This window comes from Schumannella luteola (assembly GCF_013408685.1).
GTDB classification, from domain to species: Bacteria; Actinomycetota; Actinomycetes; order Actinomycetales; family Microbacteriaceae; genus Schumannella; species Schumannella luteola.
In genome coordinates this window covers 2,952,994-3,068,336 of the sequence record NZ_JACBZY010000001.1, presented here as the reverse complement: position 1 = coordinate 3,068,336, position 115,343 = coordinate 2,952,994, and the positions used below count along the sequence as shown (strand labels likewise).

Genomic DNA, 115,343 nt, shown 5'->3' with positions numbered 1-115,343 from the left:
GCGCACTTCCTCTGGATCGGCGAGCGCACCCGCGAGCTCGACGGCGCGCACGTCGACTACTTCTCGCGCATCCGCAACCCCATCGGCGTGAAGCTCGGGCCGTCGACGACGCCCGAGGTGATGGAGCAGCTGGCCGACAAGCTCGACCCCAACCGCGAGCCCGGCCGCTTGACCTTCATCACGCGCATGGGCGCCGGCAAGATCCGCGACGCGCTGCCCGGCCTGCTCGAGGCCTCGAAGTCGCTCGAGCTGCAGCCGCTGTGGATCACCGACCCGATGCACGGCAACGGCATCACGACGCCGAACGGCTACAAGACCCGCCGTTTCGACGACGTGGTCGACGAGGTGCGCGGCTTCTTCGAGGCGCACCGCGCCGCGAAGACGGTTCCCGGCGGCATCCACGTCGAGCTCACCGGCGATGACGTGACCGAGTGCCTCGGCGGCTCGGAGCACATCGACGAGGCCACGCTGGCGACCCGCTACGAGTCGCTGTGCGACCCGCGCCTGAACCACATGCAGTCGCTCGAGCTGTCGTTCCTGGTGGCCGAGGAGCTGGCGGCGTTCCCGTCGCCGCCCCAGGCCTGACGCACGACTCGCGCCGCACCCGAGAAGGGGCTCGGATCCGCCGTGGATCCGAGCCCCTTCTGCTGTCTGCGGGCTGCGCGTCAGGCCGCGCGGCCCGACTCAGCCGCTGAAGTCGAGACTGACCTTGATCGTGGAGCCCTTCGGCTGAGAGGTGCCGGCCGTCGGGTCGATCTTGGTGACGGTGAAGACGTTCGGGATGACGTCGGCGGCGCCCTTGTGGTTGTAGTCCACCTTGAAGCCGGCCGCCTCGAGCGTCTTGCGCGCCTTGTCCCAGGTCTGGCCGACGACGTCGGGCACGGTCACCGGGGGAGGTCCGTTCGAGACGAGCAGGCCCACGGTGTCGCCGACGCGCACGGCCTTGTCGCTGCCGTCGTCGTTCTTGGGGGCGACGATCGAGACCACGTCGCCCTTGTCGACGTCTTCGCTGTAGTCGCTCGTGGAGTCGCCGACGGTGAGCCCGGCATCCGTCAGCAGCTTCGACGCCTCGTCGACCGACTTGCCGGCGACGTCGGGCAGCGGGCCGGCCGAGATCACGAGCGAGATCGGCTGCTTCTCGCCGTACTGCGTCGCGCCGGCGAGGTCGACGGTGCCGCCGTTCGCGTCGATGCCGAGTGCCTGGATGACGCTGCCCTTCGCGGCGTCGGGCGTGAACTGGCGCACCGAGTCGCCGCCCTGCCTCCAGTGCGAGGCGATGACGGCATCCGCCGCCTTCTCGTCGAGGCCGACGAGGCCGGGCAGATCGATCAGCTTGGGGCCGGTGGAGACGAGCAGGGTGACCGTGCTGTCACGGGGCACCCGCGTGCCGTCGGCGGGATCGGTGCCGGTCACCTGGCCGGCCGGCACATCGAGCGAGGCGACCTGGCGCTGCTCGCCGGCGACCTTCAGACCGGCGGCGGTCAGCGTCGAGGTCGCGTCGGCGACCGAGCTCTTCGCGACGGAGGGGACGGGGATGTTCGCGCCCGGTCCGAACCCGAACCACCAGCCGGTGCCGCCGGCGATGGCGGCGAGCAGCACCACGACGAGAGCGATGATCCAGCCGCGCCGCCGGCGCTTCTTCGTGACGGTGGTGAGCGCGGCCGTGCTGTCGCTGACCTCGGCGGTGGGCTCCGGCGTCGGCGGCTGCAGACGGGTCGTCGCGGCCGTCACGGCGGCGGCGCCGAGCACCTGCGTCTCCGCATCGCGCGCGACACCGAGCGGGCCCGGCAGCACCATGGTCTTCTGCGCCGCGGTCGCTCCGGCCGGGGGCAGAGCGGTCTGCAGCATCGCCTCGGTGTCCTGCACCTGCTCGAGCAGCGCGCGGGCGTCGCGCGGGCGCTCCTCGGGATCGCGGGCGGTGGCCCAGAGCACGAGCTCGTCGAGCTCGGCCGGCACCTTCGGGTTCGCGCTCGACGGCGTCGGCACCGAGTCGTTGGCGTGCTGGTAGGCGATCTGCATCGGCTGCTCGCCCTTGAAGGGCTGCTCGCCGGTGAGCATCTCGTACATCATGATGCCGACCGCATAGACGTCGCTGCGGGTGTCGGCCACGCCGCGGGTCACGAGCTCGGGGGAGAGGTAGGCGATCGTGCCGAGCAGCGCCGCCCCGGTGGCGGTGTTGGCGCTCGCGGCGCGGGCGAGCCCGAAGTCGCCGATCTTGATGCGGCCGTCGTCGGCCAGCAGCACGTTCTCGGGCTTGAGATCGCGGTGCACGATCCCGGCCTTGTGCGCGGCCGACAGCCCCGACAGCACGGCCTCGGTGATGTCGATCGTCTGCTCGGAGGTCAGCGCGCCGTAGTCGTGCAGCAGGTCGCGCAGGGTGATGCCGGGCAGGTACTCCATGACCAGGTAGGCGGACTCGTCATCCTGGCCCTGATCGAAGACGTTCACCACGTTCGGGTGCGCCAGCCGGGCGGCCGAGCGGGCCTCCTGGATGAAGCGCTGCTTGAACTGGTTGTCGTCGGCCAGATGGCCGTGCATGATCTTGATCGCCACGCGGCGCTCGAGGCGCAGGTCGGTGGCGAGGTAGACGGTGGCCATGCCGCCGCGCGCGATGCGCGAGCGAACCTGGTACCGGCCGTCGATCAGCCGGCCGATCGTCGGATCGGAGGTGCTCACACTCACACCCCGAGTGTAGGCGGGGGCATCCTGAACGCTCTCGTGCAACGCGGGGCGCCCATCCGGTTCAGCCGAGCTGCTTGAGCCAGGCCGTCGCGCTCTTCTCCCAGCGCGCGTAGGCGTTCGGGTAGGCCGAGATCTGCACCGCCTGGGCGGCCTGCGTGAGGGTCATGCTCTGCCAGCCCGCGATCTCGAGCAGGCCGCGCGTGATGCCGGCGTTCGGGTTCTTCGGGCCGCCGTAGAACAGACGGGCGGCGTAGGTCGTGTCGAGCAGCTTCTCCTTGGCGCCCCAGTTCTGGCTCGGGCGCTGCTGGAAGAGGCCGACCGAGTCCCGGTCGCCGTAGGCGATGTTGCGCAGGCTCGACTCCTGCATGGCGGCGGCGAGGGCGATGATGATGCCGCGGTCGGAGACGCCGAGCTCACGGCCGACGCGGATGATCACGCGGGCGTTCGCGGCCATCTCGGCGCTGAGCGGGGTGACGGTCGTGCCGTCCTGCGCGACCGCGGGCGAGGTGACCGCGGGGATGGTCAGGGTGCGTCCGGCGAAGATGACCGCGGACCCGGTGAGGCCGTTGGCGTCCATGAGCGCCTGCACCGAGATCCCGTTGGCCGCGGCGATCGACGAGACCGTGTCGCCGGTCCTGATCGTGTAGCTCTTGGTCGCGGGAGCGGGCACGGCGGGCGTGCTCGAGCCGGTCGACGGCGCGGGCGTGACGTTCGAGGCCGGCACGGCGCTGATGCCGCCCGGGATCGCGAGGGTCTGGCCGGGGTAGATGATGCTCGTCCAGCTGAGGCCGTTGGCGCTGAGCACCGACTGCGTCGTGGTGCCGAAGCGGGCGGCGATCGCCCCGACCGTGTCGCCGGCCTTGATCGTGTAGCGGCCCGCGGCGGGCGCCGCCGCGGCGGGTGCCGTGGTCGCCGTGCTCGGGGTCGCCCCGCCGATCTTGAGCACCTGCCCGGGGAAGATGAGCGACTTCCAGCCGAGACCGTTCGCGGCGAGCAGTCCCGCCGTGCTGACGCCGAAGCGCTGGGCGATCGACGAGACCGTGTCGCCCGCGGCGACCTTGTAGCTGGCGGGGGCCGAGGCGGGAGCCACCGAGGGGAGCGCCGGGGCCTTGACGGCGGCGGGCGCGGGGGTGATCGCGTTCTTCGGCGGCTTGACGGCCTTCTTCGGCGCTGCGTGCGCGGCCGGGATCGGCGCGGTCAGGTTCATCGACACGGTGAGGGCGCCGGCCACGACGAGGGGCACGGTGACGCGGCTCGCGCGGGTCCAGGCGCCGGTGTCGGTCGACGCGGCGCGACGGGCGGCGGTCGCCTTCAGCGCGGCGAGCAGCGATCCGGTCGCTGTGCGCGCTTCGTTGTCTCCGGTCATCAGTCACCCCGTTCCCACCCCCGAGGGCGGTGGCTCTGCCTTCATCCGCGCTGAGAGCGCATCGGTTCACGCTGACACAGATGTCACACAGAGTCAATCAGAGTGGCGGGTGTGATGGATGTGACTCATGTGACTCGAGCGTCGTGCCGCGCGGATTCCTCGACGCGCGCGCGAGGTGCGAGAGTGGTGCGGTGAGCGACACCTCTGCGACCGCCTGGCTGACCGTTCCCGATCTCGTCGAGATCCTCGGCATCCCGCAGGGGCGGGTGCGCCGCCTGATCGAGGAGCGCGTGCTGCTCGGCACGCGTCGCGACGGCGTGCTGCGGGTGCCCGCCGTGTTCGTGCGCGACGGCGAGCCGCTGAGCGAGCTGCGCGGCACCGCGACGCTGCTGGCCGACATCGGCTTCGATGACGACGAGGCGATCGACTGGCTGCTCGCGACGGAGGACAGCCTCGGCGTCGCACCGATCGACGCGCTGCTCGCGGGCCGCAAGGCCGAGGTGCGCCGGGTCGCTCAGGCGCTCGCCTGAATCGAGTCGCTCAGGCCTCGCGGCGCGTCACCGCGTCGGCGAGGCGCAGCAGCTCGGCCCGTGCCGAGCGCGTCAGCGGGGCGGCATCGAGCGCCGAGGTCGCCCGCTCGACCTCGCGGCGGATGACGCCCTCGAGCTGATCGACCGCGCCGCTCGCCCGGATCGTCGACTGCAGCATCCGGATCTGCTCGTCATCGAGCTCCGGATCGCCCAGCAGCTCGTCGAGCAGGTTGCGCGCCGAGCCGGAGAGCGATTCGCGCGCGAGCGCGATCAGCACGGTGCGCTTGCCCTCGCGCAGGTCGTCGCCCGAGGGCTTGCCGGTGACCTCCGGGTCGCCGAAGACGCCGAGCAGGTCGTCACGCAGCTGGAACGCGATGCCGAGCGGCACGCCGAAGCCGCGCAGCGCGCCGATCTGATCGGCGTCGGCGCCGGCGATCGAGGCGCCGATCACGAGCGGGGCCTCGACGCTGTACTTCGCCGACTTGTAGAGCACGACGCGCTGCGCGCGGCGCAGCTGCTCGTCGTCGCCGTGCAGATGCCACGACGACTCCTCGAGGATGTCGAGGTACTGCCCGGCCGTGACCTCCGTGCGCATGACAGCGAACTCGTCGCGCGTCGCCCTGGCGTGCTCGAGGGGCACGTCACGCAGTCCGTCGTCGAGCAGCTCATCGCTCCAGCCGAGCAGCAGATCGCCGAGCAGCAGCGCGCCCGACATCCCGTAGCGCTCGGCGTCGCCGCGCAGCCCGCGCTCGCGGTGCACGGCCTCGAGTCGCCGGTGGGTGGAGGGGCGGCCGCGACGGAGGTCGGAGTTGTCCATGATGTCGTCGTGCACGAGCGCGGCGGCGTGGAAGATCTCGAGGGCGGAGGCCGCGGCGGTGATCGGGGCGAGATCGAGCGAGTCGTCCGCGTCGGGCAGCAGGTCGGCCTCCCGCTCGCGGCCGGCGACGGCCTGCCATCCCCAGTAGCAGAACAGCGCGCGGAAGCGCTTCCCGCCGCCGAGCAGGTCGCGGGCGACCCTCGTCAGATCGTCGAGATCGGGGGAGATGCGCGTGAGCGCCGAGCCCCGATCGGCGAGCAGATCGTCGAGCCGGTTCTGCACCAGATCGACAAAGCGCAAACTCCCAGCCACTCGCCTAGCCTACCGGGGGCGGCGAGCTTAGAATGAGGCTCCGACACGCACGCCGGCGAGCCGGTTGTGGGCCCGACGAAAGGCGACCGAGATGCCACTGTCCGAGCAGGAGCAGCGACTCCTCGACGAGATGGAGCGCAACCTCTACCAGAACGACGCCGACTTCGTGGCGACGGTCGGCACGGGGCGCTCGCGACCGGGCGTCGCCATCATCGCCCTCGGCGTGATCGCGGCCGTCGTCGGCATCGGGCTCCTCATCGTCGGCGTCGCGACGCGTCAGCCGATCATCGGCGCGGCCGGCTTCGTCTTCATGTTCGGCGGGGCGCTGTTCGCCATCTCTCCGCCGAAGCGCTTCCTGCGCCAGTCGGCGCCCAAGCCGGTCCGCGACAGCGGACTGCTGCACGATCTCGGCGAGCGCTTCGAGCACCGCCGCGACGGCGACCGGGACGCGTAGCCCGGCTCCTCCACTTCACTCCCACCTCACGAGGCCGACCTTCGGGTCGGCCTCTTTTTTGTGCGCCCGGCCCGGGATTCCGGGGACGACGGGCATCGCCGCGAGCGGAGTCGGCGCTCTCGGGCGCCCTGCGCGCCGCCGGCGCGGCTCGGAATCGGCTGTGACCGCGAAAACTCCTCCACATCCCACCACTGCGTGCTAACCCTGAAAAGACGGGCTTGAACCGCGAATAGGGGAGTGTCGAAGCGCGATTCTCGCTTGTTCGTGGAGGTTCGTGGAGTAAAGTGGAGGAACTAGGAGCAGGCCGGCGCGAGAGGGGGACGACATGCTGCTCGGCACGTTCGCACCCAAGCTCGACGACAAAGGGCGCATCATCCTGCCCGCCAAGTTCTGGGATGAGTTCTCCGGCGGCGTCGTGCTGACGCGCGGCCAGGAGCGCGCGGTCTTCATGTACAGCCAGCGCGAGTTCGAGAACGTGCACGAGCAGATGCGTCAGGCCTCCACCGGCAGCAAGCGCACCCGCGACTTCCTGCGCCTCTTCCTCTCCGGCGCGAGCCAGGAGATCCCCGACAAGCAGCGCCGCATCACGATCCCGCCACTGCTGCGCGAGTACGCCGGCCTCGACCGCGACCTCACCGTCATCGGTGCAGGAAGCCGCGCCGAGATCTGGAGCACCAGCGCCTGGAACGACTACACCGCCGCCACCGAGGCCGCGTTCGCCGACGCCGACGAGGAGGTGATCCCCGGGCTCTTCTGATGCTCCTCGGGCCCGACCCTCAGCCGCGCTCCCTGCCCCAACTTCCCCGGGGGCAGGCGGCAGCGGATGGGGATCAGGCCCGAGGATCACAGCCCGAGATCTCATGGCACACGACCAGATCCACATCCCCGTCCTGCTCGAGCGCTGCATCGAGCTGCTCGCCCCCGCCCTCGACCACGACGGCGCGGTGCTCGTCGACGCGACCCTCGGCCTCGGCGGTCACGCCGAGGCCTTCCTCGAGCGCTTCCCGAAGCTGCACCTCGTCGGCCTCGACCGCGACACCGAGGCGCAGCGTCTCGCCGGCGAGCGCCTCGCGCGCTTCTCCGACCGCCTCGACCTCGTGCACACCGAGTACCACCACCTGCGCGATGCCCTCGACTCGCTCGGCATCGAGAAGGTCTCCGGCTTCCTCTTCGACCTCGGCGTCTCGTCCATGCAGCTCGACCGCGCCGAGCGCGGCTTCGCCTACTCGCAGGATGCGCCGCTCGACATGCGCATGGACTCCACCGCCGAGCTCACGGCCGCGAAGGTGCTCGCCGAGTACGACGAGGGCGCACTGCGCCGCATCTTCCAGCAGTACGGCGAGGAGAAGCTCGCGTCACGCTATGCGCGCCGCATCGTCGAGCGACGCCAGGAATCGCCGCTGACGACCTCGGCCGAGCTCGTGCAGCTGCTGATCGACGCCACCCCCGCGGCGGTGCAGCGCGAGCGCAGCGGTCACCCGGCCAAGCGGGTCTTCCAGGCGCTGCGCATCGAGGTCAACGGCGAGCTCGACGGCGTCGAGCAGGCCATCCCCGCGGGACTCGACGCCCTCGAGCCGGGTGGGCGCATGGTCGTGCTCGCCTACCACTCGCTCGAGGACCGCATCGTCAAGCGCGAGTTCACCGCCCGCACCACCTCGACCGCCCCGCGCGGCCTGCCGGTGGAGCTGCCCGAGCACCGCCCGCAGTTCCGACTGCTGGTGCGCGGCGCCGAGCTGGCGAGCGACGACGAGAAGGACATCAACCCGCGAGCCGCGTCCGTGCGGCTGCGCGCAGCAGAGCGGATCACGGAGTCGGCATGAGCAACCTGGCAGCAGCGGTCGCTCGACCGCGCGAGCGCTCCCGCGAGGAGCAGCGCGAGCAGCGTCCGCACCTCGAGATCGCCGCGTCGCGGGCGCAGAAGCGCGCCCGCCCGCGGGTCGTCTACGCCCTCGCGGTCATCGCCGGCATCGGCGTCATCCTCATCGCGCAGCTGCTGATGAGCATCGTGACGGCCGACGGCGCCTACGAGATCTCGTCGCTGCAGACGAAGCAGAAGCAGCTCGGGCAGGAGCGCAAGGCGCTGAACGAGAAGCTCGAGGTGCTCGGCTCCACGCAGAACCTGACGCAGAACGCCGAGGCGCTCGGCATGGTCGCGAGCGGCAACCCGGTGTTCCTCGACGTCGCGAACGGCCGGGTCAGCGGAACCGCGACGCCCGACGGCGGCAGCATCACCGGCGGCGGGAACCTCATCGGCAACTCGCTGCTCACCGGCTCGAAGGCGGTCGACCCCGCCGCGATCGCCGCCGCCCGCGCCGCGGCCGACGCCGCGGCCGCCGGACAGCACACCGAAGACCCGACGCAGGGCTTCGACGGCGGCACCACGACCGGGGCAGATCCCACCTCCGGCGCGTCGGGCGCCGGCACCGGATCGGGCGACGTAGCGTCCGGAGCGGAGAACGTCATCCCCGCTCCGACCACCCGCTGACCACCAGACCGACTCGCAACCAGGGAGCAGCGTGCGCAGCCACCACAGCCGCAGTCAGCACAGCCGCAGCACGCGTCGCCGTCATGCCGTCGCGATGATCGTCGTCTTCGCGATCGTCGCGGTCTTCGGAGTGCGGCTGTTCGACTTCCAGGTCGTGCGCGCCGCCGAGCTGAACAAGGCCTCCGCGAGCAAGCAGACCGCCGTCACGAAGGTCTGGGGCACGCGCGGCTCGATCGTCGACGCGAACGGCGTCGTGCTGGCCGACAGCGTCGAGCGCTGGGACATCACCGCCTCGCCGAAGGACGTCGTCGTCGACGGCTTCGTGCGCAGCAAGAAGGCCAAGGACGGCACGGTCACCAAGGAGCACGTGTCGGTCATGGATGCGCTCGGCGAGATCGCCGAGATCACCGGCTCCGACACGAACAAGCTGTACGAGGACCTGAGCAAGGATCCGACCTCGAACTTCGCCTACCTCGTCAAGGGCGTGAAGCTCGACGTGTTCAACAAGGTCAAGGCGCTCGGCATCCCGTGGGTGTGGGACCAGCCGCATCCCGCCCGCACCTACCCGAACGGCGCCGTCGCGGGCAACCTCGTCGGCTTCCTCGGAACCGACGGCGCCCTCGCCGGCCTGGAGAAGTCGTACGACACCTGCCTCACCGGCACCGACGGCACCCAGACTTACGAGGTGAGCCGCGACGGCGTGCGGATGCCGGGCAGCACCGTGACCACGAAGCAGGCCGTCGACGGCGGCACGCTGAAGCTGACGATCGACTCCGACCTGCAGTACTTCGCCCAGCAGACCATCGCCGCGCAGGCGCAGGCGATGGGCGCCCAGTGGGCGACCGCGGCGGTCGTCGACGTGCGCACCGGCAAGCTCGTGGTCGCGGCCGACTACCCGAGCATCGACCCGAACGATCTCAACTCGGTTCCGGCCGAGTCGAGCGGCTCGCGCTTCTTCACCGCGCCCTACGAGCCGGGCTCGATCATGAAGCCGGCCACGGTCGCCTCGCTCATCGACGCGGGCGTGCTGCAGATCACCGACAAGTACACGGTGCCCGGCTGGTACACGAACGGGCTCCCCGCCGGATCGAAGATCGGCGACGTCTTCGCCCACGGCGACATGCACTGGACGGTCGCCGGCATCATCGAGCAGTCGTCGAACGTCGGCGTCTCGATGATCAGCGAGAAGCTCTCGCTGCCCAAGCGCACCGAGTACCTCAAGAAGTTCGGCTTCGGCACGAAGACCGGCGTCGGATTCCTCGGCGAGGAGTCGGGCACGGTGCAGAATCCGGTCGGCCTCGACCCGATCTCGAACAAGGCGCAGCAGTTCGGTCAGGCCATCAGCGTCACCTCGGCGCAGATGGCGAGCCTCTACCAGACCCTCGGCAACAACGGCGTGACCGTGCCGCTCAGCCTGGTCGAGGGATGCCAGCACAGCGACGGCACCGTGACCGAGGTCCCGACCCCGACCTCCACGCGCGTCGTGAGCGACTACGCCGCCCAGCAGACGCTGCTCGCGATGGAGACCGTCGCATCCAAGGGGCCGCTGAAGAGCACGATCTCGATCCCCGGCTACCGCATCGCGGCGAAGACGGGAACCGCCCAGGTCGGCGGCGCCGACGGCAAGTACGGCAGCGACCGCATCGTCTCGGTCGCGGGTCTGCTCAAGGTCGACGACCCGAACTACGCGGTTATCGTGACCCTCGGCCTGCCGACTAAGATCAAGACTTCGGCCGCAGCGGCCCCCGCTTTCGCTGCGATCATGAAGCAGGTCATCAAGACCTACCGGGTCCAGCCGTCCACCACGGCGACGCCCGACACTCCGACCGAGTGGTGAGCGGGCACCCCGGCGGCGCCCCATCGGAAGGAAGTCAGCCAGCGTGAGTTCTCGGATCCCTCCGGTTCTCCGTCCTGAGCACCCCGCCTCGCGGCCGCTCTCGCGGCTCGTCGACGAGTTCGACCTCGACCTGCGCGGCTCGGCCGACGGCGTCGAGGTCACCGGGATCACGCTCAACTCGACGGAAGTCCGCCCCGGCGACCTCTACGTGGGTCTGCGCGGTGCGAAGGCCCACGGGGCGAGCTACGCGGCGGACGCGGCCGCGGCCGGCGCTGTCGCGATCGTGACCGACGCCGCGGGCGCCGAGCTCTCGGCCGACGCCGGCCTGCCGACGATCGTCGTCGAGAACCCGCGCGAGGCCCTCGGCGAGCTGTCGAACTGGGTGTACCGCACCCGCGAGGACTCGCCGCTGATCTTCGGCACGACCGGCACGAACGGCAAGACCTCGACCTCGTACATCCTCGAGGGCATCCTCAAGCAGCTCGGCCTCATGACCGGGCTCAGCTCGACCTCCGAGCGGCACATCGGCGACCTCACGGTCGTCAGCCGCCTGACCACGCCCGAGGCGAGCGAGATGCACGCCCTGCTGGCGCGGATGCGCGAGGCCGGCGTGCGTGCCGTCGCCCTCGAGGTGAGCGCGCAGGCCCTCACCTGGAACCGCGTCGACGGCATCGTCTTCGACGTCGTCGCGTTCACGAACCTCAGCCACGACCACCTCGACGACTACGCCGACATGGAGGAGTACTTCCGCGCGAAGCTCCCGCTGTTCGACCCCGACCGCGCCAAGCGCGGCGTCGTGTCGCTCGACACCGCCTGGGGCGCCCGCGTCGTCGAGGAGTCGCGCATCCCGGTGACGACGATCTCGGCCCTGCCTGAGGTCGAGGCCGAGTGGCGCGTCGAGATCACCGAGGAGAGCGCCGAGCGCACCGGCTTCCGGCTGACCGGCCCCGAGGGCCGCACGCTCGAGACCTCGGTTCCGCTGATCGGCTGGCACATGGCCGCCAACGCCGGGCTCGCGATCGTCATGCTCGTCGAGGCGGGCTTCGAGCTGGAGGCGATCGGCCAGGCGCTCGACGCCGACGGCGGCATCCGCGCCTACCTGCCCGGTCGCACCGAGCGCGTCTCGGGCGACCGCGGCCCGAGCGTGTACGTCGACTTCGGCCACAGCCCCGACGCCTTCGAGAACACCCTCGCCGCCGTGCGCAAGTTCACGACCGGCCGCACGATCATGGTCTTCGGCGCCGACGGCGACCGGGATGCCACGAAGCGTCACGAGATGGGGCGCGTCGCGGCCGAGGGCAGCGACATCCTCGTCATCACCGACCACCACCCGCGCTTCGAGGACCCGACCTCGATCCGGGCCACCCTGCTCGAGGGCGCGGCCCTGGCCGAGCACCAGCCGGAGCAGACGCTCGAGGTGAGCCCGCCGGAGGCGGCCATCCGCGCGGCCGTGAACCTGGCCAAGGAGGGCGACTCGATCCTCTGGGCCGGCCCCGGCCACCAGGACTACCGCGACATCCGCGGCGTGCGCACCGAGTACTCGGCGCGCGACGAGGCCCGCGCGGCCCTGCGTGAGGCGGGCTGGGAGTGATCCGGCTGACGCTGGCCGAGATCGAGCGGATCCTCGGCGGACGCCTCGTGCTGCCGGCCGACGCCGCCGCGCGCGGTCTGGATGCCGACACGACCGTCGGGGGCCAGGTCGAGACGGATTCGCGTCTCGTCGGCGCCGGGTCGATCTTCTTCGCCCTGCCCGGCGAGGTCACCGACGGCCACCGCTTCGCGGCGGGCGCCGTGGATGCCGGAGCCGCGCTGATCGTGACCGAGCGCGAGCTCGAGCTCGGCACGCCGCAGATCGTCGTCGCGAACGGCGTGCTCGCCCTCGCCGACCTCGCCCGCGAGGTCGTGGCCCGGGTGCGCGCGCACGGCCGGCTCAAGGTCGTCGGCATCACCGGCTCGAACGGCAAGACCACCACCAAGAACCTGCTGCGCGCCGTGCTGAGCGCGCAGGGACCGACCGTGGCCCCGCCCGGCTCGTTCAACAACCACGTCGGCGCCCCGGTGTCGATGCTGCGCGTCGACGACGACAGCGAGTTCCTCATCGTCGAGATGGGCGCGGCCGGCGTCGGCGAGATCGCCCGGCTGGTGGGCATCGTCACGCCCGACGTGTCGGTCGTGCTCAAGGTGGGCCTCGCGCACGCGGGCGAGTTCGGCGGCATCGAGCAGACCCAGCGCGCTAAGTCGGAGATCGTCACCGAGCTGCCCGCCACCGCGGCCGCCGTGCTCAACGCCGACGACCCCCGCGTGATCGCGATGCGCGAGGTGACCGCCGCGCGCGTCATCACCTTCGGCCTCGGCGGCGCCGAGGTGCGCGCCGAGGACGTCGAGCTGCGTCCGAGCGGCACCGCCTTCACCTACGTCGCCGACGACGAGCGCACCCCGGTGATCCTGCGCATCCTCGGCGAGCACCACGTCTACAACGCCCTCGCCGCGCTGACGGTCGCGCGCGAGCTCGGCGTGCCCCGGGCCGCGGCCATCGCCGCGATCGAGCAGGTGCCGCGCGCCGAGCGCTGGCGCATGGAGCTGCTCGAGCCGGGCGACGGCGTGACCGTCATCAACGACGCCTACAACGCGAGCCCCGACTCCACGGCCGCCGCGCTCAAGACCCTCGCGCAGCTCGCCGCCGCCGAGGGGCGCCGCTCGATCGCCGTGCTCGGCGAGATGGCGGAGCTGGGGGAGTACGCCGACGAGGAGCACGACCGCATCGGGCGTCTCGCCGTGAGGCTCGACATCCGCCAGCTGGTGGTCGTCGGCCAGAGCGCCCGCCACATCCACAACGCCGCCGGGCTCGAGGGCTCGTGGGACGGGGAGTCGATCCTCGTCGACGATGCCGACGCCGCCTACGATGTGCTTCGTGGACTGCTCCGGTCGGGTGATGTCGTGCTCGTGAAGTCGTCGAAGTCGGCAGGACTGCGCTTCCTGGGCGATCGTCTCGGCGGCGTCGAGGAGGTCTCCGCATGATCGCGCTGCTCGTCGCCGGCGGGTTCGGCATGCTGTTCACGCTGTTCGGCACCCCGCTCTTCATCCGCCTCTTCCGCAAGGTCGGCTGGGGCCAGTTCATCCGCGACGACGGACCTCAGAGCCACCACACGAAGAAGGGCACGCCCACGATGGGCGGCATCGTCTTCATCCTCGGCTCCGGACTCGGCTACCTCGTCGGGCACCTGGTGGCGCGCGAGCCGATGACCTTCGTCGGGCTCATGGTGCTGCTGCTCATGTTCGGCCTCGGACTCGTCGGCTTCGTCGACGACTTCCTCAAGACGCGCAAGCAGCGCAGCCTCGGCCTCGGCGGCTGGGCGAAGATCGCCGGTCAGGTGATCGTCGGCATCATCTTCGCGGTGCTCGCCCTCGTCGTCGTCAAGGACGAGCACGGCCTGACCGCCGCCTCGACCCAGCTGTCGTTCATCCGCGACATCGACTGGCTCGACCTCGCGATCTTCGGCACCGTCGGCGCGGTCATCGCCTTCGTCATCTGGACGAACGTGATCGTCGTCAGCGCCTCGAACGGCGTCAACGTCGCCGACGGCCTCGACGGCCTCGCGACCGGCGCCGCGATCCTCACCATCTCGGGCTACCTGCTGATCGGCTTCTGGCAGTTCAACCAGTGGTGCTTCAACCCGAACGTCGACGACACCGTGCTCTACAAGTGCTACGAGGTGCGCGATCCGCTCGACCTCGCGGTCGTGGCGGCGGCGATCGTCGGCAGCCTCATCGGCTTCCTCTGGTGGAACACCTCGCCCGCGCAGATCTTCATGGGCGACACCGGCTCGCTCGGCCTCGGCGGCGCGATCGCCGGTCTCGCGATCCTGACCCGCACCGAGATGCTGCTCGTGCTGCTCGGCGGTCTGTTCGTCATCGTGACCGGCTCGGTCGTCGTGCAACGCGCCTACTTCAAGATCACCAAGGGCAAACGCATCTTCCTGATGTCGCCGCTGCACCATCACTTCGAGCTGAAGGGATGGGCGGAGGTCACGGTCGTCGTGCGCTTCTGGATCATCGCCGGACTCTTCGTGGCGGCCGGCGTCGGCCTGTTCTACCTGGAGTGGGTCAGTCGATGACCCGCGACCTCGCGGAGCTCACCAGCTGGAACTCCGACTGGACGGGGCTCCGCGTCGCGGTGCTCGGGCTCGGCGTCACCGGCTTCTCGGTCGCCGACACGCTCGCCGAGCTCGGCTCGGAGGTCGTCGTCGCGGCCGCGCACGGCTCGGATGAGCACCTGCAGCTGCTCGATGTGATCGGCGTGCGCTTCATCCCCGCACCGGATGACCGCGCCGTGCCGACCGCCCTCGAGGACTTCGACCCCGAGCTGATCGTCGTGTCGCCCGGGTACCCGCCCGTGCATCCGCTGCTCGCCTGGGCTGAGCGCCACGGCATCCCGATCTGGGGCGACATCGAGCTCGCCTGGCGGGTGCGCGACAAGGTGCGCGCGGCCGAGTGGATCGCGATCACCGGCACCAACGGCAAGACGACGACGACCGAGCTGACGGCGACGATGCTGGTCGCCGCGGGTCTCAAGGCCGCGCCGGCGGGCAACATCGGCATCCCGGTGCTGGATGCGGTGCGCGACCCCGAGGGCTTCGATGTGCTCGTCGTCGAGCTCTCCAGTCACCAGCTGCACTGGTTCGACCGCAACGAGGGCGGCGAGATCGCCCCCCTCGCGAGCGTCTGCCTGAACCTCGCCGACGACCACCTGATCTGGCACGGCTCGGCTCAGGCCTACCGCGACGCGAAGGCGAAGGTCTACACGCGCACGAAGCTCGCCTGCGTGTACAACGTCACCGACCTCGCGACCCGCGAGATGGTCGAGGACGCGGAGGTGCAGGACGGCGCGCGCGCGATCGGATTCGGCCTCGGCATCCCCGGCCCCTCCGACCTCGGCATCGTCGAGGGCGTGCTGGTCGACCGCGCGTTCCTCGAGGAGCGCCGCACGAGCGCACTCGAGATCGCGACCCTCGACGACCTGCGCGAATCGGGTCTCGCGTCGCCGCACATGGCGCAGAACGTGCTCGCCGCCGCGGCGCTCGCCCGCGCCGCCGGCGCGACGCCCGCGCAGGTGCGCGAGGGCATCCGCGCCTTCCGTCTCTCGCCGCACCGCACCGAGCGCGTGCACGAGGCCGGCGGCGTGATCTGGATCGACGACTCGAAGGCCACCAACGCGCACGCCGCGAACTCGTCGCTGAGCTCCTTCGGCTCGGTCGTCTGGGTCGTCGGCGGGCTGCTCAAGGGCATCGACATCGCCCCGCTGGTCGAGAAGCACGCCGCGCGGCTGCGCGGCGCGGTCGTGATCGGCGTCGACCGCGCGGCGGTCGTGGACGCGTTCGCGCGACACGCGCCCGGCGTGCGGCTGGTCGAGGTCGACGAGCCGCAGACTGACTCCGTGATGCCCGCCGCGGTCCGCGCGGCGGCGGCTCTGGCACAGGACGGCGACGTCGTGCTGCTGGCGCCGTCGGCGGCATCGATGGACCAGTTCACCGACTACGCCGACCGCGGGCGACGCTTCGCGGAGGCGGCGCGCAGTCAGCTCGAGGGAGGCGACCGTGACCACGATGCGGGAGCCGACCCGACCGGGGGGCCGAACGCCTGACGGGCGGGCCGGACGCACGCGTCCGGCATCCAGTCGATCCTCGGCGCCGAGCGAGGCGGGGACGACGAACGCCGGAGTCGGCGCTGTCGCCGGTGGCCCGACGCACTCGGGTCGTCGCGCCCGTGTCGTCGTGCGGCGGATCTTCGCCGCCGAGACGCCCGAGTACTTCGTGCTGCTCGGCACGACGCTGTTCCTGGTCATCTTCGGCCTCGTGATGGTGCTGTCGTCGTCGTCGGTGGAGTCGTTCTCGAACACCGACGACTTCTTCGCCCGCTTCGCCCGCCAGGCGCTCTTCGCCGCGATCGGCGTGCCGCTCATGCTGATGCTCTCGCGCCTGTCGCCCGCCGTGTACCGGCGCTGGGCCTGGTGGGCGGTCGGCGCCGGCGTCGTGATGCAGCTGCTCGTGTTCGCGCCCGGCATCGGCACCGAGGGCGAGTTCAACAACAACTGGATCAAGATCGGCGGCTTCACCTTCCAGCCGTCGGAGTTCGTGAAGCTCGCGCTCGTCGTCTGGCTCGCGGTCGTGCTCGCGCGCAAGGCAGACCAGGGCCTGCTGGGGCAGTGGAAGCACGTCGCCCTGCCGGTCGCGCCGGTCGCCGCGATCTCGATCGGCCTGGTGCTGCTCGGCAAAGACCTCGGCACCGTGATGATCATGGTCGGCATCGTGCTCGGCGCCCTGTTCTTCGCCGGCGTCAAGCTGCGCTACCTGCTGCTGTCGTCCGCGGCGCTGGCGATCATGGCGGTCCTCGTCGCGAAGGGCAACACCTCGCGCTCCGACCGCATCACCGCGTGGCTCAACGGCTGCTCGAACCCGGCCGACTACGAGCTGAGCTGCTGGCAGTCGATCCACGGCTGGTGGGCGCTCGCGGGCGGCGGTCTCTTCGGCAAGGGGCTCGGCAACTCGACCGCGAAGTGGTCGTGGCTGCCGGCGGCCGACAACGACTTCATCTTCGCCGTGATCGGCGAGGAGCTCGGGCTCGTCGGCGCCGTGCTGCTGCTGCTCGTCTTCGCGGGTCTGGCGATCTGCTTCATCCGCGTCATGCGCATGCAGACCGAGCTGTTCCCGCGTGTCGCCGTCGGCGCCGCGATGGTGTGGATCGTCGGCCAGGCGCTCGTCAACATCGCCGTGGTGCTCGGTCTGCTGCCGGTGCTGGGCGTGCCGCTGCCCTTCGTCTCCTCGGGCGGTTCCGCGCTCGTGACGAACCTCGCGGCCGTCGGCGTGGTGCTGTCCTTCGCGCGCACGAGGCCGGTGCGGCGCGAGCCGGGTCTCGTGGATGCGGCAGACTCGCTGCGGTGAGCGTCTACCTCTTCGCCGGCGGCGGCACCGCCGGCCACGTCAACCCCCTGCTCGCGACCGCCGACCGGCTGCGCGAGCGCGAGCCCGACGCCGAGATCCTCGTGCTGGGCACGGCGGAGGGTCTGGAGGCGCGCCTCGTGCCCGAGCGCGGCTACGAGCTCGTGACGATCCCGAAGCTGCCGTTCCCGCGCCGCCCGAACGCGGCGGCGCTGCGCTTCCCCGGCGCGCTGAAGGCCACGATCGATCAGGTGCGCGGCATCATCCGCGATCGCCACGTGGATGTCGTCTTCGGCGTCGGCGGCTACGCGGCCGCCCCGGCGTATCTCGCCGCGCGCGCCGAGAAGGCCCCGCTGGTCATCCACGAGGCCAACGCCAAGCCCGGGATGGCGAACCGTCTCGGCGCTCGCCTGACGCGATTCGTCGGCGTGCTGTTCCCGTCGACCCGTCTCGCTCACGCCCGCGTCGTCGGGCTGCCGCTGCGCCGCGAGGTCGAGCAGGTCGACGTGCCGGCCGCCCGCGCCGAGGCGCAGGCGCTCTGGGGACTCGACCCGCGCCGTCCCACGCTGCTCGTCACCGGCGGCTCGCTCGGCGCCCGCCGCATCAACGAGACGGTGTCCACCTCGATCGCGGCGATCCTCGGCACCGGCTGGCAGGTGCTGCACATCACCGGCACGACCGCGACGGTCGCCGACCCGGGCCTCGCCGGCTACCGCATCCTCGAGTACTGCGACCGCATGGAGCTCGCGCTGGCGAGCGCCGACTTCGCCGTGTCGCGCGCCGGCGGCAGCACCCTCGCCGAGCTCGGCGCCCTCGGCATCCCGAGCGTGCTCGTGCCCTACGCGGTCGGCAACGGCGAGCAGGCGCTCAACGCGCGCGACCTGGTCGGCGCCGGGGGAGCGGTGCTGGTCGCCGACGCGGAGTTCACCCCGCAGTGGGTCGACCGCGCGCTGCTGCCGCTGCTCGACGACCGCGCGCGCGTCGCCGAGATGGCGGCCCGGGCCGCGGCGCAGGGCGTGCGCGACGGCGCCGACCGCATGGTCGACCTGTTGATCGAGGCGCGGGAGTCGCGCTCGACCGCCACGGCCGCGCCCGGCTCGGCCGCGCCCGGCTCGGCCGCGCCCGGCTCGCCCGCGCAGCCCGCGCCGAAGCCGGAAGCCGACGCCTCCGCCGAGTAGCCTGGGCGAATGCCCGTCAAGCCCGATCTGACCATCGACGTCCCCGAGAACCTGGGCCGCGTGCACTTCATCGGCATCGGCGGATCGGGCATGAGCGGCATCGCGCACATGATGCTCGACGCCGGCGTCGAGGTCAGCGGCTCCGACCGCGACGAGACGCCGTATCTCGAGCGGCTGCGCGAGCGCGGCGCCCGCATCCACGTCGGGCACGACGCCGCGAACCTCGGCGACGCCGACACGATCGTGTTCACGAGCGCCATCTGGCCCGAGAACCCCGAGTACGTGCTGGCGCAGCAGAAGGGCCTCGTGCAGCTGCACCGCTCGCAGGCGCTGCACTGGCTCTCGCGCTCCCGCCGCGTCGTCTCGGTCGCGGGTGCGCACGGCAAGAGCACCACGACGGGCATGATCGTGACCCTGCTCGATCAGCTGGAGCAGCGCCCGAGCTTCGTCAACGGCGCCATCATCCAGTCGCTGAAGACCAGCTCGGCCAGCGGCGACGGCGAGCTGTTCGTGCTCGAGGCCGACGAGTCCGACGGCTCCTTCCTGCTCTACGACACCGCCGCGGCGGTCATCACGAACGTCGACCCGGTGCACCTCGACCACTACGGCTCGCGCGAGGGCTACCTCGACGCCTTCCGCACCTTCGCCGCCCAGGCGCGCGAGTTCATCGTCGCGGGCGACGGCGACGACCTGGATGCGGTGCTCGACAGCGTCGTCGACGGCCCGCGCATCGTGCGGGTCGGCGAGAGAGCCGACGCCGACTACCGCGTCGTCGACATCGTCGCGGGGGAGCAGGTCACCTTCTCGATCGTCGCGGGCGGAAGCTCCTACCCCGCGCGCCTCGAGATCGCCGGCCGTCACAACGCCCTCAACGCCGCCGTCGCCGTGGCCACGGTCGTCGAACTCGGCCAGCCGATCGAGGCCGCGATCGCCGCGCTCACGGCCTTCGGCGGCACCAAGCGCCGCTTCGAGTTCAAGGGCGAGGTGCGCGGAGTGTCGGTGTTCGACGACTACGCGCACGAGCCGGCCGAGGCCGCGGCCGCGGTGGCGAGCGCGCGCTCGGTCGTCGGCGAGGGCCGGGTCATCGCGATCCACCAGCCGCACCTCTTCTCGCGCACGCAGATGTTCTCGGGCGAGTTCGCGAAGGCCTACGAGGCCGGCGCCGACTACACGATCGTGCTCGCGGTCGACGGCGCGCGCGAGAACCCGATCCCCGGGGTGAGCGGCCAGCTCGTGGTCGACGGCTTCGAGGACAAGAGCAAGGTCGTGCTGATCGAGGACTGGGCGCAGGCCGCTGAGCACCTCGCGTCGGTCGCGCGCGACGGCGACCTCGTCATGACGCTCTCCTGCGGCACCGTCTACCAGCTCGTGCCGCAGCTGCTCGAGGCGCTCGAGTCGCGTCGCTGACGGGGCGGGACCTCGCCGACGCGTCCGTCGGCCGTGCATCCCGGGAGACGACCCGCGACTCGCCGGGGCCGCCGTGTCGCTGACACGGGCGGGCGGATGATCGTGGCTACCCTGAGCAGGTGAAGCGGCCCGAGGGCTTCGATCGCCCGACCGGCGCGGAGCAGAGCGAGCGCGTGGCCCGTGAACCGCGGCCGCCGCGCTTCCGGCTCTCGCCGTCGCGCCGCGATGGCGCAGCGGAGAAGCCGGCACCGGACGCTCGCTCGGCGTCGTCGCGCCCGCCCGCCTCGCCGGCCTCCTCGCCTGACGGTCCGGCGTCGACACGGGGATCGTCGTCCGCCGCATCGGCACCCCGTGCCGCATCGGCATCCCGTGCCGCATCGGCACCCCGTGCCGCATCCGACTCCGCCGCCGCGCGACGACCGGCGGCTCCGGCGTCGCCATCCGGCGCCGCGGCGTCGACCGGCGCCGCACCGCGCCGCCCCGATCGCGGCGGCGATGCGACCGCGCGCGCGGCCGCGTCGGAGCCCGCCGCGAAGCCGACGCGGGCCGCCCGCGCGCCCCGTCCGCCGCGCCCGGAACCCGATCGCGAGGCCGCACGCGTCGCCGAGCGCGAGCGCGACGCCAAGGCCGAGGTGCGTGCCGCGGCCCGTGCCCGCCGTCGCGAGGAGAAGCGCGAGATCCGCCGCTTCACCCGGCGCGCCCGCCATCGTCGCATCGTGCTCATCTCGGCGAGCTCGGTCGTGCTCGCCATGATCGCGATCGTCGTGGCCGCCGTCTTCTCGCCTCTGCTCGCGCTCAAGACGATCACCGTCGACGGCACCTCGCGCCTCGACGCCGCCCAGCTGAGGGATGCGGTCGACGGTCAGATGGACACGCCGCTCGCCCTGCTCGACACCGCGCGCATCGAGAAGCAGCTGAGCGGGTTCTCGCTCATCCGCAGCTACTCGACCACGATCGTGCCGCCGCACACGCTGCAGATCCACATCGTCGAGCGCGTGCCGGTCGGGGTGCTGCAGACCGCCGACGGCTTCGAGCTCGTCGACCCGGCGGGTGTCACGGTGGAGAAGAGCGACGCACGCCCGCAGGGGGTTCCGCTCATCCAGCTCGCCGCCTCCGACGACGCGAAGAGCTCGGCGTTCCGGTCGATGGCGGATGTGCTGCTCGCGATGCCCGAGGCGCAGCGCGCACAGGTCGACTCGATCACGGCGCGCACCCGCGACGACGTCACGCTGACGCTGATCGGCGGCACGCAGAAGGTCGTCTGGGGCGGCTCCGACGATTCGGCACGCAAGGCCCAGGTGCTGCAGGCGCTGCTCGGCGTCAACGGGGGAGCGCCCGGCATCTACGATGTCTCGGCTCCGGGCAGCGCCGTCTTCCGCGCCGGCTGACCGACCCCGCCGACGAGCCCTCGATCCGTGTCGGTGCCGTCGTCCCAGCTGTCCGTTCGCCGGTCCGCGATGTGCGGTCGGGGCCGCCGCATCAGTGTGCTCTCGAACGCCCGAGAAGCGAGGGGATCTCGCGGTCTCGACCATCTGAGCGGCTCGCCGGCACGACTTCGCGCGACACGCCCCGCGGGTCGAGGTCGTGCTCGGGATCGCGCCCTACCGTGATCACTGAGATTCGACAGATGAGGAAATCTTAAGCTTCAAGTAGAGGTTTAAGGTTGATCCTCGAAGGGGCCGGCCGTGACTTCAAACCAGAACTACCTCGCCGTGATCAAGGTCGTCGGCATCGGCGGTGGCGGCGTCAACGCCGTCAACCGCATGATCGAGCTCGGACTCCGCGGAGTCGAGTTCATCGCGATCAACACCGACGCGCAGGCGCTGCTCATGAGCGACGCCGACGTCAAACTCGACGTCGGCCGCGAGCTGACCCGCGGACTCGGCGCCGGCGCCGACCCCGAGGTCGGCCGCCGCGCGGCGGAGGACCACGCCGAGGAGATCGAGGAGGCGCTGGCCGGCGCCGACATGGTCTTCGTGACCGCGGGTGAGGGCGGCGGCACCGGCACCGGCGGCGCGCCCGTCGTGGCCCGCATCGCCAAGTCGATCGGCGCCCTGACGATCGGCGTCGTGACCAAGCCCTTCGGCTTCGAGGGCAAGCGTCGCCAGGCCCAGGCGGAGCAGGGCGTCGCGACCCTGAAGGACGAGGTCGACACCCTCATCGTCGTGCCCAACGACCGCCTGCTCGAGATCAGCGACCGCGGCATCTCGATGCTCGAGGCCTTCAGCACCGCCGACCAGGTGCTGCTCGCCGGTGTGCAGGGCATCACGGATCTCATCACCACCCCGGGTCTCATCAACCTCGACTTCGCCGACGTCAAGAGCGTCATGCAGGGGGCCGGCTCCGCCCTCATGGGCATCGGTGCGAGCCGCGGCGCCGACCGCGCCATCAAGGCCGCCGAGCTCGCCGTCGCGAGCCCGCTGCTCGAGGCCTCGATCGACGGCGCCCACGGCGTGCTGCTGTCGATCCAGGGCGGATCGAACCTCGGCATCTTCGAGATCAACGACGCGGCCCGTCTCGTGCAGGAGGCCGTGCACCCCGAGGCGAACATCATCTTCGGCGCCGTCATCGACGACACCCTCGGCGACGAGGTGCGCGTCACCGTCATCGCCGCCGGCTTCGACGGCGGCGAGCCGGCGCCCCGCGCCTTCGACCGCGACGAGGCCGCTGCCGCGCTGCCCGGCGCGACGCCGCCGGCTGCCGCGAGCACCGCCGAGCGTCTGGCCGCCGCCCCGGCGCCGTCGCCCGACTCGGCCTCGACGAACAACTGGGCCGCCCGCGAGAGCGAGCAGCCCGCCGTCGCCCCGGCCGCCGACCGCGACTTCGATGACGACGACGAGATCGACGTCCCCGACTTCCTCAAGTAAGCCGTGAGCGAGCTCGCCGACCGCCTGGCCGCGACCGACGCCCGCATCGCCGAGGCGGCGCGCGCGGCCGGGCGCGACCCCGGCGAGCTCACCCGCATCGTCGTCACGAAGTTCCACCCGGCGTCGCTCGTGCGCGAGCTCGCCGAGCTGGGCGTGCGCGACGTGGGCGAGAGCCGGCACCAGGAGGCCGGGCCCAAGGCCGACGAGCTGGCCGATCTCGACCTGCGCTGGCACTTCATCGGCCAGCTGCAGAGCAAGAAGGCCCGGCAGGTGCGCGAGTACGCGCAGGTGCTGCACTCGCTCGACCGCGACTCGGTGGTGGATGCGCTGGGTCGCTCCGCCGCCGACGCCCCGCCGGTCGAGGTGTTCCTGCAGGTCGACCTCGACCCGGAGACCGACGCCGCCGCCGAGGCCGGGGAGGCCGGACGCGGGGGAGCCGCGCCGAGCCGGGTCGCGTCGCTGGCCGAGCGCATCCTCGGCACTCCCGGACTGGACCTCGTCGGCGTCATGGCGGTCGCCCCGCTCGGCGCCGAGCCGCGGCCCGCCTTCGCCCGACTGCGGGCGGTGTCGGAGGGGCTGCGCGAGCTCGCGCCGAGCGCGACCGCGATCTCGGCCGGCATGTCGGGCGACTACGCCGAGGCGATCCTCGAGGGCGCGACACACCTTCGCATCGGGACCGCAATCACGGGGAATCGCCCTCCCCGCGGTTAATCTCGACACGAACCACGATCCCCGGAGGACGAAATGGCGAACCCGCTGCGCAAGACCATGGTCTATCTCGGTCTGGCCGACGAGGAGTACGACGAGCCTGAGGCCCCCCAGCAGCCTGTCGCGCCGGCCCCCGCCGCTGCCGCGCCGACCCGTGCCCCCGTGACGCCGCTGCGTCGCCCGACCCCCGCGCGTGCGGCAGCGCCGAGCGACATGAACGAGATCCTCACGGTTCACCCCCGCCAGTACAAGGACGCCCGCGTCATCGCCGAGAGCTTCCGCGAGGGCATCCCGGTCATCATCAACCTGAGCCAGATGAGCGACGGCGACGCCCGCCGCCTCATCGACTTCGCGAGCGGCCTCTCCCAGGGCCTGCAGGGCACGATCGAGCGCGTCACGAGCAAGGTCTTCCTGCTCTCGCCGCAGCACGTCGCGGTCAGTGGCGAGCAGAGCGAGTCGGAGACCGACGTCGAGGCCGGCTTCTTCGCGCACTGAGCCTCCGGCTCCCCGAACCCCCGGCGCCGCGAGGCGCGCGATGCCCCCGCATCCCTGACGGATGCGGGGGCATCGTCATGCGTGCCTCGCCCGGGGCGTGACCGCGTGCGTCGCGACAGGCCCGGCACGGAGGTCGTCGTCAGGATCGCGCGCGGTAGGGTTGTCGTCAGCGCGCGATACCCGACCGGCATGCCTGGCTCAGATCGCGCCGTTCCGCAGGCCTTGAGAGAGTGTGAGGTATCGCCATGGCGCTGTCACCGGAAGACGTTGTCAACAAGCGATTCAACCCGACCAAGTTCCGCGAGGGCTATGACCAGGACGAGGTCGACGACTTCCTCGACGAGGTCGTCGTCGAGCTGCGTCGCCTGAACCAGGAGAACGAGGAGCTGCGTCAGCGCCTCGTCGCCGGCGAGGCGCGCATCAACGAGCTGCAGCGCAGCGGCGGCAGCGCCGCTCCGGTCGCCGCGGCTCCCGCCGAGCCCGAGCCGGTCGCCGCTCCCGAGCCGGAGCCGACGCCCGAGCCGGTCGCCGCCGCTCCCGCCGCGGCCGAGGCGACGACCTTCGCGCCCACGCCGGTCGCCGTGCCCGAGCCCGACCACGTCTCCGACACCACGTCGACGAACAACCTGCTGCAGCTCGCCCGCCGCCTGCACGACGACCACGTGCGCGAGGGCGTCGAGAAGCGCGACGCGCTCATCGCCGAGGGCCACGCCACGGCCGCCCGCGTCGTCTCCGACGCGCAGGAGCAGCAGCGCCAGCTCGTGGCCGAGGGCGAGGAGACCAAGCGTCAGACGCTCGCCGACGCCGACGAGAAGAAGCGCCAGACCCTCGGCCAGCTCGAGACGCAGAAGGCCGAGCTCGAAACCGAGCGCGCCGGCATCCAGAGCGAGATCGACCAGCTGCGCGGCTTCGAGTCGGAGTACCGCGCCCAGCTGAAGAGCTACATCCAGGGCCAGCTGAGCGAGCTCGAGAACGCGGGCTCGCTCGCGCCCGAGTCGAGCGACGCCGCCGGCGCCACGCCGGCCGCGGTGCCCTCGTTCGTCGCCGCCCCGGTGACCGAGAGCGCCGAGCGCAGCGGCTTTGCCCGCGGAGAGTGACGATCGCGCGACGCCGCGTCCCCCACGGGGGCGCGGCGTCGCGGCGATCGCGCTCATCGTCGTCGTCGCCGGCATCGTCTACGGCGTCGACCAGCTGACCAAGGCCCTCATCGTCCAGAACCTGGTCGAGGGCTCGATCCAGCCCCTGCTGGGCGACCTCGTCCAGCTGCACTTCGTGCGCAACCCGGGCGCCGCCTTCTCGCTGGCGACCGGGATGACGTGGATCTTCTCGATCGCGGCCGTCGCCGTCGTGGGGTTCGTCGTCTGGTACTCGCGCCGCATCCGTTCCCTGCTCTGGGCGGTCGTCTTCGGACTCGTGCTCGCCGGCGCGCTCGGCAACCTGACGGATCGGCTGTTCCGCGAGCCCGGGTTCGCCCGCGGCCACGTGGTCGATTTCATCCAGGTCTGGGGCTTCCCGGCGATCTTCAACGTGGCCGATGTCGGCATCACGGTCGGCATGGCGCTGTTCGTGATCCTCGTGCTGCGCGGCGTCGGGCTCGACGGCTCGCGGCGGGCGCCTGAGCCGCGGGCGGACTCCGCTGCCGCCTCCGAGGCCTCGGCCGCCTCCGACGACGAGACGACCCGCTCGTGAGCGAGACCCGCAGCCTGCCCGTGCCCGACGGCCTGGCGGGGGAGCGCGCCGACGCCGCCCTCGCGCGTCTGCTCGGCTTCTCGCGCAGCTTCGCCGTCGAGGTGCTCGAAGCCGGAGGCGCGACCCTCGACGGCCGCGAGCTCGGCAAGAGCGACCGCCTGCACGCCGACGGCTGGCTCGAGGTGAGCTGGACGCCGAAGTCGGGTCCGACGATCGTGCCGCAGCTCGTGCCGGGCTTCGAGATCGTCCACGACGACGACGACCTGGTCGTGATCGACAAGCCGGTCGGCGTCGCCGCGCATCCGGCCAGCGGCTGGGATGGCCCGACCGTGCTCGGCGCCCTCGCCGGCGCGGGCTTCCGCATCGCGACCTCCGGCGCCGCCGAGCGCGCCGGCATCGTGCACCGGCTCGACGTCGGCACGAGCGGGCTGATGGTCGTCGCCAAGAGCGAGCACGCCTACTCCGGTCTCAAGCGCGCCTTCCACGACCGCACGGTCGACAAGATCTACCACGCGGTCGTGCAGGGCCATCCCGACCCCTTCACCGGCACGATCGACGCGCCCATCGGCCGTCACCCCGGCTCCTCGTGGAAGTTCGCGGTGACCGCCGAGGGCAAGCCGAGCGTCACGCACTACGCGACGCTCGAGGCCATGCGCCGGGCGACCCTGCTCGAGATCCACCTCGAGACCGGGCGCACGCACCAGATCCGCGTGCACATGGCCGCCCAGCGGCACCCCTGCGTCGGCGACACGCTCTACGGGGCCGACCCGACGCTCTCGGCGCGACTCGGGCTCGAGCGCCAGTGGCTGCACGCCATGAAGCTCGGCTTCGTGCACCCCGCGACCGGCGAGTACGTGCTCTTCGAGAGCGCCTACCCGGCCGATCTGGAACACGCGCTGGAGACCCTGCGCGCTGACTGAGGTCGCGCCTATCCTCTGACTACGCAGAGCCCGCTGACGACGCGGCGGGCCCGCGCATCACCACCATCTCTGACGGAAGCGAGCCCGTGGCCTCGAGCGATTCCTTCGTCCACCTGCACGTGCACAGCGAGTACTCGATGCTCGACGGCGCGGCCCGCATCGGCGACCTGGTGAGCGCGGTCGCCGAGCAGGGGATGCCCGCGGTCGCGGTCACCGACCACGGCAACACCTTCGGCGCCTTCGACTTCTGGAAGCAGGCGACCGCCGCGGGGGTCAACCCGATCATCGGCACCGAGGCCTACCTCACCCCGCGCACCCACCGCAGCGACAAGACCCGCGTGCGCTGGGGCGACGGCGGCGGGGACGATGTCTCCGGCTCGGGCGCGTACACGCACATGACGCTGCTGGCCGAGAACACGACCGGCATGCACAACCTCTTCCGCCTCTCGTCGAAGGCGTCACTCGAGGGCTACTACTTCAAGCCGCGCATGGACCGCGAGCTGCTCGAGACCTACCACGAGGGCATCATCGCCACGACGGGATGCCCGTCGGGCGAGGTGCAGACCCGCCTGCGGCTCGGCCAGTACGACGAGGCGGTCAAGGCCGCTGCCGAGTTCCGCGACATCTTCGGCAAGGAGAACTTCTACGCCGAGATCATGGACCACGGTCTCGGCATCGAGAAGCGGATCATGAACGACCTGATCCGTCTCGCCAAGGATCTCGGCATCCCGATGGTCGCGACCAACGATCTGCACTACACGCACGCGCACGACGCGACCTCGCACGCGGCGCTGCTCTGCGTGCAGTCGGGCTCGACCCTCGACGACCCGAACCGCTTCAAGTTCGACGCCGACGAGTTCTACCTCAAGACGCCCGAGCAGATGCGCCAGCTCTTCCGCGACCTGCCCGAGGCCTGCGACAACACGCTCGCGATCGCCGAGCGCTGCAAGGTCGAATTCAACACCTCGGCCAACTACATGCCGCGCTACCCCGTGCCGGAGGGCGAGAGCGAGGAGAGCTGGTTCGTCAAGGAGGTCGAGAAGGGCCTCGACTACCGCTACCCGGGTGGCATCCCCGACGAGGTTCGCAAGCAGGCCGACTACGAGGTCGGCGTCATCACGCAGATGGGCTTCCCCGGCTACTTCCTCGTCGTCGCCGACTTCATCAACTGGTCGAAGGACAACGGCATCCGCGTCGGACCGGGCCGTGGCTCCGGTGCCGGCTCGATGGCCGCCTACGCCATGAAGATCACCGATCTCGACCCGCTGCGGCACGGTCTGATCTTCGAGCGCTTCCTCAACCCCGACCGCGTCTCGATGCCCGACTTCGACGTCGACTTCGACGAGCGTCGGCGTGGTGAGGTCATCCGCTACGTCACCGAGAAGTACGGCTCGGAGCGCGTCGCCCAGATCGTCACCTACGGCACGATCAAGAGCAAGCAGGCGCTCAAGGACTCGAGCCGCGTGCTCGGCTTCCCCTTCGGCATGGGCGAGAAGCTCACCAAGGCGATGCCGGCGCCGATCATGGCGAAGGACATCCCGCTCGCCGGCATCATCGACCCTAAGCACGAGCGCTACAAGGAGGCGGCCGACTTCCGCGCCGTCATCGACAGCGACCCGGATGCGAAGAAGGTCTTCGAGACGGCGCTCGGCCTCGAGGGGCTGAAGCGCCAGTGGGGCGTGCACGCGGCCGGCGTGATCATGTCGTCCGATCCGCTGATCGACATCATCCCGATCATGAAGCGGGAGCAGGACGGCCAGATCGTCACCCAGTTCGACTATCCCGCCGCGGAGTCGCTCGGTCTGATCAAGATGGACTTCCTGGGGCTGCGCAACCTCACGATCATCGACGACGCCCTCGACAACATCGAGACCAACCGCGGCTTCCGCCCGGTGCTCGAAGACCTCGACTTCGACGACCGCGACGCCTACGACCTGCTGGCCCGCGGCGATTCGCTCGGCGTGTTCCAGCTCGACGGCGGCCCCATGCGCTCGCTCATGCGCATGATGAAGCCCGACAACTTCGAAGACATCTCGGCCCTCATCGCGCTGTACCGCCCGGGCCCGATGGGTGCGAACTCGCACATCAACTACGCCCTGCGCAAGAACGGCCAGCAGGAGATCACGCCGATCCACCCCGAGCTGGCCGAGCCGCTCAAGGAGACCCTCGAGACCAGCTACGGCCTGATCATCTACCAGGAGCAGGTCATGGCGATCGCGCAGAAGGTCGCCGGGTTCTCGCTCGGTCAGGCCGACATCCTGCGTCGCGCGATGGGCAAGAAGAAGAAGTCCGAGCTCGACAAGCAGTACGAGGGCTTCCGCAAGGGCATGAACGACAACGGCTTCTCGGATGCCGCGGTCGCGACGTTGTGGGAGATCCTGCTGCCGTTCTCCGACTACGCCTTCAACAAGGCGCACTCGGCCGCCTACGGCGTGCTCAGCTACTGGACCGCCTACCTCAAGGCGCACTATCCGGCCGAGTACATGGCGGCGCTGCTGACGAGCGTCGGCGATGCCCGCGACAAGCTCGCGCTCTACCTCAACGAATGCCGGCGCATGGGCATCACGGTGCTCGCGCCCGACGTCAACGAGTCGATCAACTTCTTCTCGGCCGTCGGCGAGGACATCCGCTTCGGCCTCGGCGCGGTGCGCAACGTAGGTTCGAACGTGGTCGAGCACGTGCGCCAGGCGCGCGAGGAGAAGGGGCGCTTCACCTCCTTCCACGACTACCTGCGCAAGGTGCCGCTGCAGGCCACCAACAAGCGCACGGTCGAGTCGCTCATCAAGGCGGGCGCCTTCGACTCGCTTGGTGCGACGCGGCGCTCGCTGGTCGAGATCCACGAGGAGGCCGTCGAGGCCTCGGTCGCGGTGAAGCGCAACGAGGCGAACGGCCAGGTCGGATTCGACTTCGACAGCCTGTGGGACGAGCCGGATGCGGTCGACCACGTTCCCGAGCGCCCGGAGTGGTCGAAGCGCGACAAGCTCGCCTTCGAGCGCGACATGCTCGGCCTGTACGTCAGCGATCACCCCCTCGCCGGCCTCGAGATCCCGCTCGCCAAGCACGCGCAGATGGGCATCGCCGATCTGCTCGCGAGCGAGTCGATCGGCGACGGCGAGATCGTCACCGTCGCAGGTCTGCTCACGGGCGTGCAGCATCGCATCGCACGCAACTCGGGCAACCCCTACGGCATCGTCGAGCTCGAGGACTTCGGCGGCGAGATCAGCATCATGTTCCTGGGCAAGACGTACCAGGAGTTCTCGCCGGCGCTCACGAGCGACTCGGTCGTCGTGATCCGCGGTCGCGTGAGCATGCGCGACGACGGCAAGAGCCTGCACGCGCAGAGCATGTTCACGCCCGATCTCGGCGCCTCGCTCGGCTCGGGTCCGCTCGTGATCTCGATGCAGGAGCACCGCGCGACGACCGAGGTCGTCACCCGGCTCAACGACGTGCTGATCCGGCACGCCGGCGACAACGAGGTGCGGCTGCGTCTGGTGCGCGGCGATCTTGCGCGGATGTTCGAGGTGCCGTTCCCGGTGTCGGTGACCGCCGACCTCTACGGCGAGCTGAAGAGCCTGCTCGGGCCGAACTGCGTCGTCTGAGCGGCTCCTGTCCTCACCGTTCGATGCCGATGCCGATGCCGATGCCGATCCGCCCGTGACCGTGCTTCTGCGGCCGTACAGCCCGGCGGATGCCGAGGCGACGCTCGCGGTCTTCCTGGCCGCGGTCATCTCGACGGCGTCCGCCGACTATTCGCCCGAGCAGATCGCCGCCTGGGCGGCGCCCGAGCAGCGCTCCGTCATCGACTGGGATGCGGCTCGGCGCCGCTCGGAGACGATCGTCGCGGTGGTCGACGGCAGGATCGCCGGGTTCAGCGACGTCGACGACAGCGGCTGCATCGACATGATGTTCGTGCATCCCGACCACGGCGGCCGCGGCGTGGCCTCGGCTCTGCTCGCCGAGGTGGCCGACCGGGCGCGCGCCGGGGGAGCGGAGGAGCTCAGCAGCAGCGTCAGCGTGACCGCGCGCCCGTTCTTCGCGGCGCGCGGCTTCGAGGTGCTCGCCGAGCAGCGCCCGGTGCGGCACGGCGTCGAGCTCGTGAACTACCGGATGCGCAGATCGCTCGACGGATGACGCGTGCCGAGCCCCGGCGGGCTCAGATCAGGGTGCCCTGGTGGAATTCGGCGACCCAGCGGCCGTCAGTGCGGCGCCAGATGGTCGTGCGACGCGAGGTGCGGCCGGCATCCTGGACGAGCTGGTAGGTCACGAGCCACAGCTCGGGCGCGAGCTCGCGGGCGGCGAAGTCGCTGACCTCCCAGTTCGCGTCGTTCGGGGTCGCACCGCGCTCGGCGAGCGCGTCGATCACGGCGTCGCGCGAATAGATCGCGCCGGAGGCGCCGATCTCCCAGAAGTCGTCGGCGATCAGCTCGCTGACGTGCTCCCGCGGCGAGGCCGCCGGCACGACGTGGAACAGCGGCTCGAGGGCGCGCAGCTCGGCGGTGATCTGATCGGTCATCGTGACCTCCTCGAGGGGATGGTGCGGTGCGGGTCGGTGCGGCGGCGCCGTCAGGCCGGGATCGACGGCGTGAAGTAGGTGCGCTCGTGGTAGACGATCGCGTCGTCCGGTCCGCCGAGCCCGCCGTCTTCGATCTGGACGACGACCACGGCGCCGCCGGCGACGTGGTGACGCTCGACGACGCGCGCCAGCATCCAGGCCGGCACGTGCTTCAGCAGCGGCAGTCCGTGCGGGCCGGGCGCCCAGTGATCGCCCTCGAAGCGCTTCTCCTGCGGCCCCGAGAGGATTCCGGCGACCTCGCGGTTCGCCGCGCCCAGCAGATGGATGATGACGTGCTCGGCCGCGTCGACCGCGGGCCAGGTGCTCGCGGTGCGCGCCATGTTGAAGGTCGCCAGCGGCGGCACCGCGGCGAGCGAGGCGAGCGAGGTCGCGGTGAAGCCGCGCGGCGCGCCCTCCGGGTCGAGCGTCGTGATCACCGAGACGCCGGCCGCGAGGCGACGGAACGCGATCTTGAACGCCGAGACGTCGTCGACGATGCGCTCGGCGGGGGAGGGAGCGGGGACTGCTTCGGGCACGTGCCCCATCCTGGCGCACGCGCGGGGTGCCGCGCCGGATACCCTGGTGCCGCCATGTACTGCCCTTTCTGCCGCCACCCCGACAGCCGCGTGATCGACTCGCGCACGAGCGATGACGGCACGAGCATCCGCCGCCGCCGTCAGTGCCCGGAATGCGGTCGCCGCTTCTCGACGACCGAGACCGCGAGCCTCAGCGTGATCAAGCGCTCGGGCGTCGTCGAGCCCTTCAGCCGCGAGAAGGTCGTGCTGGGCGTGCGCAAGGCCTGCCAGGGTCGCCCGGTGACCGACGCGGACCTGTCTCTGCTGGCGCAGAAGGTCGAGGAGACGATCCGCTCGAGCGGCGCCTCGCAGATCGAGGCGAACGACATCGGCCTGGCGATCCTGCCGCCGCTGCGCGAGCTGGATGAGGTGGCCTACCTGCGCTTCGCGAGCGTCTACCAGGCCTTCGACTCGCTCGACGACTTCGAGTCGGCGATCACGACCCTGCGCGAGGAGCACACCGGCGACGGTTCGGCCCCCGCCGCGGCGAAGCTCGACTGACCGCGCGCCGATGTATCCCACGCTCTTCCGCCTCGTCCTCTCGCGTCTCGACCCGGAGGACGCGCACCACCTCGCCTTCGTCGTCATCCGCGCGCTCGGCGCCCCCGTGCTCCGCTCGATCGCCCGCGCCGTGACCAAGCCGCCGGCCGGCCAGCAGGTGGAGGCGCTCGGTCTGCGCTTCGACTCGCCCTTCGGGATCGCAGCCGGCTTCGACAAGGAGGCGCGCGGCGTCCTCGGCCTCGGTGCTCTCGGCTTCGGCCACGTCGAGATCGGCACGGTCACCGCGATCGCGCAGCCCGGCAACCCGCGGCCGCGGCTGTTCCGCCTCATCCCCGACCGTGCCGTCGTCAACCGCATGGGCTTCAACAACGCCGGCGCCGAGGCGATCCGCCCGCGCCTCGAGAAGCTGCGTCGCGTGACCGGGCGCCCGGTCATCGGCGTCAACATCGGCAAGAGCCGCGTCGTCGACGTGGATGCCGCCACCGACGACTACCTGACGAGCACCCGCCTGCTCGCCCCGCTCGCCGACTACCTCGTGGTCAACGTCAGCTCGCCGAATACTCCCGGGCTGCGCGGACTGCAGGAGGTCGAGGTGCTCGAGCCGCTGCTCGCGGCGGTGCGCGACGCGGCGGGCGCGACGCCGGTGCTGGTGAAGATCGCCCCCGACGTCGACGATGAGCAGGCCCGCGGCATCGCGGCGCTCGTGCTGCGCCTCGGCCTGCCCGGCATCATCGCCACGAACACGACGCTGTCGCGGGCGGATCTGCGCACCGCGCCCGCGGTCGTCGAGGCCGCGGGCGCCGGCGGGCTCTCGGGAGCGCCGCTGCGCGCCCGATCGCTCGAGCTGCTGAAGCTGCTGCGCGCCGAGCTGCCGCGCGAGATCTGCATCATCTCGGTCGGCGGCGTCGAGACGGCCGCCGAGGTGCAGGAGCGACTGGATGCCGGCGCCGACCTCGTGCAGGGCTACACCGGCTTCCTCTACCGCGGCCCGCTCTGGGCGCGGCAGATCAGCCGCGGTCTGGCCCGGCTGCGCTCGCGCGCCGTCTGACGCGCGCGGTCCGATCTGACCAACCGCGCTCCCCGCCCTGCTCGGCGGGGCCCGGAACAGCAGAGAGCCCCGGTCCGCACGCAGCGGACCGGGGCTCTCGTCGTTCGCTCGAGCGAACGGAGGTCAGTCGATCGCCTGGCCGATCTTCACCTGCGGCTTCGGCATGCGCAGCATGCGGAACTGCAGTGCGCGGATCGAGGCGTAGAGGCCGACGCGCTCGGTCTTGTCGCCGAAGCGCTCGCGCAGGCGGCGCTTGAGCAGCTGAGTCATGATCACGCAGTCGATGATCGCCAGCACCAGGAAGCCCCACACGGCGTAGAGCGACCAGGCCGAGAACTCCTGCGGGATCGCCGGGATGAACTGCGGCAGGAAGCTCACGATGATCACCAGGAACATGAGCGGCAGCACGAGCTCGCCGATGCTGAAGCGCGAGTCGACGTAGTCGCGGATGTACTTCTTCTGCGGTCCGCGCTCGCGCACCGGCAGGTATCGCTCGTCGCCGGCGGCGAGGCCCACACGTGCCTTCTCGCGCTCGGCCGCCTGCTTGTCGCGGTTCGCGCGCGCCGCCTCCTTGCGGTCGTTCGGAACCAGCGGGCGCAGACGCTCGGCCTCGCGCTGAGCGCGCGTCGGGGTCGCCTTGCCCTTCTTGGAGTCGAGCTTCGGGTCGAGCTCGAGCGGCGTCTCAGCCGCCGGCTGCTCGGTGTTGCGGGGAGTCCTGGCCACGGTGCGGTCCTCGGTCGAAGGGGTGGATGCGCCGGAGCGGATGCTCGACGGCGGCGCTTAAGATTACCCGCATGTCCTCCAGCGATCCCGTGAGCCCGTCGTCCACCAGCCCGAACGCCGAGCGGATCGCCGAATCGGTGCACGCCGCGCTGCCGGCGTCGATCGCCGAGCTGTCGCGTCTGGCCCGCATCCCCTCGATCGCGTGGGAGGGCTTCGACCACGCCGAGGTGCGCCGCAGCGCCGAGGCCATCGCCGAGCTCGTGCGCGAGCTCGGGGTGTTCGAGTCGGTGTCGATCGAGCAGTCCGCCATCCCCGGAACCGACCAGCTCGGCCAGCCCGCCGTGCTCGCCACACGCGCCGCCCGCAACGGCCGGCCGACCATCCTGCTCTACGCCCACCACGACGTGCAGCCCGTCGGCGACGAATCGCTGTGGGAGTCGGCGCCCTTCGAGCCGACCACCCGCGACGGCCGCCTCTACGGCCGCGGCACCGCCGACGACAAGGCCGGCATCGCCTCGCACCTCGCCGCGATCCGCGCGCTCGTCGACGCCCGCGGCGACGACTTCGACCTCGGCATCGTGCTCTTCTTCGAGGGGGAGGAGGAGTTCGGCTCCCGCTCCTTCGAGCAGTTCCTCGTCGACCACCAGGAGCAGCTCGCCGCCGACGTGATCGTCGTCGCCGACTCGGGCAACTGGTCGACCGAGATCCCCGCGCTCACCGTCGGCCTGCGCGGCAATGTACGCGTGCAGGTGAAGGTCACGACGCTCGAGCACGCCTCGCACTCCGGGATGTTCGGGGGAGCGGTGCCGGATGCGATGCTCGCCGCGGTGCGCCTGCTGAACACGCTGTGGGCCGAGGACGGCTCGGTCGCGGTCGCCGGCATGACCACGCGCGAGGCCGAGACCCCCGCCTATGACGAGGCGCAGCTGCGCAGCGAGACCGGCCTGCTGCCCGAGGCTCGGCCGATCGGCGACGGCACGATCGTCAGCCGCCTGTGGGACAAGCCGACCGTCACGATCACCGGCGTCGACGCGCCCAGCCTCAAGAACGCCTCGAACACGCTCATCCCCACCGTCACCTTCCAGCTCTCCGCGCGCGTCGCGCCCGGTCAAACGGGCCAGGAGGCGTGGGAGGCGCTGCGCGAGCACCTGCTCGCGAACGCGCCCTTCGGCGCCCGCGTCGAGTTCGCCGACGTCGATCTCGGCGATCCCTTCCTCGTCGACACCTCCGGCTGGGCCGCCGCCGAGGCGCTCGACACCATGCGCGAGGGGTGGGGAGCCGAGCCGGTCGAGATGGGCGCCGGGGGGTCCATCCCCTTCGTCGCCTCGCTCGTCGAGCGCTTCCCCGGCGCGCAGATCCTCATCACCGGCGTCGAGGACCCCGACTCGCGCGCGCACAGCCCGAACGAGTCGCTCGACCTGGGCTCGTTCCACCGCGCGATCCTCTCCGAGGCGCTGCTGCTCTCGCGGCTCGACGCCCGCGGCTGAGTCGCCGCAGGTGCCGCCGGCGGTGCGCTGATCACGCGCTCGAGCCGGCGGCGTCGACCGAACGCCCCCGTCCCCGTGACGGGGGCGTTCCGCATCCTGCGCCCCGCGGACGCGCGACGTACACTGTCGTCATGTCTGACACGACCCTCACCGCCCCGCAGACCGACGAGGTCGTGCCCGCCGGCGTCAAGCTGACCGACACCGCCGCCACCAAGGTGCGCAGCCTGCTCGAGCAGGAAGGGCGCGACGACCTGCGCCTGCGCATCGCCGTGCAGCCGGGCGGATGCTCGGGCCTCATCTACCAGCTCTACTTCGACGAGCGCGTGCTCGACGGCGACCTCGTGAAGGAGTTCGGCGACGTCGAGCTCGTCGTCGACAAGATGAGCGAGCCCTACCTCGACGGCGCCTCGATCGACTTCGAGGACACGATCCAGAAGCAGGGATTCACGATCGACAACCCCAACGCGCAGGGCTCGTGCGCGTGTGGAGATTCCTTCCACTGAACCGCGACCGGGCATTTCCCGGCACGACACGTCCTCGAAGGGCGCCGACGCGAAGTCGGCGCCCTTTCGCGGTTATAGACTCGCTCTGTAACACCCGCTATTCCACCGAGAGGTTCGCCGTGCGCTCACAACGCCGCAGTCGTCTGGCCCGCTGGGCCATTCTCCCCATCGGCGTCGCGGTCACCGCGATCCTGGCCGGCTGCACCGACGCACAGCTGCGCGGATTCCTTCCCCCGGCCGAGGGTGTGACGAACCACACCGATCGCGTCATCGGACTCTGGACGACCTCGTGGATCGTGCTGCTGATCGTCGGCATCATCACCTGGGGCCTCATCATCTGGGCCGCCGTGGCGTACCGACGCCGCAAGGGCCAGACGGGCCTGCCGGTGCAGCTGCGCTACAACATGCCGATCGAGATCTTCTACACGATCGTGCCGCTGATCCTGGTGCTCGGCTTCTTCGCCTTCACCGCCCGCGACCAGGCCGCGATCGAGGCCAAGGTCGACCCCGACTACAAGATCACGGTCTACGGCAAGCGCTGGGCCTGGGACTTCCAGTACGACACGTCGAACACCTACAAGCAGTCGATCCAGACGCAGGTGGATGACAAGGGCGAGATCATCGAGGACTCGATCCCGACGCTCTACCTGCCGGTCAACAAGAAGATCGAGATCGACATCAAGTCGCGCGATGTCATCCACTCGTTCTGGGTGATCGAGTTCCTCTACAAGAAGGACATGATCCCGGCGAAGACGAACCACATGTACTTCACGCCTCTCAAGGAGGGGACGTACCAGGGCAAGTGCGCCGAGCTCTGCGGCGAGTACCACTCGCTCATGCTGTTCAACGTGAAGGTCGTCTCGGAAGACGAGTACAAGGCGCAGATGCAGAAGCTCGAGGACGCCGGCAACACCGGTCCGATCGGCGAGGATCTGAACGCGAACACGAACCTGCCGGGCAACGGCACGAGCACCACCAACGTGGAGGGCTGAGACCATGACCACGACTGCGACTCCTCCGGCCGCGAAGACCGCCCCCACGGGCGGCGCCGCGCAGATCGGCAACCGCCGCGAGATCCTGCGTGAGCGCAAGGGCAACGTCATCGTCAAGTGGCTCACCACCACCGACCACAAGACGATCGGGTACCTCTACCTGATCACGTCGTTCCTGTTCTTCCTCATCGGCGGCGTGATGGCCCTGGTCATCCGCGCCGAGCTGTTCACGCCCGGGCTCGACCTGCTGTCGACGCGCGAGCAGTACAACCAGCTCTTCACGATGCACGGCACGATCATGCTGCTGATGTTCGCGACCCCGCTGTTCTCGGGCTTCGCGAACGTCGCGATGCCGCTGCAGATCGGCGCCCCGGACGTGGCGTTCCCGCGTCTGAACGCCTTCGCCTACTGGCTGTACCTCTTCGGCTCGATCATCGCCGTCGGCGGGTTCTTCACCCCGCAGGGCGCCGCGAGCTTCGGCTGGTTCGCCTACACGCCGCTCTCATCGACGACGTTCTCGCCGGGCTACGGCGGAAACCTCTGGGTCTTCGGCCTCGCCATGACCGGTTTCGGCACGATCCTCGGCGCGGTGAACTTCATCACGACGATCATCACGATGCGCGCGCCCGGCATGACCATGTTCCGCATGCCGATCTTCACCTGGAACGTGCTCGTCACGTCGATCCTCGTGCTGCTCGCCTTCCCGGTGCTGGCCGCCGGCCTCTTCGCGCTCGGAGCCGATCGAGTATTCGAAGCGCATCTGCTCGATCCAGCCAACGGCGGCGCCATCTTGTGGCAGCACCTGTTCTGGTTCTTCGGGCATCCTGAGGTCTACATCATCGCGCTGCCGTTCTTCGGCATCGTCTCCGAGGTCTTCCCGGTCTTCAGCCGCAAGCCGATCTTCGGCTACAAGACGCTGATCTACGCCACGATCGCGATCGCGGCCCTCTCGGTCACCGTGTGGGCGCACCACATGTACGTCACCGGCTCGGTGCTGCTGCCGTTCTTCGCCCTGCTGACGATGCTGATCGCGGTGCCCACGGGCATCAAGATCTTCAACTGGATCGGCACCATGTGGCGCGGCTCGGTCACCTTCGAGACCCCGATGCTGTGGGCGATCGGCTTCCTGATCACCTTCACCTTCGGTGGTCTGACGGGTGTCATCCTCGCGTCGCCGCCGCTCGACTTCGCCCTCTCCGACAGCTACTTCGTCGTCGCGCACTTCCACTACGTCGTCTTCGGCACCGTCGTGTTCGCCATGTTCAGCGGCTTCTACTTCTGGTGGCCGAAGTGGACCGGCAAGATGCTCAACGAGACGCTGGGCAAGATCCACTTCTGGCTGCTGTTCATCGGCTTCCACACGACGTTCCTCATCCAGCACTGGCTCGGCGTGATGAACATGCCCCGCCGCTACGCGCAGTACCGCGTCGAGGACAACATCACCTGGATGAACCAGCTGTCGACGATCGGCGCGATCATCCTCGGCATCTCGCTGCTGCCGTTCCTCTACAACGTGTACATCACGGCCCGCAAGGCGCCGAAGGTCACCGTCGACGACCCGTGGGGCTACTCGCGCTCGCTCGAGTGGGCGACCTCCTGCCCGCCGCCGCGCCACAACTTCACGTCGATCCCGCGCATCCGCTCGGAGTCCCCGGCGTTCGACCTGCACCACCCCGAGGCCGGCATCCCGATCGGAATCGGACCCGCCAAGGACGCCCCGGAGGCGCCCGTGCTCGACGTCGCGAAAGGAGAGGTGAAGTAAGCCATGAAGGTCAACGCGAACCTGTTCCTGCTTCTCTTCTTCTTCTTCCTGGCGGCTGACGCGGCCTACATCATCTGGCACATGATCGACTCGGCCACGATCCCGGCCGGCACCGACGTGGGCGGCTTCATCTCCGCCGTCGCCGGCACCGGCACGGTGGAGTGGGTCGGCTCGGTCGGCATCGGCCTCGGCGCGATCCTGTCGTTCTTCCTGCAGTTCTACCTCCGCCTCGCCATCAGGGCGCAGGGCGGCGAACTGCCCGAGGACCGCTCGGACGCGACGATCGACGACGGCGACGCCGAGCAGGGTCACTTCAGCCCCTGGAGCTGGTGGCCGCTCGTGCTCACCTTCGGACTCGGCCTGATGTTCCTCGGCCTCGCGGTCGGCGTCTGGATCGCCATCATCGGCGCCCCGATCGTGCTGATCGGCGTCGTCGGCTGGCAGTTCGAGTACGTGCGCGGGAACTTCGCCCGCTGATGATCCGCGCCGCACGCCCCGCCGACGCCGATGCGCTGTTCGCTCTCGTGCAGCAGCTCGGTCATGCGATCGAACCCCAGCGCGCCGCCTTCGACGCGACCTTCGCCTCGTACCTCGCGGGGGAGGAGCCGAGCGTGCTCCTGCTTCTCGCCGAGGATGACGCGGGAGCCGTGCGCGGCTATGCGCTGACCACGATCGTCCCGCTGCTGGCGACGAACGGTCTCTCGGCGCAGCTGCAGGAGATCGTCGTCGATCAGGAGGCCCGCGGTCTCGACTTCGGCACGCAGCTCGTGCGCGCGGTCGAGCAGGAGTGCGTGGAGCGCAAGGTGCACCAGCTGACCGTCGCGAGCCGTCGTGCCGGCGGCTTCTACGACCGCCTCGGTTACCAGCAGAACGCCGAGTACATGCGGCGCATCTTCGACTGACGGCGGCGCTCAGAACGTCACGGGCGGCGGCTTCCTGCGGGAGCCGCCGCCTTCGTCGTCGGCGCCGAGCCGAGACCGGTGCCGAGGCCGCTGACGCGCACGCTGGACGCCGGTCAGAGCGTCGATCGCGGCGGCGGCTCGCTCCATGCTGTTCGGGCCGCCGTGACCCTCGTGCTCGACGATCTGCACCTGCGCGCCTGGCCAGCGCCGAGCGAGCTCCCACGCGGTCTCCGCGGGGCCGCTGATGTCGCGGCGACCGTGGATCAGCACGCCGGGAAGATCTCCCAGCTCGGCGATCCGTTCGAGTACCGCTCGGTCACCGGGGAGGAAGCAGTCCTGAGACCAGAAGTGCGTGACGAGCGTCGCGAAGTTGCGGCGGTCCCGCACCTCAGCGCGGTACGGACCGGGCTGCCAGTACGGGTCGAGTGAGATGTGTGTCGACTCCCACGCATCCCAGCCCTCGGCCGCGAGCTCGCGCACCGCGGCATCCGGGTGTCGGAGTGCGGCGGCGTAGCGTTCGACCTGTCGCGGGCCGGCGTCGGGCGCGAGGCGTCGTCCGAGCCAGTCGAACTCGTCCCACCGCTCCGGGAAGATCCGTTCGACGCCGTCGGTGATCCAGTCGATCTCCCGGCGGCTTCCGCTCGTCACGGCGACAAGAACCAGCGCGAGCACACGATCGGGGTGGTCGAGGGCGTACGCGAGCGCGAGAGTCGAGCCCCACGAGACGCCGTGCACGAGCCACCGGTCGATGCCCAGGTGCATCCGCAGCGCTTCGATGTCGTCGATGAGCGCGCTTGTCGTGTTCAGATCGAGGGCGGCGAGGTCGTCGATCGCCCAGGGGGTCGACCGCCCGCACCCGCGCTGGTCGAGGCCGACGATGAGGTGCCGCGACGGATCCGCTCGGCGACGGTATCCGCCGAGTCCGAGTCCGCCGCCCGGGCCGCCGTGCAGGTAGAACACGGGCACGCCGTCGGGTGCGCCGCTGGTCTCCCAGTACAGCGAGCTGCCGTCGGGCCGGTCCAGGAATCCGGTGGAGAAGGGCTCGAGCGGGGGATGCATCCCTCGAGCCTAGGGCGGGCGTCGCGGTCGCGAGTCGGCGCGGGGGGAGCGGAAGACCGGGCCGAGATCGAGCGCCGGGGGAGACAGCGAAGGGGCCCGTCGTCACGTGGACGACGGGCCCCTTCGAGGCGGTTCAACTCAGTGGTGACCGTGCGAGCCCGACTCGAGCTCCTTCTGCGTCACCGGAGCGATGCGGTCCTCGAAGAACCAGCTCGAGAGCGACGCGCGCAGTTTCGCTCGCTGCGTGATGCGACCCCGCGCATCCGGTCGCACCATCACCGGGTGGTACTCCTCGAAGCTCACCAGGCGCCAGCGCTCGTACTCGGAGAGCTGCTCGTGCACCTCGATGTACTCGCCGCCGGGCAGACGCACGATGCGGCCCGACTCGAAGCCGTGCAGCGCGATCTCGCGGTCCTTCTTCTGCAGCGCGAGGCAGATGCGCTTCGTGACGTAGAACGCCACGATCGGCCCGAGGATCGTGACCGCCTGGATCACGTGGGTCACGCTCTCGATCGACAGCTTGAAGTGCGTCGCGATGAGGTCCGAGCTCGCCGCCGACCAGAGGCCCGCGTAGAACGTGACGCCGGCGGCGCCGATCGCGGTGCGGGTCGGAGCGTTGCGCGGACGGTCGGCGATGTGGTGCTCGCGCTTGTCGTTGGTGATCCAGGCCTCGACGAAGGGGTAGACCGCGACAGCCGCGAGGAACACCAGCAGCACCAGGATCGGCACGAGGATGTTGAGCGACAGCGTGTACGGCCCGAGCATGAGCTCCCAGCCCGGCGGCACGAGACGCAGGGCGCCATCCGCGAAGCCGATGTACCAGTCCGGCTGGGTGCCGGCCGAGACGGGGGAGGGGTCGTAGGGTCCGTACGCCCAGATCGGGTTGATCGTGACGGTCGCCGCGACGAGCGCGATGACACCGAAGACGATGAAGAAGAATCCACCGGCCTTGGCGGCGAACACCGGCATGATCGGCGAGCCGACCACGTTGTCGTTCGTGCGGCCGGGGCCGGCGAACTGGGTGTGCTTGTTGACGATCAGCAGCAGCATGTGCACGCCGAGCAGGGCGACGAGGATCGCGGGCAGCAGCAGGATGTGCAGCGTGTAGAGGCGGCCCACGATCTGGGTGCCCGGGAACTCCCCGCCGAAGAGCAGGTACGAGATCCAGGTGCCGAAGAAGGGGACGCCCTTCACCATGCCGTCGATGATGCGGAGGCCGTTGCCCGAGAGCAGGTCATCCGGCAGCGAGTAGCCGGTGAAGCCCTCGGCCATCGCGAGCACGAAGAGCAGGAAGCCGACGAGCCAGTTGACCTCGCGCGGCTTGCGGAACGCGCCCGTGAAGAACACGCGCAGCATGTGCAGACCGATCGAGGCCACGAACAGCAGCGCCGCCCAGTGGTGGATCTGACGGATCAGGAGTCCGCCGCGCAGATCGAAGCTGATGTTCAGCGTCGACTGCATGGCGGCCGACATCTCGAGCCCCTTGAGCGGCACGTACGAGCCGTCGTACTCGACCTCGGCCATCGAGGCCTGGAAGAAGAACGTCAGGAACGAGCCCGAGAGCAGGATGACGACGAAGCTGTAGAGCGCGACCTCGCCGAGCATGAACGACCAGTGGTCGGGGAAGATCTTGCGGCCGAGCTCCTTGACGAGGCCCGACATGCTCGTGCGCTCGTCGACGTAGTTCGCGGCCCAGCTGGTGAAGCGGGTTCCGCGGGTCGCCTGTTCGTTCGGCGCCGGTGCGGTGGTGGTGGACATCAGTGCTCACGCTCCCAGAAGCTGGGTCCGACGGGCTCGGTGAAGTCGCTCCGCGCGCGGAGGTAGCCCTCGTCGTCGACGTAGATGGGAAGCTGCGGCAGCGGGCGCTTGGCCGGTCCGAAGATCACCTCAGCCTCGTGGGTGATGTCGAACTGCGACTGGTGGCACGGGCACAGCAGGTGGTGGGTCTGCTGCTCGTACAGCGCCACGGGGCAGCCGACGTGCGTGCAGATCTTGGAGTAGGCGACGATGCCGTCGTAGGCCCAGTCCTCGCGTCCCTTGCGGGGGTTGAGGTCCTCGGGCTTGAGGCGCATCAGCAGAACCGCGGCCTTGGCCTTCTCCTCGAGCTTGTGCTCGGAGTCGTTGAGGCCTTCGGGGATGACGTGGAACGCCGATCCCAGGGTGACCTCGGACGCCTTGATGGGCGTGCCGGAGGGGTCGCGGGTCAGGCGCGTGCCCTTCTTCCACATGGTGTGGCGGAGCACGTCGTTCGCGTCTTCCTTCGGCGCGAGGCCGCGGAAGAGCACGATGCCGGGAAGCGGGAACGCGGCCAGGGCGCCGATCAGCGTGCCCACGATCGCCTTGCGGCGGGAGAAGCCCGACTCCTCGTTGCCGGCGGTGAAGACGGCGACCGCCTTGGCGCGGGTCTCCTCGCTGCCACGAGTGGGGTGGCGCATCTCGACCAGGTCGTGGCCGTGCATGAGCGACTTGGCCCAGTGCACCGCGCCGAAGCCGATGCCGAAGAGGCCGATCGCGATGCCGAGACCGATCAGCAGCGTGACGATGCGGGTCTCGGACGGGTCGATGGATCCGCGGGTGTCGAGCGGGAAGGCCACGTAGGCGGCCACCGCGCCGACGGCGCCGATGATGCCGACGACGAACCAGGCGACGACGCGGCGCTCCTGCTGCTTCTCCTTGGCGGGGTCGAGGTCGGCGACGCGCTTCCGCTCCGGCGGGAAGCCGGGGTTCTGCGGACGGTCGGTCGGCACGACGGCAGCACTGCGCGGACCCGGGTCCGTCGCGATGATCTCGACGGCGTTGCCGGTGTCGGCGCTGCCATGGTCTGCCATGAGGTTCCTCTCGCTGTGTTTCTCGCGCCGAGGCGACTTAGTTGGACTTCGCCGTCAGCCAGACGGTGATCGCGACGATCGAGCCGAGCGCGAAGATCCAGACGAACAGACCCTCCGAGACCGGGCCCAGGTCGCCGAGGTCGAGACCGCCGGGCGAGGCGTGCTCGTCGAGGTAGGTCAGGTAGGCGATGACGTTCGCCTTGTCCTCGGGGGTGATGTTCTGGTCGTTGAAGACCGGCATGTTCTGCGGGCCGGTGAGCATGGCCTCGTAGATGTGCGCGGCGCTGACGCCCTTGAGGCTCGGCGCGAACTTGCCCTCGGTGAGGGCGCCGCCGGCGCCGGAGACGTTGTGGCACATGGCGCAGTTGATGCGGAAGAGCTCGGCGCCCTCGGTCACGTCGCCCTTGCCGGTGAGGTACTCGTCGGCGGGGATCTCGGGCCCGGGGGCGAGCGAGTCGACGTAGGCCGCGAGGTCCTTGGTCTGGGCGTCGGTGAACTGCGGGGGCTTGCGCTCGGCCTGCGGTCCCTGAACGGCCATCGGCATGCGGCCGGTGCCGACCTGGAAGTCGACCGAGGCGGCGCCGACGCCGAGCAGCGTCGGGGCCTGGTTGGTGCCCTCGCCGTTGGTGCCGTGGCAGGTGGCGCAGTTGGCCTGGAAGAGCTTCTCGCCGTTGGCCTTGTCGGCATCCGCGATGTTGGCGGTTCCGTTGTCTTCAGCGCTGGCGGCGCTCGTGAAGGCGGCGTAGGCGCCACCCGTGGCCATGAGGCCGATGACGAGCAGCGCGACCGAGGCGAGCGGCGAACGGCGCCCGGTGCGGGTGCGTCGGGCCGAGCGTCCGGCGCGGGCCGGGCGGCTGGTGCGGGGGCTGGATGCTGACTTCGCCATGCGCTGCGAGGTGTCCGATCTGTCTCGTGGGTTCGTCGTCGGGGCGGGGTCGGTCATCTCAGCACGTAGATGACGAGGAACAGGCCGATCCAGACCACGTCGACGAAGTGCCAGTAGTACGACACGGTGATCGCGGTCGTCGCCTCCTTGTGGGTGAAGCGGCGGACGGCGAAGGTGCGGCCGATCACGAAGAGGAAGGCGAAGAGTCCGCCCGTCACGTGCAGACCGTGGAAGCCGGTGGTGAGGTAGAAGGCCGAGCCGTAGGAGTCGGACTGGAAGCCGACGCCCTCGGTGACGAGCATCGCGTACTCGTAGATCTGGCCGACGACGAAGACGGCGCCCATCGCGAAGGTCACGAAGAACCACTCGACGAGGCCCCAGTTCCAGGGCTTCCAGTCGGTGCGACGGGCCTGGAGGCGCTCGGCCGCGAAGACGCCGAACTGGCAGGCGAACGACGACAGCACGAGGATGATCGTGTTCGTCAGCGAGTACGGGAAGTTGAGCTTCTCCGACTGCTCGGCCCACAGCTCGGGCGACACCGAGCGCAGCGTGAAGTAGATGGCGAAGAGGCCGGCGAAGAACATGACCTCGCTGCCGAGCCACACGATGACTCCCACCGACGTGACGTTCGGCCGGTTGACGACCACAGGTGTCCTGGGGAGTGATGTCGCAGTGCTCACGACTCCATTATGGCCCCATGTGAGAGTGCCCAGAACGCACTGCGGGGCGGGTGTCGCCGTCGTCGATACGATTTCGGCATGGCGACCTCCCCGACCTGGCCGGAACTCCTGACGCGACTCCTCGAGGGCGAGCACCTCACGATCTCCGAGTCGGCGTGGGCCATGGGCGAGATCGTGGCCGGTCAGGCCACTCCCGCCCAGCTCTCGGCCTTCCTCATCGCCCTGCGCGCGAAGGGCGAGACGGTGGATGAGGTGGTCGGCTTCCGCGACGCGATCCTCGAGAACGCGCTGCCGTTGACGGTCGATCCGATGGCTCTGGACATCGTCGGCACCGGTGGCGACCGCTTCCGCACGGTCAACGTCTCGACGATGTCGTCGATCGTCTGCGCCGCCGCGGGCGCCCGGGTCATCAAGCACGGAAACCGCGCCGCCTCGTCGGCATCCGGTTCCTCGGACGTGCTCACGGCGCTGGGTCTCGACCTCACGATCCCGCCGGAGAAGGTCGCCGCGGTGCTCGAGACGAGCGGCATCACCTTCGCCTTCGCCTCGCTGTTCCATCCCGGCTTCCGCCACGCGGCGCCGGTGCGCGCCGACCTCGGCATCCCGACCGTGTTCAACTTCCTCGGACCGCTCGTGAACCCGGCCCGCCCGGAGGCGTCGGCCGTCGGCGTGTCGAGCCTCGAGAAGGTGCCGCTGTTCGTCGGCGTCTTCCAGACGCGCGGCGCGACCGCGCTCGTGTTCCGCGGTGACGACGGTCTCGACGAGCTCACGACGACCGGCCACAGCCACCTCTGGGAGGTCAGCCGCGGCTCGGTCACCGAGCACGACCTCGACCCGGCCGATCTCGGCATCCGCCGCGCCAAGATCGACGACCTGCGCGGCGGCTCGCCGCAGCACAACGCCGACGTCGTGCGGGCGACTCTCGCGGGCGAGGAGGGCGCGGTGCGCGACATCGTGCTGCTCAACGCGGCCGCCGGTCTCGTCGCCTGGGATCTGGCGCGCGACCACACCCAGGCCGAGCTCGACATCCGTGCCCGCTTCCGCGCCCGCATCGCCGACGCGGCCGCCGTGATCGACGACGGCAGCGCCACGGCGAAGCTGGATGCGTGGGTCGCGGCGACGAACGCCGACTGATCCGCCCCCTCCGCGGGCGACGCCGGCCGCACGAGAACGCCCGGTGAACGGATTCCCAGAGTGCGCGCGGGCGTCTTCCCCGCGCGTGTCGGCCCCGCGTAGATTCGGCCTCGGACCGATGGGGATCGCCCCCGATCCCGGCCAGCGTCGGCGTCGGTCGCGAGAGGACCCGAGTTCATGAAGAAGCTCATCAACGACCCGAAGAACGTCGTCGCCGAGGCCCTCGAGGGCGTCGCGCTCGCTCATCCCGGTCTGCTGACCGTGGTCGCCGATCCGGCCCACATCGTGCGCGCCGATGCGCCCGTGCAGGGCAAGGTCGGGCTCGTCTCCGGCGGCGGCAGCGGCCACGAACCGCTGCACGGCGGATTCGTCGGCTACGGCATGCTCGACGCCGCCGTGCCCGGTCCGGTCTTCACCTCGCCGACGCCCGACCCGATCGTCGCCGCGACGAAGGCCGTCGACGGCGGCAAGGGCGTGCTGCACATCGTGAAGAACTACACGGGCGACGTGCTCAACTTCGAGACCGCCGCCGACCTCGCCCTCGCGGAGGGCATCGAGGTGCGCGCGGTCGTCGTCGACGACGACGTCGCCGTGAAGGACTCGCTGTACACCGCCGGACGCCGTGGCGTCGCCGGCACGGTGCTGATCGAGAAGATCGCCGGCGCGGCCGCCCAGCGCGGCGACGACCTGGACGCGGTGACCGCGATCGCCGAGAAGGTCAACGGCCAGGTGCGCTCGATGGGCGTCGCGCTCACCGCGCCGACCGTTCCGCACGCGGGCGAGCCGAGCTTCGACATCGGCGACGACGAGATCGAGATCGGAATCGGCATCCACGGCGAGCCCGGCCGCCAGCGCGTCGGCCTCGAGCCGGCCGACCAGATCGTCGACCGCATCCTGCACCCCATCCTCGAAGACCTGCCCTTCGCCTCGGGCGACAAGGTGCTGCTCTTCGTCAACGGCATGGGCGGCACCCCGCTGATCGAGCTCTACATCGCCTTCCGCCGCGCGGCGCAGGTGCTGGCCGAGCAGGGCATCGAGGTCAGCCGCACGCTCGTCGGCAACTACGTGACCTCGCTCGAGATGCAGGGCTTCTCGGTCACCGTGCTCAAGCTCGACGACGAGCTGACCGAGCTGTGGGACGCGCCGGTGCAGACCGCGGCGCTGCGCTGGGGTCGCTGAGGCAGACCCCGGCCGTCGCGTTCGCGTTCGTCACGAGGCCGTCATCCCGGTGATCGGGGTGGCGGCCTCGTCGCGTTCCGCGGGAGGTCTCCGCGGCTCAGCCGACGTCGGAGCGCTGCCGCGCCTCGAGCGATTCGACGCGCTCGAGGGTGGCTTCGACGACGATCGGCGGCACGATGTCGGCCGGGTCGATGCCGGTGAGCAGCTCGTGCTCCTCGGTCAGGATCGTCTCGATGTGACCAAGCGTGACCGTCGGGTGCTCGCCGGCGAGCCGAGACGCGAGCTGCTCATAGCTCTCGGCGGAGCGCGTCTCGGTCTCGGGCGGGGGAGCGAGGCGCGGCGCGCGGATGACGGCTTCGCGAGCAGCGGCCTCGCAGTCGAACAGGCCGAGGGCGAGATTCGGCTCGGCGATCGCGAACCAGCCGTTCGCGAGGTGCTCGACGCGGCCGAGCACCTCGCCGTCCTGGGTGACGGTCCAGATCGCCGTCCGCAGCAGGTGCCACACCGCCGGCGCCTCCGCGTGGGGCGAAGCTGACGCGACGAGACCGTCGGCGGGTGCGGCCGAGACCGCGACGCTCGGAACGGAGCTCAGCCCAGCGGCGGCCGGCGATGCGGGGGTCGGCCGGTCGGGGGCTCTGGAGCTGTCAGTGGCCATGCGGCCCTCTTCTCTGCTCACGACGGGGGATGCCGGAGGGACAGCGGGACGTGAGCGCTCAGCGTCCAGGTTAGGTCGCGCTGAGAGTTCAGAGAAGGGGTTGACTCGACTGTGACGCCGTGATCTGGTGCACCGCGCGTGGCCGAGGCGCGGCACCCGACCGCGTGCCCGGCCGCACGTCGGCTGCGCACGATAGAACGGGTGCATGCAGCGTCGCATCGCCCCGTCAGCCCCGATCCAGTCCGAGCGCGACGGCATCGTGCACCTGCGCGGCGGCGGAACCTCGGTCGTCGTCGACCTCGACACGGCCCCGGTTCCCGTGATCGTGCACTGGGGCGCCGATCTCGGCGAGCTCGGCGCCGACGCGCTGGGGATGGCGCGCGCGATCCGGCCGCCGCGCGGTTCCGGCGGGCTCGATGACGCGGCTCTGCTGTCGCTGCTGCCCCAGCCCGGCCACGGCTGGCTCGGCACTTCGGGGATCAGCGGACGACGCGCGGGCGGCGGGTTCGCGACGCGGCTGGCCCTGGGCGACGCGCGCCCGTCGACGCCGGCGGGACGGCTCATCCGTCTCGTCGACGAGCACCTCGCGCTCACGGCGACGATCGAGCTCGAGGTCACGGCGACGGGGCTGCTGCGGCAGCGGATCGCCGTCACCAACACCGGCGACGACGACTACCTGCTCGACGGTGTGCTCGCCGCCTTCCCGCTGCCGCACGACGCCGACGAGCTGCTCGACGCGACCGGCCACCACCTGCGCGAACGCGCGCCGCAGCGTCACGCCTTCACGAACGGCACGCATCTGCGCGAGAGCCGGCGCGGACGCCCGGGCGCGGATGCGACACTGCTGCTGACGGCGGGCGCGACCGGCTTCGGGTTCGAGCGCGGCGTCGCGCACGGCATCCACCTCGCCTGGAGCGGCAACCATCGCCTGCTGGCCGAGCGCACGCCCGGCCACGACCCCGTGCTCTTCGCGGGCGAGCTGCTGCTGCCCGGCGAGGTCGTGCTCGCGCCGGGGGAGACCTACGTCGCGCCGTGGGCGATCGGCGCCTGGGGCGACGGGCTGACCGAGCTCTCGGGCCGTATCCACGACGAGCTGCGCTCGCGTGACGTGCATCCCCGTCGTCCGCGCCCGGTCACGCTCAACACCTGGGAGGCCGTCTACTTCGACCACGATCTCGAGCGGCTCACCGCGCTGGCCGAGGCGGCCGCCGAGGTCGGGGTCGAGCGCTTCGTGCTCGACGACGGCTGGTTCCGCCACCGTCGCGACGACTCGGCCGGCCTCGGCGACTGGTACGTGGATGCGGACGTCTGGCCCGAGGGCCTGCATCCGCTCGTCGACCGCGTGCGTGCCCTCGGCATGGAGTTCGGGCTCTGGTTCGAGCCCGAGATGGTCAACCCCGACAGCGATCTCGCCCGCGCGCATCCCGACTGGATCCTGCGCGGCCGCGACGAGCTGCCGCCCGAGGCACGTCAGCAGCAGGTGCTCGATCTCGCGAATCCCGACGTCGTCGCCTACCTGGAGGAGCGCATCGACGCGATCCTCGGCGAGTACGAGATCGCCTACATCAAGTGGGATCACAACCGCGACCTGGTCGAGCCGGGCGCCGGGCCGGGCACCGCCCCGCGCGTGCGCCGCGGCGTCGAGGCGCTCTACGGGCTGCTCGACCGGCTGCGGCGGCGGCATCCCGACCTCGAGATCGAGTCGTGCGCCTCGGGTGGCGCGCGAGTCGATCTGGGCATCCTCGAGCGCACCGACCGGGTGTGGACGAGCGACTGCATCGACCCGCTCGAGCGTCTGCAGATCCAGAAGCACACCGGGCTGCTCGTGCCGCCAGAGCTGCTCGGGGCGCACGTGTCGACGCCGCACATCCACTCGACCCGGCGTCACACCACCCTCGACTTCAGCGCCGGCACCGCCCTGCTCGGACACCTCGGCATCGAATGGGATGTGACGACGCTCGATGCCGAGGAGCGCGAGCGGCTGGCGGCCTGGGTCGCGACCTGGAAGCAGCATCGCGACCTCGTCGCGACCGGGCGCGTGGTGCACGCCGATCTCGCGGACCCGGCGCTGGATGTGCGGGGCGTCGTCGCGCGGGACGGCAGCGAGGCGCTGTTCACGATCGCGGCGGTCGCGACGAGCGCGGCGCATCCTCTCGGTCGCGTGCGCCTGCCCGGCCTCGACCCGGAGCGGCGGTACCGGATCGCCCCGCTCGAGCCCTTCGCCCGCGCGACCGAGCCGGGCCCGGCGTCGCTCGACTGGCTGACCGTTCCCACGGTGGTCTCCGGTCGCGCTCTCGGGGCGTCGGGCCTGCGGGCGCCGGGCCTCGTTCCGTCGTCGTTGATCGGCCTCCACCTCACCGCGGTCGGCTGAGCCGCCTCCCGCCGCAGCCAGCTGTCGAAGCGTCGACCGCCGGCGTCGACCGCCGGCGTCGGCCGCGCCGTCCGCTCCGCACTAATCTGAGAAGCGTGACTGAGCAGACCGGATTCGACCTCTTCCCCGACCGCTCCGTCGTCGCCCTGCGCGTCGACGGCGAGCTGAAGGACCTGGCGACGACGGTCACCGAGACTCAGACCGTCGAGCCGGTCACGATCGACTCCCCGGACGGGCTCAACATCCTCCGTCACTCGGCCGCGCACGTGCTCGCGCAGGCCGTGCAGCGCATCAACCCCGAGGCCAAGCTCGGCATCGGCCCGCCCGTCACCGACGGCTTCTACTACGACTTCGACGTCGCCACCCCCTTCACGCCCGAGGACCTCAAGGCGATCGAGAAGGAGATGGACCGCATCATCCGCCAGGGCCAGCGCTTCGTGCGCCGCGTCGTGAGCGATGACGAGGCGCGCCGCGAGCTCGCCGCCGAGCCCTACAAGCTCGAGCTCATAGGCCTCAAGGGCGGCTCGGCCGAGAGCGGCGACAACGAGTCGGTCGAGGTCGGCGCCGGCGAGCTGACGATCTACGAGAACGTCGACGGCAAGACCGGCGAGCGCTACTGGCAGGACCTCTGCCGCGGACCGCACCTGCCGAGCACTCGCCTGATCGGCAACGGTGCGAAGCTCATGCGCGTGGCCGCCGCCTACTGGCGCGGCAGCGAGAAGAACCCGCAGCTGCAGCGCATCTACGGCACCGCCTGGCCGACGAAAGACGAGCTGCGCGCCTACCTGACCCGTCTCGAGGAGGCGGCGAAGCGCGACCACCGCAAGCTCGGCAAGGAACTCGACCTCTTCTCCTTCCCCGACGAGATCGGCTCGGGCCTCGCGGTCTTCCACCCCAAGGGCGGCGTCGTGCGCGCCGAGATCGAGAACTACATGCGCGAGCGCCTCATCGCGCACGGCTACGAGCAGGTCTACTCGCCGCACATCACCAAGGCGAACCTGTTCGAGACCAGCGGCCACCTGCAGTGGTACAAGGACGGGATGTTCCCGGCGATGCACCTCGACGAGGAGACGGATGCCGAAGGGCACGTCACCCGCCAGGGCCAGGACTACTACCTGAAGCCCATGAACTGCCCCATGCACAACCTGATCTTCCGGGCGCGCGGACGCAGCTACCGCGAGCTGCCGCTGCGCCTCGCGGAGTTCGGCACCGTCTACCGCTACGAGAAGAGCGGCCAGCTCTCGGGGCTGACCCGTGTGCGCGGCCTCACGCAGGACGACGCGCACGTCTACGTCACGCCCGACCAGGTCAAGGCCGAGGTCGCCAGCCAGCTCGAGTTCGTGCTCGAGACCCTGCGCGGCTACGGACTCACCGACTTCTACCTCGAGCTCTCGACGAAGGACCCGGAGAAGTACGTCGGCAGCGACGAGGCCTGGGATGAGGCGACCGACACCCTGCGTCAGGTCGCCGAGGAGTCGGGCCTCGAGCTCGTCGCCGACCCCGGTGGCGCGGCCTTCTACGGCCCGAAGATCTCGGTGCAGGCGCGCGACGCGATCGGCCGCACCTGGCAGCTCTCGACCGTGCAGCTCGACTTCAACCAGCCGGAGCGCTTCGAGCTGGAGTACACCGCATCCGACGGCACGAAGCAGCAGCCGGTCATGATCCACCGCGCGCTGCTCGGCTCGATCGAGCGCTTCTTCGCGATCCTGCTCGAGCACTACGCCGGCGCCTTCCCCGCCTGGCTCGCGCCCGTTCAGGTGGTCGGCATCCCGATCGCCGAGGAGTTCAACGACTACCTCGGCGAGATCATCGCCCGTCTGCGGAAGGCCGGCGTGCGCGCCGAGCTCGATGCCAGCGACGACCGGATGCAGAAGAAGATCCGCACGCACACGCAGCAGAAGGTGCCGTTCCAGCTGATCGCGGGCGAGCAGGATCGCGCCGGCGGATCGGTCAGCTTCCGCTTCCGCGACGGCACGCAGGACAACGGCGTGCCGGTCGACGAGGCGGTGCGACGCATCCTCGAGGCCATCGAGACGAAGGCCCAGGTCTGAGCGTGACCGACGGGCCGGACGACGGCGCGGCTGAGCGGGAGGGCGCGGTGCCGACTGACTACGACGGCACCGCCTACCCGCAGGCCGAGTCCGCATCCGACCTCGCCGGCGTTCCCGACGGGCTGTCGCGCTTGTGGACGCCGCACCGCATCGCCTACATCGAGGCCGGCGGTGTGCCGTCGAGCCACGAGTGCCCGTTCTGCGTGGCGCCGACGCTGAGCGACGAGCAGGGACTCATCGTGCACCGCGGCGAGCACGCCTTCGTGCTGATGAACCTGTTCCCCTACAACAGCGGCCACCTGCTCATCTGCCCCTACCGCCACGTCGCGGGCTACGACGAGACGACGGAGGCGGAGTCGGCGGAGATGACCCATCTCACCCAGACGGCGATGCGCGTGCTGCGGGCGACGAGCGGCCCGGCCGGCTTCAACATCGGCATGAACCAGGGCGCCGTGGCCGGAGCCGGCGTCGCCGCGCACCTGCACCAGCACGTCGTGCCGCGCTGGGCGTCGGATGCGAACTTCTTCCCGATCATCGCCCAGACGAAGGCGATCCCGAAGCTGCTCGGCGACGCCCGCCGCGAGCTCGCCGAGGCCTGGCCGGTCTGATCGCGATCAGCGGATGCCGCGCATCCGCCGACCGCCGCCGGGGGAGAGAGCTCAGCGCACCTGCGTCACGGTGAACTGGCGGCGCGGGTTCGCGTAGAACTCCTGCGACTCGACGAGCAGCAGCTCGCGGGCGCCCGCCTCGTGGGTCGTGCGGAGCAGGTCGAAGACGCTCGACACGGCCGTCTCCAGCGCCTCGGCGGCCGAGCCGGTGCGGCGGTGGTGCGCCGTGAACAGGGCTGCCGTGACATCCCCCGAGCCGTTCGCCTTGAACGGCAGGTGCGGGGTCTGCACCAGCCAGGCGCCTTGGTCGTCGACGGCGAGCATCTCGATCGTGCCCTCGGGCCGGTCGGGGCGCTCGACGCTCGTGACGAGCACCGTCGTCGGTCCCATCGCGCGCGCGAGGTCGGCGGAGGCGAGGGTCGACTCGAGCGTGTCGGGCTCGGTCTCGGTGAGGAAGCCGAGCTCGAACTGGTTCGGCGTGATCACGTCGGCGACCGGCACGACGCGCTCACGCAGCAGCACCGGGATCGCGGGGGCGACGAAGCATCCCGACTTGGCGTTGCCCATGACCGGGTCGCAGGCGTAGATCGCGTTCGGGTTCGCCGCCTTGACGCGAGTGACGGCGTCGATGATGACCTCGCCGATGCCCTCGCCGCCCTGGTAGCCCGACAGCACGACGTCGATCTCGCCGAAGACGCCGCGCTCCTCGATGCCGGTGATGACCTCGCGCACGTCGTCGGGCGAGATCAGCGGGCCGCGCCAGGCGCCGTATCCCGTGTGGTTGGAGAAGTTGACCGTGTAGACCGGCAGCACCTCGACGCCGATGCGCTGCAGCGGGAACACGGCCGCCGAGTTGCCGACATGGCCGTAGGCGACCGCGGACTGGATGGACAGCACCTTCATGCCGCCGATCCTGCCACCGCACGCGACGCGGTGCGGCGCGAAGCCCGTGCTGGGCGGCCGTCGAGGGCACAGCCGGTCCACTCGATCGCGATCGGCCTGATCGGCGGTCCGCTTCGCGGACCGTGGCCCGAACGCCGGTCCAGTCGATCGTCGTCGGCCCGCGCGCACCGCGCAACACCGGATCTACGGTCCCCTCGTGACTGATGACACCACACCCCAGACCGGCGGCCTCCGCGTCAAGCGCGGCCTGGCCGAGATGCTGAAGGGCGGCGTCATCATGGACGTCGTCACCGCCGAGCAGGCCCGCATCGCAGAAGACGCCGGCGCCGTCGCCGTGATGGCGCTCGAGCGCGTGCCCGCCGACATCCGCGCCCAGGGCGGCGTCGCCCGCATGAGCGACCCCGACCTGATCGACCAGATCATCGCGACCGTGAGCATCCCGGTCATGGCGAAGGCCCGCATCGGCCACCAGGTCGAGGCGCAGGTGCTGCAGGCGCTCGGCGTCGATTACATCGACGAGTCGGAGGTGCTGAGCCCCGCCGACTACGTCAACCACATCGACAAGCAGCTCTTCACGACCCCGTTCGTGTGCGGCGCGACCAACCTGGGCGAGGCGCTGCGCCGCATCACCGAGGGCGCTGCGATGATCCGCTCGAAGGGCGAGGCGGGCACGGGGGATGTATCGGAGGCGACCAAGCACATCCGCACGATCACGAGCGAGATCCGCGCGCTGGGGTCGAAGAGCCGCGACGAGCTGTACGTCGCCGCGAAGGAGCTGCAGGCGCCCTACGACCTCGTCGTCGAGATCGCCGAGACCGGCAAGCTGCCCGTCGTGCTGTTCACGGCCGGCGGCGTCGCGACGCCCGCGGACGCGGCGTTCATGATGCAGCTCGGCGCCGACGGCGTCTTCGTCGGCTCGGGCATCTTCAAGTCGGGCGACCCGGCGGCGCGCGCGGCCGCGATCGTCAAGGCGACCGCGTTCTCCGACGACCCGGCTGTGATCGCCGAGGCCTCGCGCGGACTCGGCGAGGCGATGGTCGGCATCAACGTCGCCGATCTGCCCGCACCGCACCGCCTGGCCGAGCGCGGCTGGTGAGCGCTCACGACCTCGGCGCCGCGCCGGTCGACGCGCCGGCGGGCGGAGTGCCGGTCGGCGCCGGTCTGCGCGTCGGCGTGCTCGCCCTGCAGGGCGACGTGCGCGAGCACGCGGCCGTGCTGACCGCGCTCGGCGCCGAGGTCGTGCTCGTGCGCCGAGCGAGCGAGCTGGATGCGGTGAGCGGGCTCGTGCTGCCCGGCGGCGAATCGAGCGTGATGGACAAGCTCACGCGACGCTTCGGCCTGCGTGAGCCGCTGCGTGAGCGCATCGCCGCCGGGATGCCCGTCTACGGCACCTGCGCCGGACTCATCCTGCTCGCCGACCGCCTGCTCGACGGCATCGCCGGCCAGCAGACGCTCGGCGGACTCGACGCGACCGTGCGGCGCAACGCCTTCGGCGCGCAGAACGAGTCCTTCGAGACGCGGCTCGCGGTGCCGGTGCTCGGCGCCGAGCCGGTCGCCGCGACGTTCATCCGGGCGCCCGAGGTCGTCGAGGTCGGCGCCGGGGTCGAAGTGCTGGCGCGCCTCGCCGACGGACGCATCGTCGCCGTCGAGCAGGGCCCGCTGCTCGGCACCGCGTTCCACCCCGAGGTCGACGGCGAGACCCGCTTCCACGCGCGCTTCCTCGAGCGGGTGCGCGCGGCGGCGTGACCCGAGCGTGCCCTGCCCGAGCCGAGTGGATGCGCGCCCTCCGACTTTCGGAGGATTTCCGCGCCACGCGGCTCCCACCTCGTCGCGAGCCCGCCTAGCGTGAGCGGCATGTACATCAGCGTTTCCCGCTTGAAGGCCTGGGCGGTGCCCATCGCCGCCGCCGCGATCTTCCTGGGTGGCGCGTTCACCCTGTCGACCTACGGGAACTTCGGATTCGCTGTCTTCCTGCTGCTCATACTGTGCGTGGCCGCAGGGCTGAGCTGGTCGCGTCCGATCGCATCTCTCGTGGCGATCGTGCCGTCAGTCACGATCGGGACGGTTGCCGAATCGGTGATCGTCGCGTGGCGGATCAACATCGGCTGGTTCTCGGCGGTTCTCGCAGTCGCCCTGTGTGTCGGGGTGGTGGCGGCGCGACACCGCTCCCTGCGCTGGATCGCACTGGCGATCACGCCCGGTGCCGGTATCGCATCGGCGGCATGGTGGAACGGGCGCACGCTCTTCGACAACCTGGCGATCTTCGTGTTCTGCACGGCGATCGCGGCTGCGGCCTGGGGAGTCGGGGTAGCGATCCGCGAGAACTCGGCCCGGATCGCCGCCTTCACGCAGGCAGCGCGCCTCGAGACCCGACTCGAGACGACCGAGTCGAGCCTCAGCCTCGCCGACGAGCGCAACCGCCTCGCGCAGGAGATGCACGACGTGGTCGCGCACTCGCTCGCCGTGATCGTGGCGCAGGCCGACGGCGCCCGCTATCTCAAGGACGCCCGGCCGCAGGCGATGGCCGACGCCCTCGAGGCGATCTCCGGCTCTGCGCGGTCGGCGCTGCTCGACGTGCAGGGCATGATCGACGGGATGCTCGACGGCACCGAGGCGCCGCAGCCGACGCTCGAGCAGCTCCCCGACCTGGTCGAGGGCTCGCGCGGAGCCGGCCTCGACGTGACGCAGGTCACGGCTGGCGAGCCCGCCGCGCTCGGCCTCGCCCAGCAGGCCGCGGCCTACCGCATCGTGCAGGAGGGGCTGACGAACGCCCTGCGGCATCGCGGGCGCGGCAGCGCCGTGTCGCTGGTCTTCGACTGGCGCGGGCCGGGGCTCTCGATCCAGCTGGTCTCGAGCGGAGAGGGCGAGCAGTCGGCGCTCGAGACGCGGGGGAGCGGACGCGGTGTCACCGGCATGCAGGAGCGCGCGCGCCTCGCCGGCGGCTGGCTCGCCGACGGCGCCGACGAGAGCGGCGACCACCGCCTGACCGCCTTCATCCCGTACCGCGAGCTGGACGCCGAGGAGCACCTGGCGGCGGCGACCGGCCCGCTCCCTGCCGCGGCCGCATCGTCGGCGGCTCCGTCGTCGCCCGCGCCCGCTGGCGCCGCCCCGCGTCCGGCCGCACCCGGAGCGCTCGCGTGAGCGCACGCATCCGTGTGCTCGTCGCCGACGACCAGCGGCTGTTCCGCGACGGCATCGCGATGCTGCTCGAGTCGCAGGCCGACCTCGAGCTCGTGGGCAGCGCGGCGACGGGCGTCGAGGCGGTCGACCTCGCGGCCGCGACCCGCCCCGATGTCATGCTCATGGACATCCGCATGCCCGTGCTCGACGGACTCAGCGCGACCGAGCGGCTGCTGACCGCGCCGGTCCCGCTCGGCGGGGCTGCTCCCCGCGTGCTCGTCGTCACCACCTTCCGCCGCGACGAGGCCGTGGCGCGGGCGATCCGCGCGGGCGCGAGCGGCTTCGTCACAAAGGATGCGCAGCCGGAGTTCCTGCTCGCCGCGATCCGCACCGTGCACGCCGGGCAGGCCGTGATCGCCCCGGCGGCGACCTTCGACCTTCTCGCGCGTTTCTCGCAGCCCGTGCGCGAGGCGCGGCCGGATCTGATCGAGGTGCTCTCGCCGCGCGAGAAGGAGATCTTCCTGCTGGCCGCGAAGGGGCTCAGCAACGCCGAGATCGCCGCGGACGCCTTCGTCGAGGAGACCACGGTGAAGACGCACGTCGGCAGCATCCTCGCCAAGCTCGGCCTGCGCTCGCGCGTGCAGGTCGTCGCCTTCGCCTGGGAGAACGGGCTCGTCGGCTGAGCCGAGCGGTCGACGGGCTCGTCGGCTGAGCCGCGCCGCTCAGCCCTTCTTCGCGGGCGGGGTCCAGCGCCAGTGCTCGAGCAGGGTCAGTTCGCGCACCCCGCCCTTCTCGCCGAGCAGGATCTGGCAGGCGGCGACCTCGTCGCCCTTCGCGAGCGCCGTCGCCTCGTCGGCGCCGAACGCCGGGCACGAGCGCAGCGAGCCGAAGACGCTCAGCGGCGCGAGGGTCGCGCCCGTCGCATCCGATCCCGACCACGCGTCGTAGAACGGAGTCTGGAAGTCGTCGCTGTAGTCGCCGTCGGCGAGCTTCGCGCGGTACTGCACGAAGTAGGGCGTGAGCGTGCGCTCCTCGTCGTCGAGGTCGACGCCGTCGAGGGCGCCGGCGGGAGCGGCATCCACTCCCGTCACCGTCACGGTGACCGTCGCGTCGGTCTTCGTGCGCGCGTCGGCGACGTGCACCGGCTGCGCACGACCGAAGGCGACCGCGGCGGGATCGCTCGAGCAGCCCGACAGCACAGCGGCGATGCCGGCGATCACGACGGCGGCGACCGCGCGACGGATGCCGGGAGCCGCGTGCGGACGACGGACTCGAGAGGCGCTCACCCGGCCAGCCTAGGTCGCCCCGACGGCCGCACCACCGCACGGTCGCTAGGATGACGGGGTTCAGACCATCGACGAAGGAGCACCGTGAGCGGGCATTCCAAGTGGGCGACGACCAAGCACAAGAAGGCGGTCATCGACCAGCGCCGCGCGAAGTCGTTCGCCAAGCTCATCAAGAACATCGAGGTGGCCGCCAAGATCGGCGGCGCCGACCTCTCCGGCAATCCGACGCTCGTCGACGCCGTGCAGAAGGCCAAGAAGACCTCGGTTCCCAATGACAACATCGACCGCGCCATCAAGCGCGGTGCGGGTCTCACCGGCGAGACGATCGACTACACGACGATCATGTACGAGGGCTACGGAGCCAACGGCGTCGCGTTCTACGTCGAGTGCCTCACCGACAACAAGAACCGCGCCGCCGCCGAGGTGCGCACCGCGTTCTCGCGCAACGGCGGCACTCTCGCCGACCCGGGCAGCGTCGCCTACAACTTCAGCCGCAAGGGCGTCATCTCGGTCACGAAGACCGACGGCGTGACCGAGGATGCGATCCTCGAGGCCGTGCTCGAGGCCGGGGCCGAGGAGGTCGTCGACCAGGGCGGCGGCTTCGAGATCCTGACCGACCCCTCCGACCTCGTCGCCGCGCGCACAGCGCTGCAGGGCGCGGGCATCGACTACGACTCGGCCGACGCCGAGTTCGTGCCGAACCTGCAGGTCGAGGCCGACGCCGACACGGCGCGCAAGGTCTTCCGCCTGATCGACGCGCTCGAGGACAGCGACGACGTGCAGAACGTGTACACCAACATCCAGGTGAACGCCGACGTGCAGGCCGAGCTCGACGCCGACTCGGACGACTGACGACCGACGCGGGTCACACGCGAGGGGCGCTGCCGGCCGGCAGCGCCCCTCGCGTCGTCTCCGGGGTTCGTGGCGGGCATCGTCGCGTGCGCGCCGCGCGGTGAGTCTCGAACATCTGTACGACCGGATGCCGTAGCGTCGCCGTCATGCGCGTGCTCGGAATCGACCCCGGTCTGACCCGCTGCGGCGTCGGCATCGTCGACGTCGCGCCCGACCGTCGCGCGACCCTCGTGCACGTCGGCGTCATCCGCACGAGCCCCGACACCCGGCTCGAGCAGCGCATCCATGCGATCATGCTCGGAGTCCGGGCCGCGCTCGACGAGCACCGGCCGGATGCGGTCGCGCTCGAGCGGGTCTTCGCGCAGCACAACCTCAGCACCGTGATGGGCGTCGCGCAGGCCAGCGGCGTCGTGCTCGCCCTCGCCGCCGAGCGCGAGCTGCGCGTCGGCCTGCACACGCCGAGCGAGGTGAAGGCCGCCGTCACCGGCTACGGCGCCGCCGAGAAGGCCCAGGTCGGCACGATGGTCGCGCGGGTGCTGCGCCTCGACGAGATCCCCAAACCCGCGGATGCCGCCGACGCACTGGCGCTCGCGCTCTGCCACGCGTGGAGCGGGCAGGCCGGGATGCCGGCCGCCGGCTCCGCATCCGCCCTCGGCTCCGCATCCGGCTCGTCCGACGGGCTCACCCCGGCCCAGCGCGCCTGGCGCGATGCCGAGAAGCGCACCGCGCGCACCGAACCCCGATTCGCCGCCCCGACCCGAAAGGCCACCCGATGATCGCCTCCGTGCGCGGACCCGTGCTCAGCGCCGCCGGAACCCTCGTCGTCGTCGAGGTCGGCGGTGTCGGCATGGCCGTCCAGGTCACGCCCCAGCACGCGCTGAGCCTGCGCCTCGGCCAGGAGGCGCTGCTGCACACGGCGCTGATCGTGCGTGACGACGACCTCAGCCTGTTCGGCTTCGCCACGCGCGAGGAGCTCACGGTCTTCGACCTGCTGCGCGGCGTCACCGGCGTCGGCCCGAAGTCGGCGCTCGGCGTGCTCGCCGCGCTCAGCCCCGACGAGATCGCCCGCGCGATCGGCGCCGAGGACGACGCCGCGTTCCGCAAGGTCTCGGGCATCGGGCCGAAGACGGCCAAGCTCATCACGGTCAGCCTCGCCGGCAAGCTCGTGCCGGTCGCCCCGGCCGCCGCCGGGGGAGCGACCACGGCCGCTCCGCGCGGCACCGCCGACAGCGTGCTCGCCGCACTCGTCGGCCTGGGCTGGGCCGAGAAGAACGCGGCCCAGGCGGTCGACGAGGTGCTCGCCGAGGTGGATGACGCCACCCGCGGCTCCGTTCCGACCGTGCTGCGCCTCGCCCTCTCGCGCCTGGGGCCGCAGCGATGAGCGGCGGCGACCTGGAGCGCGACCTCGACCTCGGCGACGACCCGGTCGTGCGTCCCCAGCCGGAGTCCGAGGCCGAGCTCGCCTTCGAGGGCGCACTGCGTCCGCGCTCGCTCGCCGAGTTCGTCGGCCAGTCGAAGGTGCGCGGCCAGCTCGAGCTGCTGCTGCGCGCGGCGACGATGCAGCAGCGCACGCCCGACCACATCCTGTTGGCCGGTCCGCCCGGGCTCGGCAAGACGACGCTCGCGATGATCGTCGCCCACGAGGGCGACCGGCCGCTGCGCATGTCGAGCGGACCCGCGATCCAGCACGCCGGCGACCTGGCCGCGCTGCTGTCGAGCCTCACGCCCGGCGAGGTGCTCTTCATCGACGAGATCCACCGCATGGCGCGCAGCGCCGAGGAGATGCTCTACCTCGCGATGGAGGACTTCCGCATCGACATCATGGTCGGCAAGGGCGCCGGCGCGACGAGCATCCCGCTCGACCTCGCGCCGTTCACCCTCGTCGGCGCGACGACGCGCTCCGGTCTGCTGCCGAACCCGCTGCGCGATCGCTTCGGCTTCACCGCCCACCTCGAGTTCTACGACGACGGCGAGCTCGAGGAGGTGCTGCGTCGTGCCGCCGGCAAGCTCGGCCTCGACATCCCCGCGCCCGCCCTGGCCGAGATCGCGAGTCGCAGCCGCGGCACCCCGCGCATCGCCAACCGGCTGCTGCGCCGGGTGCGCGACTACGCGCTCGTGCACCGCACCGAGCCCGACGTCGCCGTCGTCGGCGCCGCCCTCGAGCTCTACGACGTGGATGCGCACGGCCTCGACCGCCTCGACCGCGCCGTGCTCGACGCGATCGTGAGCCGCTTCGACGGCGGCCCGGTCGGGCTCACCACCCTCGCCGCCGCCGTGGGGGAGGAGGCGGACACGATCGAGTCGGTCGTCGAGCCCTTCCTGGTGCGCATCGGCATGGTCACCCGCACGCCGCGCGGTCGCGTCGCGACCCGCACGGCCTGGCAGCACCTCGGCGTCGCGCGTCCCTCCACAGGGGCGCTGTTCGACGATGACGTATGATCTGACCGAATCGCCCGGGCCGCTCGGCTAGGGCGCCGGCCGCCGAACAGCGGCACCTCGTGATCGGCGAGCTCCGCCGAGACCCCCGGAAGGCCCCCTCACCACCATGGACCAGACTCTTCTCTACGTCGCCCTCGGCGCCGTCCTCGTCGTCTTCATCTTCCTCAGCTGGCGCAACAGCAAGAAGCGCCAGAAGGAGCAGACCGAGCTCAAGGAGAAGATGGTGCCCGGCGTCGAGATCATGACCTCGACCGGCATCTACGGCACCCTCCTCTCCGTCGACGACGACAAGAACGAGGCCGTCATCGAGACCGCGCCGGGCCAGACCCTGCGCGTCCACAAGCAGACCCTGCTCAAGGTCGTCGAGCCCGAGACCGCCGACACGGTGGTCGAGGAGAACGCCGGCCCGAGCCTCAACGAGTCCAGCGTCGAGCCGATCAGCGAGAAGGCCGAGTTCGGCGAGCGCACCGCGTCGGACAAGAAGGACTCGGAGTAACCACTAACCTGGTGAACCGTCGCCCGGGATGAGCCGGGCGGCGTGGATGGGGTCGGGGGCTGTCACGCCGTCGGCTCCGGATGGAGAGCGAACCCTTCGTGGCGACCAGAACCACCCCCACGCGCAAGGCGTGGAGAGCCCTGACCTGGCTGATCCTCATCCTCGTCGTCCTCGCCGGTCTTCAGACCGCGGGGATGATCTGGGGCAAGTGGGGCACGACGCCGAAGCTGGCGATCGACCTCGACGGCGGCACGGAGATCATCCTCGCGCCGGTCGTGCCGGGCGGTAAGCAGGCGAGCGCCGAGCAGCTGCAGCAGGCGGTGTCGATCATCCGCCAGCGCGTCGACGCGACGGGATCCTCCGAGGCGGAGATCTCGACGCTGGGCAACCAGAACATCGTCGTCTCGATCCCGGGCACCCCCGACCAGGCGACGCTGCAGCGCATCCAGTCGTCGTCGAAGCTCGAGTTCCGTCCCGTGCTGCTGACCGGCGCGCCGACCGCGGCCGCGTCGACCGACCCCTCGGCCGCGCCGAGCGACGACCCGAGCCTGTCGTCGACGCCGAGCGTCAAGCCCTCCAACGCGAGCGACACCAACTGGGTCACGCCCGCGCTGCAGAAGCAGTACGACGACTTCCAGTGCGCCGACGTCGAGAAGTCGGGCGCGAACGTCGCCGACCCGAAGAAGCCGCTCGTCACCTGCGACGACACCGGAACGAAGAAGTACATCCTCGGCCCGGTCGAGGTCGACGGCGCCGACATCACGGATGCGAGCGCCGGCACGGTCTCCGGTTCGCAGGGCGTCAGCACCAACACCTGGGCCGTGAGCCTGCGCCTCAACAGCGCCGGCGGCGAGGCCATCAAGAAGATGGGCACGCGCCTCATCGCGCTCGACAGCCCGCGCAACCAGTTCGGCGCCGTGCTCGACGGCCTCGTCATCACCGACCCGGCCGTGCAGGGTGTGACCGACCAGCCGCAGATCACCGGCAACTTCACCCAGGAGAGCGCTCAGGCCCTCGCCGACCAGCTCAAGTACGGCGCACTGCCCGTGAGCTTCCAGGTGCAGAGCCGCGACACCGTCTCGGCCACGCTCGGAACGAGCCAGCTGCAGAGCGGCCTCATCGCCGGTCTGATCGGTCTGATCCTGGTCGTCATCTACTCGCTGTTCCAGTACCGCCTGCTCGGCTTCGTGACGATCGCCTCGCTCGTCGTGACGGCGGCGATCACCTACGGGGTCATCCAGGTCGCGTCGTGGCACTCGGGCTACCGACTGTCGCTCGCCGGCGTCGCGGGCTTGATCATCTCGATCGGTCTGACAGCGGACTCGTTCATCGTCTACTTCGAACGCATCCGCGATGAGCTGCGCGACGGCAGGGGCCTCGTCGGGGCCGTCGAAGCCGGCTGGGGTCGAGCTCTGCGCACGATCGTCGCCGCGAAGGGCGTCAACCTGCTCTCGGCCGTCGTGCTCTACATCCTCGCCGTCGGCAACGTGCGCGGCTTCGCGCTCACCCTCGGCATCACGACGATCATCGACGTGCTGGTCGTGCTGCTCTTCACCCACCCGGTGCTGCAGCTGCTCGCCAAGACGCGCTTCTTCTCCAGCGGCCACCCGCTCTCGGGTCTCGACCCGACCGCGCTCGGCGCCGTGTACCGCGGTCGCGCCCAGTTCCGCGTCTCGACGGAGGCCCGCAAGGGCGGCGCGAGCCGTGAGGCGCAACGGCGGCAGACGATCGCCGAACGCAAGGCGGCCGAGCTCGCGGATGCGAAGTCCGGCTCCTCCGACCGTGCCGAGAAGGGCAAGGACTCCTGATGGCCAGCATGCAGAAGTTCGGAAACGACCTCTACACCGGCGCCCGCTCCGTCCCCTTCGTCGGGAGGCGCCGCCTCTGGTTCACGATCGCCATCGCCCTGATGGTCATCGCGATCCTCGTGCCCTTCATCCGCGGCGGCGGCAACTTCGGCGCGGGGTTCAACTTCGGCATCGAGTTCCGCGGCGGATCGCAGTTCCTCGTGAACGACATCCCGAACCCGGGCAGCTCGACCGCGCTGCAGAAGCGCGGCGAGGACACGGTCACCGAGGTCGTGCCGAACGCGGTGCCGCGCTCGTCGACCCTCGGCGACAACGGCCTGCGCGTGCAGACCACGCAGCTGAAGGACGAGCAGACGCAGGAGGTGCGCTCGGCCCTCGCGAAGGAGTTCGACGTCGCCGAGAGCGATGTCACGGCCTCGTTCATCGGCGCCACCTGGGGCGCGGATGTCACGGGCAACGCCCTGCGCGGCCTCGGCGTCTTCCTGCTGCTCGCCGCCGTCGTGATGGCGCTGTACTTCCGCACCTGGAAGATGTCGGCCGCCGCCATGCTGGCGCTGCTGCACGACCTCGTGATCACGATCGGCGTCTACGCGGCGACCGGCTTCGAGATCACGCCGGCCGCGATCATCGGCTTCCTCACGATCCTCGGCTTCTCGCTCTACGACACCGTCGTCGTCTTCGACAAGGTGCGCGAGAACACGACCGAGTGGAGTCCCGACTCGACGCGCACCTTCAGCGAGACGATCAACCTCGCCGCGAACCAGACGCTCGTCCGCTCGATCAACACCGGTGTCGTCGCCGCCCTCCCGGTGGCCGCGATCCTGTTCATCGGCGCGTTCGTGCTCGGCGCCGACACGCTGCGTGACATCTCGCTCGCGCTGCTCGTCGGAACGATCATCGGCACCTACTCGACGCCGTTCATCGCGACGCCGCTGTACGCGCTGTTCCGCCAGGGCGAGCCCGCGCTCGTGAAGGCCGACAAGCGCATCCTGCAGCAGCGCGAGCGCTCGACCGACGTCGTCCCAGCCTGATCGGCGACCATCCAGTGAGGCGGTTCATGCGCGCGTATCATCCTCGGATGGAGGCGCGCGCATGACCGAGACCCAGCCTGCGCCGTCGAGCACGGCGACACTGCGGACGATCCTGCCGCGCCTGTTCTCGCGGGCGCAGCCGGCCGGTGCGGTCGACCGTCTGCTCAAGACGGTGCGTCAGCATCACCCGAAGGCGGATCTCGGCTTCATCGACCGCGCCTACGTCACGGCGCGCAAGGCGCACAACGGCCAGATCCGGCGCTCGGGCGAGCCGTACATCACGCATCCGGTGGCGGTCGCGCAGATCCTCGCCGACCTCGGCATCGGCACGAAGACGATCGCCGCGGCGCTGCTGCACGACACCGTCGAAGACACCGACTACACCCTCGACGAGCTGCGCGCCGACTTCGGCGACGAGGTGGCGATGCTCGTCGACGGCGTCACGAAGCTCGACAAGCTGAAGTACGGCGACAGCGCCCAGGCCGAGACGGTGCGCAAGATGGTCGTGGCGATGTCGAAAGACATCCGCGTGCTGATCATCAAGCTCGCCGACCGCCTGCACAACGCGCGCACCTGGGGCTTCGTGCCCGCGGAGTCGGCGCGGCGCAAGGCGCAGGAGACCATCGAGATCTACGCGCCGCTCGCGCATCGACTCGGCATCCAGACGATCAAGTGGGAGCTCGAGGACCTCAGCTTCGCGGTGCTCTACCCGAAGCTGTATGTCGAGATCGAGAGCCTGGTGCGCGACCGCACGCCCGAGCGCGAGGAGTTCGTGCAGCAGGTCATCGACTCGGTCGCCGACGATCTCAAGTCGCAGAAGATCAAGGGGCAGGTCGTCGGCCGCCCGAAGCAGTACTACTCGATCTACCAGAAGATGGTCGTGCGCGGCCGCGAGTTCGACGAGATCTACGACCTCGTCGGCATCCGCGTGCTCGTCAACAACATCCGCGACTGCTACGCCGTGCTCGGTGCGATCCACGCCCGCTGGAATCCGATCCCGGGGCGCTTCAAGGACTACATCGCGACGCCGAAGTTCAATCTGTACCAGTCGCTGCACACGACCGTGGTCGGGCCGAAGGGCCGCGCGGTCGAGATCCAGATCCGCACGCAGGAGATGCACCAGCGCGCCGAGTTCGGCGTCGCGGCGCACTGGGCCTATAAGGAGCGGATGGCCGGTCGCACCGCCGACGTGAAGCAGGCCGGCACCGAGATGGCCTGGCTCGCGCACATCAGCGACTGGGAGGCCGAGACCGCCGATCCCGGCGAGTTCCTCGACAACCTGCGCTTCGAGATCGGGGCGAAGGAGGTCTACGTCTTCACGCCGCAGGGCAAGGTCATCGGCCTGCCCGCCGGCGCGACGCCGGTCGACTTCGCCTACGCCGTGCACACCGAGGTCGGCCATCGCACGATGGGCGCGAAGGTCAACGGCCGACTGGTGCCGCTGGAGTCGACGCTCAACTCGGGCGACTCGGTCGAGGTGTTCACCTCGAAGAACCCCGACGCGGCGCCGAGCAAGGACTGGCTCAACTTCGTCAAGAGCCCCCGTGCGCGCAACAAGATCCGCGGCTGGTTCACGAAGGAGCGCCGCGAGGAGGCCATCGAGCAGGGTCGCGACGCGATCGCCCGCGCGATGCGCAAGCAGAACCTGCCGCTGCAGAAGCTGATGAGCCAGGACTCGGTCGGCGAGGTGGCGCACAGCCTGCGCTACGAGGGCGTGGATGCGCTCTACGCCGCCGTCGGCGAGGGCCATGTCTCGACGCAGTCGGTGATCGAGAAGGTCGTCGCGCTCGTGCAGGGCGACGGCGAGGTCGAGGAGCACGAGGTCTCGGTGCCGAGCCGGGCCCGCGGCCGTCAGCTGCGCACGAGCGACTCCGGCGTGCTCGTCCGCGGCGCGCCCGACATCCTGGTCAAGCTCGCGAAGTGCTGCACCCCGGTTCCGGGCGACGTGATCGTCGGATTCGTCACCCGCGGCGCCGGCGTCAGCGTGCACCGCGACGACTGCCCGAACGTGAAGACGCTCACGGCGGAGCCCGATCGGATGATCGACGTCGAGTGGGCGCCGACCTCGCGCAGCCTGTTCCTCGTGCACATCCAGGTCGAGGCGCTCGACCGCTCCGGCCTGCTGTCGGATGTCACGCGCGTGCTCTCGGAACACCACGTCAACATCCTCTCGGCTTCGGTGTCGACCTCGAGCGACCGCCTCGCGATCAGCCGCTTCGTCTTCGAGATGGGCGACACGGTGCACCTCGACCGGCTGCTCAACGCGGTGCGCCGCATCGACGCCGTCTACGACGTCTACCGCGTCAACAGCGGCTGAGAGCACGTCGCCGGAACGACGCACGTGTGGCGCCACGGTCACCACGTCTCGCCGTCCGTGAGCGTCGACTCGTGCTCGATCCTGCGCAGCCGCGCGGTCGCGAGGCGACGGCCGGGCAGCCCGCGCCCGTGCGCGAGTCGGGTGAGCGCCGCCTCGATGCCGACATCGGCACGACGCAGCAGCGCGTGGAGCGCCGCGTCTCCGTGCTCGAGGTCGCGAGGATCGCGGGCGATGTCGACCAGGGTGCGCAGCGGTGACGTGACCGCGAGGCCGTCGAGGCGGAGCAGCTCGTCGTCGCGCAGAGTCAGCTCGCGCACCTCGACACCGGCTCCGGACCCCTCGGCTCGGCTGCCGAGCGTGCAGCACAGCCGCAGCACACGGGGTGCGAACGGCAGCGCGCCCCAGACCCACGCGGCCGTCAGTCCCTCGGCGGCGAGGCGACGCGACCGGGGCTGCAGCACCGAGTGCAGCCGCTCGGCCGGTCCGACGAGCACGTCGCTCGGGCAGTAGCCGTCGCCCAGGGCGAAGAGCTCGCCGTCGAGCCCGGCGGCCCGCAGCTCCGCCTCAGGCAGATCGAGGACGTCGGCGATGCCGGCCGACGCGCTGGCGCCGCCGCCGCTCGGACCGCTCGCGACGATCGCCGCTGAGGCTGGGAACAGGACGCGGGGGAGAGGCATGTCCCGATCCTCGTCGCGCGCACCCATACGGACGCAGCACAGCCCCGATCTGTGGACAGACCGGGGCTGTGGAGAGCGGCGGTGCGCACCTCACGGCGGCACGCACCTCACGGCGGCACCGACGCGATCAGTTCTTGACGGCTCCGAGCAGAGCGCGACGCGAGGCGAGCTCCTCCTCGAGGGAGGCCTGCTTCTTCGCGTCACCGCGCTTCTTGGCGTCGGCGATGTCGCTCTCGAGCTTGTCGATCGCGGCGCCGAGCAGAGCGGCGAAGCCCTCCGAGCGCGCCTGCTTCTCGGGGTCGCTGCGGTTCCAGTGGTCCTCGTCGAGCTTGCGCACGTGGGTCTCGACCTTGCGCAGGCGGTCTTCGACGGTGCGGATGCTGTCGCGCGGCACCTTGCCGATGACGTCCCAGCGGCGCTGGACGCCGAGCAGGAGCTCCTTGGCCTTGACGCGGTCGTCGACCTCGAGGATCTTCTCGGCCTCGGTCAGCAGCTCGAGCTTGAGGTCGAGGTTGCCGCGGAACTCCTCGTCCTCGACGGCGTCGATCTCGGCCTTGGCCTGATAGAGCACGTCGCCGGCGGCCTTGAAGCGCGCCCAGAGCGCGTCGTCGGCCTTCTTGCCCGCGCGGCCCGCGCGCTTCCAGTCGTCGAGCAGGTTGCGATAGTCGGGGATGCCGGCGGCGCCGCGCGAGGCGAGCGACTCCGCCTTCTCGACGAGCGACTGCTTGCGCGTGCGGGCGTCCTTGTGGGCGCTGTCCAGCTCGGCGAAGAACGCCTTGCGATGCGTCTCGATCGTGCTGCGGGCGGCGCGGAAGCGCTTCCACAGCTCGTTGCTCTCGCCCTTGGGCAGACGCGGGCCGTCCTGCTGGTGGCGCTGCCACTGCTGGAAGAGACCGTCGAGCTCGGCGCTCGCCTGCTTCCACTGCACCCGCGCCGGGTCCTGCGCGGCGAGCTTCTCGGCGGCGGCGACGATGGCCTCACGCTCGACGAGCCCCTGCTGCACGGCCTCGCGCGCCTCTTCGCTCTGCTTCTCGGTCAGCTCGCCGACGGTGCCGCCGAGCTTCTCGACGCGAGCCCGCAGCGACGCGAGATCGCCGACGGCGTTCGGCTCGGCGACGGACTCGCCGAGGTGCTTGAGGGCCTTGGCGACGTCGCCGGCGGGAGCGCCCTTGAGGATGCGCTGCTCGAGCAGCGTCACCTGGCCCTCGAGCTCGACGAACTTGCGGGTGAAGTAGGCGAGCGCCTCCTCCGGCGTCGCGTCGGGGTACTGGCCGACGGCCCGTTCGGCGTCGCCCTCCCGCACGTACACGGTGCCGTCGTCGTCGACACGTCCCCAGGGCGTGCTCTGGTCGCTCACGTTCGATCCCACTTCGTCGTCATCCCGGGCGGAGGCGCACCGGCGCCGTCCAGCCTAGGGCACCCTCGCCCGCGGCTCACCCCGAGATCGGAGCGCGCTTCATCCGATCGTCACGCGGCCGTGCTGCCGCGCGCGCTCACTTCAGGCTGAAGGCCGTGATCGTGGTGGCGACGCTGGGGGCTCCGTCGGTCGTGCCGCCCGAGATGCCCTTGTCGACGATGTCGGTCTTCAGCTTGTCGAGGCCGCTCGTGATCGTGCCGACGACCGTGTAGCCGCCGCCGTCCGTGGGCAGCTTCGTGTCCTTGTAGACGATGAAGAACTGGTGGTCCATCGAGTACTGCGAGCTCGCCCGGGCCATGGCGATCGTGCCTGCCGGGTAGACGCCGTCCTCGGGCGCGTTCTCGACCGGGCCGTACTGGAAGTCGGGGTCGCCGCTGCCGTCGCCGGTCAGCGAGCCGCACTGCAGCACGCCGAAGTCGGTCGCGTCGGTGAGACGGTGGCAGGTCTTGTCCGGGTAGTAGTTCTTCTGCACGTCCTGGATGATCGAGCTGACCGCCTGCGGGGCCTTCTTGCCGTCGAGGGTCACGCCGAGCGCGATCTCGTTGATCGTGAGCGTGCCGGTCCAGTCGCGGTCCTCGGCGAGGCCGGGGTCGGGCACGTCGCCCTTGTTCTGCTCGGTCGAGTCGCTGGGCGACGCCGACGGCGACGGGCTGGCGCTGCTGTCCTTGCCGCCCGAGCCGCCGGGGCCGGCGGTGAAGTAGAAGATCTGCGTGCCGGCCGCGAGGCCCGCCACGACGACGACGCCCACGATCGCGAGCAGGTTGTCGCGCCAGCGCCGCTTGCGCTGACCCTCGTGCACCTGCTGCCGGGCCGAGTAGCTGCGGAGTCGATCGCGCGCCTCGCGCGCATCGCGCTCGTTCCTGCTCGGTGCCACCGGACCTCCCGTGTCGTCGTGGCCGCGGTCATCGCGGCCACCGAGAACTCTAACCAAGCCGCGCTCGACATCCCTGCACCACGTCGCCGCACGGCGCGGTCGGGCGGCGGATGCGGGCGTCGCCGAACGCTGTCGGCCGTCGCCTGTAGCGTGGAGACATGGCCAGCCAGCAGGGGCTCTTCGCCGGATCGACCCCGCTGGCGGTGCGGATGCGTCCGACTTCCCTCGACGAGGTCGCCGGACAGAAGCATCTGCTGCGCCCGGGCTCGCCGCTGGTGAACCTGGCGAACGACACGAGCGGCACCTCCGGGGCGGTCTCCGTCATCCTCTGGGGGCCTCCCGGCACCGGCAAGACGACGCTCGCTCAGGCGATCGCGCACAGCTCGGGTCGCCGCTTCGTCGAGCTCTCGGCGGTCACGGCCGGCGTCAAGGACGTGCGGCAGGTCATGGTCGACGCGCAGACCAACCGCGATCTCTACGGCGTCTCGACCGTGCTCTTCCTCGACGAGATCCACCGCTTCACCAAGGCCCAGCAAGACGGACTGCTGCCCGGCGTCGAGAACGGCTGGGTCACGCTCGTCGCCGCGACGACCGAGAACCCCTCGTTCTCGGTGATCTCGCCGCTGCTCTCGCGCTCGCTGCTGCTGACCCTGCAGCAGCTCGACGACGACGATCTCGCCCTGCTCATCGAGCGCGCGATCACCGATCAGCGCGGGCTGCGCGGCGTCGTCGAGGTCGACGACGAGGCGCGGGCGGCGCTGGTCCGCCTGGCCTCGGGGGATGCCCGGCGCGCCCTGACCGCGCTCGAGGCCTCGGCGGGCTCCGCGGCGTCGCAGACGCCCGAGGGGGAGAAGCCGGTCGTGACGGCCGACATCGTCGCGGCGAGCGTCGATCGCGCGCTGCTGCGCTACGACCGCAACGGCGACGAGCACTACGACGTGATCAGCGCCTTCATCAAGAGCGTGCGCGGCAGCGACGTGGATGCGGCGCTGCACTACCTGGCGCGCATGATCGAGGCGGGGGAGGACCCGCGCTTCATCGCCCGCCGCGTCATCATCTCCGCCGCCGAGGACATCGGCATGGCCGACCCGCAGGCGCTGCCGATCGCGGTCGCCGCCGCCGAGGCCGTGCAGATGATCGGCATGCCCGAGGGGCGCATCCCGCTCGCCGAGGCGGTCGTCTACCTCGCGACGGCGCCGAAGTCGAATGCCTCGTACAACGGCATCAACGCGGCGATCGCCGATGTGAAGGCGGGCCGCATCGGCCGGGTGCCGAAGCACCTGCGCGACGCGCACTACCCCGGAGCGAAGCGGCTCGGTCACGGGCAGGGCTACCGCTACGCCCACGACGCGCCCTTCGGCGTGGCCGAGCAGCAGTACCTGCCCGACGAGCTCGTCGGCACCCGCTACTACACGCCCACCGGCAACGGGCACGAGCGCGAGGTCGGCCCGCGCCTCGAACGGCTGCGCGCGGTGATCGAGGGCCGGCCGATGCCGGCGCGTGAGAAGCCCGCCGAGCCGGCAGCTGATTCCCCCTCCGTCGACACCGAATCGGATGCCGGAGGCGCGTCGTCGACCGACGAGGGCTCTGCTAAGCTTCCGGAGGCCTGAAACCTGGTCTCCCCGTGCGGCTGCGTGGGAGATCGCCGGTCGAGGTGGATCTGCTCTGTAGCCGGGCGCCCACCGTGGTCCACACCCTCTCTTCGCACGGATCCTCCGTTGCGCGCGTCCGCGGACGCGTGAGCGGCCGTGATTCCCATCGTTCGAGACAACAAGAAGGACACTCTTCGTGACCACCAAGTCCCAGGACCGCCGCAAGGTCCGCCTGTCGCGCGCCCTCGGCGTCGCGCTGACCCCGAAGGCCGCGCGCTACCTCGAGAAGCGCCCCTACGCCCCGGGTCAGCACGGCCGCACCAAGCGCCGCACCGACAGCGACTACGCCGTCCGTCTGCGCGAGAAGCAGCGTCTGCGCGAGCAGTACGGCATCCGCGAGAAGCAGCTGCGCATCGTCTTCAACGAGGCGCGTCGCACCCAGGGCCTGACCGGTGAGAACCTGGTCGAGCTGCTCGAGATGCGCCTCGACGCCCTCGTGCTGCGTGCCGGCTTCGCCCGCACCACCGCGCAGGCTCGCCAGCTCGTCGTGCACCGCCACATCATGGTCGACGGCCAGCTCGTCGACCGCCCGTCGTTCCGCGTGAAGCCGGGCCAGCTCATCCACGTCAAGCCCAAGAGCGAGGGCACCGAGCCCTTCCAGGTGGCGGCCGCCGGCGGTCACGCCGAGGTGCTGCCCCCGGTTCCGGGCTACCTCGAGGTCGAGCTCGACAAGCTGCAGGCGCGCCTCGTGCGTCGCCCGAAGCGCGCGGAGGTCCCCGTGACCGCCGAGGTGCAGCTCGTCGTCGAGTACTACGCCGCCCGCTAAGCAGCTTCGCCCAGCGAACCGCCGCTCAGCACGGCACGAAGGCCCCCGGAGAGATCCGGGGGCCTTCGTCGTCTCGTCGTCGCCCCGTCCGATCAGCCGCCTCGCGCATCCTGGATCCCGTCGTGAGAGGACGCTCAGCCGTCCCGCGTCCGCCGTCGAGAGCCCGCGCAGAGCGCGCGTAATAGGCTGATCCCCGATCGAATCCGCCGTGGTCCCGCGGCGCCCCCGAGAGCTGAGGAGAGTCTCATGAAGAGCGCGTTCTGGCTGATCGTCGGCGTGGCTGCGGGTTTCGCCGCCGCCCACTACGTCTCCCGCACCCCGCAGGGCCGCGCCCTGTTCGACGAGATCGACGAGAAGACGCGCGGCTTCGGCGCCGCCGTGGTCGACGGCTACCGCTCGCGCGAGGCCGAGCTGCGTGACTCGATCCACGATGCCGAGGACGCGATCGCCGACATCACGAAGCGCCTGAAGTGAGACCGCGCTCCATCTGACAACCTGAAACCTCCGCCACCGAGAGCTCCGTCGCCGCCGCGCCGCGCCGCGCGGCCGCCTCGCTCCGACACCGCACCACCGAACCGGGAATCCCTGTGCAGACCGCTGAAATCCAACGCCGCTGGCTCACCTACTTCGGAGAGCGCGGCCACACCGTCGTCCCCTCCGCCTCGCTGGTCAGCGACGACCCGTCGCTGCTGTTCACCGTGGCCGGCATGGTGCCGTTCATCCCGTACCTCACCGGTGTGGTGCCGTCGCCGTACCCGCGCGCGACGAGCGTGCAGAAGGTGATCCGCACGAACGACATCGAGGAGGTCGGCAAGACCCCTCGGCACGGCACGTTCTTCCAGATGAACGGCAACTTCTCCTTCGGCGACTACTTCAAGGAGGGCGCCATCACCTACGCCTGGGACCTGCTCACGAGCAGCCAGGCGGACGGCGGCTTCGGCTTCCAGGAGAAGGACCTCTGGGTCACGGTCTACGAAGACGACGACGAGGCGATCCAGCTCTGGCGCAAGATCGCCGGCCTGCCGGAGGAGCGCATCCAGCGACTCGGGCGCGACAGCAACTACTGGTCGACCGGCCAGCCCGGCCCCGCGGGCCCCTGCTCGGAGATCTTCTTCGACCGCGGCCCGGCGTACGGCGTCGACGGCGGCCCGGCGACGGACGACGACCGCTACGTCGAGATCTGGAATCTCGTCTTCATGCAGTACGCGATCCAGAACGTGCGCTCGAAGATCGACTTCGACATCGTCGGCGAGCTGCCGAAGAAGAACATCGACACCGGCATGGGCATGGAGCGCGTCGCGTTCCTGCTGCAGGGCGTCGACAACATGTACGAGATCGATCAGGTGCGCCCGGTTCTCGACGTGGCCTCGCAGCTGTCGGGCCGCCGCTACGGCGCCGACCACGAAGACGACGTGCGCATGCGCGTGATCGCCGACCACGTGCGCTCGTCGCTCATGCTCATGACGGATGGCGTGAGCCCGTCGAACGAGGGCCGCGGCTACGTGCTGCGCCGCCTCATGCGCCGCACGATCCGCGCGATGCGTCTGCTCGGCTACGACACCGCGAGCTTCCCGGAGCTCTTCGCCGCCTCGCGCGACGCGATGGCGCCGGCGTACCCGGATGTCGCCGAGGAGTGGGCCCGCACCTCCGGCATGGCGTTCGCGGAGGAGGAGACCTTCCTGCGCACCCTCGCCGGCGGCACGACGATCCTCGACGTCGCGGTGCAGGACACCAAGAAGGTCGGATCGGCGGTGCTGCCGGGCGACACGGCGTTCCTGCTGCACGACAGCTTCGGCTTCCCGATCGACCTGACGCTCGAGATGGCCGAGGAGGCCGGGCTGAGCGTCGACCGCACCGCGTTCGACACGCTCATGCAGGAGCAGCGCGACCGCGCGAAGGCCGACGCGAAGAACCGCAAGAAGGCGATCGCCGATCTCACCGTCTACTCCGACTTCCGCGCGCAGGGCGAGACGACCTTCACCGGCTACGACTACCTCGAGACGGAGACGAGCATCCTCGGCCTCCTGGTCGACGGCGTCGCCGTGAACAAGGCCGTCGCGGGCGACATCGCCGAGGTGATCCTCGCCGAGACGTCGCTCTACCCCGAGTCGGGCGGTCAGTCGGCCGACGCCGGCACGATCGTGGGCGCGGGCTTCGAGCTCGAGGTGCTCGACGTGCAGCGCCCGGTCAAGGGCCTCATCAGTCACACCGTGCAGGTGCGCTCGGGCGAGGTCGGCGTCGGCGACGCCGCGACGAGCATCGTGGATGCCGACTACCGTCGCGGGGCGACCCAGGCGCACTCGGCGACCCACCTCATCCACGCGGCCCTGCGTCAGACGCTCGGGCAGCAGGCGCACCAGGCGGGCTCGTTCAACAAGGCCGGCTACATGCGCCTCGACTTCTCGTGGAGTCAGTCGCTGAGCCCCGAGACGCGCACCGAGATCGAGGAGATCGCCAACAACGCGATCCGCCAGGACCTCGAGGTCGTCACGCGCGTGCTGCCGCTCGACGAGGCGCGCGCCGCGGGCGCGATGGCGCTGTTCGGCGAGAAGTACGGCGACACCGTGCGCATGGTCGACATCGGCGGCCCCTGGTCGCGGGAGCTGTGCGCGGGCACGCACGTGTCGAGCTCGGCGCAGGTGGGCCTGATCAACCTGGTCAGCGAGTCGTCGATCGGCTCGACCAACCGCCGCGTCGAGGCGCTCGTCGGGGCCGACGCCTTCCGCGACCTCGCGGTCGAGCGCTCGATCGTCGGCGCGCTGTCGTCGTCGCTGAAGACGCCGCGCGAGCAGCTGCCCGACCGCATCGCCGAGCTGGTGGCGAACCTCAAGGCGGCCGAGAAGAAGATCGCCGCCTTCGAGGCGAGCAAGCTGGCCGACCGCGTGCCAGCGCTCGCGCAGGGTGCGACGCGTCTCGGCGCGCACACCGCGGTGGTCGAGGATCTCGGCGAGCTGGCCTCGGCCGACGAGCTGCGTCAGCTGGCCCAGCAGGTGCGCGAGCGCCTGGGCAGCGACTCGGCGGTCGTGGCGCTGCTCGCCCGCGTCGGAGAGCGCCCCTCGGTCGTCGTGGCGACGAACCCGGCCGCGCGCGACGCCGGCGTCAAGGCCGGCGCCCTCGTCAAGCAGGCCGCGGGCGTGCTCGGCGGCGGCGGCGGCGGCAAGGACGACCTCGCCCAGGGCGGCGGCACCGACGTGACCGCGGTTCCCGCGGCGGTCGAGGCGCTGCGCCGGGCCCTGGAGGGCTGAGCGTGCGTCGTGGCCGTCGGCTCGGCATCGACGTCGGGCGGGCGCGCGTCGGCGTGGCCACCTGCGATCTCGACGGGCTGATCGCGACGCCCGTCGAGACCGTGCCGCGCGACGAGCGCACGGTCGCGGCGCTGCGGGCGATCGTCGACGAGTACACGCCGATCGAGGTCGTCGTCGGGCTGCCGCTCTCGCTCTCGGGAGCCGACACGCCGTCGACCGACGACGCGCGCGCTCTGGCGGCCGAGATCGCGACCGCGCTCGCGTCCGTCACCAGCCCGGACGGCGGCTCCGGCATCCCCGTGGTGCTGGTCGACGAGCGGATGTCGACCGTCACCGCCCAGCGTCAGCTGCGCGAGAGCGGCAAGAAGGCCCGCAAGCAGCGGCCCGTCGTCGACCAGGCGGCCGCTGTTATCATCCTGCAGACCGCGCTCGACGCCGAACGCGCGTCGGGCCGAGTGCCGGGATCCCCGGTGCCCCCGGAAGGAAGCTGACCGTGTCGCACGAGCCCGGACCGCACGACGACGCCCGCCGCCCCGCACCGGGCGAGCCGAGTTGGGATGACATCTTCCAGCCCGGCGACCAGTCCGAGCCCGCCCGACCGGAGCGCGTCGAGCAGCACGCCCCAGCACCGCGTATCGGCGTCGCCGCCGCCGCCGAGGAGGCGCGCACGGGGCAGATCCCGCAGCAGCCGGCCTCCGCACCCGCCGGTCGTCGCGGGCGGCGCGGCAGCGAGCCGCTGACGCCGCGCGAGCAGCAGCGCCGCCGCACCCGTCGTCGTCGCCGCATCGCCCTGCTCGTCGTGCTGCTCGTCTTCATCGCGGGCGTCGGGGTGACCGGCGCCGTGATCTACAACCAGTACGGCGAACGCATCAACGCCGTGCTCGGCATCGGCGAGCCCACCGACTACGAGGGCGAGGGCACCGGCGAGGTGACCATCGCCATCCAGTCGGGTCAGATCGGCTCGGATGTCGCGACGACGCTGACCAAGGCCGGCGTCACCAAGACCTACACGGCGTTCTACCGCCTGCTGCTCAAGAGCCCCGACGTCTCCTTCGAGCCCGGCAACTACAAGCTCAAGAAGCAGATGAGCGCGAAGTCGGCTCTCGCGGCGCTGCAGGATCCGAAGAACCGGGTGCAGAACACCGTGCTGATCCCCGAGGGCTTCAGCGCCGAGGCGGCGTACGAGCAGCTGTCGGCCGGCACCGGCATCCCGGTCGCCGACTTCCAGGCGGCGGCGAAGGACTACGTGGCGCTCGGCGTGCCGGCCGAGGCGCCGAGCATCGAGGGCTTCCTGTTCCCGGCGACGTACACCTTCGACCCGGGCGTGACCGCCCACGACGTGCTGGCGAAGCTCGTCGCCGAGATGAACGCCCGGCTCGACAAGGCCGGGGTCGCACCCGCTGACCGCTTCAAGGTCGTGACGCTCGCGTCGATCGTGCAGCGCGAGTCGGGTCCGAGCGTGGATGACATGCACAAGATCGCGCGGGTGTTCGAGAACCGCCTCGACAAGGGGATGCGTCTGCAGTCCGATGCGACCGTCGCCTACGGCACCGGGCACACCGACCGCGTGACGACCACGGGCGCCGAGCGCGGCGACGCGAGCAACAAGTACAACACCTACGCGAACGACGGCTTGCCGATCGGGCCGATCGGGCTGCCGGGCGCCGACGCGATCGACTCGGCGCTGCATCCGACCGCCGGGCCCTGGCTCTACTTCGTCGCCGTGAACCTCAAGACGGGCGAGACCCGCTTCTCGACGACGATCGCCGAGCACGATGCGGCGGTCAAGGAGTGGCAGGCCTGGTGCCGCCAGAGCGACGAGAACAAGGCCTACTGTGCCTGAACCGGTGCGGCATCTCGCCGTGCTGGGCTCGCCGATCGGGCACTCGCAGTCGCCCGCGATGCATCGGGCCGCGTACGCGGTGCTCGGGCTCGACTGGAACTACGACCGGCACGAGGTCACCGAGGACGGGCTCGAGGGATTCCTCGCCGGGCTCGGCCCGGAGTGGCTCGGCCTCTCGCTGACCATGCCGCTCAAGCGCCGGCTGATCGAGCTGGTCGACGACGTCGACCCGGTCGCCCGCGCGACAGGCCAGGCCAACACCCTGCTGCTCACGCCCGCGGGACCGCGCGTCTTCAACACCGACGTCGCAGGGATCGTGGATGCGGTGCGCGAGGCCGGGGGAGCGGACCCGCGCCGCGTGCTCGTGCTCGGCGGCGGCGCGACCGCCCGCAGCGCCGTCGCGGCCGGTCACGAGTTCGGCGCCGAGGTCGTGCTGGCGGCCCGCGCACCGGAGCGCGTCGCCGACGCCGGCGGCGCCGAGGTCGTCACCCTCGATCGCGCCGACCTCGCCGCCGCCGACCTGGTGGTCAGCACGATCCCCGGCGGCGCCGACATCCCCGTCGCGGTCCCGCCGCTGCGCGGCGAGCAGCTGCTGCTCGACGTCGTCTACCACCCCTGGCCGACGCCGCTCGCGGCGCGCTGGCAGGAGGCCGGGGGCACGCTCGTGCACGGACTCGGCATGCTGCTGCACCAGGCCGTGCGGCAGATCCGCATCTTCCGCACGGGAGACCCGAGCGTGCCGCTGCCCGACGAGCCCGCCGTGCTCGCCACGATGCGGGCCGCCGTCGACCGCTAGCACGGCGCCCGTCGGCCGCCCCGCCCCGGCTGTGGGAGGATCGAGCGCGTGCCCGCGCGTCGATCGCCGGGCCGGTGAAATCGCGTCTGCCGCACTGATGGAGTTCTGATCGCATGCTGCGCTGGTTGACCGCGGGCGAGTCCCACGGCCCCGAACTGCTGGCCATCCTCGAGGGCCTGCCGGCCGGGGTGCCGGTGTCGCTCGACGACATCCGGGCCGACCTGGCCCGACGCAAGCTCGGCTACGGCCGCGGCGCGCGCATGAAGTTCGAGGCGGATGAGCTGAACCTCTCCGGCGGCGTGCGTCACGGGCTGTCGATGGGCAGCCCGGTCGCCCTGCGCATCGGCAACACCGAGTGGCCCAAGTGGACTCAGGTGATGAGCCCCGAGCCGGTCGACCCGAGCGTCTTCGAGACCGGCCGCGGCGCCGCGCTCACCCGCCCGCGCCCGGGTCACGCCGACCTCGTCGGCATGCAGAAGTACGGCTTCGACGAGGCCCGTCCGGTGCTCGAGCGCGCGAGCGCCCGCGAGACCGCCGCCCGCGTCGCCCTCGGCGCCGTCGCTCGCTCCTTCCTGGCCGAGCTCGGCATCCGCCTGGTCAGCCACACCCTCGCGATCGGCCCCGTGCGCGTGCCCGATGGCGCGCCGCTGCCGCGCCCCGACGACGTCGCCGCGCTCGACGCCGACCCGCTGCGCTGCTTCGATCCCGTCACGAGCGAGCGGATGGTCGCCGAGGTGGATGATGCGCACAAGGAGGGCGACACGCTCGGCGGCGTCGTCGAGGTGCTCGCCTACGGCGTTCCGCCGGGACTCGGCAGCTACGTGCACGGCGACCGCCGCCTCGACGCGCGCCTCGCCGGCGCGCTCATGGGCATCCAGGCCATCAAGGGCGTCGAGGTCGGCGACGGCTTCGAGACGACCCGCCGTCGCGGCTCGGCCGCGCACGACGAGCTCGTCGTCGGCGACGACTCGATCGAGCGCGTCAGCGACCGGGCGGGCGGCACCGAGGGCGGCATGTCGACCGGCACCGTGCTGCGCGTGCGCGCCGGCATGAAGCCGATCGCGACCGTGCCGCACTCGCTGCGCACGGTCGACGTCAGCACGGGCGAGGCCGCGGCCGCGCACCACCAGCGCTCCGACGTCTGCGCCGTGCCCGCGGCGGGCGTCGTGGCCGAGGCGATGGTCGCGCTCGTCGTGGCCGACGCCGTGCTCGAGAAGTTCGGCGGCGACTCGGTCGCCGAGACGAAGCGCAACCTCGAGGGCTACCTCGCCGCGATCCCGGAGGCGCTGCGCACGGCGACGATCGAGGGATGACGGCGGAGCCGGCTCCCCGCGCCGAGCTCGTGCTCATCGGACCGATGGGCTCGGGCAAGACCCGCCTCGGCAAGCGCGTCGCCAAGCTGATCGGTGTGCCCTTCGCCGACACCGACAAGATCGTCGTCGCCGAGCACGGCCCGATCGCCGAGCTCTTCGACACGCACGGCGAGCCGCACTTCCGCGCCCTCGAGCGCGATGCGGTGGCCGGCGCGATCGCGGCCGGCGGCGTCGTGTCGCTCGGGGGAGGAGCCGTGCTCGACGAGCAGACCCGCGCCCTGCTCGAGACCGAGCGCGTCGTGCTGCTCTGGACCACGCCCGAGGCCGTCGAGGCCCGCATCGCGAACGGCAAGCGCCCGCTCGTGCGCGGCGGCGTCGACGACTGGATTCGCATCGCCGAATCGCGCCGCCCGATCTACGAGGCGCTCGCGCGGCACCGCATCGACACCTCCTCGCGCCCGATCGACCACCTCGCGGCGGAGCTCGCCGACTGGTGGCGCACTGAGACCGGCGCCGCGCAGACCGGAAGGACCCCGTCATGACCGACGCCACCCGCATCCCCGTCGCCGGCACCCCCGGCTACGACATCGTCGTCGGCCGCGACCTCGACGCGCTCATCCCCGAGGCGCTCGGCGCCGGCGTGCGCAAGGTGCTCGTCGTGCACGCGCCGACCCTCGGAGCGAAGGCCGAGGCCCTGCGCGCCCAGCTCTCCGAGCGCTTCGAGGTCTACCTGGCCGAGGTGCCGGATGCCGAGGCCGCGAAGCGCGTCGAGGTCGCCGCCTTCTGCTGGCAGGTCATGGGTCAGACCGACTTCACCCGCAGCGACGCTGTCATCGGCCTCGGCGGGGGAGCGACGACCGACCTGGCCGGCTTCGTCGCCGCGACCTGGCTGCGCGGCCTGAAAGTCGTGCAGATCCCGACGTCGATCCTCGGCATGGTGGATGCGGCGGTCGGCGGCAAGACCGGCATCAACACGGCCGAGGGCAAGAACCTCGTCGGCGCCTTCCACGCGCCCGCGCAGGTCATCGTCGACCTCGCCTGGCTCGACACGCTGCCGCGCAACGAGCTGCTCGCCGGCTTCGCCGAGATCGTCAAGGCCGGCTTCATCGCCGAGCCCGAGATCCTCGACCTCATCGAGGCCGACGTCGACGCCGCGACCGACCCGACCTCGCCCGTGCTGCGCCGGCTCGTCGAGCTGGCGATCGGCGTGAAGGCGCGCGTCGTCGGCGAGGACTTCACCGAGCAGGGGCTGCGCGAGATCCTCAACTACGGTCACACCCTCGGCCACGCGATCGAGCACGCCGAGCGCTACCAGTGGCGTCACGGCGCCGCGGTCGCGATCGGCATGGTGTTCGCCGCCGAGCTGTCGCGCCTCACTCGCGGACTCGACGACGAGGCGGTCGACCGCACCCGCCGCATCCTCGACCTGCTGTCGCTGCCCTCGACCTACCCGCTGGGCCGCTGGAAGACGCTGCTCGCCACGATGCAGCGCGACAAGAAGGCCCGCGCCGGCATGCTGCGCTTCATCGTGCTCGACGCGATCGGCAAGCCGGCCGTGCTCAACGGGCCCGAGGAGCACCTGCTGTTCGCGGCGTACTCCGAGATCTCGGCCTGAGCCGGCTGTCGCTACGGTTGACCCCATGACCCGCGTGCTCGTGCTCAACGGACCGAACCTGGGCCGGCTCGGCAGCCGCGAACCCGACGTCTACGGCAACCAGGACCTCTCGGCGCTGCGCGTGCTGCTGACCGATCTCGCCGCCGACGGGGTCGAGATCGATCTGCGGCAGACCGACGACGAGGGCGAGCTCATCCACTGGCTGCACGAGGCGGTGGATGCGCAGAACGACGTCATCCTCAACCCCGCCGCGTTCACGCACTACAGCTACGGCCTGCGTGATGCGGCCGCGCTCGTCACGAAGGCGGGCCAGAAGCTGGTCGAGGTGCACATCTCGAACCCGCACGCGCGCGAGGAGTTCCGGCACCGCTCCGTCGTCTCGGGCATCGCGACCGGCGTGATCGCCGGCTTCGGCTTCGACAGCTACACGCTCGCGCTGCGGGCGATCGGCGCCGCGGCCTAGTCCGTCTCGGCCCGATCCGCCTCAGCCGGCGTCTCCGGGTCTCCGCGGCTCAGTGATCCGAGGCCGCGGTTCACGCCCGCCGAGCGAGGTCGTCGCGGATCATCCGCTCGGCCCAGAGGTGGTGCGGCTCGGCGAGGAAGCGCTCGGGCGTCAGCCAGGCGACCTCGGTGAGCTCCTCGCGCTCGATCCGCAGCTGCGCATCCGTCACGCCGTCGGGCAGGGCGCACGACCAGGCCATGGTCGCGTAGCTCACCACGTCGCCGTTCGGGTACTCGAAGACGAGCGACTCGCCGCCGTAGGCGCCGAGCAGCTCGCCGACGACGATCTCGATGCCGAGCTCCTCACGCACCTCGCGGCGCAGGGCGTCGACGGGCTCCTCGACCGGCTCCATGCCGCCGCCGACGATGCCCCAGCGGTCGTCGCCGGGGGTGCGGGCGAGCAGGTAGCTGCCGTCGCGCTCGATCACGGCGGAGACGCCCGGCAGGTAGAGCAGGTCGTGACCGATCCGCTCGCGGATCCCGAGCACGTACGGCGAGAGGGGCATCCTCCGACCCTAGGGGCCCTGCCTGTCGGGGGCCGGCGCGCCGCCAGGTAGGATCATCCGGGCGATTCCCCGGCTGACCGGGACGGGCGCCCACGCGACGGAACCGACTGGAGAACCCACACCATGGCCACCACGAACGACATCAAGAACGGCAGCGTCCTCAGCATCGACGGCGGGCTGTGGAGCGTGATCGAGTTCCAGCACGTCAAGCCGGGCAAGGGCGGCGCCTTCGTGCGCACCAAGCTCAAGAACGCCCTCAGCGGCAAGGTCGTCGACCGCACCTTCAACGCCGGCACCAAGATCGAGTTCTCGACGATCGACCGCCGCGACTTCCAGTACCTGTACAAGGACGGCGCCGACTTCGTCTTCATGGATCTGAGCGACTACGACCAGATCACCATCCCGGCCGCCACCGTCGGCGACGCCGCCAACTACATGCTCGAGAACCAGACCGTCACGGTCGCGAGCAACGACGGCTCGCCGCTCTACATCGAGCTGCCCGCCTCGGTCGTGCTCGAGGTCACCTACACCGAACCCGGCCTGCAGGGCGACCGCTCGAGCGCCGGAACGAAGCCCGCCACCCTCGAGACCGGCCACGAGATCCAGGTGCCGCTGTTCCTCAACACCGGCACCAAGGTCAAGGTCGACACCCGCAACGGCGACTACCTGGGCCGCGTCACCGAGTGAGCGCCCGCAGCAAGGCCCGCAAGCGCGCGGTCGACATCCTCTACGGCGCCGACCTGCGCGAGCTGCCGATCTGGCAGCTGCTCGGCGAGGAGGCGACCCGTGCGCTCGACGAGCCCGACCGTCGCGCCTCGTGGGAGTACGCCCGCCAGATCGTCGAAGGCGTCGCCGACAACCAGACCGCGATCGATCGTCTGATCAGCGAGAACGCCCAGGGCTGGACCCTCGATCGGATGCCGGTGCTCGACCGCGCGATCGCGCGCGTCGGCGCGTGGGAGATCCTCTACAACGCCGAGGTGCCCGACGCGGTCGCCATCTCGGAGGCCGTCGAGTCGGCGACCGTGCACAGCACGGACGACTCGGCCGGGTTCCTCAACGGCCTGCTCGCGGCGATCGCCCGCCTGCCGAAGCCGGAGGCCGCGCCGCACATCGAGCTGCCGGTCGGCGACGATCAGGACTGATCGCGTCGTCCGACGCGATCATCGCCCGCACCGACCCCGCCCGCTCCCCGGATCCGTCCGGCGGTGCGGGCGTCGTCGTTCCCGGGCCGGGCCCGGGGGAGTCGCCCGTTCGCGCCGATCGGTGCCGAGCTCAGATCTCGGCGAGCCGCTGCAGCGCCGGCAGGGCGCCCGTGAGGGCGCGACGCTGATCCGCATCCAGTCGGTCGAGCAGGTCGGCCAGGATGCCCGCGCGCTCGCTGCGCGCCCGCTGCACGGTCGAACTGCCGTGCTCGGTGATCTCGACGATGACCGAGCGGCCGTCGCGGATATCCGGTCGGCGCTGCACGAGCTGGCGCGACTCGAGCTCGGTGACCGTGCGGGTCATCGACGGCGCCGACACCTGCTCGCGGCCGGCGAGCTCGCCGAGGCGCAGCGGCCCGTCGCGCACCAGCGTCGCCATCGCCGAGAGATGGGCGTGGTTGAGGGACCCGCCGGCGCGCTGCATGCGCCGATTGACCCGGCCGACCGCGAGGGCGAGCGCGTGCGCGACCTCGATGTCGTCGCCGACCGGAAATCCCGTTGTGATCGTGCTCATCGCTCTCCCCTGAGCTGTTCCGCCGACGCCCGCGGCCCCCGCTGCGGCGTCCTGGTCCGACCCTAGGCGCTGTGTGGCGAATCCGTGTCAGGTCGAGGCAGCGCCGCGCGACTGCTAGGCTCGTCGCCGGTTTCGACATCCTTTAAATTCCGTCCAGAGAGGCGGGGAAGGAGGTCAGGATGGCTGTGCGCCTCGTGCTGCAGCAGGCTGACATTCAGCGGGCGCTGACCCGCATCTCGCACGAGATCCTCGAGAGCAATCGAGGCTCCGACGATCTCGTCCTCCTCGGCATCCCCACGCGGGGTGTCATGCTCGCCGAGCGCATCGCCGGCATCATCGGCTCGCTCGAGCAGCGAGACATCCCCGTCGGCGCGCTCGACGTGACGATGTACCGCGACGATCTCGACCGGCACCCGACGCGCACGCCGCGGCCGACGCGCATCCCCGAGTCGGGCATCGACGGCCGCACGGTCGTGCTGGTCGACGACGTGCTCTACTCGGGCCGCACGATCCGCGCCGCGCTCGACGCGATCGGCGACCTCGGGCGTCCGCGCGCCGTGCGCCTCGCCGTGCTGGTCGACCGCGGGCACCGCGAGCTGCCGATCCGCGCCGACTTCGTGGGCAAGAACCTGCCGAGCGCCGCCGCCGAGCGCGTCAACGTGCGCCTGACCGAGATCGACGGCGACGACGCGGTCGCGATCGAGGGCGGTGCGGCTGTCGGCGACGAGGCCGCGAACGGGGGAGCGCGATGAGGCACCTGCTCTCCACCCGCGACCTCGACCGCACGACGGCGGTGCGCATCCTCGACCTCGCCGAGGACATGGCGGATGTCGCGCAGCGCGCCGTGCCGAAGCTGCCGGCCCTGCGCGGCAAGACCGTCGCGAACCTGTTCTTCGAGGACTCGACCCGCACCCGGCTCTCCTTCGAGGCCGCGGCGAAGCGGCTCAGCGCCGAGGTCATCACCTTCAGCGCGAAGGGCTCGAGCGTCTCGAAGGGCGAGAGCCTCAAGGACACGGCGCAGACGATCGCGGCGATGGGCATGGATGCGGTGGTGCTGCGGCACTCGGCGTCCGGCGCCGCGGCGACGCTCGCCGGCAGCGGCTGGATCGACGCCGCCGTCGTCAACGCGGGAGACGGCACCCACGAGCACCCGACGCAGGGTCTGCTCGACGCCTACTCGATCCGCAAGCGCCTGCACGGCGCGGCCTCGCGCGGCCGCGACCTCGACGGCGTCGAAGTCACGATCGTCGGCGACATCGTGCACTCGCGCGTCGCCCGCTCGAACGTCTGGCTGCTGACGACGCTCGGCGCCGAGGTCGCGCTCGTCGCCCCGGCGACGCTGCTGCCGGGCGCGATCGACTCCTGGCCGGTGACCGCGAGCCACGACCTGGATGCCGCGATCGCGGCCAAGCCGGACGCGCTGATGATGCTGCGCGTGCAGGCCGAGCGCATGACGAGCGGCTTCTTCCCCAACGAGCGCGAGTACGCGCGCGAGTGGGGTCTCTCGGCGGAGCGCTTCGCCCGTCTCGACGCGGATACGATGGTGCTGCATCCCGGCCCCATGAACCGCGGCCTCGAGATCAGCTCGGCCGCGGCCGACTCGGCCCGCTCGGTCGTGCTCGACCAGGTCACGAACGGGGTGTCGATACGGATGGCGGTGCTCTACCTGGTGCTCTCGGGAAACGACGGGACGGACGCATGACGCATCTCCTCATCACCTCTGCCACGCTGCTCGACGGATCGCGCGCCGATCTGCGCGTGCGCGACGGCGTGATCGTCGAGTCGGGCTCCGGCCTCGCCGCCGACGGCGCCCGCGTGATCGACGCCGACGGGCTGCAGGCGCTGCCGGGTCTCGTCGACCTGCACACCCACCTGCGCGAGCCGGGCTTCGAGCAGAGCGAGACCGTGCTCACCGGAACCCGCGCGGCCGCCGCCGGCGGCTTCACGGTCGTGCACGCCATGGCCAACACGCTGCCCGTGCAGGACACGGCCGGCGTCGTCGAGCAGGTCGCCTCGCTCGGCGCCCAGCACGGCTACGCCACGGTGCGCCCGGTCGGCGCCGTCACGGTCGGCCTCGCGGGGGAGCGCCTCAGCGAGATCGGCGCGATGGCCGGCTCGCGAGCCGCCGTGCGCGTGTTCAGCGACGACGGCAAGTGCGTCTCCGACGCGTTGCTGCTGCGCCGCGCGCTCGAGTACGTGAAGACCTTCGACGGCGTCGTCGCGCAGCACGCGCAGGAGCCCCGGCTCACCGAGGGCGCCCAGATGAACGAGGGCGCGCTGAGCAGCGAGCTCGGCCTGGCCGGCTGGCCCGCCGTCGCCGAGGAGTCGATCATCGCCCGCGACGTGCTGCTCGCCCAGCACGTGGGCGCGCGCCTGCACATCTGCCACGTCTCCACGGCCGGCAGCGTCGACATCGTGCGCTGGGCGAAGGCCCGCGGCATCGACGTGACCGCCGAGGTCACGCCGCACCACCTGCTGCTCACCGAGCAGCTGGCATCCACCTACGACCCGCGCTACAAGGTCAATCCGCCGCTGCGCCGCGAAGAGGATGTGCTCGCCCTGCGCGCCGCCCTCGCCGACGGCACGATCGACATCGTCGCGACCGACCACGCGCCGCATCCGGCCGAAGCCAAGGAGTGCGCCTGGCCGGAGGCCGCGGTCGGCATGGTCGGCCTCGAGTCGGCTCTCGCCGTCGTGCAGGAGTCGATGGTCGAGACCGGTCTGCTCGACTGGGCCGGCGTCGCCCGGGTGCTCTCGACGACGCCCGCGCAGATCGGCCGCGTGGCCGGCTACGGCGCGCCCCTGGCGGTCGGCAGTCCGGCGAACATCACGCTGGTGGATGCGGCCGCGCGCGGCGACTTCGACCTCGCCCGTCTGCACGGCAAGAGCGTCAACTCCCCGTTCCTGGGCCGCTCGCTGCCGGGCCGCGTGGTCGCCGTCGTGCACGACGGCCGCCCGACCGTGCTCGACGGCGCGCTGCTGCCGGCCGAGGAGGTGGCGCCCGCGTGACCCGCGAGCTCATCTGGGCGATCGTGCTCGTCGGCTTCGTCGTCGTGATCGTGCTCGGCATCCTCGCCTGGCGCCGTCGTGCCCGCGGTCAGGCCGGCCTCGACAGCGTGGAGGCGGTTCCCGCCGACCTCGGCGCCGAGCTGCTGAGCGACGACCTGCTCTACGTCGCGACGACCCGCGCCGGCGACCCTTACGACCGCATCCACGTCGCCGGCCTCGGCTTCCGCGCCCGCGGCACGGTGACGGTCCACGCGCGCGGCGTGCTGCTCGAGCTCGCCGGATCGCCGGCCCGCTGGATCGCCGCCGAGGCGCTGCGCGGCGCCGGCCGCGCCACCTGGACGATCGACCGCGTCGTCGAGCGCGACGGCCTCGTGCTGCTCGGCTGGACGCTCGCCGGCGACGACGTCGACACCTACCTGCGCAGCGAGGAGCCCGCCGCTCTGCTCGCCGCGCTGCATGAAATCGCGCCGGCCCTCGCCGACGCTCCGACCCCCGCCGACACGGCGACCGCGGCGCAGCCCGCCGACGCCGTGTCCGCCCCCGCCCCGAAGGAGTCCGCATGACCTCCGCCGACCCCGCCGTCCTCGTCCTCGAAGACGGCACCCGCTACACCGGCCGCGCCTACGGCGCCCGAGGCCGCACCCTGGGCGAGGCCGTCTTCACGACCGGCATGACCGGCTACCAGGAGACGCTGACCGACCCCAGCTACGCCGGCCAGATCGTGGTGCAGACCGCGCCGCACATCGGCAACACCGGCGTCAACGACGAAGACCCCGAGTCGCGACGCATCTGGGTCGCCGGCTACGTCGTGCGCGACCCCAGTCGCGTGGTCTCGAACTTCCGCGCCACGCGCAGCCTCGACGACGACCTCGTCAAGGACGGCATCGTCGGCATCTCGGGCATCGACACCCGCGCGCTGACCCGCCGCATCCGCGAGGTCGGCGCCCTGCGCGCCGGCGTGTTCTCGGGGGAGGACGCGAAGCTCGACCCCGAGGAGCAGCTCGCCGCCGTGCGCGCCGGCCGCGACATGCGCGGCCTCAACCTCTCCGGCGAGGTCTCGGTCAGCGAGACCCAGGTCACCCCGGCCGTCGTCGCCGAGGGGGAGACGAGCCTCGGCGCCCTCGCCGTGCTCGACCTCGGTGTCAAGCAGGCCACGGTCAACCGCCTCTCCGAGCGCGGCTTCGACGTGCACGTCATGCCGCAGTCGTCGACGCTCGCCGAGGTGCTCGCGATCGAGCCGGTCGCGGTCTTCTACTCGAACGGCCCCGGAGACCCGGAGGCCTCGGGCGCCCACGTCGAGCTGCTGCAGGGCGTGCTGCGCGAGGGGCTGCCGTTCTTCGGCATCTGCTTCGGCAACCAGCTGCTCGGCCGCGCGCTCGGCTTCGGCACCTACAAGCTGCCCTTCGGCCACCGCGGCATCAACCAGCCCGTGCTCGACAAGGCCACCGGCCGGGTCGAGATCACGGCGCAGAACCACGGCTTCGCGGTGGATGCGCCGGTCGAGGGCGTGCACGACAGCCCGGCCGGCTTCGGCCGCGTCGAGGTCAGCCACGTCGGCCTCAACGACCAGGTCGTCGAGGGCCTCCGCGCGCTCGACATCCCCGCGTTCTCGGTGCAGTACCACCCGGAGGCGGCGGCGGGCCCGCACGACTCCGACTACCTCTTCGATCGTTTCCGCGAGCTCGTGCTCGCCCACCAGGCCAGCCAGGGAGCCCAGCAGTAATGCCCAAGCGCGACGACATCAACAGCGTCCTCGTCATCGGGTCCGGCCCGATCGTCATCGGCCAGGCCGCCGAGTTCGACTACTCCGGCACCCAGGCGTGCCGCGTGCTGCGCGCCGAGGGGGTGCGCGTCATCCTCGTCAACCCGAATCCGGCGACGATCATGACCGACCCCGACTTCGCCGACGCGACCTACATCGAGCCGATCACGACCGAGGCGCTCGAGGCGATCATCGTCAAGGAGAAGCCCGACGCGGTTCTCCCGACGCTCGGCGGGCAGACCGCCCTCAATGCGGCCATCGCGCTCGACGCGGAGGGCATCCTCGCCAAGCACGGCGTCGAGCTCATCGGCGCCAAGGTGAATGCGATCCAGCGCGGCGAGGACCGCCAGCTCTTCAAGGAGCTCGTTCTCGAGTCGGGCGCCGACGTGGCCCGCAGCCACATCGTGCACACGGTCGACGAGGCCATCGCCGGCGCCGCCGACCTCGGCTACCCGCTGGTCGTGCGCCCCTCCTTCACGATGGGCGGCCTCGGCTCCGGCTTCGCCTACGACGAGCCCGAGCTCATCCGCATGGTCACCGACGGCCTGCACCAGTCGCCGACCACCGAGGTGCTCCTCGAGGAGTCGATCCTCGGCTGGAAGGAGTACGAGCTCGAGCTCATGCGCGACACGCACGACAACACCGTCGTGGTCTGCTCGATCGAGAACGTCGACCCGGTCGGCGTGCACACGGGCGACTCGATCACCGTCGCGCCGGCGCTCACGCTGACCGACCGCGAGTACCAGAAGCTGCGCGACATCGGCATCGACATCATCCGCCGGGTGGGCGTCGACACCGGCGGCTGCAACATCCAGTTCGCGATCGACCCGACCAACGGCCGCATCATCGTGATCGAGATGAACCCGCGCGTCTCGCGCTCGAGCGCGCTCGCGTCGAAGGCCACCGGCTTCCCGATCGCGAAGATCGCCGCGAAGCTCGCTCTCGGCTACCGCCTCGACGAGATCCCGAACGACATCACCCAGGTCACGCCGGCGAGCTTCGAGCCCACGCTCGACTACATCGTCGTCAAGGTGCCGCGCTTCGCCTTCGAGAAGTTCCCCTCGGCGGATGCGACGCTCACCACGACGATGAAGAGCGTCGGCGAGGCGATGGCCATCGGTCGCAACTACTCGACCGCGCTGCAGAAGGCGCTCCGCTCGCTCGAGAAGCGCGGATCGAGCTTCCACTGGCAGGGCGAGCCCGGCTCGAAGTCGGCGCTGCTCGAGAAGGCGAAGACCCCGACCGACGGCCGCATCGTCACGGTGCAGCAGGCCTTCCGTGCCGGCGCGACGATCGAGGAGGTGTTCGACGCCACCGCGATCGACCCGTGGTTCCTCGACCAGATCGTTCTCATCAACGAGGTCGCCGACCGCATCGCGGGCCTCGGCAAGCTCGACGCCGACCTGTTCGTGCTCGCCAAGGACCACGGCTTCAGCGATGCCCAGATCGCCGAGCTGCGCGGTCTCACCGAGCAGGAGGTGCGCAACCTGCGCTGGCAGCTCGGCGTGCGCCCCGTCTACAAGACGGTCGACACCTGCGCCGGCGAGTTCCCGGCCCTGACGCCGTACCACTACTCGAGCTACGACCTCGAGACCGAGATCGCGCCGAGCGACCGCCGCAAGGTCGTCATCCTCGGCTCGGGCCCGAACCGCATCGGCCAGGGCGTCGAGTTCGACTACAGCTGCGTGCACGCGAGCTTCGCGCTCAGCGACGCCGGCTTCGAGACGATCATGATCAACTGCAACCCCGAGACGGTGTCGACCGACTACGACACCAGCGACCGGCTCTACTTCGAGCCGCTCACCCTCGAGGACGTGCTGGAGGTCATCCACGCGGAGTCGCTGTCGGGCGAGCTCGTCGGCGTCGTCGTGCAGCTCGGCGGCCAGACCGCGCTCGGCCTCGCGAAGGGCCTCGAGGCGGCCGGCGTGCCGATCCTCGGCACCACGCCCGCCGCGATCGACCTGGCCGAGGAGCGCGGCGAGTTCTCGCGCATCCTCGACGAGGCCGGGCTGCTCGCGCCGCGCAACGGCACCGCGACCGACGCCCCGAGCGCCGTGCGCGTCGCCGAGGAGATCGGCTACCCGGTGCTCGTGCGCCCCAGCTTCGTGCTCGGCGGCCGCGGCATGGAGATCGTCTACTCGACGCCCGACCTCGAGGACTACTTCGACCGCGTGCGCGACCAGGCCATCATCGGCCCCGGCTCGCCGCTGCTCGTCGACCGCTTCCTCGACGACGCGATCGAGATCGACGTCGACGCGCTGTTCGACGGCGAGAGCCTCTACATCGGCGGCATCATGGAGCACCTCGAGGAGGCCGGCGTGCACTCCGGCGACTCGGCCTGCACCCTGCCCCCGGTCACGCTCGGCCGCGACGTGCAGCAGCGCGTCATCGAGGCGACGCGCAAGATCGCCGAGGGCATCGGCGTGCGCGGTCTGCTCAACGTGCAGTTCGCGATCGGCGCCGGGGTGCTCTACGTGCTCGAGGCCAACCCGCGGGCCTCGCGCACGGTGCCCTTCGTCTCGAAGGCGCTCGGCATCCCGCTCGCCAAGGCCGCGTCGCTGATCATGGTCGGCCGCACGATCGGCCAGCTGGTCGACTCGGGTCTGCTGCCCGCGCACGACGGCTCGCAGGTGCCGCTGGATGCGCCGGTCGCCGTCAAGGAGGCCGTGCTGCCGTTCAAGCGCTTCCGCACGGTCGAGGGCCACGTCGTCGATTCGGTGCTGGGGCCGGAGATGCGCTCCACCGGCGAGGTCATGGGCATCGACCGCGACTTCCCGCGCGCCTTCGCGAAGAGCCAGGACGCCTCCTACGGCGGCCTGCCCGAGCAGGGCACCGTGTTCGTCTCGGTGGCCGACCGCGACAAGCGCGCCGTCGTGCTGCCGATCCTGCGCCTGCACCAGCTCGGCTTCGAGATCCTCGCGACCGACGGCACCGCCGAGGTGCTGGCGCGCAACGGCATCCCCGCGACGACCGTGCGCAAGTGGTTCCAGGGTCAGGAGATCGTCGAGGGCGAGCCCTCGGTGGTCGAGCTGATCAACGCCGGCAAGGTCGACCTGATCATCAACACCCCGAGCGGCCGCAGCGCGCGCGCCGACGGCTACGAGATCCGCACCGCCTCGGTCGCGAACGACAAGCCGCTCTTCACCTCGATCGCCCAGCTCGCCGCCGCGGTGGCGACCTTCGACGAGGCCCACCTGCCGATCGAGGTGCGCAGCCTGCAGGACTACGCGCTCGACCGCGCCCGCGGAGCGGAGGTCGCCGCCGGTGCCTGAGGCTCTCGCTGAGCGGGGTCGCTTCGGCGACCGGCTCGCCGCGGCGATCGCGGCGCGCACCGGGCTGTGCTTCGGCATCGACCCGCATCCGGCCCTGCTCGCCGGCTGGGACCTGGCGGACGACGCCGACGGCGTGCGCGACTTCGGTCTGCGCGCCGTCGAGGGCGCCGCCGGCCGGGTCGGCATCGTCAAGCCGCAGGTGGCGCTCTTCGAGCGGCACGGCGCGGCGGGGCTCACGGCTCTCGCCGAGGTGCTCGCCGCGGCGCGGGCGGCCGAGCTGATCGTGATCGCCGACACGAAGCGCGGCGACATCGGCTCGACCATGGACGGCTACTCGGCCGCCTGGGTGGATGCCGACGCGCCCTTCGCGTCGGACGCGGTCACCCTGAGCCCGTACCTCGGCTTCGGCTCGCTCGCCGGCGCGATCGGGCGGGCGGGGGAGGCGGGAGCGGGCGTGTTCGTGCTCGCCGCGACCAGCAACCCCGAGGCGCGGGATGCGCAGACCGCCACGGTCCGCGCGGGTCAGCACCGCGGCCGCACGGTCGCCGCCGCGAACGTCGCCGAGGCTGCCGCCCTGGCGCGGGGCGCAGTGGAGCGCGGCTCGCTCGGCGACGTCGGCGTCGTCATCGGCGCCACCGTCCGACTGCTCGACTACGGCATCGCGCCCGCCGACCTGGCCGGGGTGCCCGTCCTCGCCCCCGGCTTCGGCGCGCAGGGCGCCCGGCTCGGCGACGTGCGCTCGATCTTCGGCGCCGCCGCCCCGCAGGTGCTCGCCTCCTCGTCGCGCGAGCTGCTGGCCGGTCCGCTCGCCGAGCTCGGCGAGCGTCTCGACGCCGCGACCCGGGAGCTGGGCCGATGAGCGAGACCGAGGGCGCCGCACCGCGCGGCAGCTCGACCAATCCGCCCGACGTCGACCGCGTGGCCGCCGCCCGCGCCGCCGTCGCGGCGCGCCGTGCGCGCGCCGTCGTGAAGCGCGATGTCGCCGAGCGCCGACGCAGCCCGCTCGCCGTCGCCGAGACCGCCTGGGCGAGCGACGACGCGCGCATCCCCGAGGCGAGCCTGCGCGTGCGCGAGCTGCTCACCAGCATCCCGAGCGTCGGTCCGCTGCGCGCCGACCGTGCGATGGCCGAGCTCGGCATCGCCGCGTCGAAGCGCGTCGGCGGACTCGGTGTGCGCCAGCGCACCAAGCTGCGCACCTGGCTGCAGGAGCGCGGGCTCGCCCAGCGCACCGGCCGTCTCGTCGTGCTCGCCGGACCGACCGCGGTCGGCAAGGGCACCGTGTCGCGCCACATCCGCGAGCAGTACCCGGATGTGCTGCTCAGCGTCTCGGCGACGACCCGCGCCCCGCGCCCCGGCGAGGTCGAGGGCGAGCACTACTACTTCGTCAGCGACGCCGACTTCGACCGGATGATCGGCGAGGACGAGTTCCTCGAGTGGGCGACGGTGCACAACGCCTCGCGCTACGGCACCCCGCGCGGACCGATCGACGCCGCCCTCGCTACGGGACGCAGCGTGCTGCTCGAGATCGACCTGCAGGGCGCCCGCGCCGTGAAGCGCTCGATGCCCGAGGCGCTGCTGGTCTTCCTCTCTCCGCCCACCTGGGAGGAGCTCGTGCGGCGCCTCATCGGCCGCGGCACCGAGAGCTCGGAGGAGCAGGCACGTCGGCTCGAGACCGCCAAGGTCGAGCTCGCGGCGGTCGGCGAGTTCGACGTCGAGGTCGTCAACGACGAGGTCGGCCGTGCGGCCGCCGAGGTCGTGGCGCAGCTCGACGTCGGCGCGGTCTAGTCTCGAGGTCGAGGATCCCTCTCGAATCCCGCTGATCGAACGGAGGCGCCGTGACCGACGGAATCGGCTACGGCTACGCAGAGCAGCCGGGGTTCCGAGCTGGCCCGCCGCCGTTCGATCCGGCGCAGCAGGCCTACCCGGTGCATCCCACCCGTCAGCCGGTCGCCGGCACCGTGCCCCTGTGGGCCGATGCCACCGCGGTCATCTCCCGGTACCCCGCCTCTCCGACCCCGACACCCGCGTTCAGCGCCGATCGCGGGCAGTGGTGGTCGTGGTTCCGCGGCGGCGGGCGATACGGCTTCGAGTACTCGCTGGCGGCCGTCGCGCCCCGGGCCATCGACCCGACCGGCTCGTACTGGACGTACATGGCGATCGCCCACCAGAGCCCGGCGCTGCTGTTCGCGGGCGCGAGCGAGGCCCGCGCCAAGCAGGAGCGGATGCGCTCCGAGGCCGAGGCGCAGCGCCCGTACTTCGGTGACGGGCCCGCCTCGTTCATCGGCGTGTCGATGGCCGGCATCCACCTTCCCACCGTGCCGCTCATCCGCTGGGCCGATCTGGCGCTCGTCGTGCGCACCAACGTGCGGGCACTGCGCAGCCGGGCGAAGAACTCACCGCTGCTGCCGGATCCCGGTGTCGGAGGACTGTCGGGGGATGGCGAGCTCGTGCTGCTGTTCCGCAACGGTCCGGCGGTGCGCGCCAGTGTCGACCCGCGCTACGACAGCGTGGTGCTGCCGTGCACGACCGCGATGGGGCAGCAGTGGGGCGCCGTCGTGGCGCAGCTCGACCCGGCGCTGCGCCCCGAGCAGGCGCTCGAGCTCATCTTCCTCGTCGAGCTGCTCGGGGCCCCGCAGGGGGTGCGCTTCGGCGACACCGGCGGGCCGGACGACGAGGTCGCCGCGTTCCGGCTGCTCGATCAGATGCGCGCCGCGAGCTGAGCGGGCCCGGCGTCAGCTAGAATCGAGAGTCTTTTCCTCCGAACCGTCAGGAGCGCACCATGGCCGACAAGAACTCCGGCATCATCGACCCGCCGATCGACGAGCTGCTCTCGAAGGTGGAGTCGAAGTACCAGCTCGTCATCTTCGCCTCGAAGCGCGCGCGCCAGATCAACGACTACTACGCCGACCTGCACGAGGGCTCGCTCTTCGACAACGTCGGCCCGCTCGTCGACTCGACGATCGACGACAAGCCGCTCTCGGTCGCCATGCGCGAGATCAACGAAGACAAGCTGGTGCTCGCCGCCGACCCGAACGCCGAGGCCGAGTAAGCGTCTGACGACGCCCTCGACCGCGGAGCCAGCGTGAACATCGTCGTCGGCGTGACCGGCGGCATCGCGGCCTACAAGGCCGTCGCCGTCGTGCGCGCTCTCGTGCTCGCCGGTCATGACGTGCACGTCGTGCCGACGGATGCCGCGCTGCGCTTCGTCGGCCTCCCCACGTGGGAGGCCATCAGCCGCAACCCGGTGACGACGTCGGTCTTCGACGACGTCAGCGAGGTGCGCCACGTCGCCCTCGGCCAGCGCGCCGACGCGATCGTGATCGCCCCGGCGACCGCCGCCTCGCTCGCGAAGCTCGCTGCCGGTCTCTCCGACGACCTGCTCGGCACGACCGTGCTCGCCTCCCGCGCGCCGCTCGTGATCGCTCCGGCGATGCACACCGAGATGTGGCAGAACCCGGCGACCGTCGCGAACGTGGCGCTGCTGCGCGAGCGCGGCGCGGTGTTCGTCGGCCCCGCCGACGGGCAGCTCACCGGCGCCGACAGCGGACCGGGCCGGCTCAGCGAGCCGGAGGAGATCGTCGACGCGGTGCTCGCCGTGCTGCCGGGGAAGTCCGCCTCGCCCGCCGCCGCCGGTGCCACCGCGGGCTCGGCAGCATCCGCGATCCCGCAGGACCTCGCCGGGCGCCGCGTGCTCGTCACCGCCGGTGGCACCCGCGAGCCGATCGACCCCGTGCGCTTCGTCGGCAACCGCTCCTCGGGCCGGCAGGGCGTCGCGCTCGCCCTCGCCGCCGCCGCCCGCGGCGCCGAGGTGACCCTGCTCGCCGCGAACCTCGACATCGCCGCCCCGACGGGCGTGCGCGTCGTCGCCGTCAGCACCGCCGCCGAGCTGCGCGAGGCCGCCCTCGCCGCGACCGACGAGGCGGATGTCGTGATCATGGCCGCCGCCGTCGCCGACTACCGTCCCGTCGAGATCGCCACCGCGAAGATCAAGAAGGACGACCAGGGCGACGAGCTCGCCCTGCGGCTCGTGCGCAACCCCGACATCCTGCGTGAGCTCACCGGCGTGCGGCGCCCGGGTCAGACGATCGTCGGCTTCGCCGCCGAGACCGAGCCCGACCGCGACGCGCAGCTCGCCCTCGGCCGCGCCAAGGCGGCCCGCAAGGGCGTCGACCTGCTCGTGCTCAACCGCGTCGGCTGGCACGAGGGATTCCAGGCCGAGACGAACGAGATCATCGTCATCGACGCGGCCGGAGAGATCCGCGCCGAAGCAACGGGGAGTAAAGCGTCGGTCGCCGACCGTATCCTCGATCTCGTCACCGAGACCGCCGCCGACGCGGCCCGCACCACCTGAGCGGTGACGTCGCATCCCGCGCTCGCGCTGCCCCGCGCAGACGAGCGCCTGATCGCGACGCCACCCCCACGATCCCCGGAGCGCCCATGAGCACCCCCCTGCGCCTGTTCACCTCGGAATCGGTCACCGAGGGCCACCCCGACAAGATCTGCGACCAGATCAGCGACTCGATCCTCGACGCCCTGCTCGAGGTCGACCCCGGCGCCCGCGTCGCCGTCGAGACGCTCGTCACGACCGGCCTGGTGCACGTCGCCGGCGAGGTCTCGACGACCGGCTACGTCGACATCCCCGGCATCGTGCGCAAGCGCATCACCGACATCGGCTACACCTCGTCGGACGTCTGGTTCGACGGCCGCTCCTGCGGCGTCACCGTCTCGATCGGCGGGCAGTCGCCCGACATCGCCCAGGGCGTCGACTCCGCCTACGAGGCGCGCGAGCAGTCGAGCATCGACGAGCTCGACCGCCAGGGCGCCGGCGACCAGGGCATCATGTTCGGCTTCGCCACCACCGAGACGCCGAGCCTCATGCCGCTGCCGATCTGGCTGGCGCACCGCCTCAGCGAGCGCCTCGCCCGCGTTCGCCACGACGGCGTCGTCGACTGGCTGCGCCCCGACGGCAAGACCCAGGTCACGGTCGGCTACGAGGGCACCGTGCCGCGCACGATCGACACGGTCGTGCTCTCGACCCAGCACGCCCCGTCGATCGCGCTCGACGACCTGCGCGCCGCCGTGCGCGAGATCGTCATCGACCCGGTGCTCGCCGAGGTCGACCTCGACTCCACCGCCCACAAGGTGCTCGTGAACCCCACCGGCAAGTTCGAGATCGGCGGCCCGCAGGGCGACGCCGGCCTCACCGGCCGCAAGATCATCGTCGACACTTACGGCGGCGCGGCCCGTCACGGCGGCGGCGCCTTCAGCGGCAAGGACCCGTCGAAGGTCGACCGCTCGGCCGCCTACGCCATGCGCTGGGTCGCGAAGAACGCGGTCGCCGCGGGGCTCGCCGACCGGCTCGAGGTGCAGGTCGCCTACGCGATCGGCGCGGCCGCCCCGGTCGGCCTCTACGTCGAGACCTTCGGCACGGCGCACCTGCCCGAGGAGCGCATCGCGAGCGCGATCCGCGAGGTCTTCGACCTGCGCCCGGCCGCGATCATCCGCGACCTCGACCTGCTGCGCCCGATCTACGCCCAGACGGCGACCTACGGCCACTTCGGCCGCGAGCTGCCCGACTTCACCTGGGAGCGCCTCGACCGCGTGGATGCGCTCCGCGAGTCCGCCGGACTCTGAGCGTGCCCGGGGCCGCTGACGCGAGCCCGGGCACGGACGACCTGCCCGGGGCGTCGAGCGCGCCCGCCGGCCTGTTCCCGGCCGCGAACGTCGGCGCCCCGATCATCGCCCGGGTGCTGCTCGACTCGCCGCTGCCGCAGCTCGACCGGCTGCTCGAGTACCGCATCCCGGCTCAGCTGACGGATGCGGTCGCGCCCGGCGTGCGGGTGCGCGCGCCGCTGCGCACCGTGGGACGCACGGTCGATGCGCTGGTCGTCGAGCTGACCGACCAGCAGGAGTTCCCGGGGCCGCTGAGCGACCTCGAGGAGGTGGTCTCGCCGGTTCCGCTGCTGCGGCCGGAGGTATGGGCGCTCGCGCGCGGCGTGTCGACCCGCGCGGCCGGCTCCGCATCCGACGTGCTGCGGCTCGCGGTGCCGAAGAGGCAGGCCCGGGTCGAGAAGGCGTGGCTCGAGCGCGAGCCCGAGGAGGTCGAGCGGCTGCGGGCCGTTGCGCGCGAGGTGACCGCGCCGGCGGGCATCACCCAGCACGCTCCCGACACCCTCGACGCGGTCGTGCGCGAGGGGCGTCGCGCCGCGCTGCAGGCGCTCACCGGCGTCACGAAGACCCCGGCGGGCGACTGGGTCGGGCGCTGGGCCGTGACCCTCGCCGAGACCGCCCGACTCTCGCTCGCGGGTGGCGGCACCGCGATCCTCGCCCTGCCCGACTACCGCGACATCGAGCAGCTGCTCGCCGCGCTCACCGCGCTCGTGCCCGAGGAGGTGATCGTGCGCTGGGATGCGGCCGGCACGCCCTCCCAGCGATACCGCGCGCTGCTGCGGGCGATCGACGGCCCGTGCATCGTCGTCGGAACCCGTTCGGCCGTCTACGCGCCCGCCGAGAAGCTCGGACTGGTCGCGCTCTGGGACGACGGCGACCCGCTGCACCGCGAGCCGCACGCGCCCTACGTGCACACGCGGGATGCGGCGCTGCTGCGCCAGCAGCAGCAGGGCGGTGCGCTGCTCTTCGCGGGGCACGTGCGCAGCACCGAGGTGCAGCGCCTGGTCGAGCTCGACTACCTCGAAGCCGTCGCTCCCGCGCGCATCCCTCGCCCCTCGGTTCTGCCGAGCGCCAACCTGACCGCGCGTGACGAGCTCGCCGAGCGGGCGCGCATCCCGTCGAGCGCCTGGCGGACCGCCCGCGAGGCGCTGCGCAAGGGCCCGGTGCTGTTCCAGGTCGCCCGGCCCGGCTTCGCCCCGGGCCTCGCCTGCGCCGACTGCGGCAGCGCGGCCCGCTGCCGGCAGTGCAGCGGCCCCCTGCAGCAGCGCGGACGCGGCGGCGTCGTCAGCTGCCTCTGGTGCGGCGTGCCCGACTCGCAGTGGCAGTGCGCGCAGTGCGACGGCGTGAAGCTGCGCCCGCGGGGGAGCGGCTCGGTGCGCACCGCCGAAGACCTGGGACGCGCCTTCCCGGGCGAGCGCGTGATCGTGGCCGACGGCGAGCACCCGGTGCAGCACGTCGACGACAAGCCCGCGCTCGTCATCGCCACACGCGGCGCCGAGCCGATCGCCGCGGGCGGCTACCGCGCCGTCGTGCTGCTCGACGGCGAGCGCATGGTCGCCCGCGAGAGCCTGCACGTCGGCGAGGACTGCCTGCGCTGGTGGGCGGATGCGACGGCCCTCGCGGCCGACGACGCCCCGACCGTCCTGGTCGGCGTCGGCGGAGCGCTCGCCTCAGCTCTGAGCACCTGGCGCCTCGCCGACTACGCGCGCGACGAGCTCGCCGACCGGCGCCCGCTGCGCTTCCCGCCGGCGGTGCGCACGGCGACCCTGCTGGGACCGTCGGATGTGGTGACCGCGGCGCTCGACCGCATCCAGCGTCCGGGGCTCGACGTGCTCGGGCCGCTGCCGCAGCCCGAGGGGCTCGTGAGGGCGATCGTGCGCCTCGACTACGGGATCGCCGCGGAGGTCGCGGGCGAGCTGCGCGCCGAGATGATCCGGCTGTCGTCGACCCGGCGCAGCGCCCGCCCCGATCAGCGCAAGCGCGGGCGCCAGCCGGTGCCGCTGCGCGTGATCTTCGACGATCCGGCGCCCTTCGACGAGTAGGTCCGCGCCGACGTCTCCGGCGTCTCCGGCGCCTCCGCCGCCCCGGCGTCCCGTCGTCCCGCAGACGTCGTCCTGCCCTGGGGCCGTGCGGAATCCCGGGTGGCCAGAGAGTGCACGCGACACGCCGTGGGGGCGTGTATTTCGTGGCCACCCGCGCGAGTGGAGTGTTCTGGGTGGCCAGAGAGTGCACGCGACACGCCGTGGGGGCGTGCACTTCGTGGCCACCCTCGGGAGGGTCGCGAGAGATCCCGGGTGGTCAGGCCATCGCGCTGGACGCCGCGTCCTGCGTGGGAGGATCGGCGGGATGTCTTCGCTCCGTCTGATCTTCGCGGGCTCACCCGCCGCCGCCGTGCCGAGCCTGCGGCACCTGCTCGCCTCGCCGCACGAGGTCGCCGCCGTCGTGACCCGCCCCGACACGCCGCAGGGGCGTAAGCGCGTGCTCACCCCGACGCCGGTCGCCGAGGTCGCGGAGGAGGCCGGCGTCCCGGTGGTTCGCGCCGCGCGGCTCGCGCCGGTCACCGAGGAGCTGATCGCGCTCGAGGCCGACCTCGGCGTTGTCGTCGCGTACGGCGGGCTCATCCGCGAGCCGCTGCTCTCGGCCCCGCGCCTCGGCTGGATCAACCTGCACTTCTCGCTGCTGCCCGCCTGGCGCGGCGCCGCCCCGGTGCAGCACGCCCTCATCGCCGGTGACGAGACGACGGGCGCGAGCGTGTTCCGTCTCGTCGAGGAGCTGGATGCGGGTCCGCTGCTCGCGATGCAGTCGTCGCCGGTCGGCCGGCACACGACGGCGGGCGAGCTGCTGACCCGGCTCGCCGACTCCGGCGCCGAGCTGCTGAGCGACACCGTGGATGCGCTGGCAGCCGGCACGGCGACCCTCACCGAGCAGACGGGCGAGCCGAGCTTCGCCCCCAAGCTGACCCTCGACGACGGACGACTCGACTGGACCCGTCCGGGTGCCGAGCTCGTGGCCCGCCTGCGCGGCGTGACGCCCGAGCCGGGTGCCTGGACGACCCTCGACGGCGAGCGCTTCAAGGTGCTCGCCGGCGCCCTCGCGCACGACGTCGCCCCGCTCGCGCCGGGCGCAGTCGACCTCCGTGCCGGGCAGGTCGTGGTCGGCACCGCCGACACGCCGCTCGAGCTGAGCGAGGTGCAGCCCGCCGGCAAGAAGGGCATGCGCGCCGCCGACTGGTGGCGCGGACGCCAGGGTGCGACGGTGCTCTCGTGAGCGGCGAGGGTCGTCGCCCGGGTGCCCCGGGCGGCTCGGGACGCGGTCGGGACGACCGCCGCGGCGGCGCCGGAGACCGCGGTCGCCGTTCGCCTCGCGAGAGCGCCGACGACCGCGAGGCCCGCTACCAGCGCGAGGAGCGTCGCGAGCGCGCCGACCGCGATCGCCGCCGCGCCGAGCGCGCGTCCGAGCCGCCGCGCCCGCCGCGTCCGCGCGTGACCGTGCCGCGGCAGGTGGCCTTCGACGTCATCCGGGCCGTCACCGCCGACGACGCCTACGCGAATCTGCTGCTGCCGAGCCGCATCGCCGAGGCCGGCCTCACCGGGCGGGACGCGGGCTTCGCGACCGAGCTCGCCTACGGCACCCTGCGTCGCCTGGGCTACTACGACCGGGTGATCGAGCTGGCCGCGGGCCGCGAGACCGACCGCATCGACCCGCCTGTGCTCGACGTGCTGCGCCTCGGCGCGCACCAGCTGCTCGGCATGGACCTCGCGGCGCACGCCGCCGTCGACGAGTCGGTCGAGCTGACCCGGGCCGCCGGCGCGAAGAACGCCTCCGGCTTCGTCAACGGCGTGCTGCGCACGATCTCCCGCGACGACGCCGCGACCTGGCTGCGCCGCGCCACCGCGCACGTCGACGGGGATGCCCGCCTCGCGGTCGAGCACGCGCATCCCGAGTGGGTCGTCACCGCGCTGCGTGCCGCGCTGGCCGCCGCCGGCCGCGAGGAGGAGCTCGCCAAGCTGCTCGCCGCCGACAACGTGCCGCCGCGGGTGAATCTCGTCGCGCTGCCGGGACTCGCCGAGCCGGACGACATCACGGGCGGCGAAACCGGCCCCTCCGACATCGCGCCGTCCGCCGAGATCGACGGCGTCTCGCCCCTCGGTCTCGTGGCCGCCTCCGGCGACCCCGCCGCGATCCCCGCCGTCGCCGACGGCCGCGCCCGCGTGCAGGACCAGGGCTCCCAGCTCGCCGCGCTCGCTCTGAGCCGCAGCCGTCCGGTCGAACCGGGGGAGCGCTGGCTCGACCTCTGCGCCGGCCCCGGCGGCAAGGCCGCCCTGCTCGCGGCCGAGGCGGCGCGCACCGGAGCGACCCTGCTCGCGAACGAGCTGATCCCCGCCCGCGCGGGACTCGTGCGCCGCGCGCTCGACGTGCTGCCCGAGCCGCCCGAGGTGCTCGAGGGCGACGGACGCCGCTTCGGAGCCGGACCCGCCGGATCGATCACCGGCCCCGATCAGTTCGACCGCATCCTGCTCGACGCGCCGTGCACCGGTCTCGGAGCTCTGCGTCGCCGCCCCGAGGCGCGCTGGCGCAAGCACCCCGACGACGTCGCCGAGCTGGCCGCGCTGCAGGGCGAGCTGCTGGATGCCGCCGTCGAGGCCCTGCGGCCCGGCGGCCTGATCGCCTACGTCACCTGCTCGCCGCACCTCGCCGAGACGCGCGAGGTCGTTGACGGTGCGCTCACGCGTCATCCGGGTCTGCGCGCGGTCGACACCCCGGCCGCGCTCGCCCCGATCGCGACCCGCGACCTCGCGCTGACCCCCGAGGGCGACGCGGCCGACACGGCCGCGCAGCTCTGGCCGCACCGGCACGGGACGGATGCGATGTTCATCCAGCTGCTGACGCGGACCGACGCGGAATGAGACCGCTCTGCGCCGACCGCGTGATCTCGGAGATGCCCCTCGCTAGGGTCGCTCCGTGACCGTGCGCATCGAACCGAGCATCCTCTCCGCCGACTTCGTCAACATGGAGGCCGAGCTCGCGCGCATCGCCGACGCCGACTACGTGCACGTCGACGTCATGGACAACCACTTCGTGCCGAACCTGACCTTCGGCCCGCAGATGGTGCAGCGCATCCAGGCGGTGTCGCCGATCGGGCTCGACATCCACCTGATGATCGAGGATGTGGACCGCTGGGCCCCCGGCTACGCCGAGCTGGGCGCGTTCTCGGTCACCTTCCACGCCGAGGCGACCGACGAGCCGGTGAAGCTCGCGCGTCGTCTGCGCGAGATCGGCTCCCGAGCCGGGCTCGCGCTCAAACCGGGCACGGCGGTGGAGCCCTACCTCGAACTGCTGCCCGAGTTCGACCAGGTCCTCGTCATGACGGTCGAGCCGGGCTTCGGCGGGCAGTCGTTCATGGCCGACCAGATGGCCAAGGTCGCCGCGGTGCGCGCCGCGGCCGACGCGGCCGGCTCCGACGTCTGGCTGCAGGTCGACGGCGGCATCACGCTCGACACGATCGAGGTCGCCGCCGCCGCGGGCGCCGACACTTTCGTCGCCGGCTCGAGCGTCTACGGCGCCCCGCACGCGGGTGAGGCGATCGCCGGGCTGCGCGCCGCGGCCGCCGCCCACGCGCACTGACGCTGTCGACGCGGGTCGAACCTGCTTGACTGGTCGCATGACTGACAAGACCAAGCCCGAGATCGACTTCATCGAGGGCCCGGCCCCGACCGAGCTCGTCATCACCGACCTCGAGGTCGGCACCGGAGCGGAGGCCGTCGCCGGCGGCCTCGTCGACGTGCACTACGTCGGCGTCGACTTCGAGTCGGGCGACGAGTTCGACTCGAGCTGGAACCGCGGCGAGTCGATCCAGTTCCCCCTCACCAACCTCATCCAGGGCTGGAAGGACGGCATCCCCGGCATGAAGGTCGGCGGTCGTCGCCAGCTCGTCGTGCCGCCGCACCTCGCCTACGGCCCCGCCGGCTCCGGTCACCGCCTGGGCGGGCGCACCCTGGTGTTCGTGATCGACCTGCTGGACGCGAAGTAAGCGCGTTCCCACTCCCTCGCGCGGCGCGGTGCTCCTCGGGGCCCGCGCCGCGCGCTCGTTCGCACCGGGCACCCTCCCGCGCCCGGTAGCCTGGATCCTCGTGAAGACGTTCGACACGCTGTTCGCCGAGCTCAGCGAGAAGGCCGCCGCCCGCCCCGAGGGGTCCGGCACGGTCGCGCAGCTCGACGCGGGAGTGCACGCCATCGGCAAGAAGATCGTCGAAGAGGCCGCCGAGGTCTGGATGGCCGCGGAGTTCCAGAGCGACGACGAGGCGGCGGAGGAGATCTCCCAGCTGCTGTACCACCTGCAGGTGATGATGCTCGCGAAGGGCCTCAGCCTGCAGGACGTCTACCGACATCTCTGATCAGTTCCCGCTCACCCTCCCCGTGAACCCTCTGATCGAAGAGAAAGAACCGATGCTGCGAATCGCCGTGCCCAACAAGGGCGCGCTCTCCGAGTCCTCCGTCGAGATGCTGCGCGAGGCGGGCTACGCCACGCGCCGCGACCCGAAGGAGCTCACCGTCTCCGACCCGCGCAACGGCGTGGAGTTCTTCTACCTCCGCCCGCGCGACATCGCCACCTACGTCGGCTCGGGCGCTCTGGATGTCGGCTTCACCGGCCGCGACCTGCTGCTCGACTCGCGCTCGAGCGCCGTCGAGGTCGAGGCGCTCGACTTCGGCGCCTCCACCTTCCGCTTCGCCGGGCCCGCCGGCGCCTTCCACGACGTGAGCCAGCTCGAGGGCCTGCGCATCGCGACCAGCTACGAGGGTCTCGTCAGCGACTTCCTCGGCCGCGACGGCCTCTCCGCCTCGATCGTGCGCCTCGACGGCGCCGTCGAGTCGGCGATCAAGCTCGGTGTCGCGGATGCGATCGCCGACGTGGTCGAGACCGGATCGACCCTGCGCAAGCAGGGCCTCGAGGTCTTCGGCCCGCCGATCCTCGAGTCGAGCGGCGTGCTCATCGCGGCGCGGCCCGAGGTGCCCGGCCTCGACACGCTGCGTCGTCGCATCCAGGGCGTCCTGGTCGCGCACCAGTACGTGCTCATGGACTACGACCTGCCGGCCGCTCTGGTCGACGCCGCCGTCGCGGTGACGCCCGGTCTCGAGTCGCCGACGGTGTCGCCCCTGCGCGACCGCGAGTGGGTCGCCGTGCGGGTGATGGTCCCGCGCCGCGAGACCAACGCGCTCATGGACGAGCTGTACGCGCTGGGTGCGCGCGCCATCCTGGTGACGCCCATCCACGCCGCGCGCATCTGAGGCGGGTCGCCATGTCGGTTCCGACCCGCGTCATCCCCTGTCTCGACGTGTCCGGCGGGCGCGTCGTCAAGGGCGTCAACTTCCTCGACCTGCGCGACGCCGGCGACCCGGTCGAGCTCGCCGCGCTCTACTACGCGCAGGGCGCCGACGAGATCACCTTCCTCGACGTCACGGCGACGGTGGATGAGCGCGCCACGACCTACGAGGTCGTCACCCGCACGGCCGAGCAGGTCTTCATCCCGCTGACCGTCGGCGGCGGCGTGCGCTCCACCGAGGACGTGGCCCGGCTGCAGGGCTGCGGCGCCGACAAGGTCGGCGTCAACAGCGCGGCGATCGCCCGGCCCGAGCTGCTCGGCGAGATCGCTGACCGCTTCGGCGCGCAGGCGCTCGTGCTGAGCCTCGACATCAAGCGCAGCGAGCGCACCCCGAGCGGCTTCGTCGTGACGACCCACGGCGGCCGCACCGAGACCGAGCTGGATGCGCTGGCCTGGGCCCGCGAGGCGATCGAGCGCGGCGCCGGCGAGCTGCTGGTCAACTCGATCGACGCCGACGGCACGAAGCAGGGCTTCGACCTGGAGCTCATCCGCGCGGTGCGCGAGCTGAGCAGCGTGCCGGTCATCGCGAGCGGCGGCGCCGGGAAGGCCGCGGACTTCGCTCCGGCGGTCGAGGCCGGCGCCGACGCGGTGCTCGCGGCGAGCGTGTTCCACAACCGCGAGCTGACGATCGGCGAGGTCAAGGCGGCGATGGCCGCGGAAGGGGTGGCGGTGCGATGAGCTGGACCACCGACAGCGCGAGCGATCAGACCCCGGAGGCCGTCGTCGCCCGGGTCAGCTGGAACCGCGACGGCCTGCTGCCCGCGATCATCCAGGACGACACCGACGGCGCCGTGCTCATGCTCGGCTACATGGACGACGAGGCGCTGCGCCGCACCCTCACCGAGGGCCGGGTGACGTTCTGGTCGCGCTCGCGCCAGGAGTACTGGCGCAAGGGCGACACCTCCGGCCACCGCCAGTACGTGAAGACGGCGGCGCTCGACTGCGACGGGGATACGCTCCTGGTGCGGGTCGAGCAGCTCGGCCCGGCCTGCCACACGGGCGCGCGGGCCTGCTTCGACGTGGATCCGCTCGAGCCCGTGGTCGGCTCCTCGGCCGACGACGCCGAGTTCCCCGACGACACGACGGCGGATGCCGACCAGCAGACTTCGAACGACACCGCGGGAGAGAGCACCGAATGACCTCGACGTCGCGCACCGACTTCGACGCCGCCCTCGACGCCGGGCACCGCATCGTGCCCGTGCTGCGCGAGCTCTTCGCCGACGGCGAGACGCCCGTCGGGGTCTACCGCAAGCTCGCCGCCGGACGCCCGGGCACCTTCCTGCTCGAGTCGGCGGAGCAGGGCGGCATCTGGTCGCGCTACTCCTTCATCGGCGTCAGCTCCTTCGGCGTGCTGACCCAGACCGGCGACAGCACCTCGACCGACCCCGAGACCGGCGCCCGCGCGCACTGGATCGACACCGGCGTCTCGGCGGAGCGCGCCCTCGGCGCCGACGCCCCGACCGGTCCGCTCGCGGCGCTCGAGCACCTCTACCGCCGCTGGAGCACGCCGCGCGTGCCCGGGCATCCGCCCCTCACCGGCGGCCTGGTCGGCTTCATCGGCTGGGAGGCGATCCGTCAGATCGAGCGCCTGCCCGACGCGCCGCCCGCCGACTACGACATCCCGGGTCAGGCGCTCGGCCTCGTCGCCGAGCTCGTGGTGCTCGATCACCGCACCGGCACGGCGACGCTGATCGCCTCCGTCCTCAACGACGGCACGGACGCGCCGGACGCGCTCTGGTCGGACGCGCAGTCGCGCCTCGACGCGCTGCAGTCCGGCCTGGCGCAGCCGTCCGAGGCGTGGATCGGCGACGTCGACCTCAGCCTGCCGCCGCAGCCCGAGCCGCGCCAGGACGAGCAGGAGTACCGCGACGAGGTCGTGCGCTCGAAGGACTTCATCCGCGACGGCGACGTCTTCCAGGTCGTCATCTCGCAGCGCTTCGACGCCGAGCTCACCGCCGAGCCGCTCGACGTCTACCGGGTGCTGCGCACGCTCAACCCGAGCCCGTACATGTACCTGCTGAGCCTGGCGACGCCCGACGGCCGCCCCTACAGCGTGGTCGGCTCGAGCCCCGAGGCGCTCTTCAAGGTGCAGGAGAAGCGGGTGTACATGCACCCGATCGCCGGCTCGCGCCCCCGCGGCGCCACGCCCGAGCACGACCTCGACCTCGCCGAGGAGCTTCTCGCGGATCCGAAGGAGCGGGCCGAGCACCTCATGCTCGTCGACCTGGCCCGCAACGACCTCTCGAAGGTCAGCGTCGCCGGCACCGTCGAGGTGACCGAGTTCATGCAGGTCGAGCGCTTCAGCCACATCATGCATCTCGTCTCGAGCGTCGAGGGCGACCTGCGCGACACGGTCACGCCGATCGACGTCTTCCGGGCGACCTTCCCGGCCGGCACGCTCTCCGGTGCGCCGAAGCCGCGGGCCCTCGAGATCATCGACGAGCTCGAGCCCGCGCAGCGCGGCGTCTACGGGGGAGTGGTGGGCTACATCGACCTGGCCGGGGATGCGGACCTCGCGATCGCGATCCGCACCGCGACCCTCATCGACGGCCGCGCGCACGTGCAGGCGGGAGCCGGTCTGGTCGCCGACTCCGACCCGCAGACCGAGCTCGAGGAGTCGCGCAACAAGGCCGCGGCGCCGCTGCGTGCCGTCGCCGTCGCGAACGCGCTGCGGAGGCTGGGATGAGCGCGCCCGCCGAGCCCGAGAGCTCCGCGAAGCGCGGAGGCCGGCTCAAGGGCCTGAGCCTGCTCGCGCTGCTCGCTGGCAACGGCGTCGTGCTGCTGGCCTGGAGCCAGCAGTGGTACGTGCTGCACCTCGACGACCGCGCGATCCCGGCCTCCGGTCAGGTCGCTGCCGGCCCGCTGCTCGCGCTCGCCCTGACCGGCCTCGTGCTGGTCGCCGCGCTCGCCCTCGCCGGGGTGGCGTTCCGCATCATCCTCGGCGTGCTGCAGATCGCGCTCGGCGGCTGCATCACGCTGCAGGCCGCGCTGACGATCGGCGACCCGGCGCGGGCGTCGAGCTCGGTGCTGCGCGAGACGGCCGGCATCTCCGGTCAGCACGCCGCCGACCTCGTGGATCGCGTCGACGGCTCCGGATGGCCCGCGCTCGCGCTCGTCGCGGGGATCGTGGTCGCGCTGCTCGGCCTGCTGGTCGCCGTCACGGCGACGCGGTGGCCGGTGTCGTCGCGTCGCTACACCCGCACCCGTCTGGTGGCGCCCGACGGGCGCGACGCCGCGGAGGCCTTCGACGACACGGCGCCGGCCGTCGACGCGCCCGGATCCGGCGCTCGCGCCGCCGCCGACGCGCCCGGATCCTCCGTCGCCCCGCCGTCATCCCGCGACGCCGTCGCCGACTGGGACGCCCTGAGCGAGGGCGACGACCCCACCCGCTGATCGACGCGGGCGCACCCGCGATCGCCGCCGCGCCCCGCGTCCGTCCCGGCTGCGTCGGTCGGGCCGATAGACTGAACGAACACCCCCGAGAAGGAGTCACCTGTGTCGGAAGAGAACGACCCCGGCCACGGCAATTCGCCCGCGGCATGGACGGCCGTAGTGATCATGCTCATCGCCTTCGCGATCGGCACCGTCGCCTTCTTCCTGGACGTCGCGTGGGTCGTCTGGGCGAGCGCCGGACTCCTCGTGGTCGGCCTCATCGTCGGCGGCATCCTCAAGAAGGCCGGCTACGGCGTCGGGGGAGCCCGCTACGTTCCGAAGGCTCACGACTAAAGGTGCTCAGCGACCTGGTCTCCGGAGCCCTCGCGGATGCTGCGGAGCGCCGCAGCATCCGTCCGCTCGCCGAGGTGGAGGCGGCCGCTCTGGCCCGCCCCGCCGCCCTCGACGCCGTCGTGGCGCTCGAGCCGGCCGAGCGCGTCAAGATCATCGCCGAGGTGAAGCGCGCGAGCCCCTCGCGCGGCGCCCTGGCCGAGATCACCGATCCCGCCGCCCTCGCCGTCTCCTATGAGACCGGCGGAGCCAGCGCCATCTCGGTGCTCACCGAGCAGCGCCGCTTCCGCGGCTCGCTCGACGACCTCGAGGCCGTGCGCGCCGCCGTCGGCATCCCGGTGCTGCGCAAGGACTTCATCGCCGAGCCGTACCAGGTGTTCGAGGCCCGCGCCGCGGGCGCCGATCTCGTGCTGCTCATCGTCGCCGCGCTCGAGCAGTCGGTGCTCGCCGAGCTGCACGAGCTCATCCACTCGCTCGGCATGACCGCGCTCGTCGAGACGCACAGTGCCGACGAGGTCGAGTGGGCCCTCGAGCTCGGACCGAGCGTGCTCGGGGTCAACGCGCGCGACCTCAGCACCTTCGAGCTCGACCGCGACCTGTTCGGCCGTCTCGCCGACCGCATCCCGGCCGGCGTCGTGCGCGTCGCGGAGTCGGCCGTGCTGCGGCCCGCCGACGTCGCCCACTACCGCGACGCGGGAGCGGATGTCGTGCTGGTGGGCGAGGCGCTCGTCACGGGCGGCGACCCGATCCAGACCCTCGAGTCGTTCCTCAACGCCCAGTCGGATCCCGCCCAGGCGGAGACCTCGGGCGCTGACGCCGTGACGGGAGAGCGCGCATGACCGACCTCCGCGCGGTCGACGGACCGTTCTTCGGCGAATTCGGCGGGCGCTTCATGCCCGAGTCGCTCATCGCCGCGATCGACGAGCTGACCGAGGCCTACGAGGCCGCCAAGGTCGACCCGGTGTTCCAGGCCGAGCTCGCCGAGCTGCACCGCACCTACACGGGCCGGCCCTCGCTGCTGACCGAGGTGCCGCGCTTCGCCGAGCACGCGGGCGGCGCCCGCATCCTGCTCAAGCGCGAAGACCTCAACCACACCGGCTCGCACAAGATCAACAACGTGCTCGGCCAGGCCCTGCTCACGAAGCGCATCGGCAAGACGCGCGTGATCGCCGAGACCGGCGCCGGCCAGCACGGCGTCGCGACCGCGACCGCGGCGGCGCTCTTCGGCCTCGAGTGCACGATCTACATGGGCGAGGTCGACACGCAGCGCCAGGCGCTCAACGTGGCCCGCATGCGCCTGCTCGGCGCCGAGGTCGTGTCGGTCACCGCCGGCTCGCGCACACTCAAGGACGCCATCAACGAGGCGTATCGCGAGTGGGTAGCGAGCGTCGAGAGCACCAACTACATCTTCGGCACGGCGGCGGGTCCGCACCCGTTCCCGACGATGGTGCGCGACTTCCAGAAGATCATCGGCGAGGAGGCGCGCGAGCAGGTGCTCGAGCTGACCGGGGCGCTGCCCACGGCCGTGCTCGCCTGCGTCGGCGGCGGCTCCAACGCGATCGGCATCTTCCACGCCTTCCTCGACGACGCCGACGTGCGCCTGATCGGCTACGAGGCCGCGGGTGACGGCGTCGACACCGAGAAGCACGCCGCCGCGATCCAGCGCGGCCGCCCGGGCGTGCTGCACGGCGCCCGCAGCTACCTGCTGCAGGACGACGACGGCCAGACGCTCGAGTCGCACTCGATCTCCGCCGGCCTCGACTACCCGGGCGTCGGTCCTGAGCACTCCTGGCTCGCCGACATCGGCCGCGCCGAGTACCTGCCCGCGACCGACGTCGAGGCGATGGACGCACTGCGTCTGCTCAGTCGCACCGAGGGGATCATCCCCGCGATCGAGTCGGCTCACGCCCTCGCCGGCGCGCTGCGCCTCGGCCGGGAGCTCGGACCGGAGGCGACGCTGCTGGTGAACCTCTCCGGCCGCGGCGACAAGGACGTGCAGACGGCGGGCCGCTGGTTCGACCTGTTCGACGAGGGAGCGACCCAGGAATGACCGAGTCCCACGTCGGGCGCGTCATCGACGCCCGCAAGGCCGAGGGGCGCGGCGCGCTCATCAGCTACCTGCCGATCGGCTTCCCCGATCTCGACACCAGCGTGGATGCCGCGGTCGCCCTCGCCGAGAACGGCGTCGACATCCTCGAGCTCGGTCTGCCCTACTCCGACCCGGTCATGGACGGCCCCGCCATCCAGGCCGCGACGCAGCAGGCGCTCGCCAACGGCTTCCGGCTGAGCGACGCGTTCACGGCGGTCGAGCGCATCCGAGCCCGCGTCGACGTGCCGGTCGTGATCATGACCTACTGGAACCCGGTGCTGCAGTACGGTCCCACCCGCTTCGCCGACGACCTGAAGTCGGCCGGCGGCGCCGGGCTCATCACGCCCGACATCACGCCCGACTCGGCCGACGACTGGATCGCCGAGAGCGAGCGCACCGGGCTCGACCGCATCTTCCTGGCCGCGCCGTCGTCGAGTGACGCGCGCCTGAAGCAGATCGTCGCCGCGAGCCGCGGCTTCGTCTACACCGTCTCGACGATGGGCGTCACCGGCGCCCGCGCCGACGTGGATGCGGCCGCTCGCGGCCTCGTCACGCGACTGCGCGACGCCGGCGCCGACCGCGCCTGCGTCGGCATCGGCATCTCGACGGCCGAGCAGGTCGCCGAGGTGCTCGAGTACGCCGACGGCGCGATCGTCGGCTCCGCCCTCGTGTCGTCGCTCGCCGATGGGGGAGTCGCCGGGCTCGCCCGCACGGCCGCCGCCCTGTCCGGCCGCCGCTAGAGGCGGCAGTAGACTTCCCGAGTCCACCGATCGTCGTGCGCGCTCCCGCGCGCCGTCGTGACAGCTGAGGAGATCCACCCGTGGCCGTGCCCGCCAGCATCCCGAGCCCGCCGTCCGACTGGCAGATCATCCAGGTCGGTCAGTGGATCCACTCCTGGTTCCCGGCCTGGCCGGCCGCGTGGGGTCAGATCCACGTCTACGCGCTGTGCATCCTCGCCGGCATCATCGCCGCGATCCTCATGGCCAACCACCGCCTCAACCAGCGCGGCGCCGAGCGGTGGGTCATCCTCGACATCGCCATCTGGACGGTCGCGCTCGGCATCATCGTGGCGCGGTTCTACCACGTGTTCACCCACCCGGGCGACTACTTCGGCCCCGGCAAGAACACCTGGAACATCACCCAGCCCGGGTCGATCTGGGCGGTCTGGGAGGGCGGCAACGCCTACTACGGCGCCCTGCTCGGCGGCGCCCTCGGCGCCTACATCGGCAGCCGCTTCACCGGTCTGCGCTTCACCGCGATCGTCGACGCCATCGCGCCGGGCATGCTCGCCGCGCAGGCGCTCGGCCGTCTCGGCAACTGGTTCAACCACGAGCTCTTCGGCCTGCCCACGCCCGACGGCGCCTGGTGGGGTCTGCAGATCGAGCAGAGCAACGCCGCCTGGCCGGAGGGTCTGCCCGCCGGCACCCTGTTCCAGCCCACGTTCCTCTACGAGATCATCTGGAACGTCATCGGCATCATCGTGATCTACGGTCTGCGCAAGAAGCTCGACCTGCAGTGGGGCAAGGTGCTCGCCGTCTACCTGATCTGGCAGGGCATCGGCCGCAGCTTCTTCGAGTCGATCCGCGTCGATCCGAGCGAGTACTACTTCGGCATCCGCGCGAACGTGTGGGCCGCGGTCGGCGCGATCGTGATCGGACTGGTCATCCTCGTCGTGCAGACGCGTCGTCACCCGGGCGCCGAGCCGAGCCCGTACCTGCCGGGTCGCGAGTGGACGCCGACGAGTGCCGTAGACTCCGGCGAGACCTACTCCGACTCCGATGACGACGAGACGGTCGTCGATGAGGAATCCGACGAGGCCGCCACAAGCGGAGCGAAGGTCGCCTCCTGATTCTCGGCACCACCACGCCGAGGCCGGCCTCACCAGCCGGCGTTCCGAGCCGCACTCCGGGCTCACCCTCTGTTCCTGTGGGCCAGCGACGTCCCATCCCGGTTTCATCATGAGGACGGTTCCCATGGCTGTCTCCAGCTCTTCCGCCGTGCCCAGCCCGTATCGGGCGTTCAGCACCACTCCGCCCGCTCAGGGCCTCTACCGCCCGGACGCCGAGAAGGATGCGTGCGGTCTCGCGATGGTCGCCACGCTCCGCGGCACCGCGGGGCACGACATCATCGACGGCGCCCTCGACGCGCTGCGTCACCTCGAGCACCGCGGCGCCATCGGCTCCGATGCGGGCACGGGCGACGGCGCCGGCATCATCACGCAGGTCCCCGACGACTTCTTCCGCGCGGTCGTCGAGGCCGAGCTTCCCGCCGCCGGCGAGTACGCCGTCGGCATGGCCTTCCTGCCGGTCGACGACGACGAGCGCGCGGCGCTCAAGTCGGCCATCGAGCGCATCCTCGACGAGGAGGGCCTCGCCCTCATCACCTGGCGCGACGTGCCGGTGAACCTCGACGAGCTCGGCAAGCTGGCCCGCGAGGCCGCGCCGGTGTTCGAGCAGCTGTTCGTGCGCGCGAGCGGCGCCGGAGCCGAGGGCCGCGCGATCGCCGGCATCGCGCTCGACCGCCTCACCTTCCGCGCCCGCAAGCGCGCCGAGCGCGAGCACGGCGCCTATCTGCCGTCGCTCTCCAGCCGCACCGTGGTCTACAAGGGCATGGTCACGACGTTGCAGCTCGAGCCGTTCTACCCCGACCTCAGCGACGAGCGCTTCACCTCGCGCCTCGCGCTGGTGCACTCGCGCTACTCGACGAACACCTTCCCGTCGTGGCCGCTCGCTCAGCCGTTCCGCATGATCGCGCACAACGGCGAGATCAACACGGTGCAGGGCAACCGCAACTGGATGCGCGCGCGCCAGAGCCAGCTCGAGAGCGAGCTGCTCGGCGACCTGCGCCCGGTGCTGCCGATCGTCACGCCCGGTGCGAGCGACTCGGCCTCCTTCGACGAGGTCGTCGAGCTGCTGACCCTGAGCGGTCGCAGCCTGCCGCACGCGGTCATGATGATGGTGCCGGAGGCCTGGGAGAACCAGACCGACATCGACGAGCGCAAGAAGGACTTCTACGAGTTCCACTCCATGCTCATGGAGCCCTGGGACGGCCCGGCCGCGCTCGTCTTCACCGACGGCTCGCTCGTCGGCGCGACGCTCGACCGCAACGGTCTGCGCCCCGGCCGCTTCGTCGTGACCGACGACGGCCTGGTCGTGCTCGCCAGCGAGATCGGCGTGCTCGACTTCCCCGCCGAGAAGATCGTGCGCAAGGGCCGCCTGCGCCCCGGCAAGATGTTCCTCGTCGACACGGTCGAGGGCCGCATCGTCGAGGACGACGAGCTCAAGGCGTCCGTCGCCGAGCAGGAGCCGTGGGGCGAGTGGCTCGACGAGGGCCGCATCCACCTCAAGGACCTGCCCGAGCGCGAGCACATCCTGCACACCCCGGCGTCGGTCAGCCGCCGTCAGCGCACCTTCGGCTACACGGAGGAGGAGGTGCGCATCCTCATCTCGCCGATGGCGAAGAACGGGGCGGAGCCCCTCGGCGCGATGGGATCGGACACCCCGATCGCGGTGCTCAGCGACCGCCCGCGCCTGCTGTTCGACTACTTCACGCAGGCCTTCGCGCAGGTGACGAACCCGCCGCTCGACTCGATCCGCGAAGAGGTCGTGACCTCGATGTCGCTCGGCCTCGGACCCGAGCGCAACCTGCTGGATGCGGGCCCCGAGCACGCGCGCCAGATCATCCTCGACTTCCCGGTCATCGACAACGACGAGCTCGCCAAGGTGCAGCACTTCGAGACGAAGTCGGGCCGCAAGCCCACCGCGGTGATCCGCGGCCTCTACGAGGCGGGCAAGGGCGAGAAGGGTCTGCGCAAGCGCCTCGAGGCGATGTGCCAGGAGGCCGACGAGGCCATCGCGAACGGCGCGCACTTCCTCGTGCTCAGCGACCGCGACTCGAACAGCGAGCTCGCGCCCATCCCGTCGCTGCTCATGCTCTCGGCGGTGCACCACCACCTCATCCGCCAGGAGACCCGCATGAAGGTCGGCCTCGTGGTCGAGGCGGGCGACGTGCGCGAGGTGCACCACATCGCGCTGCTCATCGGCTACGGCGCCTCGGCGATCAACCCGTACCTGGCGATGGAG

The 115,343-nt window shown here is 71.5% G+C and carries 109 protein-coding genes (2 of these 109 only partly in view); 90 read left to right on the top strand and 19 right to left on the bottom strand.

Annotated features, from left to right (window positions below; translation table 11 throughout):
- A protein-coding gene (locus BJ979_RS13955) for a class II 3-deoxy-7-phosphoheptulonate synthase (RefSeq protein ID WP_218853502.1) crosses the window boundary here: on the top strand, positions 1–585 show its 3' end. It extends 804 nt beyond the left edge of the window; the window shows 585 of its 1,389 coding nt (coding positions 805–1,389); its start codon lies off the left edge, out of view; its stop codon occupies positions 583–585.
- Positions 586–684: 99 nt separating this feature from the next.
- Here the strand turns inward: BJ979_RS13955 and pknB are convergent, their stop codons facing one another.
- Both pknB and BJ979_RS13945 read right to left on the bottom strand, forming a co-directional pair.
- A complete protein-coding gene (pknB, locus tag BJ979_RS13950; RefSeq protein WP_179568767.1) occupies positions 685–2,682 on the bottom strand; it encodes a Stk1 family PASTA domain-containing Ser/Thr kinase in 1,998 nt (665 codons plus the stop codon).
- A gap of 61 nt (positions 2,683–2,743) precedes the next feature.
- Positions 2,744–4,048 carry a LysM peptidoglycan-binding domain-containing protein gene (locus tag BJ979_RS13945; RefSeq protein WP_179568765.1) on the bottom strand — a complete coding sequence of 435 codons (1,305 nt, stop codon included), beginning with the start codon at positions 4,046–4,048 and terminating at the stop codon, positions 2,744–2,746.
- A 191-nt stretch (positions 4,049–4,239) separates the two neighbouring features.
- On the opposite strand from BJ979_RS13945, the gene BJ979_RS13940 reads away from it, so the two are divergent.
- Entirely contained in the window at positions 4,240–4,578 is a 339-nt protein-coding gene (locus BJ979_RS13940) for an Rv2175c family DNA-binding protein (protein ID WP_343046713.1), read from the top strand.
- 10 nt (positions 4,579–4,588) lie between these two features.
- Here the strand turns inward: BJ979_RS13940 and BJ979_RS13935 are convergent, their stop codons facing one another.
- Positions 4,589–5,707: a polyprenyl synthetase family protein gene (locus BJ979_RS13935; RefSeq protein WP_179568761.1), complete on the bottom strand. Its 1,119-nt coding sequence runs from the start codon at positions 5,705–5,707 to the stop codon at positions 4,589–4,591.
- 91 nt (positions 5,708–5,798) lie between these two features.
- Here BJ979_RS13935 and BJ979_RS13930 point away from each other — a divergent pair, with 91 nt between their 5' ends.
- The 21 genes from BJ979_RS13930 to BJ979_RS13830 all read left to right on the top strand — a co-directional run bounded on the left by BJ979_RS13930 (position 5,799) and on the right by BJ979_RS13830 (position 30,813).
- Entirely contained in the window at positions 5,799–6,161 is a 363-nt protein-coding gene (locus BJ979_RS13930; RefSeq protein WP_179568759.1) for a DUF3040 domain-containing protein, read from the top strand.
- A gap of 325 nt (positions 6,162–6,486) precedes the next feature.
- Positions 6,487–6,918 carry a division/cell wall cluster transcriptional repressor MraZ gene (gene mraZ / locus BJ979_RS13925; protein WP_179568757.1) on the top strand — a complete coding sequence of 144 codons (432 nt, stop codon included), beginning with the start codon at positions 6,487–6,489 and terminating at the stop codon, positions 6,916–6,918.
- Between the two features lie 103 nt (positions 6,919–7,021).
- The gene (rsmH, locus tag BJ979_RS13920; RefSeq protein WP_179568755.1) at positions 7,022–7,981 is read left to right on the top strand and encodes a 16S rRNA (cytosine(1402)-N(4))-methyltransferase RsmH; all 960 of its coding nucleotides are present in this window, start codon (positions 7,022–7,024) and stop codon (positions 7,979–7,981) included.
- A complete protein-coding gene (ftsL, locus tag BJ979_RS13915) occupies positions 7,978–8,646 on the top strand; it encodes a cell division protein FtsL (protein ID WP_179568753.1) in 669 nt (222 codons plus the stop codon). Before rsmH ends, ftsL begins: the two co-directional genes overlap by 4 nt.
- A 31-nt stretch (positions 8,647–8,677) precedes the next feature.
- Positions 8,678–10,483, top strand: a complete 1,806-nt coding sequence (locus BJ979_RS13910; RefSeq protein ID WP_179568751.1) for a peptidoglycan D,D-transpeptidase FtsI family protein — start codon at positions 8,678–8,680, stop codon at positions 10,481–10,483.
- A gap of 43 nt (positions 10,484–10,526) precedes the next feature.
- Positions 10,527–12,074, top strand: coding sequence for a Mur ligase family protein (locus tag BJ979_RS13905; protein ID WP_179568749.1), 1,548 nt, complete (start codon positions 10,527–10,529; stop codon positions 12,072–12,074).
- Complete coding sequence (locus tag BJ979_RS13900; RefSeq protein WP_179568747.1) at positions 12,071–13,501, top strand: UDP-N-acetylmuramoyl-tripeptide--D-alanyl-D-alanine ligase; 1,431 nt, start codon at positions 12,071–12,073, stop codon at positions 13,499–13,501. The genes BJ979_RS13905 and BJ979_RS13900 overlap by 4 nt, the downstream gene beginning before the upstream one ends.
- The gene (mraY, locus tag BJ979_RS13895) at positions 13,498–14,598 is read left to right on the top strand and encodes a phospho-N-acetylmuramoyl-pentapeptide-transferase (protein ID WP_179568745.1); all 1,101 of its coding nucleotides are present in this window, start codon (positions 13,498–13,500) and stop codon (positions 14,596–14,598) included. The genes BJ979_RS13900 and mraY overlap by 4 nt, the downstream gene beginning before the upstream one ends.
- Complete coding sequence (gene murD, locus BJ979_RS13890; RefSeq protein ID WP_179568743.1) at positions 14,595–16,124, top strand: UDP-N-acetylmuramoyl-L-alanine--D-glutamate ligase; 1,530 nt, start codon at positions 14,595–14,597, stop codon at positions 16,122–16,124. Before mraY ends, murD begins: the two co-directional genes overlap by 4 nt.
- A gap of 130 nt (positions 16,125–16,254) precedes the next feature.
- A complete protein-coding gene (ftsW, locus tag BJ979_RS13885) occupies positions 16,255–17,421 on the top strand; it encodes a putative lipid II flippase FtsW (protein WP_343046712.1) in 1,167 nt (388 codons plus the stop codon).
- A complete protein-coding gene (locus BJ979_RS13880) occupies positions 17,418–18,596 on the top strand; it encodes a UDP-N-acetylglucosamine--N-acetylmuramyl-(pentapeptide) pyrophosphoryl-undecaprenol N-acetylglucosamine transferase (protein WP_179568741.1) in 1,179 nt (392 codons plus the stop codon). Before ftsW ends, BJ979_RS13880 begins: the two co-directional genes overlap by 4 nt.
- Positions 18,597–18,605: 9 nt before the next feature.
- Positions 18,606–20,003: a UDP-N-acetylmuramate--L-alanine ligase gene (gene murC / locus BJ979_RS13875; protein ID WP_179568739.1), complete on the top strand. Its 1,398-nt coding sequence runs from the start codon at positions 18,606–18,608 to the stop codon at positions 20,001–20,003.
- A gap of 119 nt (positions 20,004–20,122) precedes the next feature.
- Entirely contained in the window at positions 20,123–21,391 is a 1,269-nt protein-coding gene (locus BJ979_RS18190) for a cell division protein FtsQ/DivIB (protein WP_343046711.1), read from the top strand.
- 297 nt (positions 21,392–21,688) lie between these two features.
- A complete protein-coding gene (ftsZ, locus tag BJ979_RS13865; RefSeq protein ID WP_179568737.1) occupies positions 21,689–22,870 on the top strand; it encodes a cell division protein FtsZ in 1,182 nt (393 codons plus the stop codon).
- Positions 22,871–22,873: 3 nt separating this feature from the next.
- Positions 22,874–23,581 (top strand): YggS family pyridoxal phosphate-dependent enzyme, encoded by a 708-nt coding sequence (locus tag BJ979_RS13860; protein ID WP_179568735.1) that lies wholly within the window; start codon positions 22,874–22,876, stop codon positions 23,579–23,581.
- A 33-nt stretch (positions 23,582–23,614) separates the two neighbouring features.
- The gene (locus BJ979_RS13855; RefSeq protein ID WP_179568733.1) at positions 23,615–24,073 is read left to right on the top strand and encodes a cell division protein SepF; all 459 of its coding nucleotides are present in this window, start codon (positions 23,615–23,617) and stop codon (positions 24,071–24,073) included.
- 245 nt (positions 24,074–24,318) lie between these two features.
- On the top strand, positions 24,319–25,170 hold the full coding sequence (locus BJ979_RS13850; protein WP_179568731.1) for a DivIVA domain-containing protein: 852 nt from the start codon (positions 24,319–24,321) through the stop codon (positions 25,168–25,170).
- A complete protein-coding gene (lspA, locus tag BJ979_RS13845; RefSeq protein WP_218853501.1) occupies positions 25,154–25,762 on the top strand; it encodes a signal peptidase II in 609 nt (202 codons plus the stop codon). Before BJ979_RS13850 ends, lspA begins: the two co-directional genes overlap by 17 nt.
- A complete protein-coding gene (locus BJ979_RS13840) occupies positions 25,759–26,682 on the top strand; it encodes an RluA family pseudouridine synthase (RefSeq protein ID WP_179568729.1) in 924 nt (307 codons plus the stop codon). The genes lspA and BJ979_RS13840 overlap by 4 nt, the downstream gene beginning before the upstream one ends.
- Positions 26,683–26,819: 137 nt before the next feature.
- Complete coding sequence (dnaE, locus tag BJ979_RS13835) at positions 26,820–30,281, top strand: DNA polymerase III subunit alpha (protein WP_218853851.1); 3,462 nt, start codon at positions 26,820–26,822, stop codon at positions 30,279–30,281.
- A gap of 55 nt (positions 30,282–30,336) precedes the next feature.
- Entirely contained in the window at positions 30,337–30,813 is a 477-nt protein-coding gene (locus BJ979_RS13830) for a GNAT family N-acetyltransferase (protein WP_179568724.1), read from the top strand.
- 22 nt (positions 30,814–30,835) lie between these two features.
- Here the strand turns inward: BJ979_RS13830 and BJ979_RS13825 are convergent, their stop codons facing one another.
- Positions 30,836–31,195 carry a nuclear transport factor 2 family protein gene (locus BJ979_RS13825; RefSeq protein WP_179568722.1) on the bottom strand — a complete coding sequence of 120 codons (360 nt, stop codon included), beginning with the start codon at positions 31,193–31,195 and terminating at the stop codon, positions 30,836–30,838.
- A 50-nt stretch (positions 31,196–31,245) separates the two neighbouring features.
- Positions 31,246–31,770 (bottom strand): flavin reductase family protein, encoded by a 525-nt coding sequence (locus tag BJ979_RS13820; protein ID WP_343046710.1) that lies wholly within the window; start codon positions 31,768–31,770, stop codon positions 31,246–31,248.
- 54 nt (positions 31,771–31,824) lie between these two features.
- On the opposite strand from BJ979_RS13820, the gene nrdR reads away from it, so the two are divergent.
- Positions 31,825–32,310 carry a transcriptional regulator NrdR gene (gene nrdR / locus BJ979_RS13815; protein WP_179568719.1) on the top strand — a complete coding sequence of 162 codons (486 nt, stop codon included), beginning with the start codon at positions 31,825–31,827 and terminating at the stop codon, positions 32,308–32,310.
- Positions 32,311–32,320: 10 nt separating this feature from the next.
- Complete coding sequence (locus BJ979_RS13810) at positions 32,321–33,358, top strand: quinone-dependent dihydroorotate dehydrogenase (protein WP_179568716.1); 1,038 nt, start codon at positions 32,321–32,323, stop codon at positions 33,356–33,358.
- Between the two features lie 123 nt (positions 33,359–33,481).
- Here BJ979_RS13810 and BJ979_RS13805 read toward each other — a convergent pair whose 3' ends face one another.
- Positions 33,482–34,081 carry a DUF3043 domain-containing protein gene (locus tag BJ979_RS13805; RefSeq protein WP_179568715.1) on the bottom strand — a complete coding sequence of 200 codons (600 nt, stop codon included), beginning with the start codon at positions 34,079–34,081 and terminating at the stop codon, positions 33,482–33,484.
- 71 nt (positions 34,082–34,152) lie between these two features.
- Between BJ979_RS13805 and BJ979_RS13800 the strand changes: the two genes are divergently transcribed.
- The 6 genes from BJ979_RS13800 (at position 34,153) to BJ979_RS13775 (ending at position 39,727) form a co-directional block, all read left to right on the top strand.
- Positions 34,153–35,568: a dipeptidase gene (locus tag BJ979_RS13800; RefSeq protein WP_179568713.1), complete on the top strand. Its 1,416-nt coding sequence runs from the start codon at positions 34,153–34,155 to the stop codon at positions 35,566–35,568.
- A gap of 131 nt (positions 35,569–35,699) precedes the next feature.
- Positions 35,700–36,071, top strand: coding sequence for an iron-sulfur cluster insertion protein ErpA (gene erpA / locus BJ979_RS13795; protein WP_179568711.1), 372 nt, complete (start codon positions 35,700–35,702; stop codon positions 36,069–36,071).
- Between the two features lie 119 nt (positions 36,072–36,190).
- Positions 36,191–37,063 (top strand): aa3-type cytochrome oxidase subunit II, encoded by an 873-nt coding sequence (ctaC, locus tag BJ979_RS13790; RefSeq protein ID WP_179568709.1) that lies wholly within the window; start codon positions 36,191–36,193, stop codon positions 37,061–37,063.
- 4 nt (positions 37,064–37,067) lie between these two features.
- Entirely contained in the window at positions 37,068–38,825 is a 1,758-nt protein-coding gene (ctaD, locus tag BJ979_RS13785) for an aa3-type cytochrome oxidase subunit I (RefSeq protein ID WP_179568707.1), read from the top strand.
- A 3-nt stretch (positions 38,826–38,828) separates the two neighbouring features.
- Complete coding sequence (ctaF, locus tag BJ979_RS13780) at positions 38,829–39,302, top strand: aa3-type cytochrome oxidase subunit IV (protein ID WP_179568705.1); 474 nt, start codon at positions 38,829–38,831, stop codon at positions 39,300–39,302.
- On the top strand, positions 39,302–39,727 hold the full coding sequence (locus BJ979_RS13775) for a GNAT family N-acetyltransferase (protein ID WP_179568703.1): 426 nt from the start codon (positions 39,302–39,304) through the stop codon (positions 39,725–39,727). Before ctaF ends, BJ979_RS13775 begins: the two co-directional genes overlap by 1 nt.
- Before the next feature lie 9 nt (positions 39,728–39,736).
- Here the strand turns inward: BJ979_RS13775 and BJ979_RS13770 are convergent, their stop codons facing one another.
- The 5 genes from BJ979_RS13770 to ctaE all read right to left on the bottom strand — a co-directional run bounded on the left by BJ979_RS13770 (position 39,737) and on the right by ctaE (position 45,180).
- A complete protein-coding gene (locus BJ979_RS13770) occupies positions 39,737–40,786 on the bottom strand; it encodes an alpha/beta fold hydrolase (RefSeq protein ID WP_179568701.1) in 1,050 nt (349 codons plus the stop codon).
- 138 nt (positions 40,787–40,924) lie between these two features.
- Complete coding sequence (qcrB, locus tag BJ979_RS13765) at positions 40,925–42,544, bottom strand: cytochrome bc1 complex cytochrome b subunit (protein ID WP_179568699.1); 1,620 nt, start codon at positions 42,542–42,544, stop codon at positions 40,925–40,927.
- The gene (gene qcrA / locus BJ979_RS13760; RefSeq protein WP_179568697.1) at positions 42,544–43,614 is read right to left on the bottom strand and encodes a cytochrome bc1 complex Rieske iron-sulfur subunit; all 1,071 of its coding nucleotides are present in this window, start codon (positions 43,612–43,614) and stop codon (positions 42,544–42,546) included. Before qcrA ends, qcrB begins: the two co-directional genes overlap by 1 nt.
- Positions 43,615–43,651: 37 nt before the next feature.
- Positions 43,652–44,500, bottom strand: a complete 849-nt coding sequence (qcrC, locus tag BJ979_RS13755) for a cytochrome bc1 complex diheme cytochrome c subunit (RefSeq protein WP_179568695.1) — start codon at positions 44,498–44,500, stop codon at positions 43,652–43,654.
- A gap of 53 nt (positions 44,501–44,553) precedes the next feature.
- On the bottom strand, positions 44,554–45,180 hold the full coding sequence (ctaE, locus tag BJ979_RS13750; RefSeq protein ID WP_343046709.1) for an aa3-type cytochrome oxidase subunit III: 627 nt from the start codon (positions 45,178–45,180) through the stop codon (positions 44,554–44,556).
- Positions 45,181–45,258: 78 nt separating this feature from the next.
- Here ctaE and trpD point away from each other — a divergent pair, with 78 nt between their 5' ends.
- Positions 45,259–46,314, top strand: a complete 1,056-nt coding sequence (trpD, locus tag BJ979_RS13745; RefSeq protein ID WP_179568694.1) for an anthranilate phosphoribosyltransferase — start codon at positions 45,259–45,261, stop codon at positions 46,312–46,314.
- A gap of 177 nt (positions 46,315–46,491) precedes the next feature.
- Complete coding sequence (dhaK, locus tag BJ979_RS13740) at positions 46,492–47,493, top strand: dihydroxyacetone kinase subunit DhaK (RefSeq protein WP_179568693.1); 1,002 nt, start codon at positions 46,492–46,494, stop codon at positions 47,491–47,493.
- A 97-nt stretch (positions 47,494–47,590) separates the two neighbouring features.
- Here the strand turns inward: dhaK and BJ979_RS13735 are convergent, their stop codons facing one another.
- Positions 47,591–48,148, bottom strand: coding sequence for a hypothetical protein (locus BJ979_RS13735; RefSeq protein WP_179568692.1), 558 nt, complete (start codon positions 48,146–48,148; stop codon positions 47,591–47,593).
- 205 nt (positions 48,149–48,353) lie between these two features.
- Between BJ979_RS13735 and BJ979_RS13730 the strand changes: the two genes are divergently transcribed.
- The 3 genes from BJ979_RS13730 to BJ979_RS13720 all read left to right on the top strand — a co-directional run bounded on the left by BJ979_RS13730 (position 48,354) and on the right by BJ979_RS13720 (position 53,178).
- Positions 48,354–50,519, top strand: coding sequence for an alpha-galactosidase (locus tag BJ979_RS13730; protein ID WP_179568691.1), 2,166 nt, complete (start codon positions 48,354–48,356; stop codon positions 50,517–50,519).
- A 95-nt stretch (positions 50,520–50,614) separates the two neighbouring features.
- Complete coding sequence (thrS, locus tag BJ979_RS13725) at positions 50,615–52,570, top strand: threonine--tRNA ligase (protein ID WP_179568690.1); 1,956 nt, start codon at positions 50,615–50,617, stop codon at positions 52,568–52,570.
- Positions 52,571–52,617: 47 nt separating this feature from the next.
- Positions 52,618–53,178, top strand: a complete 561-nt coding sequence (locus tag BJ979_RS13720; protein ID WP_179570361.1) for an HIT family protein — start codon at positions 52,618–52,620, stop codon at positions 53,176–53,178.
- Positions 53,179–53,229: 51 nt separating this feature from the next.
- Here the strand turns inward: BJ979_RS13720 and pdxY are convergent, their stop codons facing one another.
- Positions 53,230–54,081, bottom strand: coding sequence for a pyridoxal kinase PdxY (gene pdxY / locus BJ979_RS13715; RefSeq protein WP_179568689.1), 852 nt, complete (start codon positions 54,079–54,081; stop codon positions 53,230–53,232).
- Between the two features lie 196 nt (positions 54,082–54,277).
- Between pdxY and pdxS the strand changes: the two genes are divergently transcribed.
- The 4 genes from pdxS to BJ979_RS13695 all read left to right on the top strand — a co-directional run bounded on the left by pdxS (position 54,278) and on the right by BJ979_RS13695 (position 57,884).
- On the top strand, positions 54,278–55,177 hold the full coding sequence (gene pdxS, locus BJ979_RS13710; protein WP_179568688.1) for a pyridoxal 5'-phosphate synthase lyase subunit PdxS: 900 nt from the start codon (positions 54,278–54,280) through the stop codon (positions 55,175–55,177).
- Between the two features lie 47 nt (positions 55,178–55,224).
- Entirely contained in the window at positions 55,225–55,827 is a 603-nt protein-coding gene (gene pdxT / locus BJ979_RS13705; RefSeq protein WP_343046786.1) for a pyridoxal 5'-phosphate synthase glutaminase subunit PdxT, read from the top strand.
- A gap of 108 nt (positions 55,828–55,935) precedes the next feature.
- Positions 55,936–57,222, top strand: coding sequence for a sensor histidine kinase (locus tag BJ979_RS13700; RefSeq protein WP_179568686.1), 1,287 nt, complete (start codon positions 55,936–55,938; stop codon positions 57,220–57,222).
- Positions 57,219–57,884, top strand: coding sequence for a response regulator (locus tag BJ979_RS13695; RefSeq protein WP_343046708.1), 666 nt, complete (start codon positions 57,219–57,221; stop codon positions 57,882–57,884). The genes BJ979_RS13700 and BJ979_RS13695 overlap by 4 nt, the downstream gene beginning before the upstream one ends.
- Before the next feature lie 39 nt (positions 57,885–57,923).
- Here the strand turns inward: BJ979_RS13695 and BJ979_RS13690 are convergent, their stop codons facing one another.
- Positions 57,924–58,487, bottom strand: coding sequence for a hypothetical protein (locus tag BJ979_RS13690; protein ID WP_179568685.1), 564 nt, complete (start codon positions 58,485–58,487; stop codon positions 57,924–57,926).
- 84 nt (positions 58,488–58,571) lie between these two features.
- On the opposite strand from BJ979_RS13690, the gene BJ979_RS13685 reads away from it, so the two are divergent.
- From BJ979_RS13685 to BJ979_RS13650, 8 genes are all read left to right on the top strand, one after another.
- Positions 58,572–59,339 (top strand): YebC/PmpR family DNA-binding transcriptional regulator, encoded by a 768-nt coding sequence (locus tag BJ979_RS13685; RefSeq protein WP_179568683.1) that lies wholly within the window; start codon positions 58,572–58,574, stop codon positions 59,337–59,339.
- A 146-nt stretch (positions 59,340–59,485) separates the two neighbouring features.
- Entirely contained in the window at positions 59,486–60,115 is a 630-nt protein-coding gene (gene ruvC, locus BJ979_RS13680; RefSeq protein ID WP_179568681.1) for a crossover junction endodeoxyribonuclease RuvC, read from the top strand.
- On the top strand, positions 60,112–60,720 hold the full coding sequence (gene ruvA, locus BJ979_RS13675) for a Holliday junction branch migration protein RuvA (protein ID WP_179568679.1): 609 nt from the start codon (positions 60,112–60,114) through the stop codon (positions 60,718–60,720). Before ruvC ends, ruvA begins: the two co-directional genes overlap by 4 nt.
- The gene (ruvB, locus tag BJ979_RS13670; protein ID WP_179568678.1) at positions 60,717–61,778 is read left to right on the top strand and encodes a Holliday junction branch migration DNA helicase RuvB; all 1,062 of its coding nucleotides are present in this window, start codon (positions 60,717–60,719) and stop codon (positions 61,776–61,778) included. Before ruvA ends, ruvB begins: the two co-directional genes overlap by 4 nt.
- Before the next feature lie 106 nt (positions 61,779–61,884).
- On the top strand, positions 61,885–62,274 hold the full coding sequence (yajC, locus tag BJ979_RS13665) for a preprotein translocase subunit YajC (RefSeq protein ID WP_179568677.1): 390 nt from the start codon (positions 61,885–61,887) through the stop codon (positions 62,272–62,274).
- A gap of 98 nt (positions 62,275–62,372) precedes the next feature.
- The gene (gene secD, locus BJ979_RS13660) at positions 62,373–64,082 is read left to right on the top strand and encodes a protein translocase subunit SecD (protein WP_343046707.1); all 1,710 of its coding nucleotides are present in this window, start codon (positions 62,373–62,375) and stop codon (positions 64,080–64,082) included.
- Positions 64,082–65,113 carry a protein translocase subunit SecF gene (secF, locus tag BJ979_RS13655; RefSeq protein ID WP_179568675.1) on the top strand — a complete coding sequence of 344 codons (1,032 nt, stop codon included), beginning with the start codon at positions 64,082–64,084 and terminating at the stop codon, positions 65,111–65,113. The genes secD and secF overlap by 1 nt, the downstream gene beginning before the upstream one ends.
- A 61-nt stretch (positions 65,114–65,174) precedes the next feature.
- A complete protein-coding gene (locus BJ979_RS13650; protein ID WP_179568674.1) occupies positions 65,175–67,430 on the top strand; it encodes a RelA/SpoT family protein in 2,256 nt (751 codons plus the stop codon).
- A gap of 38 nt (positions 67,431–67,468) precedes the next feature.
- Here the strand turns inward: BJ979_RS13650 and BJ979_RS13645 are convergent, their stop codons facing one another.
- From BJ979_RS13645 to BJ979_RS13635, 3 genes are all read right to left on the bottom strand, one after another.
- Complete coding sequence (locus tag BJ979_RS13645; RefSeq protein WP_179568673.1) at positions 67,469–68,107, bottom strand: hypothetical protein; 639 nt, start codon at positions 68,105–68,107, stop codon at positions 67,469–67,471.
- 127 nt (positions 68,108–68,234) lie between these two features.
- A complete protein-coding gene (locus tag BJ979_RS13640) occupies positions 68,235–69,464 on the bottom strand; it encodes a DUF349 domain-containing protein (RefSeq protein WP_343046706.1) in 1,230 nt (409 codons plus the stop codon).
- Between the two features lie 136 nt (positions 69,465–69,600).
- Positions 69,601–70,398 carry a peptidylprolyl isomerase gene (locus BJ979_RS13635; protein ID WP_179568671.1) on the bottom strand — a complete coding sequence of 266 codons (798 nt, stop codon included), beginning with the start codon at positions 70,396–70,398 and terminating at the stop codon, positions 69,601–69,603.
- Positions 70,399–70,556: 158 nt separating this feature from the next.
- On the opposite strand from BJ979_RS13635, the gene BJ979_RS13630 reads away from it, so the two are divergent.
- From BJ979_RS13630 to BJ979_RS13580, 11 genes are all read left to right on the top strand, one after another.
- Positions 70,557–72,008, top strand: a complete 1,452-nt coding sequence (locus tag BJ979_RS13630; protein ID WP_179568670.1) for a replication-associated recombination protein A — start codon at positions 70,557–70,559, stop codon at positions 72,006–72,008.
- Positions 72,009–72,186: 178 nt separating this feature from the next.
- Positions 72,187–72,816 carry a 30S ribosomal protein S4 gene (gene rpsD, locus BJ979_RS13625; RefSeq protein ID WP_141145829.1) on the top strand — a complete coding sequence of 210 codons (630 nt, stop codon included), beginning with the start codon at positions 72,187–72,189 and terminating at the stop codon, positions 72,814–72,816.
- 246 nt (positions 72,817–73,062) lie between these two features.
- Positions 73,063–73,290 (top strand): hypothetical protein, encoded by a 228-nt coding sequence (locus BJ979_RS13620; RefSeq protein ID WP_179568669.1) that lies wholly within the window; start codon positions 73,063–73,065, stop codon positions 73,288–73,290.
- A 113-nt stretch (positions 73,291–73,403) separates the two neighbouring features.
- Entirely contained in the window at positions 73,404–76,061 is a 2,658-nt protein-coding gene (gene alaS, locus BJ979_RS13615; protein ID WP_179568668.1) for an alanine--tRNA ligase, read from the top strand.
- 2 nt (positions 76,062–76,063) lie between these two features.
- The gene (ruvX, locus tag BJ979_RS13610) at positions 76,064–76,552 is read left to right on the top strand and encodes a Holliday junction resolvase RuvX (protein WP_343046705.1); all 489 of its coding nucleotides are present in this window, start codon (positions 76,064–76,066) and stop codon (positions 76,550–76,552) included.
- Positions 76,553–76,554: 2 nt separating this feature from the next.
- The gene (gene mltG, locus BJ979_RS13605; protein WP_343046704.1) at positions 76,555–77,904 is read left to right on the top strand and encodes an endolytic transglycosylase MltG; all 1,350 of its coding nucleotides are present in this window, start codon (positions 76,555–76,557) and stop codon (positions 77,902–77,904) included.
- Positions 77,897–78,700, top strand: a complete 804-nt coding sequence (locus BJ979_RS13600) for a shikimate dehydrogenase (protein ID WP_343046703.1) — start codon at positions 77,897–77,899, stop codon at positions 78,698–78,700. Before mltG ends, BJ979_RS13600 begins: the two co-directional genes overlap by 8 nt.
- 113 nt (positions 78,701–78,813) lie before the next feature.
- Complete coding sequence (aroC, locus tag BJ979_RS13595) at positions 78,814–80,013, top strand: chorismate synthase (protein WP_179568666.1); 1,200 nt, start codon at positions 78,814–78,816, stop codon at positions 80,011–80,013.
- Positions 80,010–80,555, top strand: coding sequence for a shikimate kinase (locus BJ979_RS13590; RefSeq protein ID WP_179568665.1), 546 nt, complete (start codon positions 80,010–80,012; stop codon positions 80,553–80,555). Before aroC ends, BJ979_RS13590 begins: the two co-directional genes overlap by 4 nt.
- Entirely contained in the window at positions 80,552–81,628 is a 1,077-nt protein-coding gene (aroB, locus tag BJ979_RS13585) for a 3-dehydroquinate synthase (RefSeq protein ID WP_179568664.1), read from the top strand. Before BJ979_RS13590 ends, aroB begins: the two co-directional genes overlap by 4 nt.
- 25 nt (positions 81,629–81,653) lie before the next feature.
- Positions 81,654–82,091 carry a type II 3-dehydroquinate dehydratase gene (locus BJ979_RS13580; protein WP_179568663.1) on the top strand — a complete coding sequence of 146 codons (438 nt, stop codon included), beginning with the start codon at positions 81,654–81,656 and terminating at the stop codon, positions 82,089–82,091.
- A gap of 70 nt (positions 82,092–82,161) precedes the next feature.
- Here the strand turns inward: BJ979_RS13580 and BJ979_RS13575 are convergent, their stop codons facing one another.
- Positions 82,162–82,635, bottom strand: coding sequence for an NUDIX domain-containing protein (locus BJ979_RS13575; RefSeq protein ID WP_179568661.1), 474 nt, complete (start codon positions 82,633–82,635; stop codon positions 82,162–82,164).
- Between the two features lie 123 nt (positions 82,636–82,758).
- On the opposite strand from BJ979_RS13575, the gene efp reads away from it, so the two are divergent.
- Complete coding sequence (gene efp / locus BJ979_RS13570; protein ID WP_179568659.1) at positions 82,759–83,322, top strand: elongation factor P; 564 nt, start codon at positions 82,759–82,761, stop codon at positions 83,320–83,322.
- Positions 83,319–83,780: a transcription antitermination factor NusB gene (nusB, locus tag BJ979_RS13565; RefSeq protein WP_179568657.1), complete on the top strand. Its 462-nt coding sequence runs from the start codon at positions 83,319–83,321 to the stop codon at positions 83,778–83,780. The genes efp and nusB overlap by 4 nt, the downstream gene beginning before the upstream one ends.
- A gap of 130 nt (positions 83,781–83,910) precedes the next feature.
- Here the strand turns inward: nusB and BJ979_RS13560 are convergent, their stop codons facing one another.
- The gene (locus tag BJ979_RS13560) at positions 83,911–84,354 is read right to left on the bottom strand and encodes a MarR family winged helix-turn-helix transcriptional regulator (RefSeq protein ID WP_179568655.1); all 444 of its coding nucleotides are present in this window, start codon (positions 84,352–84,354) and stop codon (positions 83,911–83,913) included.
- A gap of 179 nt (positions 84,355–84,533) precedes the next feature.
- Between BJ979_RS13560 and pyrR the strand changes: the two genes are divergently transcribed.
- The 29 genes from pyrR to gltB form a co-directional block, all read left to right on the top strand.
- A complete protein-coding gene (gene pyrR, locus BJ979_RS13555; protein ID WP_179568653.1) occupies positions 84,534–85,106 on the top strand; it encodes a bifunctional pyr operon transcriptional regulator/uracil phosphoribosyltransferase PyrR in 573 nt (190 codons plus the stop codon).
- The gene (locus BJ979_RS13550; RefSeq protein WP_179568651.1) at positions 85,103–86,056 is read left to right on the top strand and encodes an aspartate carbamoyltransferase catalytic subunit; all 954 of its coding nucleotides are present in this window, start codon (positions 85,103–85,105) and stop codon (positions 86,054–86,056) included. The genes pyrR and BJ979_RS13550 overlap by 4 nt, the downstream gene beginning before the upstream one ends.
- A complete protein-coding gene (locus BJ979_RS13545; RefSeq protein ID WP_179568649.1) occupies positions 86,053–87,363 on the top strand; it encodes a dihydroorotase in 1,311 nt (436 codons plus the stop codon). The genes BJ979_RS13550 and BJ979_RS13545 overlap by 4 nt, the downstream gene beginning before the upstream one ends.
- Positions 87,360–87,926 (top strand): PH-like domain-containing protein, encoded by a 567-nt coding sequence (locus BJ979_RS13540; protein WP_179568647.1) that lies wholly within the window; start codon positions 87,360–87,362, stop codon positions 87,924–87,926. The genes BJ979_RS13545 and BJ979_RS13540 overlap by 4 nt, the downstream gene beginning before the upstream one ends.
- Positions 87,923–89,086 (top strand): glutamine-hydrolyzing carbamoyl-phosphate synthase small subunit, encoded by a 1,164-nt coding sequence (carA, locus tag BJ979_RS13535; protein ID WP_179568645.1) that lies wholly within the window; start codon positions 87,923–87,925, stop codon positions 89,084–89,086. Before BJ979_RS13540 ends, carA begins: the two co-directional genes overlap by 4 nt.
- Positions 89,086–92,397, top strand: coding sequence for a carbamoyl-phosphate synthase large subunit (gene carB, locus BJ979_RS13530; protein ID WP_179568643.1), 3,312 nt, complete (start codon positions 89,086–89,088; stop codon positions 92,395–92,397). The genes carA and carB overlap by 1 nt, the downstream gene beginning before the upstream one ends.
- A complete protein-coding gene (pyrF, locus tag BJ979_RS13525; protein WP_179568641.1) occupies positions 92,390–93,256 on the top strand; it encodes an orotidine-5'-phosphate decarboxylase in 867 nt (288 codons plus the stop codon). Before carB ends, pyrF begins: the two co-directional genes overlap by 8 nt.
- On the top strand, positions 93,253–94,182 hold the full coding sequence (gene gmk / locus BJ979_RS13520) for a guanylate kinase (protein WP_179568640.1): 930 nt from the start codon (positions 93,253–93,255) through the stop codon (positions 94,180–94,182). Before pyrF ends, gmk begins: the two co-directional genes overlap by 4 nt.
- A 50-nt stretch (positions 94,183–94,232) precedes the next feature.
- On the top strand, positions 94,233–95,117 hold the full coding sequence (locus BJ979_RS13515; protein ID WP_179568639.1) for a hypothetical protein: 885 nt from the start codon (positions 94,233–94,235) through the stop codon (positions 95,115–95,117).
- A gap of 59 nt (positions 95,118–95,176) precedes the next feature.
- Positions 95,177–95,446, top strand: a complete 270-nt coding sequence (gene rpoZ / locus BJ979_RS13510; RefSeq protein ID WP_141163677.1) for a DNA-directed RNA polymerase subunit omega — start codon at positions 95,177–95,179, stop codon at positions 95,444–95,446.
- Between the two features lie 33 nt (positions 95,447–95,479).
- Positions 95,480–96,748, top strand: coding sequence for a bifunctional phosphopantothenoylcysteine decarboxylase/phosphopantothenate--cysteine ligase CoaBC (coaBC, locus tag BJ979_RS13505; RefSeq protein ID WP_179568638.1), 1,269 nt, complete (start codon positions 95,480–95,482; stop codon positions 96,746–96,748).
- A gap of 86 nt (positions 96,749–96,834) precedes the next feature.
- A complete protein-coding gene (gene metK / locus BJ979_RS13500) occupies positions 96,835–98,031 on the top strand; it encodes a methionine adenosyltransferase (protein ID WP_179568637.1) in 1,197 nt (398 codons plus the stop codon).
- A 2-nt stretch (positions 98,032–98,033) separates the two neighbouring features.
- On the top strand, positions 98,034–100,109 hold the full coding sequence (locus BJ979_RS13495) for a primosomal protein N' family DNA-binding protein (RefSeq protein WP_343046702.1): 2,076 nt from the start codon (positions 98,034–98,036) through the stop codon (positions 100,107–100,109).
- Between the two features lie 304 nt (positions 100,110–100,413).
- The gene (gene fmt / locus BJ979_RS13490) at positions 100,414–101,334 is read left to right on the top strand and encodes a methionyl-tRNA formyltransferase (protein WP_179568636.1); all 921 of its coding nucleotides are present in this window, start codon (positions 100,414–100,416) and stop codon (positions 101,332–101,334) included.
- Positions 101,331–102,974 carry an RsmB/NOP family class I SAM-dependent RNA methyltransferase gene (locus BJ979_RS13485; protein ID WP_179568634.1) on the top strand — a complete coding sequence of 548 codons (1,644 nt, stop codon included), beginning with the start codon at positions 101,331–101,333 and terminating at the stop codon, positions 102,972–102,974. Before fmt ends, BJ979_RS13485 begins: the two co-directional genes overlap by 4 nt.
- Before the next feature lie 55 nt (positions 102,975–103,029).
- Positions 103,030–103,692, top strand: a complete 663-nt coding sequence (gene rpe / locus BJ979_RS13480) for a ribulose-phosphate 3-epimerase (RefSeq protein ID WP_179568632.1) — start codon at positions 103,030–103,032, stop codon at positions 103,690–103,692.
- 37 nt (positions 103,693–103,729) lie between these two features.
- The gene (locus BJ979_RS13475; RefSeq protein WP_179568630.1) at positions 103,730–104,098 is read left to right on the top strand and encodes an FKBP-type peptidyl-prolyl cis-trans isomerase; all 369 of its coding nucleotides are present in this window, start codon (positions 103,730–103,732) and stop codon (positions 104,096–104,098) included.
- Positions 104,099–104,198: 100 nt separating this feature from the next.
- On the top strand, positions 104,199–104,462 hold the full coding sequence (locus BJ979_RS13470; RefSeq protein WP_179568628.1) for a phosphoribosyl-ATP diphosphatase: 264 nt from the start codon (positions 104,199–104,201) through the stop codon (positions 104,460–104,462).
- Positions 104,463–104,514: 52 nt separating this feature from the next.
- The gene (gene hisG, locus BJ979_RS13465) at positions 104,515–105,354 is read left to right on the top strand and encodes an ATP phosphoribosyltransferase (RefSeq protein ID WP_179568626.1); all 840 of its coding nucleotides are present in this window, start codon (positions 104,515–104,517) and stop codon (positions 105,352–105,354) included.
- Positions 105,355–105,365: 11 nt separating this feature from the next.
- The gene (hisF, locus tag BJ979_RS13460) at positions 105,366–106,127 is read left to right on the top strand and encodes an imidazole glycerol phosphate synthase subunit HisF (protein WP_179568624.1); all 762 of its coding nucleotides are present in this window, start codon (positions 105,366–105,368) and stop codon (positions 106,125–106,127) included.
- Positions 106,124–106,588 (top strand): phosphoribosyl-AMP cyclohydrolase, encoded by a 465-nt coding sequence (gene hisI, locus BJ979_RS13455; RefSeq protein ID WP_179568622.1) that lies wholly within the window; start codon positions 106,124–106,126, stop codon positions 106,586–106,588. Before hisF ends, hisI begins: the two co-directional genes overlap by 4 nt.
- Positions 106,585–108,135 carry an anthranilate synthase component I gene (locus BJ979_RS13450; protein WP_179568620.1) on the top strand — a complete coding sequence of 517 codons (1,551 nt, stop codon included), beginning with the start codon at positions 106,585–106,587 and terminating at the stop codon, positions 108,133–108,135. The genes hisI and BJ979_RS13450 overlap by 4 nt, the downstream gene beginning before the upstream one ends.
- Positions 108,132–108,842 (top strand): Trp biosynthesis-associated membrane protein, encoded by a 711-nt coding sequence (locus tag BJ979_RS13445; RefSeq protein WP_179568618.1) that lies wholly within the window; start codon positions 108,132–108,134, stop codon positions 108,840–108,842. Before BJ979_RS13450 ends, BJ979_RS13445 begins: the two co-directional genes overlap by 4 nt.
- 102 nt (positions 108,843–108,944) lie before the next feature.
- Complete coding sequence (locus BJ979_RS13440) at positions 108,945–109,175, top strand: DUF6704 family protein (protein WP_141163664.1); 231 nt, start codon at positions 108,945–108,947, stop codon at positions 109,173–109,175.
- 2 nt (positions 109,176–109,177) lie between these two features.
- On the top strand, positions 109,178–110,011 hold the full coding sequence (trpC, locus tag BJ979_RS13435) for an indole-3-glycerol phosphate synthase TrpC (protein ID WP_179568616.1): 834 nt from the start codon (positions 109,178–109,180) through the stop codon (positions 110,009–110,011).
- Positions 110,008–111,222: a tryptophan synthase subunit beta gene (gene trpB / locus BJ979_RS13430; RefSeq protein WP_179568614.1), complete on the top strand. Its 1,215-nt coding sequence runs from the start codon at positions 110,008–110,010 to the stop codon at positions 111,220–111,222. The genes trpC and trpB overlap by 4 nt, the downstream gene beginning before the upstream one ends.
- Positions 111,219–112,001, top strand: coding sequence for a tryptophan synthase subunit alpha (trpA, locus tag BJ979_RS13425; RefSeq protein WP_179568612.1), 783 nt, complete (start codon positions 111,219–111,221; stop codon positions 111,999–112,001). The genes trpB and trpA overlap by 4 nt, the downstream gene beginning before the upstream one ends.
- Before the next feature lie 80 nt (positions 112,002–112,081).
- Positions 112,082–113,110: a prolipoprotein diacylglyceryl transferase gene (gene lgt / locus BJ979_RS13420; protein ID WP_425502485.1), complete on the top strand. Its 1,029-nt coding sequence runs from the start codon at positions 112,082–112,084 to the stop codon at positions 113,108–113,110.
- A gap of 124 nt (positions 113,111–113,234) precedes the next feature.
- On the top strand, positions 113,235–115,343 hold the start of the coding sequence (gene gltB, locus BJ979_RS13415) for a glutamate synthase large subunit (protein WP_179568610.1). 2,487 nt of this gene lie beyond the right edge of the window; 2,109 of the gene's 4,596 nt are visible here — the first part of the coding sequence; it begins with the start codon at positions 113,235–113,237; its stop codon lies off the right edge, out of view.

Coding starts and splice junctions, on each gene's coding strand:
- aroC (WP_179568666.1), top strand. CDS start 78,814: ATGCTGCGCTGGTTGACCGCGGGCGAGTCCCACGGCCCCGAACTGCTG.
- BJ979_RS13650 (WP_179568674.1), top strand. CDS start 65,175: ATGACCGAGACCCAGCCTGCGCCGTCGAGCACGGCGACACTGCGGACG.
- BJ979_RS13580 (WP_179568663.1), top strand. CDS start 81,654: ATGACCCGCGTGCTCGTGCTCAACGGACCGAACCTGGGCCGGCTCGGC.
- pyrR (WP_179568653.1), top strand. CDS start 84,534: ATGGCTGTGCGCCTCGTGCTGCAGCAGGCTGACATTCAGCGGGCGCTG.
- BJ979_RS13850 (WP_179568731.1), top strand. CDS start 24,319: ATGGCGCTGTCACCGGAAGACGTTGTCAACAAGCGATTCAACCCGACC.
- BJ979_RS13645 (WP_179568673.1), bottom strand. CDS start 68,107: ATGCCTCTCCCCCGCGTCCTGTTCCCAGCCTCAGCGGCGATCGTCGCG.
- BJ979_RS13810 (WP_179568716.1), top strand. CDS start 32,321: ATGTATCCCACGCTCTTCCGCCTCGTCCTCTCGCGTCTCGACCCGGAG.
- nrdR (WP_179568719.1), top strand. CDS start 31,825: ATGTACTGCCCTTTCTGCCGCCACCCCGACAGCCGCGTGATCGACTCG.
- qcrB (WP_179568699.1), bottom strand. CDS start 42,544: ATGTCCACCACCACCGCACCGGCGCCGAACGAACAGGCGACCCGCGGA.
- carA (WP_179568645.1), top strand. CDS start 87,923: ATGACCTCCGCCGACCCCGCCGTCCTCGTCCTCGAAGACGGCACCCGC.
- BJ979_RS13855 (WP_179568733.1), top strand. CDS start 23,615: ATGGCGAACCCGCTGCGCAAGACCATGGTCTATCTCGGTCTGGCCGAC.
- trpB (WP_179568614.1), top strand. CDS start 110,008: ATGACCGACCTCCGCGCGGTCGACGGACCGTTCTTCGGCGAATTCGGC.
- qcrC (WP_179568695.1), bottom strand. CDS start 44,500: ATGGCGAAGTCAGCATCCAGCCCCCGCACCAGCCGCCCGGCCCGCGCC.
- ruvB (WP_179568678.1), top strand. CDS start 60,717: ATGAGCGGCGGCGACCTGGAGCGCGACCTCGACCTCGGCGACGACCCG.
- metK (WP_179568637.1), top strand. CDS start 96,835: ATGAGCACCCCCCTGCGCCTGTTCACCTCGGAATCGGTCACCGAGGGC.
- trpD (WP_179568694.1), top strand. CDS start 45,259: ATGGCGACCTCCCCGACCTGGCCGGAACTCCTGACGCGACTCCTCGAG.
- BJ979_RS13700 (WP_179568686.1), top strand. CDS start 55,936: ATGTACATCAGCGTTTCCCGCTTGAAGGCCTGGGCGGTGCCCATCGCC.
- BJ979_RS13445 (WP_179568618.1), top strand. CDS start 108,132: ATGAGCGCGCCCGCCGAGCCCGAGAGCTCCGCGAAGCGCGGAGGCCGG.
- BJ979_RS13775 (WP_179568703.1), top strand. CDS start 39,302: ATGATCCGCGCCGCACGCCCCGCCGACGCCGATGCGCTGTTCGCTCTC.
- BJ979_RS13550 (WP_179568651.1), top strand. CDS start 85,103: ATGAGGCACCTGCTCTCCACCCGCGACCTCGACCGCACGACGGCGGTG.
- BJ979_RS13945 (WP_179568765.1), bottom strand. CDS start 4,048: ATGACCGGAGACAACGAAGCGCGCACAGCGACCGGATCGCTGCTCGCC.
- BJ979_RS13545 (WP_179568649.1), top strand. CDS start 86,053: ATGACGCATCTCCTCATCACCTCTGCCACGCTGCTCGACGGATCGCGC.
- BJ979_RS13735 (WP_179568692.1), bottom strand. CDS start 48,148: ATGGCCACTGACAGCTCCAGAGCCCCCGACCGGCCGACCCCCGCATCG.
- rpoZ (WP_141163677.1), top strand. CDS start 95,177: ATGGCCGACAAGAACTCCGGCATCATCGACCCGCCGATCGACGAGCTG.
- ruvA (WP_179568679.1), top strand. CDS start 60,112: ATGATCGCCTCCGTGCGCGGACCCGTGCTCAGCGCCGCCGGAACCCTC.
- efp (WP_179568659.1), top strand. CDS start 82,759: ATGGCCACCACGAACGACATCAAGAACGGCAGCGTCCTCAGCATCGAC.
- carB (WP_179568643.1), top strand. CDS start 89,086: ATGCCCAAGCGCGACGACATCAACAGCGTCCTCGTCATCGGGTCCGGC.
- hisI (WP_179568622.1), top strand. CDS start 106,124: ATGAGCTGGACCACCGACAGCGCGAGCGATCAGACCCCGGAGGCCGTC.
- gmk (WP_179568640.1), top strand. CDS start 93,253: ATGAGCGAGACCGAGGGCGCCGCACCGCGCGGCAGCTCGACCAATCCG.
- BJ979_RS13800 (WP_179568713.1), top strand. CDS start 34,153: ATGTCCTCCAGCGATCCCGTGAGCCCGTCGTCCACCAGCCCGAACGCC.
- mraY (WP_179568745.1), top strand. CDS start 13,498: ATGATCGCGCTGCTCGTCGCCGGCGGGTTCGGCATGCTGTTCACGCTG.
- BJ979_RS13730 (WP_179568691.1), top strand. CDS start 48,354: ATGCAGCGTCGCATCGCCCCGTCAGCCCCGATCCAGTCCGAGCGCGAC.
- ruvC (WP_179568681.1), top strand. CDS start 59,486: ATGCGCGTGCTCGGAATCGACCCCGGTCTGACCCGCTGCGGCGTCGGC.
- qcrA (WP_179568697.1), bottom strand. CDS start 43,614: ATGGCAGACCATGGCAGCGCCGACACCGGCAACGCCGTCGAGATCATC.
- BJ979_RS13770 (WP_179568701.1), bottom strand. CDS start 40,786: ATGCATCCCCCGCTCGAGCCCTTCTCCACCGGATTCCTGGACCGGCCC.
- dhaK (WP_179568693.1), top strand. CDS start 46,492: ATGAAGAAGCTCATCAACGACCCGAAGAACGTCGTCGCCGAGGCCCTC.
- erpA (WP_179568711.1), top strand. CDS start 35,700: ATGTCTGACACGACCCTCACCGCCCCGCAGACCGACGAGGTCGTGCCC.
- ctaD (WP_179568707.1), top strand. CDS start 37,068: ATGACCACGACTGCGACTCCTCCGGCCGCGAAGACCGCCCCCACGGGC.
- secF (WP_179568675.1), top strand. CDS start 64,082: ATGGCCAGCATGCAGAAGTTCGGAAACGACCTCTACACCGGCGCCCGC.
- murC (WP_179568739.1), top strand. CDS start 18,606: ATGCCCGTCAAGCCCGATCTGACCATCGACGTCCCCGAGAACCTGGGC.
- yajC (WP_179568677.1), top strand. CDS start 61,885: ATGGACCAGACTCTTCTCTACGTCGCCCTCGGCGCCGTCCTCGTCGTC.
- hisG (WP_179568626.1), top strand. CDS start 104,515: ATGCTGCGAATCGCCGTGCCCAACAAGGGCGCGCTCTCCGAGTCCTCC.
- BJ979_RS13825 (WP_179568722.1), bottom strand. CDS start 31,195: ATGACCGATCAGATCACCGCCGAGCTGCGCGCCCTCGAGCCGCTGTTC.
- trpA (WP_179568612.1), top strand. CDS start 111,219: ATGACCGAGTCCCACGTCGGGCGCGTCATCGACGCCCGCAAGGCCGAG.
- rsmH (WP_179568755.1), top strand. CDS start 7,022: ATGGCACACGACCAGATCCACATCCCCGTCCTGCTCGAGCGCTGCATC.
- aroB (WP_179568664.1), top strand. CDS start 80,552: ATGACCGACGCCACCCGCATCCCCGTCGCCGGCACCCCCGGCTACGAC.
- hisF (WP_179568624.1), top strand. CDS start 105,366: ATGTCGGTTCCGACCCGCGTCATCCCCTGTCTCGACGTGTCCGGCGGG.
- BJ979_RS13930 (WP_179568759.1), top strand. CDS start 5,799: ATGCCACTGTCCGAGCAGGAGCAGCGACTCCTCGACGAGATGGAGCGC.
- fmt (WP_179568636.1), top strand. CDS start 100,414: ATGTCTTCGCTCCGTCTGATCTTCGCGGGCTCACCCGCCGCCGCCGTG.
- ctaF (WP_179568705.1), top strand. CDS start 38,829: ATGAAGGTCAACGCGAACCTGTTCCTGCTTCTCTTCTTCTTCTTCCTG.
- mraZ (WP_179568757.1), top strand. CDS start 6,487: ATGCTGCTCGGCACGTTCGCACCCAAGCTCGACGACAAAGGGCGCATC.
- BJ979_RS13630 (WP_179568670.1), top strand. CDS start 70,557: ATGGCCAGCCAGCAGGGGCTCTTCGCCGGATCGACCCCGCTGGCGGTG.
- BJ979_RS13560 (WP_179568655.1), bottom strand. CDS start 84,354: ATGAGCACGATCACAACGGGATTTCCGGTCGGCGACGACATCGAGGTC.
- ftsL (WP_179568753.1), top strand. CDS start 7,978: ATGAGCAACCTGGCAGCAGCGGTCGCTCGACCGCGCGAGCGCTCCCGC.
- BJ979_RS13620 (WP_179568669.1), top strand. CDS start 73,063: ATGAAGAGCGCGTTCTGGCTGATCGTCGGCGTGGCTGCGGGTTTCGCC.
- BJ979_RS13450 (WP_179568620.1), top strand. CDS start 106,585: ATGACCTCGACGTCGCGCACCGACTTCGACGCCGCCCTCGACGCCGGG.
- dnaE (WP_218853851.1), top strand. CDS start 26,820: ATGCTCGACGGCGCGGCCCGCATCGGCGACCTGGTGAGCGCGGTCGCC.
- BJ979_RS13575 (WP_179568661.1), bottom strand. CDS start 82,635: ATGCCCCTCTCGCCGTACGTGCTCGGGATCCGCGAGCGGATCGGTCAC.
- BJ979_RS13475 (WP_179568630.1), top strand. CDS start 103,730: ATGACTGACAAGACCAAGCCCGAGATCGACTTCATCGAGGGCCCGGCC.
- BJ979_RS13590 (WP_179568665.1), top strand. CDS start 80,010: ATGACGGCGGAGCCGGCTCCCCGCGCCGAGCTCGTGCTCATCGGACCG.
- pdxY (WP_179568689.1), bottom strand. CDS start 54,081: ATGAAGGTGCTGTCCATCCAGTCCGCGGTCGCCTACGGCCATGTCGGC.
- murD (WP_179568743.1), top strand. CDS start 14,595: ATGACCCGCGACCTCGCGGAGCTCACCAGCTGGAACTCCGACTGGACG.